We start from the raw sequence: 115,343 nt of genomic DNA, 5'->3' as shown, positions 1-115,343 counted from the left end.
ATTAAACCTCTACTCCTTTTAGCAATACTTACTATTTCTTGCCAAACAACAAACATTTTCTATAGCTCCAATGAGAATAATGCACAATAAAAGAATAACAACTTCTAAATTATTTAAATGTGAAAAATGCATTAGAAATTGCCAATCGTTTTAGAGAAATTATCCTTAACGGAACTTGGGTTGCCAATACCAATTACAAAGACCAACTCGAAAATCTAGATTGGAAAACTGCCGTTACTCCTATTCAAAACTTAAATACAATAGCAATTCTGGCACAGCATGTACATTATTATATTGACGGAATTAATACTGTTTTTAAAGGTGGAACTCTAGACATAAAAGATAAATTCAGCTTTGACTTTCCTCCTATTTCTTCTCCTGAAGACTGGGAATTTTTTCTAGAGAAATTTTGGAGTTCTTCTGAAGAATTTGCCTCTTTTGTCGAACAAATGTCTGATGAAAAATTAGACCAATTTTTTGCTGATGAAAAATACGGAACGTACAGAAGAAATATTGATGCTATGATCGAACATAGTTATTACCATTTAGGACAGATTGTTTTGATTAAAAAACTGCTGACAAAATAAGATTTATAAAAAACTAAACGTTCTAATCCAGCCCCGATAAAGCCGATATCCTCGCAGAGATAAAGGCGAAAGCGGGACAAAAAGTTCTTGTAAAAACATAAATTTCTGCTCCTTAAAATAAATTAAAAAAAGGCATGGTTGTTGAAATTTAAATGAAATATATTTGCAACTTCAAAAAATTACTATGCAAAAAACTACTTTATTATTCTCTATATTCTTTCTGATTCTCTCATCGTGTGGCGTAAAAACAACTCAGGCTTTAATAAGCGATGGTAATTATGACGGCGCTATTGATCGCGCAGTTGAAGCTTTAAGAACTAAAAAAGATTCAAAAGGAAAACAAGATTATGTGTATTTACTTGAAGAAGCTTTTGCAAAAGCAAAAGAAAGAGATCTTCGTGATCTTGATTTAATGATTAAAGAAGCTACTCCTACAAATGCTGAACGTGTTTACAACACCTATTTACAATTGAATAACCGTCAGGAAAAAATAAGACCATTATTGCCTCTGCCGCTATTAAAACAGGGAAAAAATGCTTCTTTTACTTTTGACAATTATTCAAACCAAATTATAAGCAGTAAAATTGCTCTTACCAGATATTTATACGAAAATGCTTTGACTCTTTTAAAATCAAACAATAAACTTGATTATAGAAAAGCCTATGACGATTTAACGTATTTAGAAAACATTAGTCCAAACTATAAGAATGCAAAAAAACTAATGGAGGACGCACTGTTTAAAGGAACTGATTTTGTAGATGTTTATGCTAAAAATCAAACCAATATGGTGATTCCGAAAATGCTTCAAGACGATTTATTGGATTTTAAAACCTATGGATTAAATGATAAATGGACGGTTTACCACAGCGCTCGACAAAAAAATGTTACTTACGATTACAGCTTAATAATCAATTTTAGACAAATAAATATTTCGCCCGAACAAATGAAGGAGAAAGAATTTATAAAAGAAAGACAGATTAAAGATGGCATGAAAACACTTTTAGACAGTCGAGGAAGACCTGTAAAAGACAGTTTGGGTAAGGAAATAAAAGTCGATAATTACAGAATGCTTCGCGCAAATGTTTATGAATTTAGACAATTTAAATCTTGTCAAGTTACTGCAGTTGTAGATTATGTTGATGTAAGAACAAATCAATTACTTCAGTCATTTCCTGTAACCAGCGAATATTTCTTTGAGAATATTTATTCGACTTACAAAGGCGACAGAAATGCCTGCGACGATAACTATATTAGTTATTTTACAAAACGCGCAGTTCCTTTTCCTAACAACGAACAAATGGTTTATGATACCGGCGAAGATTTGAAAGCAAAAATTAAAGATATTATTATTCGAAATAAATTCAGATAATAATCCCATTTAACTTAAAATAGAAGTAGTTAAAAAACAAAACATGAAATTTAGAATTTTAGTCATCATCACACTCCTTTTTATCTCTTGCAAAAAGGAAGATAAACAACCCGCTGATTCAATTGTAACTGCAAAAAAAGATACACTGCAAAAAACGGAAAAAACAGAAACTCAAAATACTGCAGATACAATCGTATTATCAACAAAACATAAGACAAATAAAATTTTATGTGATCTTGATGGAGACGGATTAAATGAAACTGTTGAAATTGTAAGGAGTACTAAAAATGGAAAAAGCGGTTTGAGAATCATTTTCGGGAACGGAAATAAAACCGATTATTTTGGTATGGGAAATGACATTTTAGATCAAGGTTTTGATGAGATTGACTGGGCTGGAATATTTGAAAAAGCACCCAAAAATGAATTATACTGGGATAATGTAGGCGAAAATGGAGATATACTTGCAGATGAAGAAATCAAAGAAGAAGACAAAATAAAACTGCTAAACGACGGAATATTTATTCACGCCGAAGAAAGCTGCGGCTGTGGAATAATTTATTTGGAAAACGGAAAATACAAATGGATTCAGCAAGAATAATTTTATAGTTTTATAAAAGCATTACGTCTAAATTTAAACAGAGGCTCACTTAATACAGTGAGCCTCTGCTTGTTTTACAGCATAATCTTTCTCCACATTCTTCTCTTCTTTTTATTGCATTTCGCTGTTATTATATAAAAAAAATCAAATTTCACATTGCGCAACCAAAAAGTTGCGTATATTTGCAACTGATTAGTTGCTTATTTAAATAATTAAAAAATGAAACGAGATATTTTTCAAGCCATTGCTGACCCAACCCGAAGAGCAATTCTAGTTTTAATTGCTTCTAATGCATTAACGCCTAATGCAATTGCAGAACAATTTAATACAACAAGACAAGCAGTTTCTAAACACATTAAAATTCTTAATGAATGTGAATTGTTGAATGAAACCAAAATGGGAAGAGAAATCTATTATCAACTCAAAATTGACAAAATGAAAGAAATTGATCAATGGCTGGAGCAATTTAAACAAATATGGGAAAGCCGTTTCAGTCAATTAGATCAAGTATTAATGAACTTAAAATCTAAAGAAAATGGAATCTAATTTAGCAATGAGTTTTATTGTAGATAAAGAAAATAAAACGGTAAACATAAAACGTGAATTTAATGCTCCTTTATCAAACGTTTGGTCGGCATGGACTGAGCCTGAAATTCTAGATCAATGGTGGGCGCCGGCTCCCTTTAAATCAAAAACAAAAAGTATGGATTTTAAAGAGGGCGGACGAAGACTGTATGCTATGGTTGGTCTGGAAGGCGAAGAACATTGGAGTTCTTTTGATTATACTTCTATTTCTCCAAAAACAAACTTTAAATATTCTTCTACTTTTTGTGATGCTGATGGAAACTCAAATTCAGCTTTTGGAAGCTCATATTGGGATTTAACGTTTTCTGAAAAAGGGAATCTGACGGTTGTTGATATTGCAATTACACGAGATAGTCTGGAAGAATTAGAAAAAATAATCGAAATGGGTTTCAAAGAAGGAATTACGGCCACTATGCAAAGTTTGGACAAAATCTTCGAAGCACAAAAATAAAAACAAAGTCAATAAAAATAGTAATAAATCTAAAATCTAAAGAAAATGAAATCGAATCTTTTAATGAATTTTACTGTAGACAAAGAAAATAGTACCGTAAATGTAAAACGTGAATTTAATGCTTCTCTAGCAAATGTGTGGTCGGCATGGACAGAGCCAGAAATCCTAGATCAATGGTGGGCACCAGCTCCTTGGAAAGCCAGAACAAAAAGCATGGAATTTAAAGAAGGCGGCCGCAGGCTTTATGCTATGGTAGGACCAGAAGGCGAAGAACACTGGGCAATAGCCGATTTTACATCGATAACGCCTAAAACTAATTTTAAATATCTAGATGCTTTTAGTGATAACGAAGGAAACTTAAACGCAGATTTTCCACGTTCTGACTGGAACGTTAACTTTTCTGAGCAAGGAAATTCAACAATTGTTGACATTGCCATTAAACATGAAAAACTATCTGATTTAGAAAAGATTATCGAAATGGGCTTCAAAGAAGGTTTCACAATTGCTCTTGAAGGCTTGGATGAAATTTTTGCTTCAAAAGTCTAGCAGATTCAATCAAATATATAAAAGTTGTACTTTACGGTTTCCCGTATCGTATAACTTTTTTTTTATTCTAAATTTGCTTCATACAATTAATTAAACTATCAAAACCTAAAAACCTACTACTTAAATGAAAAAACTTTTTATCCTTTTTATCTTCTTACTTGTATGTAACTTACAGTCTTATTCGCAAATAATTTTCGAAAATGGTTATTTTATAAATGAAAACAATCAAAAAATAAACTGTTTGATCGAAAATCAGGATTGGAAAAATAACCCAACTGGTTTTAACTATAAATTAGACGGTAACCAAAATATACTTGCCGCCGACATCAAAACTATAAAAGAGTTTGGAGTAAACGGTCAGTCAAAATTTGTTAGAGCATTGGTAAAAATAGATCGCTCTACTACAAAGATTGAAACAATGAGTAGAGAAAAAAATCCCGAATTTAATGACGAAAAACTATTTCTAAAAGTACTTATCGAAGGAAACGCCACGCTTTATTTATATGATGATGGAAATCTGAGAAGCTTTTTTTACAAAAATAATGATAGCGAAATCAAACAATTAGTATACAAAATGTATTTAGTTGGTAATTATTCTATAGCCAAAAATAATTATTTTAGAGAACAATTGTTTATTGATTTTAAATGCGAAACTATCTCTCAGAAAGAATATGAAAATTTAGCCTACGAAAAAAAAGCTCTTGAAAAATTCTTCATCAAGTACAATAAATGCAATGATCCTAATTTTGTAAGCAATGAAACTAAGAAAAAAAAGGATTTATTTAATTTAACTATCAGACCGAGATTAAACAGTACTTCTTTCTCTACTAACAATTCAATGTCTGACACATTCGATATCAAATTTGATTCAAATACAAATGTAAGTTTAGGCGTTGAAACTGAATTTATTTTTTCTTTCAATAAGAATAAATGGTCAATAATAGTTGAACCAACTTATCAATATTATAAAACAGAAAAAACAAAAGAAAGCTCCGTTTATTTGGGTGGAGAAGTAATTGGAAAAGTTGATTATAAATCAATTGAATTACCAATAGGACTTAGACATTACTTTTTCTTAAATGATGGATTCAAAATATTTGCTAATGCGTCATTCGTTTTTGATTTCAGCTCACAATCCAAAATAAAATTTATTCGAAATGATGGTTCTGAAGCAAATTCTCTTGATATCAAATCTGGCACTGGTTTTGGAATTGGAGCGGGTTGTAAACTTAAAGATAAATACAGTTTAGAGTTTAGATATCTGACTGGTCGAAATCTTCTTTCAAACTACGTTACCTGGAAATCTTCATTCGCTACGGCATCTCTAATATTAGGATATTCATTTTTCTAAAAAAAAGTCGCTCCACAATAATATAGATCCTACTTCAAATGAAGTAGGATCTTTTTTTTGAATTTACTTGTTCCTTTCACTTACCCAGTATTAATTTAAATTTGTATTTTTCAAGTTCAAAATACCATACTAATGAATAAATATTTTACACTTCCCTTTTTACTATTTTGCACCACTTTACTTTTTAGCCAAACTAACAAATCAAGATCGACAGACACCAGCAAACCATTTGTACTTGGAGTTATTGATGAAATACAATCAAAAGAATTAGGCGAAAATCGAATTTTAAATATTTATCTTCCTGAAGGCTACACAGCAAAAGACACCACAAAATATCCTGTAATTTATTTATTGGATGGTTCTGCAGATGAAGATTTTATACATATCTCAGGTTTAGTACAGTTTAATAGTTTTGAATGGATTAATCAAGTTCCAAAATCAATTGTAGTAGGTATTGCAACCGTAGATCGAAGAAGAGATTTTACTTTTCCTACAACTGTTCAAAATGATAAAAACCGATTTCCAACAACAGGACATTCGGATAAGTTTATCGCTTTTATCGAAAAGGAGTTACAGCCTTTTATTGACAAAAAATACAAAACCAACAATTCAAAAACCATTATCGGACAATCTTTAGGCGGGTTATTGGAAACAGAAATCTTATTCAGAAAACCATTACTATTTAATAAATACGTAATTGTAAGTCCGAGTTTATGGTGGAATAATGGCTCTATTTTAAATCAGAATCCAGAAATTCTTTCGGAAAATTTCAAACAAAAAACAGAGATTTATATTGCAGTAGGCAAAGAAGGTCTTACGCCTACAGAAATTCCGCGTGTCATGGAAGTTGACGCTAATCTATTGGCAGAAAAAATAAAAGCATCTCAAAGCAAAAATATAAAAGTCTATTTTGATTATTTTCCAGAGGAGAACCACGGTACAATTTTACATCCCGCTGTTTCGAATTCTTTTAAATTCTTTTATCCTCAAAGCAAACAATAAAAATGAAAATTAACGAAGAAAGCAAATTAGACAATCCAGTTTGGAACTCACTATCTGAAAGTCATGAAAAATTTGCTTTAGAGTATAACGGAACCAAGTTTTATGATCCTGATTATTGTCCGTTTGGAGGGTTTTTAGAACTTGAGAGCACTCTAGAATCAGCAGATAAATATGCTTCGTTATGCGACAATTTCTTTATTGTTGGCGAAAAGCCTAAAATTGGCAACACTTTAAAAATTGCCAAAGAACTCGTTTGTCTTCAAATGATTGTTCGTGAAAAAGTTCAAATAACATTTGATAATGAAATTATTAAACTCACTGAAAAACATAAAGAAGAATTATTTGAATTGGTAAATTTGGTTCAACCTGGGTATTTTAAAACCAATACCTTTTTATTGGGTAATTATTACGGAATTTTTATTGATGGAAAGTTAGTATCCATTGCAGGCGAACGAATGAAAATGAACAACTTTACCGAAGTCAGCGCCATTATAACACATCCAGATCATACTGGAAAAGGTTACGCCAAACAATTGACATCACTCGTTGTAAACAATATTTTTGATGAAGGCAAAATTCCGTTTTTACACGTTGTTGAAACTAATCTTGGAGCAATAAAACTCTATGAAAAACTAGGCTTTGTTACACGAAGAAAAATGAGTTTCTGGAATATTTCTAAAAAACAGTAATTAATATAAACTACTCTACTTTATTTATGTATTTGAGTATGTATGTACACTTTGTGCAGCTGAAGGCATATAATTAACTCCAAACCAGCAAAGAAGCAAAACTATAAATGCCATCGCCAAAGTTATTAAAATAGGTTTAACGCTGTCTGGGTAGCGATATCGTATATGTATATAAATTAAATACCCTAGCCAAGTCAGCATAGCCCAAGTTTCTTTCGGATCCCATGTCCAATAGTGTCCCCAAGCTTCTTTTGCCCATAACGCTCCAAATAGAAGCCCTAAGGAAAGAAAACCAAACCCTACATAAACAAGATTATTGGCTAGATCAAGTATGGTGTTTTTGTAATTGCCTCGATAATATTCAAACAAACCGTAACAAGCGGCAATAGAAGAAGCGGCAAGCAAAGCATATGAAAAAATATACACTAATACATGAGGTACGAACCAAACACTCTGCAAAGCTGGCATTAAAGCTTTATTGTAAGTATCTGGATTAAGATAATTAATGGTTAAAAATATGGCAGCCATTACCAAACTATAATTTAATAACCATTTATACTGCCACCTTATATAAGTTATTATTCCAATAATTGGTAAAAAAACAGCATACCAAAGTCTGGTTTCTCCAAGTGTTCGCATTGGAGGACGTCCTAAATGCTGCCACAAGTTAAGAGTAAACAGGAGCATTAATAATCCGCCTAATGAGGCAATAGTAATTATTAAAAATGTTTTTTGCCTTGTACTTTTTAACAGCTGAAAAAACATACAAAACAGCCAGCAAATTATCGCTGCGGCAGCATAATGAGAAAAATAGATCCAATAATTCATTTAAAAACTTTTATTTACATACAACATTTTCCTTAAAACAAGATTTCTATTACTTAACAATACTTCTTCCTTTAAAAATTAAATAAACAGCCCCAATTATCATCATAAAGATTCCTGTATAAACAATGGGCAGCCAAGGATCACGGACCAATTCGATAACGCTTAACTTAGACCATTTTCCGTACTTTTCATCATAACTTAATTGATAAACTTTCCATCCGTCAACTTTATAAGGTTTATTAACTTCTATTACTGTTTTATCATTTTTTCCATCTTTTACAAATACATTAACATAAGAACTGTATTTTTTTGCCTCAGGCTGCAACATTACAATTGCCTCCTTGTTAGTTAATTGCAAATACGAATATTCTGTTGCAAAACTTCCGCAGCTAATCCAGGCAGTAGTATCAATTGCAGCCGATTTTACTTCAATCAAAGCCGCCGGTGCTGCTCCTTCTTCATTTACATGAAAATAACCATTCCCTGTAAATTTGCTGTCTTCAATATAATTAACAATCTTAATTTTATAGCCTTTATAGTTGTATTCATCTCCTTTACTAATCATTCTTAGAGCATTAATACCTTTTGTTTCAATACTGTTATTTGTAATATCAGCAAAGGCCAGTTTTGGAGCAAAAGTTTCCATGTTAAAACTGGTAAGTTCAAATGCAATCGGCATCGGAACCTTATTTCCTTTTTCATTTTCGGCACCCCATACTAATTGTTTTTCGTATAGATTCATGGTATAACGCTGCAGATCTCCACTTCCTAAAATCCCTGCAGTCATAGCAATAAAAAGTCCTAAATGATTTAATACAAACCCCCAATTTTTCCATTGCCATGGTACTATTCGGTTAAGAGTTGCAAGTCCCAAAGTGATCAAAAAATACAATTGTGCTATGATAAAAGGCCAACTATTCAGCACGAACGAAAAACCAAATAGATCTGGTTTTACACCTTCGACAAAATTTTGCTGAGGCAATGTTCCCATAATAACTGCCTGAATTAAAACTAAACCAATCGCACTAACTGAGGCGGGCACAGATCGCAGCCATTTTACCCAAGGATGCGTTTTACTAGTAAAATGCAGTAAACATAACATTACAATAAATAAGGCTCCAATGATATAATTTACGGGGGCACTTACAGCTTTTATATTAGTTCTAGTGGTTATTTGCAGCAAATAACCTGTTACTAATAAACCAGCGGCTATTATAAACGATTCCTTATAATCCCACGGATAATGCCAGAGTCTTTTTTTAGGAATTTTATCTTTTTCTAAATTAACTATTCTCATTTTTTACTCCGAAATTTGAAAAATGTAACTTGAAAAGGGTTTCACAATTAATCAAAATTTGCTCAACCCTTTCTCAATGCTACTTAATACTGTTTAACTGTAATATTTTTTATTTTTTCTTTGCTTCTTCTAACCATTTTGGTAAAACTGTTTTTTTAAATTCAGCTTTATCAGCTCTTTCCTTGCTCATATCTAAGCCTATAAACTGCTGTGCTTTTTCTTTAGTCGAAATATCAGGATATTGTATTGGTCCTGTTTGTCCTAATGCAGCTAGTACTTTACTCAAACCAATTCTTGCTTCGGCTGCTTTATTCAAACCATTGGTAATAATTCTTGCCGTTTCTAACGGAGCATGAAATGATCCTCCGTGTGATGCCGCCGCAAAATCCCAACGCCATTGTGCTTGACGAATTAATTTGAGGATATTTTTCATCTGTACATCTGTTGCTCCTTTATCCCACGCAAGTTTTGCCTCTAAATGAGCTTTTACCAATTGATCCTCTAACTCAATTCGTATTTGGTGAATTTTTTCCTGACGCTCGTTTACATTTGCTATCAGTGTTTTTTCTTCCTCACGATGACAAACCTGACAAGAATTTGCTACATTATTAAGCGGTGATTGTATTTTATGATCTGTAAACTTTTGTCCGCCTTCGCTTTTATAAGGCATATGGCAATCAGCACATGAAACACCTCTTTGTCCATGAATTCCCATTTGATGAATTTCATAATCAGGATGCTGTGCTTTTATAATTGGCGCTTTACTTAATGCATGAGTAAAGTCTGAGAATTCAATATCATCATAATATTTTTCCATATCCTCAGCTTTCATACCATTTTTCCAAGGAAATTTTACTTTGGTTGCACCTTCTACCGATTTTTTGTCAAAGTAATATTCAACATGACATTGAGCACAAACAAGCGAACGCATTTCATTTTGTGTTGCCTTAGTAATATCTTTTCCTTGCTCTTTAAACGCTTCAATTAAGGCTGGACGTGTAATTTTTAAATTCATGGTTTTAGAATCATGACAATCAGCACAACCTATTGGGTTTACAATTTCTGGTCCTAAAGCCGCCCAAGTCTGCTTATAAAACTCGTCAATTCCTAATTTATCCATCATACGAGGCACATCTGGTGATTTACACACCCAGCAGCTTGAAGGCTGCGGACCATCTTGCGGACCTTTTGGTGCTCCAGTTCTTAAAGTATTATATATATCTTCTAAAGCATAAAAATGCCCTCGTCCTTGATTGTAGTCTTTGGCAAAACCATATCCTGCCCAAAGTACAACCATGCGTGGATCTTCATGCAGCATATCTCTCATTTTACCGCCACCGTATTTACTTACAAAAGTAGTATCTGCGGTTTCATAATAGGTTTGAAATTCACGAGGATAATTTTCTCCCCAAACTTCATTTCTTGACTCAAATTCGCCCACAGGACTAAGTACTTTATTTACAAACAAAGCTTCTGTGCGACGTTCCATAACACTGTTTACGAGTAAACCCAACATAAAAACAATCAGCATCGTAACGCCAAACATTACCCAGCCTAACCATGGTTTATTTTTTATAATTTCTTTTAGTGGTGCCATAATTATATTTGTATTTTAATTATTTATTTGGTTTGATTTGTTTTCTTTTTAGACACAGCTGTACTATCCGTTTGTTTTTGCAGCCATTCTGGAATTGGCGATTCTAACAAAGGAACTCTTGCGTTTGGTACAGATGACAAACTATTTACTCTTCCATGCGGCACTTCACGATGGCAATCCCAGCACAATTTTCCCGCTCCGTGCTGCTTACTTTCTAAAGTCACTCCTTTTGTGCTTACGTTTGCATTAAGATCGCTGTGGCAGCGCTGGCAATTATTTTGAACTACATCTGTTCCCGCTTCCTTAATTTGAATAACTTGAGGTTCTGCGCGCCATGTAAAAACTGTAGCGTGATAAATACCGTCTTTTGCCTTAAAAAAATATTTATTAAAAGGATTATCTTGCGGTACATGACAATCATTACAAGTAGTAACCTTACCATGAGAACTATGCTGCCAAGTAGCATAAAAAGGAGTCATTACATGACAGTTAACACATGTTTTGGGTTCATCTGATAGATAGGATACCGCATTTGAAACATATAATAAATAGGCAAACAATCCCATTCCTATTCCAACTGCCATTATAACAAAGGGTACCCATTTACGTGGCGGCAATAAATAATTCAAAAATTTATTCATGATATTTTCCCTTAATATTTCCTATCAAATTTATAGGGTAATTAAATTCTGTAACATGATAAATATCAGATAGTAAACTATTTTCCTTAAATTTTCAATTTTAACATTTGAAATACTTTTTTTCTTCTATTTTTTCAATATGTCAACATTTATACACAACATCTTACTTAAACATCTGCATAATATCTTTAACTATTTTTAGAACAAGTTTCCATATTTTAAAATCACTATATTTAACAAACTTTCTTATATGATAAAAAAGACAATTCATTTTTTCATAGTTCAATTGAGAATAAACCAATAATAATCAACCACTTATTAAAAACCCAAACCAATCATGACACCAAATAAACAAACTGTAAACGAATATATGGCTGCTTTTATAGTAAGCGATCATAAAAGAATTCTTGCCTGTCTTACTGATGATGTAGTTTGGGAAATGCCTGGAATATATCAGCATGTGGGTAAAGAAGCTTTTGACAAAGAAATTGAAAATGACAATTTTGTTGGCAGTCCAACGATTCAAATTATAAAATTAATCGAAGAAAATGACATTGTAATTGCCGAAGGCGCTGTTCAAGGAAATATGAAAAATGGTAACAAACTGGACGCCGTTTTTTGTGATGTTTTTGAAATGGAAAACGGAAAAATAAAAAAACTCACTTCCTATTTAATGTCTAAAAACGCCAACTTAAAATTTGAATAATCTGGAATTCAAATCTTAAAAATTTTTTTTTATATCTTTGCCACACTAAATAAACCGCACAAACTTTATGTGATTAAAAATTTCTTTCAGACAATTTTAAGGTAAGCTGCAAAAGGCTTGCTCATTTGTTTATTCCTTAAAGAAAGAAATTATGGTTATTTTACAAAATATCTCATATCTGCATTCAAACAAAGATTTGCTGTTTGATAAAATCACTCTTACAGTTAATCCTCGCGAAAAAATTGCTTTAATAGGAAGCAACGGCGTTGGAAAATCAACATTATTAAAAATTATTGCGGGTGAATTACAACCTGCCGACGGAATATTAAAAACGGATTCTAAGCCTTATTATCTGCCACAAATATTCGGACAGTTTAATCATCTTAGTATTGCTCAGGCTTTGCAGGTTGAAGATAAATTGAGTGCGCTTCGGGAAATTCTAAACGGAAATGTTTCCGAAGAAAATCTCAGCACTTTAAACGACGACTGGACAATTGAAGATCGCTGTAATGAAGCAATGCAATATTGGCAATTGCAAGATTTAAATTGGAATCAGAAATTGGAAACACTGAGCGGCGGGCAAAAAGCAAAAGTTTTTCTAGCCGGAATTTCAATTCATCAGCCTGAACAGGTTTTACTAGATGAGCCAAGTAATCATTTGGATGTTTCGGGAAGAGAATTGCTATACAATTTTCTAAAAAGTACTTCTTCAACTTTGATTGTTGTAAGTCACGATCGAAAACTGCTTAATTTATTGCATTCGGTTTACGAATTATCAAAATACGGAATTACGATTTATGGTGGCAACTACGATTTTTATACTGAACAAAAACGTATCGAAAATAATGCTTTAAGTCAAGATATTCAGGGTAAAGAAAAGGCTTTACGCAAAGCAAAAGAGAAAGAACGTGAAACGCTCGAGCGTCAAAACAAACTTGATTCCCGCGGTGAAAAGAAGCAAAAGAAAGCCGGAGTTTCTCGAATTATGATGAATACTTTGCGCAACAATGCCGAAAACAGTACCGCTAAAACGAAAGGTGTTCATGCTGAAAAAATTAGCGGAATATCAACCGAATTACAGGAATTGAGATCCTCTTTACCTGATATTGATCTAATGAAATTTGGCTTTGCCAAAACAGATTTGCATAAAGGCAAAACACTTTTTTCAGCAACTGCTATTAACCACCGTTACAAAGATCATTTGCTATGGAAAGAACCTCTTAGTTTCCAAATTCTAAGTGGACAACGTGTGGCGTTGAAAGGTTTAAATGGTTCTGGAAAAACAACTTTGATTAAAATAATCATGGGTGAATTGCATCCTAAAACAGGAACAATCTACAAAGCCGATTCGAAAATTATTTATATCGATCAGGATTATTCACTTATCGAAAATGGAATTTCGGTTTACGAACAGGCTCAAAAATTTAATATTTCGGGTTTACAGGAACATGATATAAAAATGAAACTCAACAAGTTTCTGTTTTTACAAAATGACTGGAATAAATCCAGCTCGGTTTTAAGCGGAGGCGAAAAAATGCGCTTAATGCTTTGTTGTTTAACAATTAATAATCAAGCTCCGGATATTATTATTTTGGATGAACCAACAAACAATCTTGACATTCAAAATATCGAAATTTTGACGGCCGCAATTAATGAATATAAAGGAACTTTAATTGTGGTTTCGCACGATGCTGTTTTTTTGGAGGAAATACATATTGAGGATTTTATAGAGTTGAATTGAATTGAATTAAAAATTCAGTTTGTCATTCCGAGGAACGAGGAATCTTCATCAGTAGCTCCGCAATCAAAAGACTCAATCTTTGTCGAGTTTCTTATGAAGATTCCTCGTTCCTCGGAATGACAAGATTGCGCAGAACTTTATCAAATTTTCTCTACAAAATATTACAATCTGAAATCTAAAATTACCCCAACCATCCCTCACGATCCAAACTTCGATATTGAATTGCTTCGGCGATATGCTGCGAAATTATATTTTCTGAATTATCTAAATCGGCAATCGTGCGGGATACTTTCAAAATTCTATCGTAAGCTCTTGCAGAAAGATTTAAACGTTCCATTGCCGTTTTTAAAAGTTCTTTAGATTGTTCGTCTAAAGCACAAAACTCCCTAATAAGTTTACTGCTCATTTGTGCATTATAATGAATGTTTTCTACGTTTTCAAAACGTTTGGTCTGAATTTCACGTGCTGCTGTGACACGCTTACGAATTTCGACACTGCTTTCAGCTTTTCGGTCGTCAGCTAATTTATCAAATGGAACTGGTGTAACTTCAATATGAATATCGATTCGATCTAAAAGCGGGCCAGAAATTTTGCTCATGTAACGCTGCATTTCGTGCGGCGATGAAGTATTTGGCATACTTGGATCATTAAAAAAACCACTCGGACTGGGATTCATACTCGCCACAAGCATAAATGATGAGGGATAAGTTACGGTAAATTTCGCTCTTGAAATTGTTACTTCACGATCTTCTAACGGCTGCCGCATTACTTCTAAAACATCACGTTTAAATTCTGGCAATTCGTCTAAAAACAAAACGCCATTATGTGCCATTGAAATTTCTCCCGGCTGCGGATAACTTCCTCCTCCAACTAGTGCCACATTCGAAATAGTATGATGCGGACTTCTAAAGGGGCGCTGATTCATTAAACCTACTTCTTTCAACTTTCCGGCAACACTGTGAATTTTAGTAGTTTCAAGTGCTTCTCGCAATGTCATTGGCGGTAAAATACTCGGGACACGTTTTGCGAGCATCGTTTTACCCGCTCCGGGCGGACCAATTAAAATAATATTATGCCCTCCTGCCGCAGCAATTTCCATACAACGTTTTATACTTTCCTGTCCGCGAACATCAGAAAAATCATGTTCAGGAAAATCTAGTGTTTTGTAAAACTCTTCTCGAGTATCAATTACTGTTGGTTCAAGAGTACCTTTTCCATCAAAAAAATCAATTATTTCTTGTAGATTAGAAACACCGTAAACATCTAAACCGGCAACAATTGCCGCTTCTTTTACATTTTGAATGGGCAGAAAGAAACCTTTATATCCTTCTTCTTTTGCTTTTATAGCAATAGGCAAAGCGCCTCGAATAGGTTGCAAACTTCCGTCAAGAGAAAGTTCTCCCATAATAATATACTGTTCAATTTCTGACGCTTTTATTTGATCTGAACCAACCAAAATCCCCATTGCAAGAGGTAAATCATAGGCAGAACCTTCTTTACGAAGATCGGCGGGTGCCATATTTATTGTGATTCTTTTTCCTGGTAAGCTTAATCCATTGTTTTTAAGCGCTGCCGCAATTCTAAAACTACTTTCTTTAATTGCATTATCAGGAAGACCAACTAAATGATAACCAATTCCTTTATCCATATGCACCTCGATCGTAATCGTTGTTGCTTCAACTCCAAAAACAGCACTTCCGTAAACTTTTACTAACATAATATCTTTAATGAAAAGTAAAAGTATTTAATTTAAACGGAAACCTTGTTATTATTTGTAAATATTTTACTACATAAAAATTTTAAGCTTCTGTTTTAACTGAGCCAGTTATTAATTTCTACCTAACAAAAAACACTTTTCAAATTTTACGCTTGCTTAAATACTAATAATTGTTATTTTTATGAAAAATTAGCCCAATTATCCATGAAAAAACCTGTACTATTACTCTTTTTGACCATGTTTTTAACAAAAATACATGCGCAAGATTATTTCCCTGTTAATGAAAGTGTACATAACAAAATCAAAAACTACACAGTATTCACCAATGCAACGATTTATGTAACTCCAACGCAAAAAATCGAAAAAGGAACTTTACTCATTCAAGACGGTAAAGTTGTTGCCGTTGGAAATACAATTTCGATTCCTAAAAACAGTATTACAATTGATCTGACAGGAAAAACAATTTATCCTTCGTTTATTGATATTTATACTTCTTTTGGAGTCGAAAAACCAAAATCTAACTTGACGCGAGGACGTGACCGCAGCCCTTTGTATGACACTAAAAAAACTGGTTATTACTGGAACGAAAGTATACTTCCAGAAGTAAACTCCTATGAAACTTTTAAATACGACCAGCCTAAAGCCGAAGAATTATTAAAAGCGGGTTTTGGAGTTGTTGGAACGCATATTCCTGATGGAGTTGCTCAAGGAACCGGTGCTTTGGTTGCTTTAAACAATACTGATAACAGCAAACAAATTATTGCCAACAAATTGACCAACCATTTTGCCTTTACCAGAAGTGCACTAACGAATCAAGCTTATCCAAGCTCATTAATGGGTATGATGGCATTGTTACGCCAAATGTATTTAGATTTGGATTGGTACAAAAAAGGAAATTCTGAAACCAAAGATTTATCTTTAGAAGCATTGGCAAACAATGAAAAACTAGTTCAAATTTTTGCTTCAGAAGACAAATTAAACAGCTTAAGAGCAGCAAAAATTGCCAAAGAATTTGGTTTAAACTATGTTCTAAAAGGAAGCGGTAATGAATTTGAAAGAATAGAAGAAATTAAAAGTACAAATGCTAAATTTATTATCCCGATAAGTTTTCCAGAAGCATATGATGTTACAAATCCATATTTATCCAATCAGATTGAACTGGCTGATATGCGCTTTTGGAATCAAGCACCAACGAACTTAAAAGTACTTTCAGACAACGGAATTGTTTTTGCCTTGACTACAGACAAGCTAAAAAAAATAGAAGATTTTAAACCTAATCTTTTAAAAGCAATTAAATATGGTTTTGATAAAACAAAAGCATTAGAAGCACTAACTACAATTCCTGCTGCTATTTTAGGAAAAAGCAATGAAGTTGGAAGTTTAAAAACAGGCAGTTATGCCAATTTCATTATTACTTCGGGAGAGGTTTTTGACGAAAAAACAATCTTATTTGAAAACTGGGTTCAAGGAAATAAATTTATAGTAACCGATATTAATGCAAAAGATATTCGCGGTAATTATGATTTAACTATTGGAAAGGACAGTTACAAATGGAAAATTAACGGAACTGCCGATAGTCCTAAATCTGAAATAACTACCGTTGATGCCAAAAAACTAAAAACAACTTTTGGAGTTTCTAAAAATTGGATTTCTCTAGTTATTAAACCAGCAGATTCTACTAAATCTACTTTTACTCGTTTAACAGGATTTATCGAAAAACCTGAAAGTTTGTCTGGAAAAGCGGTTTTATCTAATGGAGATGAATTAGTTTGGAATGCAGTAAAAACAAGTCCGTTTGTTGCTGTAAAAGATTCTGCTAAAGTAGAAAAACCTAATAGTATTATTCCTGTAACGTATCCTAATATTGCTTTTGGAGATGCTAAAAAACAAACTGCACAAACTTTATTGTTTAAAAATGCTACTGTTTGGACGAATGAAAAAGATGGGATTTTAACGGAAACTGATGTTTTAATAAAAAACGGAAAAATCGTTGCTGTTGGCAAAAATATCTCTGATGCTTCTGCAACTATTATTGATGCAAAAGGTAAGCATATTACAAGCGGTATTATCGACGAGCACTCTCATATTGCCATTTCAAAAGGTGTAAATGAGAGCGGACATAATTCTACTGCCGAAGTTACTATTCAAGATGTTGTAAACTCTGAAGACATCAATATTTATAGAGATCTTGCAGGAGGTGTAACTATTTCGCAATTATTACACGGATCAGCAAACCCTATTGGTGGACGTTCTGCAATTGTAAAATGGAAATGGGGTTCTTCTCCAGACGAAATGTTGTATAAAAATCAGCCTAAGTTTATCAAATTTGCATTGGGAGAAAATGTTAAACAAGCCAATTGGGGAATTGATAATCCTACTCGTTTTCCACAAACCAGAATGGGAGTTGAACAAGTTTTTACTGATTATTTTCAACTTGCAAAAGAATATGATGAAAACTGGAAAAAATTCAATACCGGCTCTAAAAAAGGAAAAGCACCGAGAGTTGATCTAGAACTGCAAACCATTGCAGAAATTTTAAATAAAGAACGTTTTATTACCTGTCACTCTTACGTAGAATCTGAAATTTTAATGTTAATGAATGTTACCGAAAAGTTTAATTTCAAGGTAAATACATTTACTCATATTCTCGAAGGTTACAAAGTTGCTGATAAAATGAAGGAGCACGGTGTTGGCGCTTCGACATTCTCTGACTGGTGGGCTTATAAATTTGAAGTAAATGATGCCATTCCGTTTAACGGACCAATTATGCACAATGAAGGATTGGTAGTGGCTTACAACTCAGATGATGCGGAAATGTCGCGAAGATTGAATCAAGAAGCTGCAAAAGCAGTTAAATACGGGAATATTTCTGAAGAAGAAGCTTGGAAGTTTGTAACTCTAAATCCTGCTAAACTACTACACATCGATGATAAAGTAGGAAGTTTAAAAGTGGGTAAAGATGCAGATGTTGTATTATGGAGCGAAAATCCATTATCTATTTATGCCAAAGCAGAAAAAACAATCATTGAAGGAGTTGTCTATTTTGATCTTGAAAAAGATGCACAAAAACAATTGGCAATTACAAAAGAAAGAAATGAACTGATTGGACAAATGCTGCAAGAAAAAAACAAAGGAAACAGCACACAGCAGCCAACGCGAAAAGAAAAAAAAGAATATCACTGTGACACTTTAGAACAGTTATAACGCTTTTAAAAATTTCAAAATAATAAAAAAAGACAACATGATACATCAATATATTTATAAACTGCTGCCTGTTCTTTTTGCTTCTGTTTCAATATATGCACAGCAAATTCCGGCACCAAAACAAACTAAATCTGTTTTGATTTTAAATGCCACTGCACATTTAGGCAACGGTACCGTAATTCAAAACAGTGCTATTGGGTTTAAAGACGGAAAAATTACCTTGGTCGCAGATGCAACAACGATCAGATTAGCTGCCAACGCTTATGATACTACTATCGATGCCAGTGGGAAACACGTTTACCCAGGATTTATAGCAGCAAACACTACCTTAGGATTAGTCGAAATTGATGCTGTAAAATCATCAGACGATCAAGAAGAAATTGGTAGTTTCAATCCGAATGTGAGAAGTATTATTGCTTATAATTCAGAATCTAAGGTTGTTGAAACCGTTCGCCCAAATGGCATCTTAATCGCACAGGTTACGCCAAGAGGCGGCAGGATTTCAGGAACTTCTTCTATTGTTCAATTAGATGCTTGGAGCTGGCAGGATGCTATTGTAAAAGAGAATGACGGAATTCATCTTAATTTTCCATCTAGTTTTAAAAGATCTGGTTCATGGTTTGAACCTGGACTAATTGAAGCAAATAAAGATTATCCTAAACAAGCCGAAGAAATAAATGCATTTTTAATAAATGCCAAAGTCTACAATCAAGCTGCAAGTAAAGAAAGAAATATTGTTCTTGAAGCTACAAAAGGTCTTTTTGATGGAACACAAACGCTTTATATTCATGCAGATGAAGAAAAGCAAATTGTAGATGCCATTCAATTAGCAATTGACAATCAAATTAAAAAGATTGTTATTGTTGGAGGATTTGAAGCTTACAAAGCAGCTGATGCATTGCAAAAATACAACGTAGGTGTTTTATTAAGACGTGTACACGATATGCCTACAAGTGATGATCAAGATGTAAACCTTCCTTATAAAATGGCCAAGGTTTTAACGGACAAAGGTATCGTGGTAGGATTAGAAAACAGCGGAGATCATGAACGTATGAGTGTTAGAAACCTTCCGTTTTTAGCAGGAACTTGTGCCGCTTTTGGTTTAGATAAAGAAAAAGCGGTACAGCTCATAACTTTAAATACAGCAAAGCTACTTGGCATTGATACTAGCTGCGGAACATTAGAAACAGGTAAAGATGCCACTTTATTTATCTCCGAAGGTGATGCACTGGATATGAGAACAAATAAATTAACGAGCGCTTTTATTCAAGGTAGAACCATTATTTTAGAAACTTTCCAAACAAAATTAAACGATAAATTTAAGGCAAAGTTCAATCAGAAATAAACCCTTAGTTATTTCCCAAAAAGGCATCATTTGAATAATTCATCTGATGCCTTTTTTATTTACAAATAAAATCACTTTTTCAACATTTTTCAATTATTTACACATAGTTACTCTTAAAAACAAAACTATTCTTACGTTTTTTTGTTAACAAAACCCACAAACAGTATAAATCACGTTCCAACGATTAACAAATTGTAAATTTTAAGTTTATTTTAAGAAATAGATTTAAAATTATAGGGGTCAAAATGAAAATTTAATAAAAATAAAACAGTTACCCCTATTTTTTTATGGGGTATTGAATGATTTTATACTTTTATCAAAAATTTTAAAACTAAATAACTATGCGAAAAATTATTTTAAGTGTGATTCTTATCACTATTTTAGTACTAACCTTTATATCAAATTTTATCATTGCAGATAACCCAATTCCTGCAGAAGCGGTAAAGTTTGATACAGGAGATACTGCCTGGATGATCGTTGCGACGGCGTTTGTATTGTTAATGACTCCTGGATTAGGTTTTTTCTATGGCGGAATGGTAGGTAAGAAAAACGTTATCAGCACAATGCTTCAAAGTTTTATGGCAATGGTAATCGTTACAATTCTATGGGTTGTGGTTGCCTTTGGATTAGCTTTTGGTCCTTCAATTGGAGGAATCATCGGAAATCCATCATACAACTTATTCTTTGAAGGTGTTGGAACCAGCACAGCATGGAGCCTTGCACCAACAATTCCGTTTATGTTATTCGCATTATTTCAGGCAAAATTTGCAATCATTACACCTGCCTTAATTACTGGTGCATTTGCAGAACGTGTACGTTTTTGGGCTTACTTGTTATTCATGGTTTTATTTATCATTTTCATATATTCTCCTTTAGCACATATGACATGGCATCCTGATGGAGTTTTCTTTAAAATGGGAGTTCTTGACTTTGCAGGAGGAACTGTTGTACATATGAGTGCAGGTTGGGCAGCTCTTGCCGGAGCAATCTTTTTAGGAAAAAGAAAAGTACAAAAAGTTAATCCTGCCAGAATTACTTATGTGTTGTTAGGAACTGGTTTATTATGGTTTGGATGGTTTGGTTTTAACGCCGGATCAGCTTTAGGAGCAAATGGTTTAGCTGTGCAAGCATTAGGAACAACAACTGTTGCTGCTGCCGCTGCCGCTATGGCTTGGGTTTTCTTAGATAAAATTTTAGGTCACAAATTATCTGCGCTTGGTGCTTGTATAGGGGCTGTTGTAGGTCTTGTTGCTATTACACCTGCAGCTGGTTTCGTAAGTATATCTCACGCTATCTTTATTGGTGCATTTGCTGCTATTGTAAGTAATCTTGTAGTAAGCAAATTCCCTAAAGGAAAAATTGACGACGCTCTTGATGTATTTGCTTGTCACGGTGTTGGTGGTATGGTAGGTATGCTGTTAACCGGAGTATTTGCTTCAAAAGCTATCAACCCTGCTGTTGGAGACAATCAAGGTTTAGTTTTTGGCACACCTACATTGTTTATCAACCAATTGACAGCATTAGTAGTGGTATCGATCTTTGCTTTTGTTGCTTCTTACGCTTTATTCTTTATCGTAAACAAAATTACTCCTCTAAGAGTTACTGAAGAAAAAGAAGAATTAGGATTAGATATCTCTCAACACGGAGAGTTTTTATAAGAATCAATTTCCCCTTTTGCCTTTAAATAAAAAAGCACTCTAAGTAAAACTTAGAGTGCTTTTTGTTTGAATTAAATTCTTCCTTATACAATAACTATAACTTTCAAATTACAGCATTTAAGATATTCTTTATTCTAAAACTATTTAAAGTTTGAAATCCCTTCTTTCAGCCAGTGTAAATATTCGTCTGCACTTACATAACTAATTGTTGGTTTAGAAGCATTCAAATTATTTCCTTCTAAATCTGTAATTATATACAAAGGCTGTGTATTCGTTTTATATTTTGAGATCATAAAATCCGTCCATTTATCACCAACCGTAATAATTTTATCTCCAGAAGCCGTTACAAATTGTTCCTCTACTGGCAATTCACGTTTATCATCAACGTATAAAGAAATCAAAACAACATCATTCTTTAAAATTGGCAGAATCGTTGGTTCAGACCAAACATTATTCTCCATCTTTCTACAGTTTACACAAGCATAACCAGTAAAATCTAACATAATTGGTTTGTTGATTGATTTTGCATACGCCAATCCATCTTCATAATCATGAAAAACCATAATTCCATGAGGCCCTAATTCAGCACCTTCCGGCATTCCTTTCACCGCTTCTGTACTACTGCTTCCACCTGCTGAGCTTCCTCCTACACCAAATGGGCTTTCGCTATATTGCGGCGGCGGCGGAAACGCACTGATTAATTTTAAAGGTGCTCCCCAAAGCCCTGGAATTAAATACACTGTAAACACAAGCGTAAGCAATCCTAAATACAATCTTCCTACTGAAATATGATGTAACGGACTATCATGCGGCAAGGTAATTTTTCCGAATAAATACAAAGTCAAAGCCGCAAAAATAGCAATCCAAATCGCGATAAAAACTTCTCTTTCTAAAAAGTGTAATTGCAGAACCAAGTCAGCATTTGATAAAAATTTAAATGCCAAAGCCAATTCTAAGAATCCTAAAACAACTTTTACTGTATTTAACCATCCGCCAGATTTTGGTAACGAATTTAACCAACCTGGGAACATCGCGAACAACATAAATGGTAAAGCTAAAGCTGATGAAAAACCTAACATTCCAACAATTGGAGCAATTCCTCCGTTTGAAGCAGCCTCAACTAATAAAGTCCCAACAATTGGCCCCGTACAAGAGAATGATACAATTGCCAAAGCCAAAGCCATGAACAAAATTCCAATTATTCCGCCTCTATCAGCTTGCTGATCTGCTTTGTTTGCCCATGAATTTGGCAGCATAATTTCAAAAGCTCCCAAAAATGAAGTAGCAAAAATGATTAAGATTACAAAGAAAATCAAGTTAAACCATACATCTGTTGATAACGCATTTAAAGCGTCTGCACCAAATATCTTCGTTACAATTAACCCTAAAATTACATAAATAGCAATAATCGAAAGTCCGTATATTACAGCATTTCTAATACCTTTTGCTCTGCTTTTACTTTGCTTCGTAAAGAAACTTACCGTCATTGGGATCATTGGGAAAACGCAAGGCGTCAATAAAGCCGCAAATCCTGAGATAAAAGCAATAAAAAAGATTGACCACAAACTTCTTGCAGGAGCTGGTTTCTGTACATCATCAACAGCTTTAGCAGCTTCATTATCAACTTTTGCTGGTTCTACTTTCTCTACTGCTGTTGTTTTACTTACCGTATCAACAGCTATTCCAGTTACTTTCGTTTCGTCCAGTTTGGATTCTGCAACCGCAGGAACCTCATTCATTTTGAACGTTGAAGGAACTGCAATTGAGAATTTCTTGCTCGAATTGATACAAACCTCCTTACAAACCTGAAAATCAAAATCTACATCAACTGTTTTTAAATTTGGGTTTATGATTTTTATTTCTTGTTCAATATGAGCTTTTCCTTCAAAAAAAGTTTCATTTACACCAAAAACATCATTAAAAGCCGTTTTGGTTTTACCCTCTTTTGCTTTTCCAACTAATTCGTAATTTCCTTTTTGATTCTTAAAAGTAATTTCCAACGCAAGCGGCCCGCCGTCTGGCGTAAACTGCGAATACATATGCCAGTCTTTTTCGATCGTTCCATCAAAAATCAATACTGCATTGTTTCCTGATTTTTTTTCAATTTTTGCGGTCCATTTAACCGGCTCTAAAATTTGAGCATTACTTTTTGCAAAGGCAAAAATGAAAAACAGTAAAAATAAAATCGATTTGCTCCTGAAACTTTGTAGCATTCCTGCTTGATTAGATTGAGTAAAATTCATTATTGTAGTTCTATTTTAAGTATTTTATTTGAGGTTTTTTCTATTCTAAAACGTTCATCCTGTCTAATGCCAACCACCCAGACTATTTTATCATCTGAACATAAAATCCAAGTTTGTTCCTTTTCAATTAGAGATAGCTTCTCATCTTTAAAAAGCTTGCTCACTTTTTTTGATTTTCCGTGCATTCCAAACGGATGAAAAACATCTCCTTCATTCCATTTACGTAAAACTAATGGAAATTGGATTTTATCGGCGTCGACAAATATAACTCTATTTGAATCTATTGTTATGTGACCTACGTTACAAAGCTTTAACTTTAAGGGAAAATTAACTTCTTTTTCATTTTCATTAATTTCGAACTGCTCCTTTTCTGACATTTCAGAAATGGGACTCAAAATCAAAATATCCCTGTTTTTCAACAGTCTGAACTCCGCCGAGAAAACTTGTTTACCCGACTGCCCATTTACCAAATCATAAATATCATTCCACGCTAAAAAACCAAATTCATGAAGCCATTGATACAAATAAGATTTATAATTGGGTAATTTTTTAAGCTTTTTTAAATCGAAATGAATGTCGTCACCAGCCTCCTTTGCAACCTGCTGATAAATCATAATCGAAGCATCTCCAACCATAACCTGGGATTCTTGCAGATATGACTGTGTTTTCTGAAAAGCATTTAAAAAGTTTGGATTTAGTTCTTTTAAAATCGGAACTAAGTCGTGACGTATTTTATTTCTAAGGTATTTATTGGATACATTACTGCTGTCCTCACGCCATTCTATCTTATTTTCTTCAGCATATTTCAAAATTTCTTCTCTTGAAAAAGGCAAAAGCGGACGTATTATTTTATCATTTTGCTGTGGAATTCCACTCAATCCATCCAATCCCGTTCCTCGAGACAAATTGATTATGAATGTTTCCAAATTATCATCAGCGTGATGTGCTGTTAAAATATAATCGAAGTTTTTTTCTTCAAGAAGCTCATAAAACCAGCTGTAACGAAGTTCACGAGCAGCAACTTGTGTTGATAATTTGTAGTCTTTTGCAAAAGCTTCAGTATCAAATTGAGTTGTAAATACAGATATATTGTTTTGATCGCAATAATTTTCGACAAAAGTCTGATCTCCAAAACTTTCTAATCCGCGAAGCTGAAAATTACAATGAAGTACAGCAATTTCGTATGACAGCTGTTTTAACAAATGCAACAATACCATACTATCTAAACCGCCGCTCACAGCAAGAAAAAGTTTTTTTTCTGCTAAAAATGGAAATCTTGAAACGATATGATTTTGAAATTTTGAAAACATTTGATAAAAGTAAAAAATTAAATTCGATCTATTTTTAAATGAAATGTTAAGCGTGCTATTTCGCCACGAATTACACTAATTTCCGCGAATTATTTTTTTTATTTCGCCACAGATTAAAAAGATTTACACAGCTTTTTTTAATCATTTTAATCTGTGGCTATATTTTTTCTAAAATTGGAGAAAAAGTAATTAGTGCAAATTCTTGTAATTCGTGGCAATATCTCTATTGCAAAACTTCGTGCATTGCTTTAGCTTTCAACAAACACTCTTCGTATTCTTTTTCAGGTATTGACAGTGATGTTATAGCGCTTCCAACAGAAAAAGAAACATACTTATTTTCTTGATTGTAAAAAATACTTCTAATAACAACGTTGAAATCAAAATCGCCTTCGGGTGTAAAATAACCAACAGCGCCGCTGTACAAACCACGCTTGGTTTCTTCCAAATTTTCAATAATTTTCATAACTGAAATCTTTGGTGCTCCAGTCATACTTCCCATTGGAAAAGTTGTTTTTAAAACATCAACTGGTGAATATTGGGCGTCTAATTTTGAAGTTATAGTCGAAATCATTTGATGCACCTGCAAAAACGAATATATTTTGCACAACTCCGTCACTTTTACGGAACCTTTTTGTGCAGTATGTGACAAATCATTTCGAACCAAATCTGTAATCATAATGTTTTCGGCTCGTTCTTTTGCATCAGATTCTAAATACTCTTTTGATTTCTGATCTTCGATTGGATCTGAAAAACGTTTTGAAGTTCCTTTTATCGGCTGAGAAATAATATCTTCTCCCCTCTTTTTAAGGTATCTTTCGGGTGAAGCTGAAAGCAGATATTGTTTATGATTTTTAAAGAATACTGAAAATGGCGCTTGCGAAATTTCATTTAGTTTTAGAAATTTTTCTAACGGATTTATAACAACATTTTCACTGTAAAATTCCATACAAAAATTCGCTTCATACATATCACCAAGATGAATATGCTGCAGCATTTTATTGACTTTTTCAACATATGACTCTTTAGAAATACGCTGTTCAATTTTTATAGGCACTCCACTTTCGACTTTCAACTTTTGACTTTCGACTATATCCTTAAAATCATCTTCAATTTCATCATCACAAAGGTTTAAATATTGAATTTCGAGCTGATTTTCTTTCAACAAAAATATTTTTTTTGGCTGAAAGAAAAATAAATCTGGAAAGTCTAACCCATCAAAATTATTGGATTTTAAATCTTCAATATCATTTTTTAAATCATAGGAAAGGTAACCAAACAGCCAGTCTTTGGTTGTTTGCTGATATTGTTTTAAATCATCAAACGCATTTTGAAAGTCGGTTTTTAAAGAGGTAAAGGCATCCACTGCCAAAATAAAATCAAAGCTTGAATATTCTTGCGGATACGAATTGCTGTCTAGAAAAACGATCTCACGAAACTGCTGTGACCAGCTCATCAACTGCTGTTTAAATTGCGCTGGATTGGAAATATGTTTATGAATTGAAACTCTCAAAAATGAATAGATTTTTAAATCGCAAAATTACAACAAAAAAAAACTAATGTTTAAAAATTATTGGCACGCTTTTTAATACTTCGTTTTTGTAATAATTCACGTGCAATTAACAATCAAAAACTTAATCAATTAAAACTTTTATGAAAACACTTGTAAAATTAAGCACTATATGCTTCTTGGTAATCTTTTTACTTTTTTCCTGCAAAAAGGCAGACAGCACATCATCTGCAGATGTAAAAATTGAGTCGGCAAGCCGAGATGAAGCCGCAGCAACTACAGATGCAAGCGATTCTGAAACTGCAGGTTCGAAAGAACAGCTCCAAATTCAGGCTGGTCAAATTACTGCAGGAGAATGGAATGATTTAAATAATTGGTCATTCTGGGAATCAATAAGTGAAAACTCTGAGTTTTCAGAAATGCGTAATTATTGGAATTATAACTTAAGAGATCGAATATCTGTGAATATAAAATCTGGTTCAGAAAATGTAGTCGACGTACCTGTATCATTGCTTAACTCCGAAAACGAAATCGTCTGGACCTCGAGAACAAATAATAAAGGGAATGCTGAATTATGGCCGCTTTTAAAGAACTCTAAAAAAGCAGATCTGAAAAATTTAAAAGTAAGAGTCGGGAATGAAACATTTGACAACATTCAGAAATACAGCAAATTAAAAAACAACAATCTATCTCTTAAAAACTATAATAAAAGAGATTCTGAAAAGAAAATCGACATTGCATTTATGGTTGATGCGACAGGTTCTATGGGAGATGAATTAGATTATTTAAAAGAAGAACTATTAGATGTTATCTCAAAAGTAAAACAACAAAACCAAAATGCAAAAATAAACATGGGCGCTGTATTTTACAGAGACAAAGGCGAGGAATATGTAACTAAAGTTTCTGATTTTTCATCTAATATTGATACTACAATCAGCTTTATAAAAGATCAATCTGCTGCGGCAGGAGGAGATTTTCCTGAAGCTGTTGAAACAGCTTTAGATAAATCAATTAATTCTTTGCAATGGTCAGAAAATGCAACTTCTAGAATACTTTTTTTAGTATTAGATGCTCCGCCGCACTATGACGAACAAATTGTATTTCAAATTCATACTTTAATTGAAACAGCAAGTAAAAAAGGAATCAAAATTATTCCTATTACCGCTAGCGGTATCGACAAAGAAACTGAATTTTTAATGCGTTATATGGCAATTGCAACTAACGGGACTTATGTTTTCATCACCAATGATAGTGGTATTGGTAATGATCATCTTGTAGCATCGGTGGGAGACTATCAAGTAGAATATTTAAATAAATTAATGGAAAGACTAATAAATGAAAGTATAAAATAAAAAATAAGGCAGGTAAAATATCATCAAAAAACAAATAAAACTGTTAAAAAACAGAGATTTAGTACAGAAAAAATCATTATATTTGATATAACATTTCTACTAATCCTAAAACAGGATATTATTGATTGTTATACTCTCACTAAAATGACACTTTAGATAGATTTGCATTTTATTTGGAGAATATTGATTTGCATTTTCAGCATAATAAATTATATCATTTTAACCTTTTAAAATCTTAAGTATTATGAAAATTGCTACTATTATTGTCCGCGTTTTAATCGGCCTGTTATTGCTGTTTGCCTCCATTTCATTTTTCTTTAAGCTGGCTCCGGAGCCAGAAACGACTGGCAACTTTAAGGCGTTTAATATGGGGTTAGTTGCTTCAACGTACTTGCTTCCATTGGCTAAAACAGTTGAATTGCTTTGCGGAATTTCGTTTGTAAGCGGCCGCTTTGTTACTTTAGCAAATATTATGATCCTTCCCATTACCATCAACATCTTGTTTATTAATTATTTTTTAACTCCTGAAAGCCTGCCAATAGCCGGATTACTTTTCTTGGGGAATTTATTCTTAATTTACAGATACTGGGATAATTATAAAGCTGTTTTTACTCCTTGATTCGTTTTTTATCTAAAAAAAATAAACCCGGAAGATTTAAAAACCTTCCGGGTTTATTTTTTCAGCCCGTTTTTCTTCATGTTTCACTCGAAAGAATACTTCTATTTTAAACTTTCGCCGGCTGCAAGTGCAACTTTTAATCTAAAAAATTTATCCTTAATAAAAAGGACCAAAAATGAGACCCTGAGCATACCAACATCGTCCTTTTTGACAAACTTGGCTTTCCCGATGCTTTCTTCCCATTTGTCTTTTTTGACACTATAGTCCTAATTACTGACTTTTATGGTACTTAATCATTCTTAGCATTTACAGCAGTCTTATACAATTCTCCTCAATATTACATTTTGCAGAAATAGAGTATAATGCAATTCTTGGCTTTTACAAAAACACCACAATAAACACATTATCAGAATCATACCTCTAATTTACAAAAATTTCCTGACACTTAATATTTTTTCGACCATTAAAAAGCGTCTACAATAAATTAAAAAAAGTTTCTTCTATATTACTAGAATATCCTTACTAAAACCTACATTTGGTATACTAACTAACCTATTTAAATGAAAATCCACCTATTTTTTATTCTCTTATTTTACACTTCTATTTCCAAATCTCAATCTATACAATCTGTTGACTCATTAAACATTGAAATCTGTAAATCATTGATTCAAAATAAAAATTTGAATAATGAAATTAGAGTCAATACTATAAATAATGCCCACATTACTCCTTACCTATCAAAGTTTAAGGACAGCATCATTCAAAAAAAAGTATTTGAGCAAATATTTTTCAGACTGCATAAAAACTGTAACGAATTTGTAGCTCTTTTTCCAAATGAATCAGCAAAAAGCAACTGGTCTATGCAAACTGAGAAACCAATAGAAGACATTTCTAGAGAACAATGCAATAGTTTTGAAAAAGCCGCACAATACTATTATTATGAAAATGACGGCAACAAAGTAGAAGTAACTATAAATGATAATTTATGGATAGAAAAATTCAGTGATGATACTTTTTCAAAACTGTATTTTAAACAAAAAAGTAATTGCGAATTTGAATTAGAGTTTATAGAGAGTAATAATTTATCTCGAAAAAATTTAAGTGTTAAAGGCGACAAATACCTTTACAGAATCTACAATGAAGCTGAAGGCGTTTATAGTGTTTACATGAAAAACAAAGAAACCTATTATACTTTTAAAATAATGAGGCAATAAAAAAACCGTCAAAATTATTTTTTTGACGGTTTAAATATATTTATACGTAAAAAATTATACGTGTAAAGCTCTATTATCTGTTGCTGCTAATGCCGCTTCTTTTATTGCTTCAGCAAAAGTTGGGTGTGCATGGCTCATTCTTGAAATATCTTCAGCAGAAGCTTTAAATTCCATTGCAGTAACCGCTTCAGCAATTAAATCAGCTGTACGAGCACCAATCATGTGAACTCCTAATACCTCATCTGTTTTTTCGTCAGCAAGGATTTTTACGAATCCGTCTAAATCAGCACTTGCTCTTGCACGTCCTAACGCTTTAAATGGGAAACTTCCAGATTTGTAAGCTACTCCTGCAGCTTTCAATTGCTCTTCAGTTTGTCCAACTGCAGCAACTTCTGGCCAAGTGTAAACTACACCAGGAATTAAGTTATAATCGATATGCGGTTTTTGACCTGCTAAGATTTCAGCAACCATAGTTCCTTCTTCCTCTGCTTTGTGTGCTAACATTGCTCCACGAACAACATCTCCAATTGCATAAATATTAGGAACGTTTGTTTGTAAATGATCGTTTACTTCAACTTGTCCTCTATCTGAAATTTTAACTCCAGCTTTATCAGCGTTTAATCCGTCTGTGTAAGGACGACGACCTACAGAAACTAATGAGTAATCTCCTTCTAGAGTGATTGTTTCTCCTTTTGCGTTTTCAGCTTGAACTGTAACAGCATCGCCGTTTCTTTCTACTGATTTTACTTTGTGAGAAACGTAGAATTTCATTCCTTGTTTTTTCAACACTTTAGTTAATTCTTTTGAAAGCGAACCATCCATTCCAGGAATAATTCTGTCCATGAATTCTACTACAGAAACCTGAGCTCCTAAACGAAGATAAACTTGTCCAAGCTCAATTCCGATAACTCCACCACCAATAATAACTAAGTGCTTTGGAACTTCTTTTAAAGCTAAAGCTTCAGTAGAAGTGATGATTCTTTCTTTATCAATTTTGATGAATGGTAAAGAAGACGGTTTTGAACCTGTTGCGATTACAGTATATTTTGCTTCAATAGTTTCAGATGTTCCGTCTGCTTTTGCAACTGAAATATGTGTTGCGTCTACAAAAGAACCTAAACCATTAAAAACAGTAATTTTATTTTTATCCATTAAATAGTTCACACCACCTGAAGTTTGATCTACAACCGCTTGTTTACGGGCAATCATTTTCTCTAAATTGATCTTTACATCTCCAGAAACTTCAATTCCGTGATCTGCGAAATGTTTAATTTCAGCATAATGGTGAGAAGAAGCTAATAATGCTTTTGAAGGAATACAACCTACGTTAAGGCAAGTTCCGCCTAATGAATTATATTTTTCTACAATTGCAGTTTTGAAACCTAATTGTGCGCAACGAATTGCTGATACATATCCTCCAGGACCTGAACCTATAATGACTACGTCAAATGAACTCATAGTATTTTGTTTTTATTTTAGCGGTTACAAAATTAAGGAATAAAGTTTTGTTTGAAGTTTAATTTTCAATGTTTTTTGTGTGAAATTTTAGGTGTGGGTTTTCTGCCACGAAGGCTCAAAGGCACAAAGTTTTTTGTTTTTGTTAAGCTCACAAAGTGTGTCATTTCGACTGAAAGGAGAAATCGCACCAGTGAGTCGACAAAGATCGGAAATATGCTTTGCGGAGTTTCGTGTGTGATTTCTCCTTTCAGTCGAAATGACAAACAGGGCATTAGACGCACTGCTGTGCGTCTCTACAAAAAACCTTTGCCACTCTGCACCTCTGAACCTTAAAAAGAAATCACCGTCGAATTCTTAACCTCACTAATCATAAAAGTACTCTGCGTGCTTCCAATATGTTGTAATGAAGTCAGTTTTGTAACCAAAAATTCTCGGTACGCTTCCATATCTTTTACTAATACTTTCAGTATATAATCATAATCGCCGCTTACGTGATGACATTCTAGAACTTCATTGAGTTTGATAACTTCGCTTTCGAATTTGGTTAGGAACTCTTTTGTATGCTGAATGAGTTTTAAATGGCAGAAAACTACAAATCCTTTTTCGATTTTAGATTTATCGACTAGAGCGGCGTAGCTTTTAATTATTCCTTCTCTTTCTAACTTTTTGATTCGCTCGTATACTGCTGTTACTGAAAGATTAAGTTTCAAGGATAACTCTTTGTTGGTTTGCTTGCTGTCGGTTTGTAATAAAACTAAAAGCTTTTTATCTACGGCGTCTAAAGTCATGGTTTCAGTTTAATGGTTAGTTGTTGAAATGAAAAAAAATCTATTGAATTACATTTCTTTCATCAAATTTAGATTAAAAATCACAATAAATACATTTTTACAGTTTTAAAAACTAAACACAAAGACAAGCATTGATTAATAATCTAAATAGATCTTATTTTGAACAGAATTTCTTTTGAAAATGAGTTTTCCAGTCCTAAACCAAGCGATAGCACTTCGATTAGGAATGAGCTCCTAAACAAATTCAATCAACAATAAACTATTAACTAATGAAAGACTTTAACCCAGCAGATAAAATACAGGATTTACAATACTTTGGTGAATTTGGAGGCGTAAATCCGTCGATTTCTGATTCTTCAACTTATACTTTTCTTTCAGCAAAAACCATGTTTGATACTTTTGAAGGTAATATGGAAGGCTGCTATTTGTACTCACGTCATTCATCGCCAAGTAATTTGTATTTAGATCAGGCTTTGGCGGCAATGGAAGGAACAGAAACGGCAAATGTTTCGGCTTCGGGAATGGGAGCCATTACGCCTACTCTTTTGCAATTGTGCGGTGCGGGTGACCATATTGTTTCGAGCAGAACGATTTATGGCGGAACTTACGCTTTCTTGAAAAACTTTACACCAAGATTCGGGATTGAAACAAGCTTTGTTGACATTACAAAACTAGATGTTGTAGAGGCTGCTATTACGCCAAAAACGAAAGTTTTGTATTGTGAAACAGTTAGTAACCCATTATTGGAAGTGGCTGATATTGCAGGTTTAGCTAAAATCGCTAAAAAACATAATCTGAAATTGGTGGTTGATAATACGTTTTCACCATTATCTGTTTCGCCAGCAAAATTGGGGGCTGATATTGTTATTCACAGTTTAACGAAATATATTAACGGAAGCAGTGATACCGTTGGCGGCGTGACTTGTGCATCTAAAGAATTTATTAATGCTTTGAAAAATGTAAATTCTGGAGCAAGTATGCTTTTAGGTCCTACAATGGACAGTTTACGTTCTGCGAGTGTGATGAAAAACCTGCGCACACTTCATATCCGAATTAAACAGCACAGTCATAACGCGCATTTTCTTGCGGATCAATTTGAAAAAGACGGTTTGAAAACGGTTTATCCGGGATTAAAAAGTCACCCAAGCCATGAATTATACAAAACAATGATTAACCCTGAATATGGCTTTGGAGGTATGCTGACAATTGACGTTGGCTCTTTGGCGAAAGCCAATGAGTTAATGGAATTAATGCAGGCTCGAAATTTAGGCTATTTGGCGGTAAGTTTAGGCTTTTACAAAACATTATTCAGTGCGCCGGGAACTTCAACTTCAAGTGAAATTCCGTTAGAAGAACAACAAGAAATGGGATTGACAGATGGTTTAATTCGTTTTTCTATCGGATTAGACAACGACATTGAGCGTACTTACGAAATGATGAAGGCCTGCATGATTGAACTTGGGGTTTTATAAATTTGAAACAATTCTTTATAAATAAATTTGCACGATTTTTTTTAGTTTGTTTGAATCCGCTGGAGATTTTTCTCTATGCGGATTTTTTTATTGCTAAAAAACAAATCCAGCAATCTTTGACAAAAACAAAAAAAACTGTTCTGAAAATTTCAGAACGGTTTTCTATCTTAATCTTGTTCAAAATGCTTAAAAGACTGCCAATATTTGTCTTTATACAGCTCGTAACTTATTTTAAAATCGCCGTTGTACTTTTTTATTAACTCGTCTGCCGTCTTTGAAGGATTTCTAAAGTCTTTACAAGCAAAAAAGAGTTCTCTTTTGTTGTTTGCTGTTTCTCTTCCTATATTTAAATATCCCTCAAAATCTGGTAAATAATTTATTATTTCTTCCTCAATTTCTTCTAATCTATTATTGGTTGCTCCGTCTGGTAATCCTCCATTATCACAGTCCTCAAATTCAAGTGCAAGAATAAAAACCCACGGATGCGATGCTTTTTTATCCCATTTTAAAAGGGTCGTATTTATTAAAGCCAATACGATTCCGCCATCTTTACGTTTTCCTTCAAAATTGGTATAACCATCATTTTCTGTGTTATGTCTAATTCCTTCGTATTTCTCGACAAATTCTTTCTCTCTCCAAATCAAATAACCGCTTAATTTTTCAATAGGAATTAACTCTTCTGAAACTTCGCTGTTTCCTATAACTTTTAAATTATCGATTAGTGTAACTGAATGCATTTCGCCCAAATAGTTATCTAAAAAAATATGAACACCGTTTGTTACAGCAGCCTTTTTTTCTTCGCTGTAATCATCATACACAATCGTTAAATCTATTTCATCTGGATAGCTTTTATGTAAGTTGGGATAAAATTTCAAATTGTCTTTATTGAATTCAAAATTCTCATACTTAATCCCTACATCTTTAATATCGCAGGCTGGTTTAAGTGCAGTAAATTTCCAACCGTTGATCTTGGGAGCTGTCTCAACCAACTCTTCAATAACATAGATATTTCTTAATGCTCCGTCGGGTGTTAGAATTAACTCAGCTGTTTGATCGTCACTCATTCCTGTCAAAAAATAAATTCCAGAATGAATTTCTTCCAGTTTTGGTGCCAGTTTATCAAAGAAACCTTTATGGATATTTTCTCCGTTTTGAATGATTTTAAAAAACTCTTTTTCCTGTTTTAAAAACCAGTTCCAAAAATCACTGCAGGATTCTATTTTTACTTCTTTTCTACCTAATATATTTTTTAAAAAACTCATTTATAATAAAAACAATTTAAATTTTACGACAGAACAAACCTAAGAAAAAACTTTCGTAAACAGGAGGATATTTTTATAAAAAAGCCATAAAAAAAACCGTTTTGAGATTTTTTCAAAAACGGTTTCTATTTATAATTTTCAGCTTTTAATTTATGCTTCTGTTACATTGAGTTTACTATTTTTTCTACTATAAGTAAAGTAAATCAATAATCCTATTAGTAACCAAATTGTAAAATAAATCCAGTTCCAAACACTTAATTCAGCCATCATGTATAGACAGCAGATTAATCCTAAAAGTGGAATTAAAGACAGGTTTTTTCTAAATGCCCAAACGGCTAATCCAACTAAAACAAAAAGGAAAATCCACATTGGAATTTTATGTTTGAATAAGCTAATTCCTGATTCGTATTTTAAAGAATCTGCAATAGGCATTCCTTTTACAACCTCAGCATATTTTGCATCATCATCTTGATATTGACTTAGTAAATGTTCTAAATCTGCAGTTTCAGCCGTTTTATTATCAACATCAATACTTTCTAAATAATTGAATACTTTTTCAGATTCGCCTTTATTTAAAGAGGTAATAATAGTTGTTGCATCGTTTATTTGTGTCTCATTTGTAATGAAAGCCATTGTAGCTTTATTATTAAAAGCAAAAGAATAATACAATCCTGCAATTATTGCCAATGGTAAAATAAATTTTGCGTTGATATAAGGAGTTTTGAATTTTCCTCTAGGAATATCTGTTTTATCTTGTAATACTAAAACTCCTGCACAAACTAATACAAAGGCAAATAAAGTTCCAATACTGCACAAATCAGTCACCATTGTCAGATTCAAAAACAAAGCTGGAACTGCAACCACAAAACCGGTTACGACTGTAGCAAATGATGGTGTTTTGAATTTTGGATGAACTTTGGAGAATTTCTTTGGTAATAAACCATCACGGCTCATACTCATCCAGATACGAGGCTGCCCCATTTGAAAAACCAATAAAACACTTGCCATTGCAACTACTGCACTTACTGCAATAATTCCTGACATCCATTTTAAGTCTAATTTTTCGAAAACAAATGCTAATGGATCTCCAACATTTAATTCGTTATAACGAACCATTCCTGTTAAAACTAAAGCAATAGCAATATATAAAATGGTACAAATAATAATTGCCCACATCATACCTCGAGGTAAATCGCGCTGCGGATTTTTGCATTCTTCGGCAGTTGTAGAAATAGCATCAAACCCAATATAAGCAAAGAAAACTGCTGATACTCCTTTTAATACACCACCAACTCCATTTGGAGCAAACGGATCCCAATTTGCTGTATCTACATAAAATGCTCCTACCGCAATTACTAAAAGAACTACACACAGTTTTACAACTACCATTAAGTTGCTGGCATTACGAGACTCTTTCATTCCTCTATAAACCAAGGCCGTAATCAAAATAATGATAAATAAAGCTGGAATATCAGTTACAAAATGAAATGAACCTATAGTTGGTGCCGTAGTCCAAGCTGTGTGTGCAGCCTGCAATGCGGTACTTAAATTTTCGAATGATTTTCCGCCTCGCATTAAAGCTTCGGCATCTTTAAAGCCGTTTGAAGCCGTTAAATAATCCATCTGAATCCATTGCGGTAAATGAATCCCGCCGCTCTGGAGAAGTCCCGTAAAATAATCACTCCACGATATGGCGACAGTTATGTTTCCTACGGCATATTCCATGATTAATGCCCAACCAATTATCCAAGCAATAATTTCACCAAATGCAACATATGAGTATGTATAAGCGCTTCCAGAAACTGGAACCATTGAAGCAAATTCAGCATAAGCAAAAGCCGCAAAACTACAGGCTAAAGCAGTAAATAAAAACAGAAAAATAACAGCTGGACCACCATCTGCACTGGCTTTTCCGATGGTGCTAAAAATACCTGCTCCTACAATAGCTGCAATACCAAACGCGGTTAAATCTCTTGTGGTCAAATGCTTTCCTAATGCATCATGACCATCTGATTCGTTCTTTGCAACTTGCTTCAGAATATCTTGTACCGTTTTTTTTCGGAATAAACCTGATAATGCCATATATGGTTTTACTTTTTAAATTAATTTATAGCGGTCTTTATGCTTTTATTTTGCAAATAATGCAATTTTTATCGTGATTTCAAATATATAAAACGATTTTGTTTTCTTCAACAGATAATCAAACAAAATAAACAGGAATAAACTGTATCAAAATAATCATTTAGGTTTTTTCCTAAAAGCAAATACTTACTTAGTAAAGTAAAACTGCTGTTATTATAAAAATGACTTGTTTCTATTACAAATTAGTGCACTTTTGTTCAACTGCAGCCATTTTATTTTTATCTTAAAAACAATCACACAAGTTAAAAACAATAATATATTAACCTAAAATAAGATAATATTCGCTTACTAAATAGTAATATAGTACCAATTTGTAAATTAAGGCTACACTATTTTTATCCAAATATATTTCAGTCTAAAAATTTAAAATAATGTCGTTTCTATTCTTTCCTTTCTTTCGTTAATTGTCTTAAAAAGAGATCAAAATTTCAACACTATTTATAAGTTAATTCCTAAACAAACGAAATACTTATTATATTTACTCCTTCAAAATGCAATACTATAACAAACTAAAAACACCTATATAATGAAGAAACATTTGTTACTCTTTCTATTAATCTGCTCCAGCGTTTTTGCGCAAGAAGATATTGATATTAATCAACTCAATTGGCTGCCAAACTCACACTCTTTTTGGGTGAATTCTCAAGATAATATAGAGGTTTATGACGTTGATAAACTAAATCAAAAGAAAACTATTTTAACTGATGATCAATTAAAAAAATCTGGTTTTACAGGAGAGATTGAGGATTTGGTTTGGAATGAAAACAAAACAAAAGTGTTAGTTTTCACCAATTCTAAAAAAGTCTGGAGAGCCAATACCAAAGGAGATTTTTGGTATTTTGATTTAACAACTGGAAAAGGAAGACAACTGGGAACGAGCTTAGAAAAGTCGTCATTGATGTTTGCTAAGTTTTCTAACGATAACGAAAATGTGGCTTATGTTTCGCAGCATAATATTTATCTGGAAAATTTAAACTCTGGAAAAATAACTCCTTTGACAACAGACGGAACTGATAAAATCATAAACGGTACTTTTGACTGGGTTTACGAGGAAGAACTTGCTGCTCGTGATGGTTTTAAATGGAGTCCTGATGGAAAAAGCATTTCATTCTGGCGTGTAGATGCTTCAAAAACGAAGTTTCATTTAATGATCAATAATACTGATGCTCTTTATCCGTTTACGATTCCAGTAGAATATCCTAAAGCTGGAGAAAAACCTTCATCTGTAAAAATTGGTGTAATTGATATTACTTCTTTACAAACAAACTGGCTGAATATTCCCGGCGAGCCTGATAATAATTATTTAGTTCGAATGGAATGGATCAGCAATCAAAATGTAATGGTTATTCAATTAAATAGAAATCAAAACCAAGCTTCTATTTATAAATGTGATACTAAATCTGGAACGGCGAATTTGATCTATCAGGAAAAATCAGATTCTTGGATTGATGTATTTGATATTTCTTCAGGAGAATATGATGTTTTTCCGTGTCAGTTTGTAGATAATGGAAAATCGTTTCTTTGGAGTTCAGATGCTGACGGCTGGATGCATATTTACAAAATCAGCAGCGACGGCAAAAAGAAAGAACTTGTTACAACTGAAAATTTTGATGCTTACTACAAAGCTTACAATCAAGAAACGAAATCTGTTTATTTTATTGCCAGCCCAAAAGACGCAACACAACGTTATTTGTACGAAACTAATTTAAACACAAAGAAAACAAAACGCGTCACTCCTCAAGAGTTTGAGGGAACAAATGAGTACAGTTTTTCGACTGATGCTAAATATGCTAAACACGTAAATTCGAATATCAATCGCGATTACAATAAACGTTTGGTTGCTTTATCTGGTCACAAAAAAATACTTCCGACTGCTGCAGATTCATTCTCGGCACCAAGACGTAATTATTCATTAGAGAAATTTAAAGTTACAACTGTTGACGGAATCGAAATAGATGGCGTTATGGCAAAACCTTTGAATTTTGATGCTTCTAAAAAATATCCTGTATTTTTTTATGTCTATGGCGAACCAATGGCGTCCGTTGCAAACGATGAACCGTATTTTTATCCCTTTATTGCTTCTTTAATTCCTGAGGGCTATATTGGAATTGCAATGGATAACCGCGGAACTCCTGTATTAAAAGGTACAAAATGGAGAAAATCAATTTACAAAAACATTGGAATTATCAATACGCACGATCAAGCTATGGCTGCTAAAGAAGTTTTGAAATGGAACTTTATTGATTCTGACAGAGTTGCTATTCATAGATGGAGCGGCGGCGGCGCTGTAACTTTGAATTTGATGTTTCAGTTTCCTGAAATTTACAAAACCGGAATTGCGATCGCAGCGGTTACAGATCAGCATTTTTACGACAATATTTATACGGAAAGGTATATGGGCTTGCCAAGTGAAAACGAAGCGACTTACATAAAAGCTTCGCCTGTAACTCATGCTAAAAATCTGAAAGGAAATTTATTATACATTCATGGAACGGGCGACGATAATGTACATTATAAAAATGCCGAGGTTCTGATTAATGAATTGGTAAAATATGATAAAATGTTCGATTTGATGATTTATCCAAATCGTTCACACAGCATATACGAGGGAGAAGGAACTACAAAACATCTTGCCGATACATTTACAAAATACATCAAAGAGCATTGCCCTCCTGGTGCTAAATAATTTACAAGAATTTAAACTTGTCATTTTTAAGCCCTGTTATTTTTCGGAATAATGGGGCTTAGTCGTTTTAATAGATTACACTTTTTTTGCCACAGATTAAAGGATTAAAAAGGATTTTTTCACGCAGATTTGGCAGATTAAGCAGATTTTTTTTAAACTTTAGAAATAGTAAAATCTGCATAGATCTGCTTAAATCTTTTTAAATCTGCGTGAAAACTATCTAGGCACAGATTAAAAAATCCTTTTTAATCCTTTAATCAGTGGCAAAACTTTTTTTTCTTAGCTCTCCCTTACGTAATTCTTTACGGTCAACCTCTCTCGCTACTTCAAGCAATTTCTCAATATACTAACTGGATGCTGTGCTTCGCGTTTTGTGCCGTCATAAATTTGATGACGACAGCTGGTTCCTGCAGCGGCAATTTTTACATTTTCGGCAGTATTGCGCACTTTTGGAAACAAAGTATCTTCGCCCATTTGCATACTCACTTTATAATGCTCTTTTTCATATCCAAAAGAACCCGCCATTCCGCAACAGCCCGAATTGTAAATTGTAACTGTATTATTTTTAGGAAGATTCAGCATGGCAAAAGTGGCTTCAACAGAACTTAAAGACTTTTAATGACAATGTCCGTGAATCTTAATTTCTTTTGTTTCTTCAGAAAATGAATCAGGTCTGATTTTTCCGTCGATTATTTCTTTCTTGAAAAATTCCTCGATTGTGAATGCATTTTGTGAAATTCGTTCGGCATTTTCTTTATCCGATGCCAATCGCAAATATTCATCTCTAAAAGTCAAAATTGCCGAAGGTTCTATTCCTATTAAAGGGGTATTGCTCGAAATTAAATCCTTGAAAATATTGATATTTATATCGGTTATCTTTTTGGCTTCTTCCAAGAATCCTTTCGAAAGATACGTTCTTCCGCTTTCTTCGTGATCTATAATTAAAACCTCATAACCCAATTTTGTCAACAATTCAAAAGCATCAATCCCGATATTTACGTCGTAATAATTGGTAAATTCATCAACGAATAAATACAATTTTCCGTTTGGAAAATCTGTGCTTTTTGGTTTGTTACTTTCATACCATTTTCTGAAAGTCTTTTTTGCCAAAAGCGGCACTTGTCTTTCTGGCGCAATTCCCATCGATTTTTTAACCAATGATTGATTCGAAATAAAATTCGTGATCGACGGAAACAAACTTCCCATTTTGTTCAGTTTTGCGTTGTTGGCAAAAATCTTACTTCGGGTCGAAAATCCGTTTGCTTTTTGATATTGGTATAAAAATTCCGCTTTAAGAGTTGCAACATCAACATTACTTGGACATTCGCTCGCACAGGCTTTACAGCTTACACACAACTCAAAAACTTCGTATAGTTCTTTCTGGTCAAATTTGTTTTCTTTCTCAGAATACGTCAAATATTCTCGTAAAGCATTTGCTCTTGCACGAGTTGTTTCTTTTTCATTTCGAGTCGCTCGATAACTCGGGCACATTGCTCCTCCTGCCGACGGCATTTTTCGGCAATCGCCGGAACCATTGCATTTTTCGGCAGCACGCAAAATCCCTAAACTGTCTGAAAAATCCTGAAACGTTTTAATATCTGGTTCTACTCTGCCCGAAATCACACGATGGTTTTCATCCATTTTCAAAGCGTTGACAATCTTTCCGATATTAAAAACCGAATTCGGGTCAAACGCCAATTTAATTCTTTTCAGCAATTCGTAATTCTTATCGCCAATCATAAACGGAATAAACTCTCCACGTACTATGCCGTCACCGTGTTCTCCGCTTAATGAACCCCTGTATTTTTTTACCAAATGCGCCACGTCGGTCGCAATAGTTCTGAATAATTTTAGGTCAGATGTTTTCTTTAAATTCAAAACCGGACGCAAATGCAATTCTCCCGCACCAGCATGCGCATAGTAAATCGCTTCCTGTCCGTGACTTAACATCATTGCTGAAAACTCAGCTATATAAGCTGGCAAATCGCTTAATTCTACAGCTGTATCTTCTATAGAATCGGCAGCTTTGTTGTCGCCAACAATACTTCCTAACAATCCTAATCCTGCTTTTCTAAGTTCGTTGGCTTTATCAATATCAGCACCATAAATTTTTACGAGTGCGTACCCAAAATTGTGTTTTTCTAAATCGGCAATTAAAGCATTTGCTTGATTTTCGGCATCTTCAAGCGTGTTTGATGCCACTTCAAAAAGCATAATCGCTTTTGGTTCACCAACTAAAAAGAATCTGTTTTTAATATGTTCGCGATTCGTTTTCGTACAATCTAAAATCGTGTCGTCGATCATTTCGCAAGTGTACAAATGATGTTTCATTGCCACCACAACAGATTCCAGCGATTCCTGAATCGTATGATAATGCCCCACAACCATAATATTATGTGCAGGAGGTAAATCGTCAACTTTTAACGTAATTTCGGTTGTAAAAGCCAGCGTTCCTTCGCTTCCGCAAAGTAGTTTTCCTAAGTTTATTGTTGGTTCAGTTCCGCCAAATATTTCTGATTTTAGCAGAATATCAACGGCGTAACCTGTATTTCGTCTGTGAATCTCAGGTTTCGGAAACTCTTTTATAATTTCTTCCTGATTTTCTTTTACCGAAAGTTCGTCGTAAACACTTTTATAGATTTTATTTTCTAAAGAATCGCCTTTGGTTTTCTCGATAAATTCCGCCGAAGTCAATTCGCCAAAAGCCACTTCCGATCCATCGCTCAAAATCGCTTTTACCTCAGCAATTTTATCACGCGTAACGCCATAACGAATTGAAGTTGTTCCTGATGAATTATTTCCAACCATTCCGCCAATCATCGCTCGATTTGAAGTTGATGTAATTGGCGCAAAGAAAACGCCGTATGGTTTCAAATACAAATTCAACTCATCACGAATCACTCCAGGCTGAACGGTAACTGTTTTTTTCTCAGCATCATAACTTAAAATTTTAGTGAAATGTTTCGATACATCAACTACAATTCCATCTCCTACTGCCTGCCCTGCCAAAGAAGTTCCCGCAGTTCTTGGTGTAACCGAAATATTATGCTGAGCTGCAAAGCGAATTAACTTGCTAATATCTGCCGTAGTTTTAGGCAAAGCCACTGCGTTTGGACGAATCCTATACACCGAAGCATCTGTAGAATATAGTGTTTTATAAAGATCATCATATAAAAGTGTACCTTCTAATGATGCTGCTAGTTCTTGTAACTCTTTATTTATCGACATTATTGCTTTCTTTTTGAGTTACAAAAATAGGTATTTTTTTAAGGTTCAAAGAGGCATAGTAACAAAGGTTCTGAGGTTTTCTTTGCTATTGTTTTTGAAATTGGAATTTAGGGTTTTAACTCAATTGTCAATCTGAGCGTACACTGCAAAATTCTCCAATCTTGTCATTTCGAGGAACGAGAAATCACACTCGTAAATCGAGAAAGATTGGCGATCTTCTTTGCGGAGTTTCTAGTGTGATTTCTCGTTCCTCGAAATGACAAACTGCTTGAAAATCTATCCGAGTTTATCTTTTTTCAAAATAACGTTTTATATTTACCATCTAGAGAAAATTTGCTGCATCAAAACATATTGTTTCTCAAAACATAAAACGCAATACTTTTCTTACTTTAAAATATTTTTTTGATATCTTTACAATCCTAAACACAAAGAAAAATGATATCAAAAAAACTTTTGCCCGTACGGTATGGTGGCAGTATTGGAAACAACTGCAACGCACTTTGTGGCGTAGGACACCTAAGCTGTGCGGGTTCTTTTCCTAAACACAAAGATTATGAGTACAAACGCAATTTCAAGAGAAACCGAAATCAGGCTTTTGAATTTTTTCAACGACAGAATCGAACCTGAAGAAATGGCTAAAACACTAAGGCAGGTAAATTTTACGCTTGCATTAGGCGTTATGAGCGAACACGAAGAACTTCAAAACGAAATAGCCAAATTAAGAGACGGTTTATACTGGCTCAATGAATTAGCAGAAACTTTAAATCCTTATTTGGATTTGGAGTAGAGTTTTAATTAGCTTAAAAACAGAGAACCTCGATTTTATAAATCGAGGTTTTTTTATTGCTATTTATTTAGATGCTGATACAAGGATTTCTAATTATAAGCGCGTAACTCTTTAAAACAAACGAGCGCCGGCATCGGCAAAATTTTTAATTTTAGAACTATTGGGACTTAATTCTGTCACAATAGCATCTATTTGATTTAGATCGCAGACTTTATGTGGCATTTTGCCGTTGATCTTGTCTGAAGTTGCCAAGACAATAACTTTGGCAGAAGCTTTAATCATTTCTTTTTTAATAATTGAAACTTCGTAGCCCATTTCGGTAAGTCCTTGATTTACGTCGAGACTGCTCACACCCAAAAAACAAACGTCGGCTTTAATTTTTGACAGTACTTGCACTACGTCTATTCCTACGGTTACCATTGCATTTTTTTGCAATTTCCCTCCAATAAAAATCAGTTCTATATTAGGATGCTGAGATAACTGCATGGCTATGGGCAGACTATACGTATATATAGTAGCTGATAAATCTTTTGGAATAAGTTTACAAAAAGCTAAATTGGTAGTTCCTCCAGTCATTATAATTACTTGTCCGTCAACTAAAAACGACAGGGCTTTTTGACCTACTATGTTTTTTTTATCTTCATTAACAATAGCAATATCAAACACACTGCTTGGCTTGTCTTTTACTAGAAAAGCGCCTCCATAAACTTTATTAATCAAGCCTTTATTATGCAATTCATTAAAATCTCTGCGTATTGTATCTTCAGAGATATTTAATTCTAAAGCGAGATCAATAGTATTGATTTTTTCGACATTCTTAAATTTATCCATGATAAATTGATGTCTTTCTCTTTTAAGCATCTGATTTTTTTTACAAATATAAAATATATTGCATTATTATGCACGTTTTAAGAGTGATAATTTACCAAACACGCTTACAAATCAGAAATAACGATTAAACAAAAAAATAAAATGCATTATTATGCATTTTGTATATAATAAATTAAATAAGATGCAAAAAATCGCATTTATTAAAAAATTTTTCTAAATTTAGATTCTATAACTAATCAAATACTGTAATATGAAAAAACTATTATTTATTTTATTTGGAACCATTTTGTTTGCGCAGCCCATATTTGCTCAGACAAAAACCGTAAGTGGTACAATTAAAAGTGAATCTGACGGACTTTCGCTGCCTGGGGTTTCTGTCTTAATAGAAGGAACTTCCAAAAGCACCGTAACCGATTTAGACGGAAAATTCAGCATTTCTGCGAATGAAAACGAAACATTAATTTTTAGTTTTGTTGGCTTTGGTACTAAAAAGGTCAAAATTTCCAGCGGCACTAGTGTAATTAATCTAAGACTGGCGGAAGAAACCAACACTCTTTCTGAAGTTGTGGTACTTGGATCTACTGTACGCGCTACTCGTAAAGAGTTAGGAAACGCTGTTACCAGTTTAAAAGGCGAAGACTTGATAAAAGCACAGCCAGGCGGACTTTCGACTGCATTACAAGGTAAAATTGCAGGGGCTCAGGTTTCTCAAAACTCAGGTGATCCTGCCGGAGGTTTTAGTATTAAACTTAGAGGAACATCGTCTATTTTAGGTTCTTCGGATCCTTTGTATGTTATTGACGGAGTTGTTTTAAACAATGCAACAACAAACGTAACGAACTTAAATGTAACAACTGGAAACTCTAATATGCAGATTGGTCAAAACAGATCGTCTGATATTAATCCTAACGACATTCAAAGTATCGAAGTATTGAACGGTGGCGCTGCCGCTGCAATTTACGGATCGAGAGCTGCTAATGGTGTCGTTTTAATTACAACCAAAAAAGGTGTTGCCGGCGAAACAAGATATACTTTTTCTACTAGTGTAACTTCTAATTCAATTCGAAAAAAACTTGATCTGAATACTTCAAACAAACAGTTTGTAAATGCTTCACCTGCGTTATTCCCTATTCAAGGAAATCCTAAAAGTCCAACTACTGTAAATGTATTAGGAAGAGATCTTGAAACTAGAACTATAGATGTACAACGTTACGATTATCAAGATGACATTTTTACAACTGGTGTTGGAACAGATACTTATTTCTCATTGCAAGGCGGAGATGAAAAAACAAAATACTTTGCATCGCTTGGTTATTTGGTAAATGAAGGAATTATAAAAAATACCGATTTTAAAAGAGCGGGCGCAAAAGTAAGATTGAAACACGACTTTAATTCAAAATTATCTGCGACTGTTGGTTTAAATTATATTAATTCTGCTTCAAATGAAAAACCAGATGGAAACGTTTTCTGGAGTCCAATTAATGCTATAAATATTACCAATAATACTTATGATATTAATAAAAGAGATGTTAACGGAAACTTATTAGCAGTTGATCCTAATAGAGTTAATCCGCTTTCTATTATAGAAACGTTCAAAATCAAACAAAATACAGATCGTATTATTTCGGACTTACAATTAAATTATGTTCCTTTTAAAAATTTCAATGCCGATATGATTTTTGGTATTGACAATTATAATCAAAGAGGAAATGTATTTATTCCGAGATATCCATATGTGGTTAATCCTGCTTATTATAATGATGGTTATGTTTCTGAAGCAACGAACAGAGTGGTTCAATTTAATAATGACTTGAACTTAAGATACCTTTGGAATATAAACGACAAATGGAAAGCAACAACTTACGGAGGTTACAACGTACAAACGTATCGTGATAATTTTGCTGCTGTTGAAGGACGTAACTTAAAACCATTTATTGAAACTATTAATGCTTTCAATACCTTGATTCCGGGTTCACCAAGTTCAAGTCAGTCAAAATACAATTTATGGGGTTTTTATCTTCAGGAAACGATTGGTTATAAAGACAAATTATACATTACTTTGGCAGGAAGACAAGATGCTTCAACTATTTTTTCTAAAGACAATAGATCTCAGTTTTATCCAAAAGCAAGTTTAAGTTATGTCCTTTCTGACGAAAAATTCATGGAAGGTATTCATGATGTTGTAAGTTCAGCGAGACTTAGAGGTTCATGGGGAAAATCAGGAAGTTTAACAGCTATTAAACCGTATGCTCGTTTTACAAATTACTCTACAGGAACACTTTTAGGAAATAGTACTTTTACTATTGAAGGTTTCAAACAAGGAAACCTTGATTTAAAACCAGAACAAAGTGTTACTTATGAAATAGGTGGTGATTTTGGTTTTATAAAAGATCGTTTGAATTTATCGTTCAGTTATTACAATGCTGATATTGATGATTTGTTACTGCCTGTTCAATTAGCAGCTTCTGAAGGTGCTACAAATACAATTAAGAACATTGGTCAAATGAACAATAAAGGTTTTGAAGTAAACCTTAAATATGATCTTATCAAAAAAGAAAACTTGCATCTTGATGTTTTTGTAAACTACAGCAGCAACCGAAATAAAGTAACCGGCTTACCACAGCAGCGTTTTAAACTAGACAGCAATTTAGCCGGAGCACCTGTTTTTGTTGAAATGAACCAGCCAATTGGTATTTTCTACGGAACATACTTTGCTAGAAATGCAGATGGAAGCTTATTACTTACACCAACTGGTTATCCTCAAACTGAAAAAGGAGACGTAAATACTGGAGCTCCGCAAAGAGATGCTTCTGGACAGCCTACAGGAACAATTTTGAACAAACAAATTGGAAACCCAAATCCAGATTATATTATTTCTTTCGGAACAAATATTAATTACAAAAAATTTGGTTTATCTGTATTATTTGATGGTGTACAAGGCGTAGATGTTTTTGATGCAGATTATAGAACAAGACAAGGTGTGGGTTCTGGAACATTAGTTGCTAAAGAACTTAACAGAGAATTGCCTCGTGGATACATTTGGTCTGTTTACAACATCGAAGAATTTAGAGTTGTAGACGGAAGCTACTTAAAATTAAGAGAGGTATCTTTAAACTATTCTTTTGGAAAATTAAATAATTTCTTTGATGATTTAGTGATTACTGCAAGCGGAAGAAACCTAATTTCATGGGATAATTTTACGAGTTTCGATCCAGAAACAAATTCTGGCGGACAATCTTCGGTGGCGAAATACAATTTTGGAACAGTGCCAATTCCTAGTTCATACTCATTGGCAGTAAAAGTTCAATTTTAATCAAATAAAAATATTATGAAAAAAATATTCATCCCTATAGTAGCCTTTGCAACACTTTTAATAAGCTGCAACGAAGAGTATTTAGATCCAACCAAACCCTCTCAGGATTTAGTTTTTGGTTCTAGAGAAGGAATTATTGGTGCTGCAAACGGATTGCAGCAACTTTGGACTATTGACAGAACCAGCCCTGTTTACAACACTATTACTGGAAACGGATTTACAACAAAAGAACTCCGACTGCTAAATGCAGGAAATGTTGACGAAGGTGAACTTTCTGTGGGCGGCGAAGTACTTTCTACTAAAAATAATGTAGTAAATAATCTATGGTCGCAATGTCTTGTGATTAAGTCAGAATCGCAAAAAGTTATTGATCATATTGATGTTTTAACTGCCGAAACTGAAAAAGCGAGCGTTCTCGTTCACGCTACTATTTTCAAAGCAATGGCAATAACTACAATGGTTCAGTATTTTCAAAGTGTTCCTCTAAAAACAGGAAAAAATGCCACTTTTGACACTAGAGCTGATGTTTTAGCCGAAGCTATAAAAATTCTAAAAGCTACAGAACCTCTTTTAGACAAAGCAACTGGAGTTACTGGTTTAGTAAGCACTGTTAATTACAAAAACACAGTTTATGCACTTTTAGCTAGAACTTATTTAATGGCTGGAGATTATGACAATGCCATTGCATATGCTGCCAAAGTTGATCTTGCAGTAAAATCTGTATTTGCTTTCGATCAAATTAGCCCAAATCCAATTGCTTATATTTCTATAACTACAAACAATGTATTTCAGCCTGTTGATTTAACATTAGGTCTGCCTGCTTCTTTAGCTCCTTCTAGTTCTGACGGAAGGTTAAATTTCTACATTAAACCGGGTTCAAATCCTACAGTTGCAACTGGCTTTTTTGATACTAATCTTAAGCCGATTCCTGTTTATTTACCAGGCGAAATGACACTGATTACAGCAGAAGCTTATGCTAGAAAAGACAATCTGCCTCAAGCCGTTATAGAATTAAACAAAGTTTTGACTAAAACTGCTGCCGGTGATACTTACGGAATTGGAGCAAATCTGCCGCCATACGCGGGAGCATTAACAAAACCAGCTATTCTAACTGAAATTTATAGAAATCGCTGTATCGAAATGTATATGTCGAGTTTAAAACTTGAAGACAGCAGAAGATTTGATCGTCCGGGTGCTGGAACTCCGGGTGCAGAAAGAAACCGTAATTGGTATCCGTATCCAGATTCTGAAAGAAACAACAATACTAATACACCTCCAGATCCTGCAATATAAGATCTATTAAAATCGAGGCGTTTAGTTACGCCTCGATTTTTATCTACTAAATACATTTAATTTATTATCTCAAAAACTAGTAATATCAAACAGTAATTGCCAAAAACTGAAAATCGGTAAAAACTGTCGTAAAAAACAAAAACCAATTGTAAGAAATCCGCATAAATAACGTTCAAATTATAATTTCTGAATTATTTATTATAATCCATTAAAAAAACTATTTTTGGTTTCTGTTAAAAAAGATTGAAATGCATAAAAACCAGCACTTACTGTTCTCTGTACTATTTTTATTTTTCTTCGGATGGAAATCCTTTTCACAAGAAAAAGTAATGCATCCTAAAAATGAATTTAGAGGTGTTTGGATCGCCACCGTGGTAAACATCGACTGGCCAAAAACATCAATTGATAATGTTGAAAAAGAAAAAGCTGATTATTTAGAAATTTTAAATACCTATAAAAAACTAAATTATAATGCTGTAATTGTTCAAATTAGAAGTGTAGGTGATGCTATTTACCCAACAGAACTAGCACCTTGGTCAAGATTTTTGACAGGAAAAGAAGGTCAAGCACCAAATCCGTATTATGATACTTTGGCTTGGATGATTGAAGAAGCGCATAACAGAGGCTTTGAGTTTCACGCATGGCTGAATCCTTATCGTGCCACTTTCGATTTAAATAAGCAGCAATTGAGTCCAAATCATGATCTTTTCAAACATCCAGAATGGATGATTGAATATGGCGGAAAATGGTATTATGACCCAGCTTTGCCCGAAGTTCAGGAACATTTAACTAAAGTAGTTAAAGAAGTCGTTGATAAATATGATATTGATGCCATTCATTTTGATGATTATTTTTACCCGTATACAATTCCCGGAAAAGTTTTTAATGATAACGCTTCCTTCAAAAAATATGGTTCAGGATTAAGCCGTTCTGACTGGCGTCGCGCAAATGTGAGCAACTTTGTACACACCATTTCTACTACAATAAAAGAAAGCAAACCGTGGGTTCAATTCGGAATTAGTCCTTTTGGGGTTTGGCGAAATAAAACACAAGATCCTAAAGGTTCTGAAACACAATCTACTTCAAACTATGACGATTTATATGCTGATCCTCTGTTATGGATGGATCAAAAGTGGATCGATTATATTTTACCTCAATTATATTGGAGTATGAACAACCCGAGAGCTTCGTACTCAAAATTGGTAAAATGGTGGTCAGAGAACTCCAACAATACCGCTATTTATATCGGACACGCTTCGTATAAAATTAGAGGCGACGGCGATAAAAGCTGGAATTTTGCCAATGAAATTCCAACGCAGGTGGACTTTGCAAGAAGTTTCAAAAATGTTTCGGGCAGCGCTTATTTCAGCTCGAAATGGTTTATGAATAAAAACTTTGATGTAGCTCGAATTTTAGAAGAAAATCAATATAAATATCCTGCAATTCCTGCAGCCGTTCCTAATTTAAAACACATTATTATTGATACGCCTGTTGTTACTGAATTTGTAAAAGACAGCACAAAATATTCATTCAGCTTAAAAAATCCGCTTAATACAAATGTGCGTTATATTGTAATTTATGGCGGTGATCATATTTCAAAAGTTGATATTAATGATGCAACAAAAATAATCGACAAAGTAAGAGTTATTGAAAAAGATGGCGTTATTTCATTTTCAATCCCTGCTGAAAAAATCAAACCATACAAAGCCTGCGCGGTTACCTTTATTGACTATTACGCCAATGAAAGCACTCCAACCGCTGTTGACTTAAAAAAGAATTTTAAAATCTATTTACCTGCCCAACCTAATGAAAACAGATAATCACTCTCCTTGGTTTTGGATCCCACTTCTTAACTTCGCCTCTGGATTGCCATACGCCGTAATTATCTCTGTTTCGGTAATTATGTACAAAAACTTAGGAATTTCAAATGAAGACATTGGTGTTTACACCAGTTTATTATATCTCCCGTGGGTAATTAAACCTTTATGGAGCCCTTTTATTGATTTGACCGGAACCAAAAGAAAATGGTTTTTATCGATGCAGTTATTAATTTCAATTGCATTTTTACTCGTAGGATTTACAATTCCCCTCAATGGTTTCTTTATAATGACACTGGCTATTTTTTGGGTCGCTGCTTTTGCATCGGCTTCAAATGATATTGCCAGCGATGGCTTTTATTTATTGGTTTTACCAAAAGAACAGCAATCTTTTTTCCTCGGAATCAGAAGTACTTTTTACAGACTTTCGATGTTAGCAGGAAATGGATTAATTGTACTTTTTGCAGGTTATCTAGAACATAAATATGGCGATAATACTAAAGCTTGGTCCTATACCATGATTGCTGTTGGTTTATTAATGACATTTATAACTGCTTACAACTTTATCTTCACGCCAAAAAATGAAATAAACGCATCTGAAAATGATAAAAAAGCACAGCAGCACCAAAGCTTTGCAACGGTATTTATCAGCTTCTTTCAAAAAAAGCAAATTGGTTTAATTCTGGCTTTTATCCTTGTTTTCAGACTTGGAGAATCTCAGCTGCTAAAAATGTTAAGTCCTTTTTTACTTGACGGAAAAGAATTAGGCGGAATGGGATTAGATACGGAAGCAGTTGGAATAATCTATGGGACTTTGGGTATTTTTGCTTTAACCGTTGGAGGAATTTTAGGAGGAATTGCAATCTCTAAACATGGACTTACAAAATGGATGCTTCCTATGTTTCTTGCCATGCATTTACCTATTATTGGTTTTATTGGATTAGCTCATTTTCAACCTGAAGAAATCTTTCATCTGCATTTAAATCTGTATTTTTTCGAAATTAACTCTCCTCTAAATCTCTATACCTGTATAACAGTTGTTCTTGAGCAGTTTGGATACGGTTTTGGTTTTACAGGTTTTATGATGTATTTAATACATGTTGCCGAAGGAGAATCGAAAACAGCACATTACGCTCTTGCAACAGGTTTTATGGCTTTAGGAATGATGCTTCCGGGAATGTTAAGCGGATTTATACAAAAATATTTAGGCTACGAGAATTTCTTTATCTGGGTATTATTAGCTACAATTCCAGGTTTGATACTTTCTAGATTTTTAGATTTCCCGAAAGATTTCGGTAAAAAAATAGAATAACCTCTATACCTTATAACGCCCATGGAAATCAATGAAACTAAACAGGCCGAAAGAAACCTGAAAGCAATTGAATTTGAAAAAGCTGGAGAAATTGAAAAAGCAATTGCGTTATACGAAGAAAATATAAAAGAAGGTTTTAAAGGAAATCATTCTTATGATCGACTTGCCGTTATTTACAAAAATCAGCTCGATCTAGACAATGAAATTCGGGTTTTAGAAAAAGCGATTATTGTATATGAAGCGATTACAATCGAAGACAGAACTGAAGGTTTGCCAAAACTTTTCCGTTTTAAAAACCGACTGGAAAAAGCAATTGAAACCAAAAAACAATTGACAAAACAAAAGAAAGCAAAACTAAAATAAAAGCGATTTTACACTATTTCAGAAATCATGATTACCATAAAACGAACAAATTCTGACGATATCGATTTTAAAAATCTAGTTGTTTTATTAGATCAGGATTTGGCCATTAGAGACGGCGATGATCATGCTTTTTACAATCAGTTTAATAAAACCGATAAAATAAAACACGTAATCGTTTTTTATGAAAATGATAAAGCTGTTGGATGCGGTGCTTTTAGAGAAAAAGAATCAGATACGGTCGAAATAAAACGAATGTATGTTCATCCTGACTATCGAAAAAAAGGAATAGCCTCAAAAATACTGGCCGAATTAGAAATCTGGGCAGCCGAAGTAAAATACAAACACACTATTCTGGAAACAGGCAAAAACCAGCCAGAAGCCATAAATCTATATCAGAAATTAAACTATACCATCATTCCAAATTATCCGCCTTACGAAAAGGTCGATAATAGTGTATGTATGAAAAAGACTTTATAAAAATGAAAATCACAACCGAAGCATTAAAACAAAAAATTGGACAGTTCTTTTTCCCTGCCGTTTTCATCAACGATACCGAAGAAAATATTCAGGAAACAGAACGCCTTATAAAAGAACATAATATTGGCGGACTAACTTTTTTTCATAGTCGTGCAAGTGCAGCAACGAACTACGAAAGCAAGAAGAAAGTTGTTTTTAACGATGACAGCTACGAGAAAATTAAAGTGCTGATTGCTCGTTATCAAAAAGCGGCGTCTACTCCTCTCTTAATCAGTATTGATGCTGAATGGGGATTAGCAATGCGTATCGAAAAAACACCACAATATCCGTACGCCATTACACTTGGTGCTTTGCCAGCAAACAAATCTAAGTTAGTTTACGAAGTTGGAAAACAAATTGGATTAGATTTAAAAGCCGCAGGAATTCAGTATAATTTATCGCCTTTGGCAGACATTAATAATAACCCAAATAATCCGGTTATTGGATATCGTTCTTTTGGTGAAAACAAAGAAAAAGTAGCCGATTTCTCGATTGAATATTTAAACGGAATGTCAGAAGTTGGTGTTCTTGGCTGTCTGAAACATTTTCCTGGACACGGAAATACGAATGTTGATTCGCATTTAGGTTTGCCCGTTTTAAAGGAAACTCTTGAGGAATTAATGGAAAACGAATTGTATCCTTTCATCAAAGGAATCGAAAATAATGTCGATTCGATTATGATAGGTCATTTGGCTGTTCCGAGTTTGAATGACGGAAAAGACACATCGGCAACTTTATCAAAAGCTGTTATTCAAGATCTTTTGCGTGATAAACTAGGTTATGATGGTTTGGTTATTTCTGACGCTCTAAATATGCACAGCGTTTCCAAACTATATGAAACCAAAGGACATTTAGAATGGGAAGCATTTAACGCTGGAAACGATGTTTTATGTTTTGCAGAAAATGTTCCCGAAGGAATCGAAGAAATCTTAAAAAATGCCTCACCAGAACGTATCGAAGAAAGTTTTAATAGAATTATGAAAGCTAAAGAAAAAGCTGGAATTTTATCTGGAAACACTGTTGTTTCAGGCGAATTAGATTTTGAAAGAACATCAGAATTAAATTTGCAGATTGCTCAAAATGTGCTTACAAAACTTATTGATAATTCAAGTACAGAAATAGCTTTTGAAGCTCAAAAAAACAATAAACTTGCAAAACTAAGTTTATATAAAAATATCGAAAACAGCTTCTTCAAAACTTTAAATACAAAATTACCTTCACCAGAATTTGCTTTTGAAAATCTGGAGGTTTCAGATATCTCAACGATTAAAAATCAATTAGAAAATTTCGAAACCATTATCATTTCATTATTTGTACCAAAAGCAAAACCGATGAATAATTTCGAAATCGACAATGAAGTTCTACAATTGCTTTCTGATTTACTTCAAACCAAAAAATGTATTGTTTATGTTTTTGGAAACCCATACGTTTTACCAATAATTCCGGATCTTAAAAAGGCTTCAGGATTATTTCAAACGTATCAAGATTTTGAAGAATTTCAAAAAACAGCAGGAATTCAATTTTTAGAAAATTTTATTACCAGCGGGACTCTTCCTGTAAATATTGATATTCAATAATTTACAGATAAACATAATCAAAACTTATCAACTTATAAATATTTATAATCACATCTTATTGTAAGAACCTGTAGTTATGCCCTACTTTTGCATCAAATAAATTTTTAACGTAAAACGAATATTATGTCTTTAGTAGGAAAAAAATTCCCAAGTATTGCAGTAGATGCTATCTCAGAAATGGGTGACAATTTAAAAATCAACATTTTTGAAGAAGCAGTAAACAACAATAAAAAAGTACTTTTATTTTGGTACCCAAAAGATTTTACTTTTGTATGTCCAACTGAATTACACGCCTTTCAAGCTGCATTACCAGAATTCGAAAAAAGAAATACTATCGTAATTGGTGCTTCTTGCGACACTAACGAAGTTCACTTTGCTTGGTTAAATACTCCAAAAAACAATGGTGGAATCGAAGGTGTTACTTACCCAATCTTAGCTGATACAAACCGTAACTTAGCTAACATTTTAGGTATTCTTGATATCGAATCTACAAGCTACAGCGAAGATACTGATTCAGTTATCATCGAAGGTTCAAACGTAACTTACAGAGCTACTTACTTAATTGACGAAACTGGAAAAATCTTCCACGAAAGTGTAAACGATATGCCATTAGGACGTAACGTAAACGAATACTTAAGAATGGTTGACGCTTATACTCACATCCAAACTAAAGGAGAAGTTTGTCCTGCAAACTGGGAAGCTGGTAAAGAAGCAATGTCTGCTGACAGACTAAGTACTGCTGAATACTTAAGCGCTAATTAAGCTGCTTAGACACTAAGGTTCTAAGATACTAAGTTTTTTAACTTAACTTTTGAATCTTAGATACATTCTACAATAAAAGTCAAGAGATTCTAAGATCACACTTAGATCTTAGAATCTCAATGACTTAAAAAAAATCAAATAAATCCACACAAAGTTATTCGGTTCAAGAGCAAACTTAGCATCTTAGAACCTTAGCAACTTAGTGTCTTAAAAATAAAACTTATGTTAATCGACTTAAACGAAGATACGTTAGCAGATTTAGTTGCTAAAAACGAAAAAGTAGTAGTACAATATTCAGCATCATGGTGTGGAAACTGCCGTATTATGAAACCAAAATTCAAAAAATTAGCCACAGAAAATGAAGCTATCACTTTTGTTTTGGTTGATGCAGAAAATTCTCCTGAATCAAGAAAGCTTGCTAACGTTAGTAACTTGCCAACATTTGCAACTTTTGTAAACGGACAATTAGTTGGAGAAACTCAAACCAACAAACAAGAAGTTTTAATCGATCTTGTAAACGCTATTGCTTAAATTTAGATTAATTAGACTGGCTTAGATTTTTAGACTTCTTAAATGTTGTCTACAATTTAAAAAAGGTCTAAGAAGTCTAAGAATGTCTAAAAATCTAAGAAGTCTAAATTATGAAATTACCAGTAATAAAGCACTTAACGCAATTTATCGAAGAAAACGATCAGGATTATATCATTGAAACTATCGAAGTTCTAGAAGCTATGACCGAAATTCCTTCTTTAAAAGATGAAGAATTAGATGTAATTGGCGAATTGATTTCAAATATGTATGGCGCTCTTGAAGTGCACAAAATGGTTTCGCAGGGAACTGATAAAAAAGAAGCTTTAAACGCATTCATGAAACGCGTTTTGGGCTCGATTGATAAATAATATCGACCTCTTTTTCAGAGAAAAAACAAAAAAACATGACCGAGAAAGCGTTTCTGAATAAGAGACGCTTTTTTTTAGTTTACAGTATTTAGTGTTCAGTCACAGTTTTCGCAAAACCTTTGTCAGGCTGAGCGGAGTCGAAACCTACACAAAGCAAATCGAAAAAGATGAGCAATTTAAATTGTGGAGCTACTTACGCGGGCTTCGACTCCGCTCAGCCTGACAAGCGTAATAAACCTAAAATTATGAGACAAATTCGTGAATTCGCGGCTATCCAAAAATCAACCTTAATCTCTCCTTAAACCCAAAACAAATACTTTTACATTCAAATATTAATCCTTACTTTTGAACCTCATTAATTTTAAACAAAAATCATGGCTTCAATAACATTAGGAGGTAATCCAGTTCATACATCAGGAGAGTTACCAGCAGTTGGTTCTAAACTTGCTGACTTCAAATTAGTTCAAAACGATTTATCAGTTGCTTCATTAAGTGATTTCGCTGGCAAGAAATTAGTTTTAAACATTTTTCCAAGTGTTGACACAGGAACTTGCGCAGCATCTGTTAGAAAATTTAATCAAAGTGCAAGCGATTTAGAAAACACAAAAGTTTTATGTATTTCTAGAGATTTACCTTTCGCTCAAAAACGTTTTTGCGGTGCAGAAGGTTTAGAAAATGTAGTTAATTTATCTGATTTTAAAGAAGGAAGTTTTGGTAAAGCAAACGGTTTAGAAATCGTTGACGGACCTTTGGCTGGTTTACATTCAAGAGCAATTATTGTTGTAGATGCTGACGGTACAATTACACATACAGAGCAAGTTGCAGAAATTGCAGATGAACCAAATTACGAAGCAGCTCTTGCTGCACTATAATATTTTCCTATAAATGGAGTTTCAAAAAGATAATACCTTTGTTACCGGCCGATTAAAAAGTATGACATATGCTTTTAACGGAGCTGTAAAACTTATAAAAACAGAACACAGCATTATGGTTCAATTCTCATTGGGAATTATAATGACTATTGCTGGTTTCTATTTTCATATTTCACAAACCGAATGGCTTTGTCAAACCTTAGCCATTGGTTTAGTTTTAAGTGTTGAAGGATTGAATACGGCTGTTGAAAAAATTGCCGATTTTATTCATCCTGATTACAGCAAACGAATCGGTTTTATTAAAGATATTGCTGCTGGAGCGGTGTTTTTTGCCGCAATGACTGCAATAGCAATAGGCTTAATTATTTATATTCCAAAATTTACATAGGCAAGGAAAGCAAGAATGGCAAAAACAACCAAAAAGGAAACTGCAGACAAAAAAAACGAATCAAAAACAGAGACAATTAGGTCGTGGAAATTTTCCAAACAGCAAAAATTTGTTGTGGGCTGTCTTTTGGTGCTCTTTTCAATTGCACTATTAGTTGCATTTATTTCTTTTTATGTTAACGGACAATGGCAAGCAGACCAAAGTGCGGTCAGCCAGCTTGGAGATCGCGGCGAAGTTGTAGAAAACTGGCTCGGGAAATTTGGAGCATTTCTTGCTGACTTAATTGTTTATAAAGGTTTCGGAATTGCCTCTTTTATATTTGTACGTTTATTTTTTCTAACCGGTTTATTTTTAGCATTAGAACTTTCTACCAAAAAACTAAAAAATACTTGGTTTTGGGATTTATTTGCGGTTATAATCATTTCAATTCTATTTGGATTTTTCGCAACTTCGGCACCAGAACTTGGCGGAACAATTGGTTATGAATTAAATCTTTTCCTTCAAGACTATATTGGCAAAACTGGAACTTTATTAACATTACTTTTTGGATTGATCGTTTATTTAATTTTTAAAATTAAACTTTCCCCAGAAAAAATTCAATCTTACTTTGACTCTACTAAAAAAGAGTTTAAATCTGAATTAAATGCTATAAAACCTGCATCACAACCAGAGAGTGCTTACAATCTGGAAGAATTTGCAATCGAAGAAGATCCTGAATTAGATAATATTCATCTAAAAACAGACGATTCTAAATTCGAAATCAACAAAGAAGCCTTAAAACCAACTATTTCACATTCATCAGAAATTGATTTAAATCCAGTTGTAAAACCAGTTCAAATGGATATTAATCCAGTTACTGTAACTGCTCCAGTTCATACTGAAGAATTTGTCATTGAAAAAGCCGAGGAAGAAGATATTATTGAAGAAAATCTAGCTTCAAGATTAGTTGCTGATTTTGGTTTATTTGATCCAACTTTAGATTTATCAAATTATAAATTCCCAACCATCGATTTATTGAAAGAATATTCGACTGGCGGAATCACTATTAATCAAGAAGAATTAGAAGAAAATAAAAATAAGATTGTAGACACACTTCGTAACTACAAAATTGAAATTGCGCAGATTAAAGCAACTGTTGGTCCATCTGTAACTTTATATGAAATTGTACCGGAAGCCGGAATTAGAATTTCAAAAATTAAGAGTTTAGAAGACGATATTGCTTTATCATTATCTGCATTAGGAATTCGTATTATTGCTCCAATTCCAGGTAAAGGAACTATTGGTATCGAAGTTCCAAACAAGAATCCAACAATGGTTTCTATGAAGAGCGTAATTGGTTCAGCCAAATTTCAAGAAGCTGAAATGGAACTGCCGATTGCTTTAGGAAAAACCATTTCGAACGAAACTTTTGTTGTCGATTTAGCCAAAATGCCTCACTTATTAATGGCAGGTGCTACTGGACAAGGAAAATCTGTTGGATTAAATGCTGTTTTAACCTCACTTTTATACAAAAAACATCCAGCCGAAGTAAAATTTGTGTTGGTTGACCCGAAAAAAGTAGAGCTTACGCTTTTTAATAAAATTGAAAGACATTATCTAGCCAAACTTCCAGATACTGAAGATGCTATTATTACAGATAATGCAAAAGTTGTAAATACTTTAAATTCTCTTTGTGTTGAAATGGACAATCGCTATTCTTTATTAAAAGATGCAATGGTTCGTAACATCAAAGAATACAATGAAAAATTCAAATCAAGAAAATTAAATCCAGAAGCTGGACATCGTTTTTTACCTTACATTGTATTGGTTGTCGATGAGTTCGCCGATTTAATTATGACTGCAGGAAAAGAAGTCGAAATTCCAATTGCTCGTCTTGCTCAATTAGCACGTGCCATTGGTATTCACCTAATTATCGCAACACAAAGACCGTCTGTAAACGTAATTACTGGTTTAATTAAAGCCAATTTCCCTGCGAGAATTGCTTTTAGAGTAACATCAAAAATTGACTCTAGAACTATTTTAGATACGCAAGGTGCTGATCAATTAATTGGACGTGGAGATTTATTATACTCAAATGGAAACGATGTAATTCGTGTTCAATGCGCCTTTATTGACACTCCAGAAGTTGAAAAAATAACTGATTTTATAGGTTCACAAAAAGCATATTCTACCGCTTATTTACTTCCAGAGTTTGTTGGAGAGGAAACTGGCATTAATCTTGATATGGATATTTCCGAAAGAGACACCTTATTTAGAGAAGCTGCAGAGATTATTGTCAATGCACAACAAGGTTCTGCTTCATTACTGCAGCGAAAATTAAAATTAGGATACAACAGAGCCGGTCGTTTGATCGATCAGCTGGAAGCAGCTGGAATTGTTGGTCCTTTTGAAGGCAGTAAAGCCAGAAGTGTGAATATCTCTGATCTAAGTGCTCTTGATCAATTTTTTAACAATGAACAAAATTAATCCAATCATGAGAACAAAAATTCAGGAAATCAAGAACAATTCTATCACTAACGCGACTAAAAAGTGTTTTCAAATGGCGATCTTATTGCTTTTGAGCTTCACTTCTATTCAAGCTCAGGATAAAAAAGCCAAAGATTTATTGAACGAAGTGACTTCTAAAATAAAAAGCTACAACAATATTGTAATCGATTTTAAATATTCTTTGAATAATGCCAAAGAAAACATTAATCAAGACAGTAAAGGAAATGTAACCATGAAAGGAAATCAATATGTATTGAATTTTATGGGCGTAACTAAAATATTCGACGGACAAAAAACATACACAATTAACCCTGAAGACGAAGAAGTTACCATATCTAAAGTAAATGAAAAAGACGACAACGCTATTACGCCTTCAAAAATGTTGACTTTTTTCAATTCTGGCTACAAATACAATATGGATATTGTACAAAATGTTAAAGGAAGAAAAATCCAGTACATCAAACTCGCTCCTACAAATGCAAAAGACCAAAGAAAAGAGATTCTTTTAGGCATTGATGTTCAAACAAAACATATATACAACTTAATTGAAACTGGAAAAAACGGAACAAAAACTACTTTAACCGTTAATTCTTTTAAAACCAATCAGCCTTTATCAAAAAATCAATTTACCTTTGTAGCGAGTAAATACCCGAAATACTACATCAATAAATTAGATTAATTACAAGGTTGAAAATTTTAGACAAATACTTACTAAAAACATTTCTGATTACGTTTACTACGGTATTCGTAATCCTTTTTTTTATATTCATATTACAGACCGTATGGCTTTTTATTGCAGAACTTGCAGGTAAAGATCTTGACTTCATATTAGTTATCAAATTCCTGCTTTTCTCAATGCCGCGTATTATTCCGCTGGTTTTACCTTTATCAGTTTTATTAGCTTCGATTATGAGTTTCGGAAATTTAGCCGAAAACTATGAATTTGCAGCAATGAAATCATCTGGAATATCGCTTCAAAGAGCCATGAGAGTCCTGATTGTTTTTATATTCGTTTTGAGTATTGTAGCCTTTTGGTTTGCCAACAACGTTATTCCTTATGCTGAGTATAAATTTGTTAATTTTCGAAAAAATATCGCTCAGGCAAAACCTGCCATGGCAATTGCCGAAGGACAATTTAACGATGTTGGAACTTACAATATTAAAGTAAATAAAAAATCTGGCGAAAACGGAAACATACTAACCGGCGTTACTATTCATGAAAAATCGAATAACATTGGAGAAAACAAAACTGTTATCAAAGCCAAAGACGGAGAATTAATCAGTAATGAAAATTCTAGTATTTTAAAACTGGTTTTAAACAATGGTTATTACTATCAAGATGTTACTCCAAAAAAATACGAAGATCGCGCCAAGCTTCCATTTATAAAAGCGGCTTTTAAAAAGCACATTATCAACATTGATTTATCCGAATTAAACAAAGTTGATGACAGTAAAGAAAGTATTGCCGGAACAAATGCAATGCTTAACGTAAACGAACTGCGGTATACTTTAGACTCATTAAGCAAAAATCTAGATAACGAAATTATTTCATTTTCTGAAAACATCAATCAACGTGTTGGAATTAGAAAATCGATAGCTCCAATCAATATAGACAAGGCTAAAAAGAAAAAAGCTTTACCAAACGACCTTTTGTCTTTATACACAAACAAACAAAAGTCTGACATTTTAAAAATGGCCAGCAGTAATGTTTCCAGTAACATTTACTCAATTGAATCGACTCAAAAAGATCTGAAAGACAAACAGCGCGAAATCAACAAACACTTAACAGCATTGTACGAAAAATTCGTAATTGCTTTTGCTTGTTTTTTAATGTTTTTTATTGGTGCCCCATTAGGAGCTATTATTCGAAAAGGAGGACTTGGATTACCAATTGTTTTTGCAGTTTTAATTTTCATTTCTTTTCATTTCATCAATACTTTTGGAAAAAGATTATCGCAAGAAGGCGGAATGTCTCCATTTATGGGATCATGGATGTCTTCGTTTATATTACTGCCATTAGCTGTATTACTAACTTATCGTGCTACAAATGACAACGGATTAATTAATTTTGATGCGATAACTACTCCTATTTCACAACTATTTCAAAAAATTGCTGAGCGGTTTTCACCAGCTCAAAATAAACAATAATTATGTCAACAAAAATTCAACTAAATACTATTGAAGAAGCCATAGAAGATATTCGTCAAGGTAAAATAATCATTGTAGTCGATGATGAAGATCGCGAAAACGAAGGCGATTTTTTGGCTGCTGCTGATAAAGTAACGCCTGAAATGATCAATTTCATGGCTACTCACGGACGCGGATTAATCTGTACACCTCTTACAGAAAGCCGTTGTAAGGAACTTGATTTACGTGCAATGGTTACAAACAATACAGATCATATGGAAACTGCTTTTACTGTTTCTATTGATCTGAAAGGCAATGGAGTAACAACAGGTATTTCGGCAGCAGATAGATCTAAAACCGTTCAAGCATTAGTTGATCCAAATACAAAACCTCATGATTTTGCGCGTCCTGGCCACATTTTTCCTTTAATAGCTAAACAAGGCGGTGTTTTAAGAAGAACTGGCCATACAGAAGCCGCTATTGATTTTGCAAGACTAGCTGGTTTTAAACCTGCCGGTGTAATCTGTGAAATTTTAAACGAAGACGGAACAATGTCTCGCTTACCCGAACTTTATAAAGTTGCTAAAAAATTCAATTTGAAATTAGTTTCAATAGAAGATTTAGTTGCCTATAGAATGCAGCACGACAGCTTAATCATAAAAAAAGAAGATTTTGATATCGAAACTCGTTTTGGAACTTTCCGCTTAAGAGCATACGAGCAAACAACAAATAAACAAATTCATATTGCGTTAACTAAAGGAACATGGAATCTTGGTGAACCAATCTTAACAAGAATTCACTCTTCACAAGTAAATAATGACTTGTTAGGCACATTAACTAATAATGCTGAACAGCAGTTAGACGATATGTTTAAAGTCATAAATGAAAATGGAAAAGGTGCTGTTATTTTTATTAACCAAGATATGACTGCTGTAAATTTACTAAACAGAATTTCTGAACTTAAAGTATTACAAGCACAAGGAACTTTGAAAGCTCCGAAAGTAATTATTGATAGTAAAGACTATGGAATTGGTGCTCAAATACTCCATGATATTGATATTTCAAAAATCAGATTAGTTTCTAACACAGAACAAACAAAACGCGTTGGAATGATTGGATATGGTCTTGAAATTACTGAATACGTAACGTATTAATTTATGGGAACATTAGAAGAAAGAATTTCAAAATCAGAAACTCATATTTTTAAAGCTGTTTTTCCAATTACAACGAATCATTACGACACTTTGTTTGGTGGTACAGCACTTCATCTTATGGACGAAGTTGCTTTTATTTGTGCTACGCGATTCAGCCGAAAGAAAGTTGTAACGATTTCAACTGGTCAAATTGATTTTAAAAAAGCGATTCCAGCTGGTACTTTAATTGAATTAGTAGCAAATGTTGTCAGCGTTGGAAGAACAAGCTGTAAAATTCACGTTGATATTTTTATGGAGCAAATGTATTCAGAACTTCGCGAAACGGTAGTTTCAGGAACTTTTTCGTTTGTTGCAGTGGATGAAAACAAAAAACCAGTGCCAATTTTAGACGACTTAGAGTAAATTTTTCAAAAACCTCTCTTTCGGAAATACTGATAATTAGACACTTGAAAAATAACTTAAAAAAACCGCTAAAAAAGTTTTTATAATCGGAAAAGCGTACTATATTTGCACTCGCAATCAGACAATGAGAGCGACATACTGGAGAAATGGCAGAGCGGTCGAATGCGGCAGTCTTGAAAACTGTTGACTGTAACAGGTCCGGGGGTTCGAATCCCTCTTTCTCCGCAGAAATTCAAAACCCTTAACTTTGTTAAGGGTTTTCTTTTTTTAAGTATATTTTTTTTTAGAAATAGTTCCAAAAAAATTTTCACAATTCAAAAAACACCTTATCTTTGCACTCGCAATCAGAAAACGAGAGCAACATACTGGAGAAATGGCAGAGCGGTCGAATGCGGCAGTCTTGAAAACTGTTGACTGTAACAGGTCCGGGGGTTCGAATCCCTCTTTCTCCGCCAGTAGAAGTTTCAAAAGAAACTTTAAAAGTCAAAAGCCTTTAAATACTAGTATTTAAAGGCTTTTTTGTTTTTTGTCACTTGTCAAAAAACACATATATTATCAAAGCACGGTGACCCTATGAGTGACCCCTATTTTTTTTCGGAAAAAAAGCGAAAAAAGGGTCACTAAAAAAAAGTGAATTCCCCGGGAGTTCCTTAAAAACACTACAAACTTTCGGCGATTTTAAATCAATTTGATTATTAATTTAAAATTGTGAGTTATGTTAAAAGTAATTTTTTATCTCAAAGCAGGTAAATTCAACAAAAGTGGAGAATCTCCAATTTACGCCCGCATTTCATACAAGAAACAATCCATAACTATGGCGGTGGGCAAATCGATCTTAAAAGAAAGATGGCAGTTTACCGACAACTTAAGGAGTGTTCTTAAACTTGAAAAAGAAAAGGTAATTAAAAATACCTTGGATCTTTTTCTTCTGGGCATGGAAAAGAAGTTCAATGAACTTTTTAAAATTGATCAGGATTTTTCTTTGCAATTACTCAAAGATGAATTTAAAGGCGAAACAGTCGTAAAAGAAGATTATGTAAGCATAATCGAAATTATGAATAGGCATAATGAGTTCTTTAAAAGAAAGGTCGATGCCGGAGAACGATCTAAAGCTTCGTTCCAGAAATATGAACGTGCAAAAGATTTACTTATCACATTTATGACAAAGCAGTACGGAATACAAGATATTTCTTTGCTTGAAGTGACCAGTGCCTACGTTTACAATCTTGAATTATTTCTTAAATACGATAGTCGTTTTAAAGGCAAAACAGGCATTCAAAACAATTCTGTAGTCAAATATATGCGGATGTATAAGACAGCTTGTAAATACAGTGTCAGAATGGGTGTAATAGATAAAGATCCATTTAGTGTTTATGATGGGAAACTACATATAACCGATGCTATATTTCTTACGCAGGGAGAATTAGACCGAATTGAAAGTAAGAAATTTTCAATGAAACGTTTGGAACGGGTAAAAGATGTTTTCCTCTTTAGCTGTTACACTGGTTATGCGCCTGTAGATGCGGCTAATCTTACCTCAAATAACATATCAACGGATGGTAAAGGCAATCTTTGGATTATAACCAATCGAGCTAAAACAACAATTCGAGCAAACGTTCCTATCCTTCCTCCTACCCAGGCTATAATTAACAAATACAAGAACATGCAAAATGGATTGATCCCACAGATCTCTAATCAAAAAATGAATGCTTATCTTAAAGAAATTGCAGACTTATGTGGTATTGATAAACATCTTACATGGTATGTAGCAAGGCACACATTTGCAACAACGGTAACTTTAGGAAACGGGGTTCGCATAGAGAATGTATCTGCTATGATGGGGCATACTAACATTAAACAGACACAGCATTATGCTAAAGTATTGGATATAAATATTATGGAGGATATGTCAAAATTAAAACAAAAGTATACTTGAACAATTAGCGAACGTAAATACTCACTGATTTTTTTAATCAAAAAAAGCAAAAGGATTTGTAATTGAATCCTCTTGCTTTTTATTGAATTAGTATTTTGTTTCGTTTGTAACTGTAAAAAACCAATAATAATTACGGCTCGTTTTCACTAAGTATTTTTTCTATTTTGTTTGATTCATACAAGTAAATATCTCCTAATTTAGTGTAAGGTAGGATACCTGTTTGGCGGTATTTTACAATTGTATTATTAGACAGTCCAAATATTTTCTTTAGATCTTCATTTCTATAATATCTTAAGCTGTCTTTTGTATTATTCCCTTTTATCTTAGAGTCTATTTTTTCTAGTCTTACATATAGAGGATCCAGCAATTGTTTGATTGCTGCTATATAGGAAATTTTTGTTTTATTACCTTCTTTAGACATAATCGTTAATTTTTAGTATTACCTTTTTAAATGATATAGTTTACCAGCCAATTATTTTATCTCTGCGTTTTTTAAGGGTGTCAATAATACGCTCCAGAAATTTTATCTGCTTGTCTTTATAAGTAAATCCTTTAGACTCAGAAAACTGCTTGCTTATTGTGTCTATGGTCGTTTGAAGTCCGGAATCTCCTTTATAAGTGAAATTTTCTTCTACAAAAAGCTGAATTTTACTTCTATTACACTTTTGATCGTGATCATCAAAGAAGAAAATTTTCTCATCCATAAGAATATAAAAAAGTTGTGCCAAATCACTCTTGTTGAAATAAGTACTACATTTCTCTTTGGATAAATGATACAGAGGTATGCCTCTTCTTTTCAGATTAGGTTTATTATCTTCTAAAAAACTTTCTATTGCTTCAATCTTCTCATACAATTTTACAACTGCATCGGGAAGTTCTTCAAAAGTGAACTTTTTCATAGTATAATTTTCTATTTAAGAATTGAAATAAATCGTACTTCTCTGGTTTCTATTTTTTTTCGGCAGATAACTAATGTAGCCGTACTCGTTTAGTTCACGCATGCATTTATGATAGGTTACAGGTCCAGTTATTTTCGCTATTTTCATGATTTCATGCCTGTAAACCTCAATGGGATTAACAAAACCCTTTTCCGTCCTAAATTGAAGCAATGCAGCATATATACCAATATGAGTGATACTAATACGGTAGTCTTTTTCAATCGCCTCAAAGAAATCAGATAGTGGCTGTAATGTTTTCATTATTTTTCATTTGTTAACTATACGCATACCATTCCGTTTAGAATGGCTCTCCTGCTGACTCTCATTGTTTTTTTGTATTTGTTTTACGGTTTCGATTGTTTTATTGCCCAATGCCGTTGAGAACGTAATTTTTCTTGAGTGCTCATCATAAATGTTTACCGATTTAAATTGAGGGTTGGCTTCAATATAAAATCGATGTTCATTTCCATTTTTAATTAAAGTTATAGGATATCGATTTCCTTGTTTTAAAGCATCCTTTAATTTATCGGCTTCCCTTTTATTTGATAATTCCTTCAAAGGAAGTTGCTGTACAGCTTTCTCAAGGTCATAACCATATCCGGAATGAAATTCTTTGATACGGTGATTGCCACTGGCATCTTTGTCGTTAAGATTCAGTTGTATCCAAGTTTTTTCCTTTTGAACTGCTCTTCCTGCCAACAAATTATAAGCCCTGTTTGTGTCCACAGAATTTTCTTGTTCAACTTTGAAGTACTGATTCCTGTTTTCTTCAGGTTTTAACTCATTATACAGACTAGCTTTATAACCTTCAAATTGATACTGTCCGCTTTGGTCTTTAGAAAAGGATAACTCATGATCGAGTCTCTCCTTTTCGTTGACGTAATAGGAAACTGGAATAGTAAATTGCTCGTGACCTTGTTTGATTTGCTGATCAATCTGGGCTGACAAATCTCTAAAACCAATACGCTGCACCTGTTCATGCAGCGATTGATTATTCTTTTCTTCTTCTTTTACATCCTTGCGTACCGCAATTTGGTCTATGAGTGGCGCAACGAGAAGTTTACGAACCAGGCGAACTAAAACATTAGGATATAGCTGTTTTAATATTTTACTCTTTTCTTGTTTGAGCATCTGTAAAGCGAAGCTTTCCTCAATATTTTTAGTGCCTCTGTACTTTGTTCCAATACGCTCGTAGTGATGCAGCTTTTCTTTAAGCAGTGATCGGTTGTTGGAAAGGCTGAAATTAAACAGTTTGCTGAAACGCTCTTCCCTGGAGTGCCACTGTTTTAATTCGATTTCTACTCTGTTGATGGGAAGCTGTTCGTTCATAATTCATCATTTATTTACTGTAGTTTTCACTACATGGAACTCGATTGGCTTTTCCTTTTCTTCTTAGCCTCCTTTGGAACTTCTGGTCCATCATCATCGGCAGTTTGGTTTTGTTTTTTGCCGCCCTTTTTTTCAGAAGTCTGCTGGACTTCGGATTGCTGCTCTTTTTTAGACTGACGGTTGTCAATGCGCTGTAAATTACTGTCATACACATTGATTGTCTTGAATTGAGGGCTGGCTTCGATATACTGTTTAATTTGAGCACCTTCTTTTAGGAAAGTAGCTGATTGCAGGTTTCCCTTTTTTAAAGAATTCATCAGGTCTTCTTTATACTTCGGATTTTCCAGTTCTTTAATCGAATGTTTGGATAGTGCCGCTTCCAGATCATAACCGTAGTTCTGGTGGTAATGATTTAATTTAAAGTTTCCAGAAGTTTCTGTTTGTTTAAAATCGATTTGAATCCAAGAATTGTAAACTTCGCCCTCTTTACTGGTGAGATCTTTATTGACCGATCTGCCTTCCATTAGATTGTAAGCTTCTTTCATGGTTATGTTACTACCTTTATTGATATAAAAAGTTTGCTCCAAATTTTCTTTGGAATTCTCTTTTTGCAATTCCACTTTATAAGAATTAAAGAAATACAGATCACTTTCTTTTGACTTATTGAAATTCAATGTAGCTATAGCGGTATCATTACCATATTGCGTATTATGCGCCAAAGTAAAATTAGGCTCTTCCTTCTGCATTTTTTCCTTTAATTGAGATTCCAGTGCATCACCGAACCCGGTGTACTTAACCTGCTCTTTTAAGTATTCAAAATTTTTCTCGTTCATGATTTCAATTTTTTAAATTATTATATTAGGTTATAGTTTGGGAAGTACAGTCACCTGTACCAGTTTTGTATTCTTGACATGTTCTTCTAAATGTCTGCCTCCATTTTTTTCCATAAGCTGTATGGCTAAATATTTTTTTTCTGGAATTGTAAATTTTGGAAGAGCAAATACAAAGGTGTTTTCCGATTCGCTGTCAATTTTAATTACATTATTTAAGATATAAATTGGTGTAATTTCTATTTCCTGTGAAGCAGTACGTTTTATTTTTTTAGTGTCGCGAATAAAAAAACGAAGCTGATCGATCTCATAATTGATTTTAGAATGGTTAGTTATTTTTATTCTGTAATACATTACCTCGTCACGAATAAAAATCCCATTGAGTCTAAAATCAATATCGTATTTGCTTTCCTTTTGACCTCTCAGCCTTTTTTTGTCATATAACGCTAATTTTGAATATTCTTCAATATCCTGATCATTAATAATTTCATCTGAAAAATAAATTTCCTGTCCATCCGGCTTAGTTTTATTCAGGATAAGATTCAGCTGCGGAAACTCTTCGTTATAATCTAACACGAAAGAATAAAGTTTACCATCTGTAGTAACTACCGTAAGATTGGTCTGGAAAAATCCTTTTTGAACTGCCTTAACCTGAAGAATGTTTTCAAGACCTTTTGCTTTTTGTACCAATATATCGGGACTTCCTTTATCGACACTTTTTATTGCAAAAGGAAATACAATATTGGTCGTTTTTGAGTATGCTATCAGTAAAGAATCAGACTCAATTTTAGAAAGGTTGTTTTTACTTGTCTGCTGTGCAAATACACTGATGGTCATCACTAATAAATACCCCATCATCAATTGATTGAAATTTTTCATATGTATTATTTTTTTGTTTTTTAATTGGAATCTTTTTGTTTTTCATCACGAAGCAGTACTTTATACCCTGCTTTGACAACTACTTTAACTAGTTTTACTTTTTTACTCAGTAGACTTTTTGCGGCTTCAATTCCGGCTCCTGCTGCCTGAGCTCCCCAGGAGTCGTCAAGTGATGCAACTCCCAAAGTTTGCATGGAACGATCAGCAGAAGCTTTGGCAACATCACGGCTAATAGCTCCCGGAATATATATACCAACAAGTCCATCCATATCGTACACAGACAAATCCACTGGGAATAAGGAGTTGTTGTATCTGATACTGCTAATATTGATAGTTAATCTTTCTCCTTTTAAGGATGCCACTCCAAACAAAAAAGTGTCTTTTGAGATTTTAATACCGTTTATGAAGATGTCATTCATGAGTCTGAACTTAACTGTAGCTCCATTTACAATTGTTTGTGTTTCGTGAATAATCGCTTCTACCGCATTCTGCATTAAATCATCATTTTCAGCTTTGTCCAAAGAATAAAATCTATTCAATCCGGACTCAGTATGATTAACCGTTTTGTTTTGTAAAGAAGAAACAGGATTTTCTTGTTCTCCCGTTGAGATAGCAAATATTTGTCCTCGCTCAGCTTCTGACGCTTTTTTCAATTTTTCCTGCACCCTGTTGGGATGTTGGATATCTAGAATACTTTCCAGCATTCCACCGAGCTGTTTTAGTTCCGGGTCCTGACTTTCCTGCCCATCATTCATGGACTGCATCATTTGTTCCAGCCTGTCCACATCATTGGAATGCATTGCCGTTTGATTAAATTTTGCATTTTTTATATAATCCCTGTTTTGCTCCGGAATTGAAACAGGTGTATTAATTGCTTTTTGCAATGCTTCCAATTTTTGATGTACTTTTTCTTCGTTTGGATCACGATAAACGGATTTATTTAAACCATTTCGTTCTTTCCCATGGGTAACAGCACTGCTGTCTTCGGTGGAATCGATCTGAAAGGACTGGCTCAAATAGTTAGGGTCTTTTTTGATAAGTTCATCAAGCTTAGCGGAATCAAGCGCAGCCAGATCGTAGTAATTCATTTTATCCAGCGGAAGTCCTTCTTTCAGGTTCGCATTGGGAAGTTTTAGATTAAAACCTTTTTGCTGTGGAGCTGTTGAGTTAGCGGCATCCATTTTTCCACCGCCCAATGCCCAAAAAATGGCAGTTAGAAATGGCAAAGCCAATATTGGCAATACCAAGAGCATCTTACGCTGCTTTAGAACTTTTAATAATTTCGTGTTTTGTTCCATGATATTAATTTTTAAGATATGAGTAATAATAATTTTCTAGTATTGTTAAACTGTCCAGAAGTTCGGGACGGTCTGACACAATACTGTCATACGTTTTTTTTCCTGTGGGACTGCGGCCCAGACTATCCATGTATTTTCTAAAACTTGCAATTTTTTCAAATTCTGTTTTACTAATAATTATATTGAGTTCCATACGTCTTTCCTTTATGGGTACCAGATTGGTTGGTTTGGTAATTGGGGTTATGATTATATTTCCAGTTTTATTAGCTGAAAAACTTCTCACAATCAGGTAAATACTGCAACTGCTGGTAAATACTATAAAACAGAGCAGAATCAGAATCCAATTAAGCCGTGTAAAATGAGCCGTTTTACGTTCGAGCCAATTCGCACATTTGTACTGTAATCGCAGATTGGCCTGTTCAAACTTTTGCCAAAGATTATTTTTAGCCCTTTCCAAAACATGGCTTTTTTGGCTATTACGTTTAAAATTGAATTTCATGATGTGCAGTTTTATTATTTTCTGTTTTCCGTACTTATATCGCGATTCTCAATCGTATTCCATCGCTCGATTAAAAAGCCGTGTGGATTGTTGTCGCTTCGCGACACATTACGAAGGTTGCCTTCAGTTATAAGGTTCCGATGTGCAATACTGGTCGTGCGTATAATATTTTGAGTAGCATAACATCGGAATCCATACGGATAATTACTGAGGTCAATAGTTACACTGTCAATCTGAATGGTCTGACTAACGTTTCCCGATATGATACCGGAGTAATAACCATTTTCTTTTAAATCATCGTAAACCCTTTTTGCACTATCATCCGCCAGATAAAGTGCTTTGGTAACATTGCTTTTAATAACTTTATCATCCGGGTCAAGTGTAAAAAATAGCTTATGGAACGTTTTCACATGATCTCTGGCTTCTACCGGAATATTATCTTTTCGGTCTGAAGCATAGGCTTCAAGTGCTTTTCCGTTAGCCAGAATATAAACCTTGTTCTGCATTTGTGATACGAGTGTGAAACTCTTATAAAGGGAAAAGCAGCTAATCAGGATACACCCAGTAATGACAAGCATCGTAAAACCGCGAACATGCCGAAAAGCAGTGTCAATATTTTTCATTTTACTAAACATATACTTTGAATTTAGGATTAAGATTTACCTTTTAACTTATCGGCCATATAATTCTCCTTGTCCTTGAAGTAAGGCTCAGAATTACCGGAATTCGCCATGCTCTGATACATACGCCCGGCAGCATTTCCCATTGCATCAGCTGCCATTGTAGTGCCTTGAGATGCAGTACTAATCACTGAAGTTGTAGAACTACTAAACATACTGGTCACTTTTTGTCCTAGTGCACCGCCACCTCCGGCATGAACAATGTAATTAGCGACTGAGGGAACAGTGAAATAGCCAATAATGCCAATAATCATAAAGACCAGATAGGCAACATCAGTCCTGCTAAAGAATGTATCTCCATATTCTCCAGCTTGAGCTATGTCAATTTTTAGCATATTCTCCTGAATTTTCCCGATGATACTTCCAAATATATTAGCCACAGGGAGCCAGAGATAAATGTTGATGTAACGTGCCAGCCAAACGGTCAGGGTATGTTGAAAACCATCGAAGACCGAAATGCCAAAAACGATTGGGCCTAAAATAGAGAGTACCACCAATTGAAAAGTCCGCAGCGTATCGATGCATAGGGAAGCAGATTCAAATAATACACGCAGTACCTCGCTCATCCATTCTTTTACTGAATTTCGGAAATTATAAGAGGCTTTACTCATTGCAAATTTGATGTCATTCCCAATACCGTCCAGCATTCCCTGTCCACTCGGATCTGCGTCATCATGGGTATAGCGGTACCATTTATCCTGATCGCCGCTTCCTGTGGAACCCACATACATTTTCCAGGGATCTGTTTCTTTTAGTGCTTCTTCTTTTTCTTTAAGCAGTCTTTCAATCGCTTTATTGGATCCCTCTACCATTGCAGCAGTTGCGGTAACAGTAGGTTTCATAACTCCATTAATCATATACAGTACAGACGGGAAAATCATAATGCAAAACCCGATAACAAAAGGGCGAAAGAGCGGATAGAAGTCTATGGGTTCGGCACTTGCAATATGTCTCCAGACTCTTGAAGCGATATACCACATCGCTGCAAAACCGGCAAGACCTTGACCGACGCCAATGAGATTACTGCACAAAGGCATCATTTCATCATACAATTGTTCCAGCACGCTATGCAGACCGTTCATGTCGTCTGCAATTCCTTGTGAGTGGCTCAGAAAGGGGGATAAAATCATTATTACGACAAGTGATATGTGCCTATTTATCTTTATCATGAGAGTGGATATTTAGTTATTTAACTTATAAATATTACGCATTGCGCGGGTATCATTATGCTCTTTGGCACGTTGCAAAGCCAGTACAGCCGTATTGTTGTTGAAGTTTCTCAGGAACAAAAGTTTGTCCTGCATATCTGTATATATTTTGTCAATAGAAGCCAGCCTTTCATCATCGGACATTCGCATTTTATTAGCAGTAATCACCGATGTGAGTTCATCAAGATTTCTAAGACTTTGTTTAAACAGATTATCATATACCCTTTCGAGATAGGCGATTTCTTCAGGATTAAAATTTTTACTATCCCTAAAGCGGTTAAAAGCAGACTTGTATTCTTTTACCAGCACGACCTGATAATTAACAATATCACCTATACGCTTGTAATTCTTAACTGTGGGACTAACCTGCATCAGTGCATCCAAAAATGTTTCATGAAGACTGAAATTTCCTTCAGACAAATCCTTAACCGTATTATAACCACCACTCAGAATTTCATAACCCTTTTTCATGTCCTTTAGAATCTGTTTGAACTGGGCCAATTTTTCTATGTTTAAAATCAATTGCTGGATTTCCTGTTTTTGGGCTGTTACTTTAGACGGAAGTAAAAAAAGAATAAATACAGTTCCTATAATCAGTAATTTTTTCATGGCAAATCAGTATTTATGCTGTTGAGAATACGGCTGTTTTTAGCTGCTTTTAATTCGGTTGCTTTTGATACAGCCAAGATTTTAGTTTGATTACTGAAACTTTCACAGAAAGTATAGTTATCAAGCATACTATCGTAGATCATATCAATGCGTTTCATTCGCTCGTCATCTTTCATTTCGAGTTCTCCATTGGTGATGATTGTTAAAAGCTCATCCAGATTGTCATCACAATTTTCAACTAACCTTTCAAATACTCTTTTGATATAATCGATTTCATCTCCATGAAACAAATCATCCTGCCGAATTTGCTGATACAAATTTTTATAGCTTTTCATGATTTTGATCTGGAGCGCTATAATTTCCGTTACCCTTGCATACTTTATTTTGGGGTTGACTGTCTTAAGGGAATTCAGGTAATCTTTATGAAGATTAAATTCTCCGCGTTTGAAATCTCCTATCGTACCCAGTCCTTTATTGACTACCGAATAACCTTTTTGAGCATATCCGATATACACCTGCAGGGCTGCAATTTGCTGTAAAAGCATCCTTTGTTGTTTGGCTTGTGCCTGAAGATGCCCTGTATTGAGCGCAGTAATAAGCACTAGTAAAAATATCTTTTTCATGATTTTTTAGATTGTTTACGGAATTCCGTAAAATTGTTTGATGGTTTTAACATCATGCTCTGTTTTGGCTCTTTGAAGACTCAGCAGTATATTCTGCCTGTTAAAGAGCGTCAGGTCATCATAATTGGCATCAATCTGATCTGCAGCACTATTTATAATTTCCAGCCTTTTGGCATCACTCATCTGAGTAGTAAAAGAATCCAAGACCATGAAAATCTGATCGATATTTTTCAGGCTTTCATCTAATATTCCCGAGTACACACTTTGCATATAATTCAGTTCGCTGGCATTAAAATGAGCATCCTTTTGAAACAAGTTCCAGGCTCTTTTATATTCATCAACCAAGCGAACCTGTTTTTTACTGATGTCTTTGATACGCTGATAATAGGTAATGATGGATTTGACTTTTGCGAGTTCTTCATAGTAATTTTTGTACAGCTCTTTTTGCTTTTGTGTCCACTCGGATATCTCATCTAATTTTGGTTTGGATAAAACATTCTCTATTTTTTTCTGCGCATTCTGAAGCCAGATCATTTTGTTCTGCAGTTTTTGAATCCTTAGATCAACAGCCTTTATTACCTTTTTGGCAACCGCTTTTACGATTTCTAAAATTGGTATTGCCGCCACTGTTGTCGGTCTTGCCGGAGTGCTAATGAGTAAAAAGCACAATAGGCAGATCGTGATTTTAGTTTTTGCTTTCATATTATTGTTGTTTGGGTTTAATTTTTCATGATGTTTTTACTCTTAGGTCAATGGCGAGCGCCGCAATAGCTTTTTTAATGTCACCATCAAATTTCCTGGCATATGTCTGTACTTTTACTTTTTCAGTTTCTTCGGTGGTGTAGGCCAAATATTCCTCAAGCGACACTTCTGTACGGTAGACTTTAGATTGCATGCCTCCCAGGGAAATAAATACTTCCTTATATTTTTTATTAGGATCATTGGCTTTGTTTACAGATAATACCAATGCCTTTTCTTTATCAGTAAGCCCAAGCAGTTCCTGAATTTGTTCGAATTTATTTTGATATTTATTTTGGTCTAATAATATCTTACAGTCACTATTGTTGATAATAGCCTGCTTGACTACCGGTGAAGAAATGATATCTTCGACTTCCTGAGTCACTACAATGGCTTCGCCAAAGAATTTACGAACGGTTTTGAATAAATACCGTATGTAATCTGCCATCCCTTCTTTGGCAATTGCCTTCCAGGCTTCTTCAATAAGGATCATTTTTCTAATACCTTTCAGCTTGCGCATCTTACTGATAAACACTTCCATGATGATGATCGTCACCACCGGAAAAAGTATTGGATGGTCTTTGATATTATCAAGTTCAAAAACAATAAAGCGTTCTTTTAAGAGGTCTAGATTCTCGGTAGCGTTGAGCAGGTAATCAAATTCGCCTCCTTTGTAATACGGACGAAGCACATAAAGAAAATTATTCACATCAAAATCTTTTTCTTTTACCTTATCACCTTCCAATATGGTAACAAACTCATTTTTTAGAAATTCATAAAAACTGTCAAAACAGGGAAACAAATCCGAATTGATGTCTAACTTTTCATAATACAATTGCAGTGCATTGGACAGTGCCACATACTCACTTCGATTGAAGATTTCATTGTCTTTTTTCCAGAGAGCTAAGAGCAATGTTTTAATACTTTCTTTTTTCTCCGTATCCAGCGTATCACCTTCACTGATGTAAAAGGGATTAAACCGAATCGGGTTCTTTTCATCGTAAGTAAAGTAGTAGCCCTTTACCATATCACACAATCCTTTGTAGCTATGTCCAACATCCACCAGTACAATATGAGTCCCTTGCTCATAATAGCTTCTAACCATATGGTTGGTGAAAAAAGATTTTCCGCTTCCCGAAGGCCCCAGTATAAATTTGTTTCGATTTGTGCAGATTCCCATCTTAACAGGCTCATCGCTAATATCTACATGAACCGGTTTTCCAGTCAAACGGTCTCCCAATCGAATACCCGTTGGACTCAGGGAAGAGCGGTAACCTGTTTCCAGATTCAGGAAGCAGGCCGCTTGCTCTGTGAACGTATCGAAGGTGTCATTCATTGGAAAATCTGCGGAATTCCCGGGAATTCCTGCCCAAAAGATTTGTGCTGCTCCCACTGTTTCTTGTTTAGCAGCTGCATCCATCTGAGCCAGTGCAGACGAAACTTTGTTTTTTAGATCTTTCAGGTCTTCTTTATTGTCCGTCCAAATCAGTACATTAAAATGTGCTTTTACAGGCAGTCTTTGCTGGCTGATAGCCTCGTTAAGAAAATCATTAGTGGCATCACGGGCAATCAGGTTCTCCCTGCTGTAAGCAGATAAGGATTGTAATCGCAGTCTTTTACTTTCAAGCTTTTGCAGCGTTTTCTGGAAATCCTCTATGAAAATATATTGATTGTATATATGATTACACGATAACAGCTGACCAAGTGTTGAAGCAAACCCAATACTGAATTTCGTCTTATCGGTAGAATACCGGTCATAATTAATCCTAGAACCACATAATGCCGGAAGATCAGCAGCGTCTCCTAGTGTATAAATCTGGCAGTGTTTGTCGCCAACCTGCAGGCCATCATCAAAAGCGATATCTTTAAAAATAAATGAGTTTTGTTTTTCAGAAAGAAAACAATACCGCTCTATAATCCCAATTTTTCTGCTATGGCTTTTGAGTTCATCGTTTCCAAGACGAGTCAGTTTTACAAAACCACTGTCTTCTAATATGCGTCTGAATTGCCCAGTACTGTCAATAAACTCCTGACGCACTTGTGGCTTTAATGTTTCTTCCGGAACTATTGAGCTTCTAAGTAAATTTGAAAATAAGGAACTGGATGTTTTTCTCCCTGCCGGTTTTTTGGTTAAAAAAATGTAACAGGAATGATCCAGAAAAGGACGTTCATTAAAAAAACGTTCACTGCTTCGGGTAAGAAAACTGGAGTCTTCAATTGTAAAATCGGGCTCAAACTTACTATCAATAAACCAGTCCTGTTTATGGAACACGCTAAATTTTGGAAGCAGTTTTATCGCTTTAAGCCAAGCCTGATGAAATGCTTCGTATTCCTGATCTGACAAGGTAAATATCTCGGGCAGTTCCGCTCTGAACACAACTGTTACATCTCCTTGTTTGGACAGGATGCAATCGTGCTGCACATCCATAATTGGTAAAATATCATCTATCATCTTTTCCATCATCCTCTTTTTTTACCGCTCAGCTAATGCTAAGCAAATTCTATTTCTTCATCATAAATATTTTTCTGCTTTGGGATTTTACTGCTTTGGGAATCTGTCTTCTCGCCAAAGCTTTCATCATCCCATATTCACCATATTTGTGGCTCATTTTATATATTTTCAACACCCAAAAGGTTCCTGAAATACCAATAATCCCTATACAGATTAAAGAAGGTAAGCCGGCTATGTACATAATGGCAAACAGTATCATAAGTACAATTACACCTCCGCCCAGGTACCAGATATATTGTGCCTTTAATCCTTTAAACTCTATGCTTTGGTTAATTCCCTTGTTGATTTGATAGACACTGTTTGACATGGTATTTATTTTAAAATTTCATTCTGTTGCTGCGTCTCATTTCCGAAAAAGAACGCTCCTGCCATTTATCAGTATTACTTTCGGCAGTTGTGCAGCCCTTTGCCTGTTCACCGTTCTTTACTGGCAGTTGAATTACCGGCACTGTATCGGTTAATTTTGTTTCATTACTGAGCTTATCATCCTGCGGATTGGCTTCCTTCAATTGGTTCTCCTGAATTTTTAGGGCTATTTCCCTTTCCAAACTAGAGAGATCACTTTTCATTTTTTGCAGTTCATGTTCCTGGCTGAATACTTTTGTACTTAATTGCTGTAATTCCGGCAGCTGGTTTTCAATATCCTTTAGTTCCTTTTGGTACTTGTGCGTGAGATGTTCCACCTTATCAATTGCATTAAGAAAATGACGGGCTGCCAACTTTGGGTTGTCTACATTGGGAGTTCCTCCATTGGAAGTATACTTTATACCATCCTCCAAACGTTGCGCGTAAAAGCTGTTAGAGTAACGGTACTGGTACAAGCCATCATTTTGAAAGGCTTCACGTTCTCTTTTTATATAGAGTCCAAAATCGTATAACTTCCCAATTTGTTTGTTCTGGCTATCTCCTTCGGGAGGTTTCCAGTCTTTATAGAGCAGGATAATTTCTTTGCCAATACTTTCTGGATCTGCTGTCTTGCAGTCATACAACTGTATAGGATTGGCTTTGGAACCATCAGGCTCATACTTCAGATTATTTTTATAAATACTGTGATCAGCAGTTAGTTTATCCAGTGTTTTAGTGGTGATTCCCTTTTCTTCTATTAGGTATTCAACCTGATATTTAGTTCTGGAAATTTCCTTGTAATGTGCTTTTTTAAGGCTTTCCATTACTGCTACTTTTTTCTCCAGTTTTGATTTTTCCAGTAATGAAGTATCACCGGATAGTACTGCGATGTATTCCGAAAAGTTCATTCCGCTCTGCTCATCCATGGCTCCCTCATCAATAGTCCTGACATTAAGTTCACAGTTTTTCATCTGACTGATAAATGTCTGTTTGTTCTTCAAAAGGTTGAATTTGTAATTGTCCAGTGACTGTTCCGTGGCATAGATGAAATTCTTTACTTTATTGCCATAATGCTGTTTGGCAATTTCATTTCCTTGTCTGCTGCCACGGCCGTTTCGTTGTCCTAGATCAGAAGGCCTCCAGGGAATATCCATATGATGCATCGCCACAACACGTTTTTGCACATTCAGTCCGGTTCCTGCTTTTTCGGTACTGCCCAAAAGAATACGTATTTCACCAGTGTTCATTTTAGAAAACAATTCTGGCTTCTTCTTATCAGTCCAGTCGTGGATGTAGGTAATCTCATGGGCAGGGATACTAAAATCCCTTACCAGTTTTTCTTTCAACGCATCGTACATATTAAAAGCATCCGGCTTGGGTGTGCCGATATCCGAAAAAACGATCTGAGTGCCTTTATGCTCCATGGATGCCTGGTAAATTTCAGCTACATTTCTGGCGCAAGTATTGACTTTATTACTCGGATGGTCGCCGTATCCTTCATTTATCAGCCTCATATCAGCAGCCATTTTTTTAGCGTAATTAGTAGCGATGAGCATTCTGCCTTTATCTTCCTGCTGGGTAAGAGGTGCTCTGCCGATAAGTGTTGCATTACCAGTTTTGGCAAACTGCATGAGCTGGATAATGAACTGGCTTTGCTCAGGTGTAGGACTGATATTGACAAGTAGCTCATCAATTTCCGGTTTGTCCAGATCAATATGTTTGGCTGTTTTGTAATCGGTAATTTCATTATAAAACAGTGCCAGTTCCGGAACTTTAATAAAATGACGAAAACGCTCTTTGGCAATAATTTCATTGGTAACCGAAAATTCAAAATCAGTCGTTTTTCTGGCAAAAACAGCAGCCCATCCGTCAAAGTTTTCAATCTGCTGGCGTTCCATTTCTTTAGGCCGCAGGTATTTGAAAAGCAGGTACATTTCAGTAAGACTGTTGGAAATTGGAGTTCCTGAAAGAAAGGTTACACACAAATCCGAATCGAATTTTTCCTGAAGCGTGCGCACAGCAAATAACATATTAAGTGCCTTCTGGCTTCCCTGCATATTTCCAATTCCAGCAACACGGTCATGACGTGTGGTGAAAGTCAGATTTTTGAATTTATGTGATTCATCCACAAACAAATGATCAATTCCCATTTCTTTAAAGTTGATACCGCTGTCCTTTTTATCTTCTATATCTTTGAGCAGCGTTTTTAGTCTGCCATCCAGATTGTTTTTTCGTATTTCCAGACCTTTTAAGATCTTTTTGGAGATGTCGCCTCCCAAATCTCTGGCGGTATCAAGGTCTCGTTCTATATTATCCAGTTCATTTTGTAAGATCTCTTTTTGTATTTCGGGTGACTGCGGAATTTTACCAAACTGGTCGTGCGTTAAAATGATACAGTCCCAATTGTTGTTTTTAATCTCGTGAAAGAGTCTCATTCTTTTGGCCGGAGTAAAATCATTCTCACCCGGAGCTAAAATCCTTGCATTGGGATAAGCCTTTCGATAGGTTGCTGCAATTTGATTTACATTTGCATTGAGTGCCAGTATTGCAGGTTTGTGAATAATTCCGAGTCGTTTCATTTCATTGGCAGCCACGATCATGGTAAGCGTCTTACCGAGCCCAACCTCATGATCAATTAAAGCACCGCGGTTCTGAATAATGCGCCATGCAGCATTTTTCTGAGAGCTGTATAAATCATCTATTTCAAGTGCTTTTTTATCCAGGCTTGGAAAACTCAGATGGCTTCCGTCATATTCGCGTAGTACATAACAATTGAAGGTATTATTATAGAGGCTTTCCAGTTCATTTTTGTCGCTTATTAGCAATTCCTGCAGCCATTCTATAAAGCCATTACGGATGTTCTCAATTTTTTGATGAGCAAGTTGTATCGCTTCATTGTCCGGTAGTCGGATCGGTTTTCCACTAGGTCCCTCGACTTCATAGGTAAAAAACGGCGCAGTATTTTCAAGTGCATGCTCCAGTATCGTGTAACCGTAAATAGTTCTGCCGCTTTTTGGAGTTACCGAAAACTCTCTGTCTATTTTGGTATTGTGTCCTGTACTTACTTTAAAGGTATCCAGTGAAGGGAAATAATTAATTTCAGTTGGCTGGTCAAATAATTTCCCTGCGAAATTCTCATAGTATCGGGTGGGAATCCAGCGTTCACCAAGATTGAAATCCAGTAATTCAAAAGGGATACGCTCCGGCTGTACTTTTTCAAGTGCCTGCAATCCTTTGTAATATTGCGTGTTTTCAGGATATAACTCCACAGCCTGTTTAGCCTGTTGCAGTTTTTCTACAACATTTCCGCTTAAGTAGAGGTCTGAAGTTTCCCAATTCTGCCCCGTAGGATTCAGATAAATATGATGGTTCAAACGTTCTATAACCTCATTTTGTTCAAGTCCTGTCGCAGCTGTTATAAATCCTAAGTCAACAGAACCAATTTCGTTTAGACTTCTGGCTAATGCTTCAATGGGATCGTCTGTATAATAGCGCTCTTGCTGTTTTATGACAGATTCAATTAAAATATCAGATTTCACATAACGCTCACCTTCTTTACGTTCCAATGAAGAAAGAATGGTAAAACCAAAAGCGGAATCCTGCATGATGAGCCTGCGATTCTCAGCACCATTTAAAATGCCATAGTGATAAACAAATTTGGTATACTGCTCATCTAGATTTTTCCGAACCTGTTCACTTCCAGCTTTATCTGATTGCTCTCTCTCAAACAAGTCCAGATAATGATCCCGAATAGTAATATAGGCATCATAAAATTTGAGATTGCCTTGTGTTGCTAATGGCTGGAAAAAGGCCTGTTTGTGCTTGTCATTTATGTCACTGATAATCCCAACCGATTCTCCAAGCCGAACCAGCGTGCCTTCTTTATAGAAAGATTTCAGTGAAGCGAGTTCTTCATAAAGCTGTCTTTCCAGATTAAAGGCAGATTCAAGGGTTTTATCTCCTTCATAAGTATACTTGTGATCGTAATACTGAAGAGTATTGGATAAAGCCAGTAATTCATGAGGCAGTAATCCGCCATTCATCCAATTGGCTGAAAAGCCGTCAATTTCCTTTACGTTGGAGTATAATTTATACAAATACCGATTGGACTTGTTTTGTTTGGCAGCAATCAGTACCACATTTTCATGTGATGGATTATCAGTGGTACGTATGGTGCTCAGTATTCGTGCAGTTTTTTTATCCACTACAGTTTCATCGAGAGGATTGATGTAATCCATCGCACGGTTGATATTCTCCGCAGGCACAGTATCAAACAAGCCAAGCTGAACTGAAATACCGCTTGCTTTGCTCTCAGGCATGGGTAAATAAGTAAATTTTGGCCCGATTGTTTCAGCGGGTTGAGCGATCTCTATTATTTGAGCCTTCTCAAAACGATCTTTTCTAAAATTTTCTTTTAATCCCTTGGTAATATTTTCTCCAAGATGGTTTCCAATAGAATTAATATCACCGTTTTGTCTCACACTTTGATGCGCCTGTCCGTATTGGTTTTTACCGGCTCGTATTTCATTACCAACTATAAGTTCGGGTCTGTTGTGCAGATATTTATTAATGCTATATCTTCCAAATTCATTTTCCAGTTCAACGGTTTGCAACAGTTCATTTTCATTGTCAGACAGCTTTTGTTTATGCTCATTTTTTTGGACAATAAGCAAATGATTAGGAGCATCCGTATTTCCGGTTTCTTTCATCAGGTTATCAGGCATAACGGTGGCACTCACAAAATCTACATTTTGAAAAAGATATGCGCGAACACTCTCATTGGAAGGGCTATTTAAAAAACCATCTGTAGTTATGTAGGCCATAAGACCGCCATCAGCGAGTTTGTCCAATCCTTTTGCAAAGAAATAATTGTGTATTTTTCCTGAAATAGCTTTATCAGGATAAGCTTGGTCATAAACAGAAAAATTACCAAAAGGAATATTGCTAACCACAAGATCATAACTGCCGTTATCATTTGTTGGAGCTTCTTCAAGTCCAATTATATGAGTGGTATTTTGGGTTGAAAGTGTACTGTTTAATACAGAAAGTACCAGTCCGCTTAATCGGTCTTTTTCCACAGCAGTAATTTGTTCCAGATTTGAAAATGCGCTATCTGCTTCAGTAATAAAAACACCTGATCCTGCTGATGGTTCGTATAATCTTTTAGGGATAATGCCTTGTTCTTTTAAAACATTGTACAAAGTTTTGGGTACAATCTCCGGCGTGTAAAATGCAGTAAGTACACTATTGCGAAGTGATGAAACAACTGCATTATAATCCTTTTCAGAGTAATGCTCCTGTAATAATTCATGCAGTCGAGTCATCTCTGGATGTAACTTTAAATCTTCTTTTGTAGCTCCTGATTTTATCCAGTCTTCGGTAGTGCCATTGGGATATAGTATCGCTTTGATACCGCCAAATCCGGCATATGCCTTAAGTACAGTAATTGATTCTTCCGATAAAGCATCACTTTGCTGCCATTGCATTGCAATGGTAATCGCCTCGATATTGGCACTTAGTTTTTGGGATAGATTGTAAGCCATAATTACTCCTTTTCATACTACATACTGCTATAAATAGCTCAATTCAGATAGTCAGCAATCTGACCGATAAGGGCATTTCTCAAATTGGGATCTTCTTCATTTTCTTTAGTAAAACCAATGGTTTCAAAAATGGTTTTGCAGCTTTCCATAAGGTTGATTATCTCATAGGTAAGAATACCTGATTCCTGAAAACCGGCATAGGTTTTCTCAAACTCATCAGAAAGCAGGGAGCGGATGTATAAAAACCGGGAAGGTTTCAGATCTTCGGTAAGTACATTGAGACAGATTTCTTCGATAATATATTGAGGTGTCCCATCAGATAGCATATCGTCCAATAGGAATTTAATTCCATTTATTTTTTCATTGAGATAATCCAGTACACTGTAATCTTCCTGAAGGGTAAACATCAAATCGGGATTGTTATGGATAATGTAGAACCATAACTTTTCTTTGAGTAGCTCTTCCATAGCAATTGTTTTTAAATCCCAAAGAAGGATTTGATTACTGTGGCTACTACTACCAAAAAAACACAGCTACCAAACCAGGCTGCAGCTACTTTTCCTGTGTCAGGATCACCTGCATTCCATTTTTGATATACTTTCACAGCACCAATTAGTCCGAGCAATGCTCCTACGGCATACATTAGTTCTGTGCCTGCATCAAAATAACTTCGCACCTGTTGGTTGGCTTCATTGATTCCCGCCAGACCATCCTGGGCGTAGGTTTCATAACTGATCACAAAAAGGATTTGTGCCAGAAGAATACCAATGTTATATGTTTTTTTCTCAATAAACTTTTTAAAATTCCAGTTCCATTTTTTCATAACACAATATTTTTAAAGTTTAAAAATTCAGATAAAAAACGGAGGTGTAGCCGCTGTCTCAATCCACTTTCCTGTTACATCTGTCCTACTGCGCCGGGATGGACAGGAGCAGTTCCTCCGTTTTATTGTTTTAGAGTTTATTCCCAAAGGGCTTCTGCTTCCTTCTGGGTTAAAGTGATTGATTCGAGTTTGTCACATTCTGCGACTATAAGTTCACTTACTGAGGAACTAAATGGGGAGTTTTTCACTGAAGGGAATTCTCTTAGGAGAAGCTGCAGATAATAGGTAAATTCTTTTTTGACTAATTTTTTCTTTGCGGCATCGTTGATAAAACTTTTTAATCTTGCTACAAGATCATCAACATCCTGAAAAGTGGTGTCAAATTCTTCTAAAGAAGTTTGGTCTAAAGTCAGTTCAGGAGATTCCTGATAGTCTGGTTCAGATTCAGGATTTTGGTAATTTGGGTTTTCAAATCCACGGAATTGAAGTCTCCGTTTTCCCGATGCAATTTGTTTTAATTCATCAAAATAATATCGAAATCCAACAAATAAATACCAGCTAGCCAATAGCAGAATAACTACAACCATGTAATTACCCCATGAAATGTTTGTAAACATACCTCATCATTTTATCGTTCTACATTAGTTTCTCACACAATCCGATTGACAATTTCAAATCCGGATCTTCATCATTACAGCGCAAAGAAACGATAGACTAAAAACTGTCACAAGTACAACTTTTTGTTGTACCCCGGTTGTACCCCGTTGTACCCCCAGTAAAATCAAGAAGAAAAAAAAGAAAAAAATGCAAAAAAATAAAAAAGCCTCCCGAATGGAAGGCTGAAGTGATGAAATAATTGCTTTAATTTTCGAGTTCTTCGTCAAGATCAAAAAAGGCAGTTTTATATTGTTTTGTTTTGGTGACAATTATTATTATTTTTGTCTAATGTATTATCTTTCAATCTTCTGTATTTTTACAAAATCTTGCCACCCTTTCGCTTTTTTGTATAAGGTTACAGCATTTTCTGAGACAAATAAACATAGTTTTTCCGAAAATACTTGATCTGAAATTAACTGAGGGTTGATGCTTTTATTTGTTACTTCAACAAGGTTTGAGCTATATTGAAATGCTAAATCCTAAATGGTAGTAACGCTTTCAGGAATAACAATTTTAGTTAGTCCTTTACAAGATTCAAAAGCTCCTTTTTTTATACAATTTATATTTTCAGGAATAATAAATCCACCCTTTTTTCCCTTGGGGTACATTACTAATGTATCTCTTGATTTATTATAAAGAATTCCATTTTTAGAACTAAACTTTAAATTCTTATTAGAAATTTTAATTTTTAAAAGATTTTTATTTTCTGATAAAATATACATGTTTACGTCGCTAATACTATTGCCTAGCTTTATTCGCTCAAGTGAGTTGCAATTAGCAAAAGATAACACACCAATTTCTTCGACACTATCAGGTATTTTAAGTTTATTTAAGTTGTGACAGTAGCGAAAAGCGTCTCCTTTAATTATTTTTACTGTTTTAGGTATGTAAATAGAATTAATTGTACAACAAGCAAATGCACTATTTCCTATTACTACAGTGCCATTTGGGATTGTATATTTTCCTTTTTTTCCATTTGGATATGCTATAAGAGTATCTTGTTTTTTGTTAAATAAAACTCCATTGATGGAACCGAATTGCGTATTTCCTTTTTCTACTTCATAATTCTGCATATTGTAACACTCTCTAAAAGCAATATCTCCGATATCTTTTATGCTTTTGGGAATTGTAATAGAAGCAAGATTGTGACACGCTCTAAAGGCACAGTCCCCAATTTTATTTAATCCACTACCTAATTGTACATTCTTTAAATTAAAACATTCATAAAAGGCATATTTCTCTATTTGAAGAATATTATTTGGAATAATAACCGATTTTAAAGATTTACACCTTTCAAAAGCATGTTCTTTAATTACAGTAATAGAATTTGGAATAATTATAAATTCTAAGTTTTCGCAATTTTTAAAAGCTGATTCGCCAATACTAGTCATCCCTTCTGGAATAGTTATTGATTTTAACTCATTACAATCATAGAAGGCATGATGACCAATATTTGTTACACCGTTTTCAATGTGTATAGTTGATATCGCTTTGTCTTTCCATGTTCCATAAATAGGATAATTTTTCATCTCCCCTTTCCCCCTAATAATAAGCTTCTTAGAAGTTAAAGTCGCTGTTACTTTAGTGCTATCAGGATATCCAATATTCCAGGTTTGAGAATTTGTTTTAGAAACACATAGAAGAAAAACGATAGTTAAAAATGTGATTAATATATATTTTTTCATTTGGGTATTTTAATTATTCTTGATTCTGTGGTCAAATGGCGCACAGTTGATTATTTTCTGCTATATTCATTTTTAAGGTTATGCTACCTAATGTCAGTCTGTGAAAAAACTTCAGTTTGATTAGAAACAAATATAGAAAAGAATTGCTTTTAAAGTAGGGTTTTTCGTATTTTTAATAATATGACATATACAAGGAATTTCCCGTCATCAAATGCGTTTTTCTTAAGTTATTTAAAGCTTAATACAGTAACTAATTTGTATTAAGAGAAATTGACAACCTAAAAAAAGTGGTTCGATATAAGGCTTCATTATGAATTGTAGTACCGTAAACTTTGGAGGCTTTAATTAGAGAAGGAGTTTTTTTCACAGTCTGACGTTCTGGTGCAACAGCGAGTTTGGGATTAAATTAAGCCTTATTTTCAGCTTTGTCAAATCAACCCAAGTACAAAACCATTTTTAAAGTAAGCCAATTGCCCAAATCCGTTCTATTAACTGTTAGCTGTTTTATTTTTATTATTGTTTTCTGATGTATATAACTTTTCCCAATCCAATTGCCTCAATTCTACTATATACATCATTCTGTTTACTTAATGACTTTTCTTTTTTTCTATGAACTATAGTTTTTACAGGATTTTTTGTTTTCTCAATACGTTCAATACCCCAAAGTCGTGAATTAAACATTTCTTCTACTAATGCAAACTCTTTTTCGTCTAACATTTTTTCTGCATCTTTCGAAATTCCTTTTTGTTTTAATAATCTTAAAGTCCTTGACAAACTCCAATTTAAGTTTATCGCCATATTTTCTATTGAGTTAATTTTCAATTGGTTTAGTAAAGGATGAAATCTATTCTGTTTTTCTTCTATAAATTTTAATTTCTTAGCTTTTTCTACAATATTCAGATTTATAGGGAATGTTTCATATTGAAGAATTTTTAAGCTTATTAAACTTGATAAAGATTTTCTGAGTTGTTCATCTTTATATTTATTTTCGATTTCTTTGAGAAAGGCAAGTAATTCTATTTGTGAAAATTTATTCCTCTCAAAGAATATTTCAACTTCGGGAAATGCTTTAATTAAGCTCATTTTTCTTAAGAGGTGTTTTTTTAGTATAACTGCTAACTCTTTAATACCATCAATAAAATGGCATCAATACAACTTTTTTTATTTGTCTTTGTGTAATAAGTTGCTTTTCTTCAAACGAATATAAGAAATCTTTTTACTCCAATTTATTAACTTTTGAATTAAAATAAAATGATTTCTCAGTTTTATCTTGTTGAAAATTTCTTTAGATCATATAATAGAATGGTTCGTAAACAGATTCTTAAAGATCAACAAATGAGAAATTCAAACCGGCTCGATTTGGTACATTTCTATGCCCTAAAAGTGTAAAAGTTTGTAATTAACTAATAAATTGAAGTTATGGTTGTATAACTAACTTTTTATATTCTAATAAGATAAAAATTCAATTTCAGACTTTTTATCCATGAGCTGCCAGCCATCATGGTTTCGTATAAAATATACTTCATGATGGAGTGTGTCTTTCAATCCATTTTTCATTGCAGCGGCAAAAACATTCTTTCTTCGAATTGTAGTGTATTCCACAATTGCCTTATTATCTGAACTCATAATCCTCAGTCCTTTAATTGCTCCAAATTCTTCATCTGCTACTTTTACACGTTGAATTTTGCTCATTTTGTCATCTGCTGGTGTAGGCAGTAAGTAGGGTTTTGCTGCTGCTGTAAAACTTACGAAAGAAGTTGTGTCACCAAATTTCCTGGTTTGAAGTACTTTGACAAATCCTTTTTCTACGAGTCCGGATTTGAAAATAGTGTAAGCGTGCGTTGGATCACCACAGAAAATATCATGGTATACAATAGTAGGATAATGATTTTTTTCCAGAATAAGAGTCGCAGCCAATTTCTCATCCAGCTTTTCAGGCTGGCAGCCTGTAATGATCAGAATCATCACGGTCAAAATGCAAAGTAGATTTTTCATGTTTTAAATTTTTAAATGATTAGTCTTTAGTTAATATTCTTTAATCTGTTTAATCATGCGTTCCAATGTTTCAATTGCTATTTCCTTATCTCTTTCTTCAGCGGCGTATGCTTTGCTTCTCATAGAATTAAAAGAAAGATCTGTTTTGTTTTCAGTAGATAAAAAAGGAACGATGGTTTTAAATAAATGATTCATTGATTTTGAAATAAGAATTTTTAATTCATCGGATGCCCTTAGTATCAGTGCTGTTTGATCAGTCGAAAGCTTACATAAAACTTTATCAGAAGGGTTATTTGATACAATAGTACTATTTATCTTTTTTTCAATACTTTGAAGAGGAACCTCTAAATAATTTGCAAATCTTGATTCTATAAATGTTATTAATTCATCCAAACAAGAAATTAAAGTTGTAGTAACCTCTTTTAGATTATCTCTATATAGTTCATTGCTGTTATTTATTTCTGCGATTTTATCTAAAAGAAACAGCAATGACGAGTAATAGTTGCCAACTAAAATTTTAATCTGTTTTTCCTTGGTAAGCGAAAAAACCTGAATGGTAAACTGTGATTGGATAAAAAATGTCTGCTCATTTGCTTTTTTTATAATTGCTTTGGATTGAATTGGAGTAATCATCGTAAGATCTGTTTTACTCGGATTAAGGGTTGAAGTCACCGTTACATCCATCCATTCTAGAAGATAGGTTTGAGTCATTATTTTTACTTTTACTTAGTAAATATTTCTATCGACTTGTAATCGATAGTACTCTAAATCAATGCTAATAGAACATACTTAACCCAGTCAAAACATGAATTGCAAGTTGTTAATAGAAATTTAATCGTGAACGGTACTGAGAGGGTGACAGGGCAGTATGCCTTTTAAAAAATTTACTAAAAGAAGAATAATTTGCAAATTGCAATTCTTCTCTAATATTGGATATATACAAATTATCACTTCGAAGCAAGTTTTTTGCCTCAAGAATAACAGCTTCAATAATAAATCGCTTAGCGGTTTTTCCTGTAAATTCTTTAATGATTTTTGTAAGGTTATCAGGTGTCATAGATAACGTTTCTGCATAATATTTTACATTATGATGTTTTCTGCAATTCATTTCTAGAATTTCAAAAAACTGAAGCACCAATTTTTCTTTTATAGTATAATTGTTATTTAATTGTTGAAAATAGCGACTATACCTTTCTGCTACTACATAAAGAAATAAATTGAAACTAAGCCGCAATCCTTCTTCTTTAAAAATTTGTTTATTCGATTTTCGAGTCTTACGGTGCAGCTGTTCGAACAAAAATATCAAATGTTGCACGTCTTTACTTTTGATCCAAATTTTCAAAGGAAGTTTTCTTATGTAAAAATCAAAATATCCTACACGTTGTATGCGAATACTATTTTCAAAAACAAACTCTGACGTAAATGACACTAAGCAAATTTTCAATTGCTCACTCATAATCAAAATTTCACATAAACTTTGTATCGGAACCACTAATAATTCATTTTCAAAGACAGTAACCGCGCTGCCTTCTACTTGTATAGAAAAGGAGCCCGAATTTACAATCAGTATAGAATAATGGTTTGCGTTGAATAGCTTACTAAAAGCTGTTTTAGATATAAATGTCTTAAAAATGCAGACGTGCAAACCAATAGTACGATATTTTATTTTTTTACTTACCACAACAATGCTCTTTTATAAAATTAGAATAACAATCAGTTATAATATTACTTCATGGAGATTCAGGCTGGTGGCAGGTTACTCAGAAAGGAACCTAGACATCAATGAAACAGTAATAAAAAGTAAATTTGACATGCCGGTTATAAAAAGTAAATATGCTAAACTACGCGGGCTGTCACTTTTTATTTCGCCATTTGTGAGATAGCCAATTATTTCATCGTAGGACAATAGATCTACGATGAAATAAAGACTAACGAGATTGAAAAGAATCAGAAACACAGTGAAGATGTATGCTATTTCTTTTTCATGACAATAGATAAAATACATCATTACTCTGTTATTAGATTATGTATCATTATTCCTGTCACAAGCGAACGTATTATTGCAATCGATGAATTATCAATCGCCCCGCTAAGTCCTCCAACACGATGACCAACAGAGGTATCCCAATCTTTATCCTTTTCTACTATATCATAATAAATTGAATATCTGATTATAGAGGAAGTTGTGAGGATAATTCTTTTATCCTCTTCATTAAATATTGAATTGGTTATAACGGATGCTTCATATGATATAATGGAATGATAAATTTCCTCGTAGGAATGATTGTCCCATAAAAGTACATTGTTCATAAAACTAGAAAGGCTGTTTTTTGCGGCACTTGTCATGACAGAGTTTACAATAGCCTGATCTAGTTTAGCTTGAGGATTATTTATAATTTCCTGTACTAAATTTAGATTAGTAGGTAGAATTGTCCCTTTGCCTAAAAGCATTAAATCATTGTTCGATGCTGAAATGTTTTCGATTTTTTTGCTGATTTCTGCGATAGTAGTATAATGATAGTTCCCTGCCAAATAAACATCAAGTATGTCATTGTGCAGCTTACCGGCAAGATCATAAATGTTTGCCGGATTTTCAGGAGTAAGGTTTTGTACCAAACGTGCCGAATTTTGCGATTTCTCACCAGTGATTTTATTATCAACACTCCCTATGTTGTCAAAAGTTTCAGTGGTACAAGAAAAAAGTAATAATGATAAAAAGGTTAATTTTAATGAAGTGATTTTCATGATTGAATGTGTTAAATGTGGCCGACTATTTTCATAGTCAGTTCATTTCACCCGGGTAAGCAGAACTTTAATTTAGCACGATGCTAAAGGTTTTTGCTTTTGAATTCGAGGCAAATCTAAACGGCATTTTTTTATCACGCAAAACCTTGTGTACGGATTTCCGAGAAAAACAGTATGCATTTCCGAGAAATCAATATGCCTTTTTTCGTACAAATTAGATTCATTATCAATTGTTTATGTTATATTTGAGATGATTTCCTGTAAAATACCACAAGGCTATTTAATAACCGGTACTTGGCTCCAAAATCATTTTGCACGGGAAATAATGTCTCATTTTAATTCGAATTATGATTAGAAAGTACCTTTTTTTACTCTCACTTTGTTTGGGAAATCAAGTTTGCGCGCAGGAAATCCATTTTAAAATTCCTGACACACTTCGAAACAAGGATTACGATTATCTCTTCGATAGAATAGAAGAATCAGAAAATGACAGCATTAAAAAATCATTGTATCTTAAAACCTTTCTGGTAAAATCAAAGACAGATAACAATCTGAAAGAGATCTTAAATGGCTATAAAAACTATCTCCATCACGCACCTGAAAATTTGAAACTGATTTATGCAGACAGTATGATTTACACTGCAAAAAAATCAAAAAGCAATACTTTGATTGGTTCTGCCTATCTCTCAAAAGGGATTTTATACTATTCCCGAAAGCAACTTAATTATGCATTGGATAATTATCTTATTGCAGATAGTTATATTTCTAAAACTAATGACCAATATTTGATCTATAAGACCAAATACAATATCTCCAACATAAAATACTTCCTTGGTTTTTATGATGAGGCCATTTCTTTGATTAAAGAATGTATAACCTATTTTAAAGAAGATAAAGAAAATAATGACAGAGGCTATTTGAATTCACTTCATTCTCTGGGTTTGTGCTATAATCGTATTGGGAATTATACTTTATGCACCCAAACAAATGAGAAAGGACTACTCGAAGGTAAAAGATTGGGTAATAATGAAATGAAGGTATACTTCATTCTCTCGGAAGGAGTCAATCAGTATTTCTTGGGCAATTATACCTCAGCTATTGCCAAAATAAACTATTCATTGCCCGTTATTCAAAAAAAGAAAGATTTTGGAAATGAGACTGTAGGATATTTTTATATTGGAAAAAGCTATTGGAATCTTAAGAAGTCTGAAAAGGCTATACTCTATTTCAAAAAAGTAGATGCCATTTTTGATGAAAAGGAATATATTCGTCCGGATCTTCGCAATAACTATGAATTATTAATCAAGTACTTTAAATCTAAAGACAATCCTAAAGAGCAGCTTTACTATATTGAAAAACTACTTAAAGTAGATAGTGTATTAACAAGTAAATATAAATATGTATCGGAAAGAATTCACAAAGACTATGACACCAAAGAATTATTGGTACAGAAAAAAAGTGCAGAAAAGTTACTCGCTAGAAAAGAACGTGACGCTTTTATTCACAAAGGAATAATAGTCTTTTTATTTTTATTTGTGGTCATTCTAGGTTATATACATATTAGAAACAAAAAACTCTATCGACGCAGGTTTGATGAACTAATGAAAAAAGATCAAGCAACTACTAAAGTTGAATCCAAAAACACGAATTATGGAATCGAAGATATAAATCCAGATACTGTCGCATTGATATTAAAACGATTAGAGAAGTTTGAAAAGGGTAAGCGGTTTCTGGAAAAAAATCTGACGGAAACAAAGCTTGCAATATCTTTGGATACAAATATAAAATATCTTTCAAAAATAATAGCACATCACAAAGGGAAGAAATTTGTAACGTATATCAATGATCTTAAAATAGACTACTTAATTAATTTATTAAAAGAGGATAAAAAATTTCACAATTATGGCAACACGGCGCTGTCAGAAGAAGCCGGTTTTAGTAGTACTGAACGTTTCGTAAAAGCTTTTTCCTCCAGAACTGGAATGCCAGCAACGTATTTTATGAAAGAACTTCGAAAAAAGCAATTTTAGATTTTTAAGCTATATAAAAATTATTTGCTAGATGTATTTATTAACGTAATGGTATCAGTAAGATTATGACAGGAGATAAAATCTAAAACAAAATGCTCGACTTCTTTTTTATTATCTGGTAAAGTAGAAAATGAATTTAGATAAAAAAATCATTCTCGTCAGCTATATGAATGATTTCAGTATAACCTTTAGCTATGAGAGAACCTTTTAACTTTATTACTTTAAGCTCTCTGCTGTGGTCAATTTCTCTTTTTACTCTTAGCTTAATAGTTTTGTTCATTGTCCTGATTGAAATACTTAAATACTGTAACTAAAAAAGAGAGTTTTTATGGTCCCATTTTTGAATTAATTTATCTTTTATAAAAGGCTATTTTCTACTTAGTAAATTTCTAAGTATTCAACTTTACTTTTTTCAGCTTGTACCAAACATTCGTAAAATTCTACAATTTTATCAAGCGAATTAAATATACAGTTCTCATTTCTTTATTTGAATATAAGCAAGATAAAAAATGATAAAATAAATCCAAAAGACATGAAAATTTTATATTAATAGCTCCTTAATTTTTCAGTGTCATCATAAACAGAGTCTCGTAAAGAGAATTGTTTATCATGTCGTTCTTAAAGTATGTTACTATTTAATGCTATAAAGATTCTTATTCCCCTTTTTATTGATTTTTAGGATTTTGCTTTTAGAAAATCTAAGTAATATAACAGACACATTTTTAGACTCAAAATCCGAATCATGTTCTTCTTTCAGTTTTTTGGCTATTTCGCTTGTCGTTCGTGGTGTTTTGAAATAATCACTCTGTATATAAGCATTAATTCTATCTGTCAATCTTGACTTCTCCAATCTAGAAGCGGATAACTGAAATCTTGACTTTACATCCAGATCTATGTCCATAATTTCCTTTGGATGGCTGCCTAAAGCAAAACAAACTTCTATGAAATAAGATAGATAAGTTTCAGATCCATTTTCTATATTGGAAATAGTATTATATGTAAAACCAGTCATTTCTGCCAAATCTTCAATTTTCATTTTGGCTTTAATTCTTTGAGCCTTTATTTTTTTACCTAAAGCCTTTAATGTAGTTGTATTTTTATATCTAGCCATATCCAAATTGACAATTTCATTTGACGACAAAAAATACTTTTAAATGAAATTTTGTAGTTACAATAAATTTGCTTATATTTGATTTTTAAAATAAATTTGCGATTCTTCATATAAAAACATTTGAAGCATTCGCTTTGAATCTCGCTTTTGAAAACTGGTAATTTTTAATTAGGAACGAGAGGATAAGTAAGATGCTCACGACCATGGCGTGGGCTCACTTATTGTTCCTCGGTATACCAGTACCTCAAAGGCAGTAAGATGAGTTACTGCGCCATTTTTTTATTCTTTATGGCAAAATTCCTCCTTACATTCATAGCACTGCTTCCTTATTTTTCAAAGCTTCGCATTTAGCTATTACCTAACCAAACCTGTCTTTTATGAATTAAAAACTTTTCAAGTCCTAATTATTTAAAGTCCTGCGCTGTCTTAATTCTATTTTGAATTAGTCAACTGCACAGTTTGCAGGCTTTAAAAAAGGCAAAATCAATCTTGGTTTCAGTATGTTTTCTTTTTACTGAAATTATACAAACAAAAAGCCCTCTAACCCGCGATCAAACAAGTTTAGAGAGCTGAATTAATAAAAACTTTCGTTTCAAATTAACTAACCCAAAATTATGAAAACTTTTTCATTGAACAAAGGGTTGGCAGCACTTTGGTATCCATTTATTATCGGGTTCTACCTCTTTTGCACACCAGCCTTAGCGCGAAATACCTTGCGGTTTTCCGTTCCACAACAACAAAATCAAATCCACGGTATCATCACAGATGGTGCTAATGTACTACCTGGAGTTACCATAGCGATAAAAAGCAAAGCCAATTCCGGTACAATTTCCGATTATAATGGACAATACACTATTATGGCGAGTAGCTCCGATACGCTAATAGTGTCTTTTATTGGTTACAAAACAGCACTAATCCCAATAAAAGGGCGTAAAACTGTAGACATTCAATTACAGTACAATACAACAAATCTTCAAGAAGTTAGAGTCAATGCAGGGTACTATTCGGTCAAATCCAGTGAACGCACAGGGAGTATTGCCCGTATTACTTCCAAAGACATCGAAACTCAACCTGTCTCAAATGTACTTGCAACTATGCAAGGTCGTATGGCTGGGGTGAATGTCATACAAAGCACGGGTGTTCCCGGAGGAGGATTTGAAATCAAAATCCGTGGACAAAATAGTATTCGAAGTGACGGAAATGCACCATTATACATCATAGACGGCGTACCTTATGCCTCTGACCCAATTGGATCAAGTCGAACTGCTACCACATTTCCAACTGTTACAAGTCCATTAAACAGCATTAATCCCGACATGATTGAAAGCATTGAAATTCTAAAAGATGCAGATGCTACCGCCATATACGGTTCTAGAGGTGCTAATGGTGTTGTGCTTATCACCACCAAAAAAGGAAAAGCAGGAAAAACAACTTTTAATATTACTGCTTCAACAGCTGTAGGTACCGTCACTCGCTTTCTAAAACTCATGAATACCCAAGAGTATTTAGCCATGCGCAAACAGGCATTTATAAACGATGGTCTTACCCAGTATGGTCCTTTGGACTATGACATCAATGGAACTTGGGATCAAAACAGGTATACCGATTGGCAAAAGGAACTCCTTGGCGGTACAGCTCAAATCACGAACTTGCAAGGAACCGTATCAGGAGGCTCTGAGAATACTCAATTTCTAGTGAGTGGCAGTTATTATACTGAATCTACCGTATTCCCAGGTGATTTTCTATATAAAAAAGGAGGAGTTCAAATGAATCTTAATCATCGCTCCGAGGACAAAAAATTTAGGTCAACATTCTCAGCAGGTTATACGAGTCAAAATAACAACCAGCCTTCGTATGATTTCAGTTACGATGCGCGCTCCTTACCACCGAATGCTCCGGCATTGTACGATGCAAATGGAAACTTAAATTGGGAAAATAGTACTTGGGAAAATCCTCTGAGAAATCTCAATACCCAATTTGCAGCAAAAACAAATGATCTGATTGCCAATACCGTACTATCTTATGAAGTACTGCCGGGATTATTACTTAAAAGCAGTTTAGGTTTTACTGATTTAAGCACTAATGAAACTAGAATAGTTCCTTCCACTACAGCCAATCCTGCTCTTGGTGCCGATAGTTCTACTTCTGCAATATTTCTAAATAATACCGATCGATCTTCGTGGATAGTAGAACCGCAAATTAATTGGAGAAAAGAATTGGGAGCCGGAAAATTGGAATTGCTTCTAGGGGCTACCTTTCAAAACCAGATTACTGGGCGGCTGCATCAATCAGGAACCGGATTCAGCTCCAATAGTCTGATTTATAATTTGGCTGCAGCAAAAACAACACGTGTATTGCTGAATGAAGAAATCCAATATAAATACCAAGCTTTTTTTGGCAGATTAAATTATAACTGGCAACAGCGTTATATTGTGAACTTAACAGCAAGACGTGATGGTTCTAGCCGTTTTGGATCAGGAAATCAATTTGCCAATTTTGGAGCAGTCGGTGCAGCTTGGTTATTTTCTAATGAAAAATTTCTTAAGCACAGCTCGTGGCTCAGTTTTGGAAAAATCCGTTCCAGTTACGGCACGACAGGCAATGACCAAATTGGGGATTATCAATTTTTAAATACCTATACCACAGGAGTAATTTACAATGGAATCGTAGGTCTAAGCCCCTCAAGGCTTTACAATGCTAATTTTGGATGGGAAACCAATAAAAAATTGGAATTGGCATTGGAACTTGGGTTTCTGCAAGATCGTATTTTTACCACTGTTGCGTGGTACCAAAACCGATCTTCCAATCAGTTAGTAGGGGTTCCTCTTCCCGGAACAACAGGCTTTACTCTTTTACAGTCCAATCTGGATGCTACTGTAGAAAATGCAGGAATAGAACTCACCTTGCGTACTATTAATTTCAGCAGTGATGCCTTTAACTGGAGCACTAATTTCAACCTCACTTTTGCCCGTAATAAATTAATTAGCTTTCCGGGACTGGAAAGTTCACCTTATAGCCAGCAGTATCGCATTGGTCAGCCCTTAAATATTGAATTACTTTATAAATACAAAGGCGTTAATCCCCAAACCGGAATTTATGAATTTGAAGATACCAATAAGGATGGCAGGATCTCTTTTCCGGAAGACCAGCAAACTTTGGTTGATCTAAATCCGCAGTACTATGGAGGCATTCAAAATCAAATCAGTTATAAACGATTGTCATTGGATTTCTTATTTCAATTTGTAAAGCAAAAAAATCGCAACTACCCGATGGGTCCCGCAGGTATGATGTCCAATCAGCAGGAAAGAATGGTAAACAGTTGGCAACAAACTGGAGACTTTGCTCCCTATCAAATCTATACGACAGGTTATAATAATGATGCTATAACCGGAGATAATTTATATGCTGAAAGTGACGCTGCTATTAGCGACGCTTCCTTTATTCGCTTGAAAAACATTGCTCTTACTTATGATGTTCCTTTAAGTTTAAAACAGACTCAGTTTAAAATTATGCTGCAAGGTCAGAACCTTTTGACTTTTACGTCTTACAAAGACGGTGATCCTGAATTTACCAGTTATGGTTTTTTACCACCTCTTAAGGTTATCTCTGCCGGGGTGCAATTAACATTTTAATCCAACGAAAATGAAAACATTCTATCTTACCATAAAACAATTCTTATGGGTATGCATTTTATTTATGCTAAACTCCTGCGATTCATTTGTTGATGTTGAATTACCAAAATCACAGCTCATCAATACTACGGTATTCGAGGATTACTCTACGGCAAATGCTGCTCTTATCGACATATATGCTAACATTCGAGACAAAGGGATGTTAACCGGAGCAGGTTTGGGTATTTCCAATCAGCTTGGGAATTATGCCGATGAAATAACCAGTACTCAAAACCCAAACAATCCCAGTTTGAATTTCTATAACAATAGCCTTCTCGCTTCTAACACCTCTATATCGGGATACTGGAATATCACATATAACCAAATATATGCTGCCAATGCCGTAATCGAAGGTGTTGCAGCGAGTGAAAACCTCTCTGTAGATCAGAAAAAACAACTGACAGCAGAAGCTCTTTTTATTCGTGCTTTGTTGCATTTTTATCTGGCAAATGTTTTTGGAGATATGCCCTATATAACTCAAACAGATTATAAAAAAAACAGCACCGTGAGCAGAACACCTACTGGCGAAGTATATCAAAATTGTATTGCTGATTTAGAAAATGCAATTGCTATTTTGCCTGACGCTGCAACGACAAGTGATGTAGAAAGAGTCCGTCCCAATAAGTCCACAGCACAAGGGTTATTAGCAAGGATTTATCTGTATATCAAATCCTATCCTGAAGCAGCCAATATGACTTCAGCTGTTCTAAATCACGAAGGCTTATATGTGTTAGAGCAAAACATTGCTAAAGTTTTTTTAATTGGTTCCAAAGAAACAATTTGGCAATTGCAATCCGGAAATGCAGGACTAAATACAGCCGAAGCCTCTTTCTTTACTTTTACTTCGGGGCCTCCTCCATTAGTTTCTTTGAGTGATAATCTGGTAAATTCTTTCAGACCAAATGATTTGCGTAAATCCAATTGGATAAAAACAATCACAAAAGGAACTGCGATATGGTATCATCCTTATAAATATAAAGAAAATAAATCGACTTCAGTTTCAAAGGAATATTCTATTGTCTTTCGCTTAGCAGAGCAATACCTCATCAGAGCAGAAGCTCGCGTTCAGCAAGGTGATCTTATTGGAGCCAAAGAAGATTTAAACAAAATCAGGTTACGGGCAGGACTCTCTGATACTACGGCGCAAACCCAGCAGGAAATTCTTGATGCTATTCTACTGGAAAGAAGATGGGAGTTTTTTACCGAACGAGGGCATCGTTTTTTTGATTTGAAACGGACTGGCAAACTTGACAACACCTTAAATGAATTAAAATTAGGCTGGAATACCACCGACAGTTTATTTCCAATTCCGGAAAGTGAATTAAGTGCAAACCCTAATCTGCGCCCTCAAAATCCGGGATACTAAATATAAGAGCTATGTTCACGAACCATACCCAAGATAGGGACAAAAACAGTACATTTTATTATTTGTGCCCTAAATTAATTTTAGTTTTATTTTTTATTTTGCCATTAGTAACCTGTCCTTCTTGGGGGCAGGTGGTGCAAAAAAAACAATTAACGGCTTCCGATTACCATTTATGGGGAACAGTAGATTTAGATAAAGTTTCACCTGACGAAAAATGGACAAGCTATAGAATGATGTATGATACGTGTATTGATACTTTATTTGTCAAAAACATCCTGAGTAATAAAACATACCACTTCGCTGGCGGTAACACTTCACTCTTTACAAAGGATAACGTTTTTATATGTCAAAAGGCAGAAGAGATACAAATCCTAGATACAAAAACGACAAAAATAGAAACGATACAAAGAGTCAAAGAGTATACTTATTGTCCCGTAACAAATCAGTTAATTCTTCTTATTGGATCAGAGGATGGTACGAGTGCTTTAATTATTCGATCACCAATAGGCAAGATTATAAAGAAAATTACTGACGTAACCCAATTCTCCTTAAGTCCAAAGAGACAGCAATTGGTATATGTTACTTTTTCAAACCATAAAAATTCGCTTGTACTCCTTGATCTTAAAAACATAAATAATGCAAAGAGGCTCTTTATTGACAGCCCAACTCATTTTAATAATTTTTCATGGCAAAAAGAAGGATATGCACTGGCTTTTCTTGCACAATCCAATGATCTGTCTAATAATTCGCTTTGCTATTATATTTTAGAAAAGGATAAACTATATCAATTAGATCCAACAACACAACTTAATTTTCCAGATAATGCAACTATAACGGATGATTCTTTCTATAAGATATTAATCTCGGATGATATGCAAAAAGTTTTTTTTGCAATCAAAAACAAAATCAATATTCCGGAAATTAAACCGTATTCAAATGTGGAGGTTTGGAATGCAAATGACAAATGGATTTATCCACAGAATCAGAAAAACGGTAATTTTGAAAAGGCAGAAAAATTAGCTTTATGGCTGCCATTGGAGAACCGTTTTACTGCTATTACCTCAAATGAGCTTCCCAAAGTTATGCTCTCTGGAGATCAGCAGTATGCCATTTTATCCAATCCAAAAGATTATGAGCCGCAATTCGAAACAGAAAGTCCTAGAGATTATTACATTATGGATCTTAAGACATTTGAAAAAAGCCTTTTTTTAAACAAACAAGACAGTAATTATACGCTTGTTATTCCTTCCTCAGGTGGAAAATATGTAGCCTACTTTAAAGAAAATAATTGGTGGGTGTACGATATTGCTAATAAAACTCATAAAAATATCACGATTAATACTGGAGGTAAATTTAAAGCTAAAGTGCATACGCTCATTACAGAATCTGCTTGTGGCAATCCGGGATGGAGTACTGACGACAAAGAGATTTTGATTTATGACCAGTATGATTTATGGGCTTTTACTTCTGATGGCAGTACCTCAAGGAGACTCACTCATGGACGAGAAGCAAAAATCAAGTATCGTATAGCCGAAGTTCCAAATGAAAGGACTTTAGCTTTTATCTATGATGGACTGAAAATAGAAAGCTTTGACATCACTAAAGAATTGCTCTTCCGAGCAGAAGGCGAAGATGGAAAAACAGGTTATTTTAAATGGAGCACTAATGCAGGTACAAAACCCATTGTCTATAGAGACAGTTATATCGATCAATTAAATTATACTGCTCTAAAGAAAAAGATCTTCTATAGAGAACAAAACTTTGATAGTGCTCCTCAATTAATGGTAACGAAGGATTTTTTAAAACCTATTTCATTTTTTAAAAGTAATCCGCAACAGGAAAAATACTTTTGGGGCAAATCAGCGCTCATTGAATATCAGAATTCTAAAAAACAAAATCTAAAAGGGGTTTTGTTGTATCCGGCTAAGTATGATCCGAAACTAAAATATCCCATGATTGTTCCCATTTATGAAATTCAGTCTGATTTACTTCATCATTACATTAATCCTTCGTACTATAATGAAGCCGGTATTAATCCAACCGTTTTTGCCTCTCAGGGCTATTTTGTTTTTTTGCCTGATATAATTCATGAAGATGGGAATCCAGGTATTTCGGCAACGGATTGTGTTATCGCTGGAACAAAAAAGATTATTGATATAGGGATTATAAACCCTGATAAAATTGGACTTATCGGACATTCGTTCGGAGGATTTGAGGCCACATTTATCATAACTCAAACCGATCTATTTGCAACTGCCATTGCAAGTGGGGCAATTACGGATTTAAACAGTTTTTATCTGACCATTAACCAAAAATCCGGAAAACCGGATATGTGGCGCTTTCAAAGCGAACAATGGCGAATGGGAAAAACACCTTTTGAAGCTCCTTTAGCCTATGAGGCTAATTCTCCCCTAGCTCATGTTCAGAAGATCAAAACACCTCTTTTGCTATGGACTGGAAAACAAGACAAACAAGTTGATCCGCATCAGACTATAGAATTCTATTTGGCACTTCGTCGATTGGGTAAAAAAAACATAACGCTATTTTACCCTAATGAGGGTCACGTTTTGACGAATTCGGCGAACCAAAAAGATCTTGCAATTCGCATGCAGGAATGGTTTGGATATTTTTTAAAAGATGAGCCACCGACCCCGTGGATTAAAGAAGGATTGAAATAATTATTCATAAATCAATTTAAAAAACATTGCAGTTCCGCTTATGGAACTGCATTACTGTTTTGACAAGTATTTTAATGAAGGTGTTCACGGACGATACAAAGGGATTACACAAGTACCATTATCATCTTTCTCATAGGCTATTGGTCCTGTTGTACCATTTAGACGGCAAAGAAATGGTGATAGTGTACCACAATTTATAGATACATCTCTACATAGACCCTGTGCGTCCACTAAATATCCTATTACTGGAGGTTTATCTTCAGGTAGTCTTTGCATAAAAGTGGTTGCAAAAGCTCCCGAAATTCCCAAAACTATAACAACAAATGACATGCTGTTTTTTAAAAATATTTTTTTCATATTATTAAATTTTAAATTATACTTTGATTTATATTTTCTACAAGTATTTAATTGAACATTTTCTAACAGATACACCACACCTCTAGGGATTTAAGATAATCATTCATTAATGAAATTAAAAACAATGCAGTTCCGGTTATGGAACTGCATTGCCATTTTGATAAACACTTTAAATATGATCCAATCAAGGACGATACAAAGGTTGTACACAATTATCGTCATCGTCTTTCTCATAGGCTATTGGTCCTGTTGTACCATTTAGACGACAAAGAAAAGCTTTAGGCGTATCATCACAAGCCACTGGGATATCGAGACATTCATTTTGTGAATTAGCAATATATCCTACCGTTGGAGCTATGTCTTTCGATGCGCTTTGCATAGAAGTAGTTACAAAAGCTCCTGAAATCCCCATCACTACAACAGCGAAAGGCGTAATTTTTTTTAAAAATAAATTTTTCATAATATTAAATTTTAAATTACACTTTGATCTACTTTTTTATACAGGTATTCGATCTAATTCCTGATACTTAGCGCTAGTATATTTTTATGCCTTACAAACCATCTATTTTAGTTCGTTTTTAATTCTTTTGTTAGTATCGTTTTTAATTCATGAACAACAAGGTCATTGCCTATTATAGCATACAGATGTGTTGCCGTAACCAAGAAGGACTTAAGCTCATTATCGCCCGTTTTATAAATAGGAAAACTCAGTAAATAGGCATTTTTGTTTAGGTCATATACATCAATCATAAATGATTTTTGCCAGAGCTTATCATTTTCATATTTGCCTTTTACTTTAGAGTGAACAAACAATAACTTTTGGCAAATAACAGCATGGGCATTCACTACAAATGGAGGAGATGACATTTCAGCCTGAGTTCCATTTTTGAGATACGAAACTTTGATTTTCGCATGTTTTATAGTATCTATTGTGTGCCCTCTATAATCGAGTATACCGTTTTTATTTGCTACTATAAACTCATTGCGATAGTAATACAGATAGACCATTTTATTTAGTTCTTCACTAAACAATAATGTTCCGTCAGTATCAAAAATACCATCGATCTGTTGTTGCAAAAGATCCCTGTTGTATGTTGTTTTAGCAGTAGGGTTTGAAGTAAAAACACCTAACACATTTGCTAATTTTTTAGCATTATTAGATCTAAAAGCTATGGTAGTACTATCAAGAGGTACCGCTAGGGTAAAATATGGGATACCTTTAAGTTCTTTTGTTATTTTCCAGTCCGAAGTACTTCCTCTAAAAATCGTTGGTACACTTCCGTCTATCAGGTAAAAATTAGAACCTCTTAGAACAACGGTAGCCATTTTAAAAGGTATGTTCTTGGCATCAAAAGATATTTTTACTACTTGTTGATTGCCTAAATTGGTATCCATTGTTATTATATGCAGTGGGTTAGTATAATTTCCAAGGTAAATTCGGTTATTCCTGTAACCTGTAAAATAATAGGAGTTTAATTTTAAATCTATTGCATTAGAAAATACTATGGGATGCTGTGGATAACGCCTGATAAATGGGTTTTCATTGTGCATAATGTCCTCAGAAGACAGAAATAAAAGCGCTACAACAGCTACACTGCCTACTATGGAAATGGTAATTTGCTTTATACTTAAAAAATGTTTTTTTAGAGATTTATTAGTGTTGGCAAAACTGTTTTTTATGACTATTGCTAAAGCTGCCAATAGCATAAATAAGATATTAAAAACGAGATGGGCGTTCCAACTCATTTTTTCTAATATACCTCCACAAGAACATGGAACAAATGAACTGTAATGTAATACTATAAAAATATAAGCTGTGAACATAGTCATCAAACTAAATGCAGCTAAAAGACCTGCACTTTTAAATTTTGGAATAGTAAGAAGTAAGACTATTATGAGCTCAACTGCTGGTACTAACCATGATACCCAAGAAGCAAAAGCACTTAATAAAGGTGATTTCCCAAGCTGTACTTCAAAGTTCTCAAAATCCAATAGTTTGCTTACAGCTGCGTAGACAAATAGAAGTACATATAGTAGGCAAATTATGTCTAGAATTGCATTCTTACTCTTTACATTTAGTTTCATGTTTTCTGATCTTTAAGTTGATACAATTATGAAATGTCGTTTCTATGGATTTTTTCTTAGAATGGTTTTCAATTTTTATGTTTTTCAAATAGTAAATTAGTATACCATAATTCAAATCCATTAAACTCAAAAAAAAGCATTTTAACTGTGATTTTAAATTAGATAAATTGGAGCGAAACAAAACTACAACAGACTGTTTTATAAAGTGTTATCAAAATCCTGCCAAAGGTTTCCCTTTTCCTGCCATTTTCATTGCATACAATAAAAAAGAAATATTTTTCCTACTAAACTGATTTGAATTACAAAATGCCAATAAACGTTAAACGATTATTAGCATTTTTTTTATTCTAAATTCATAGCCTATTTTACTTCCCAGTTTCAGTTAATGTCTTTAGTTTTTCACTAAGTTCTTTAAGTCCGGCTTTTTGCAAACATTCCTCCCCAAAGAGTTTTAATTCCTGAAGATTTTCTTCCGGAATACTGGTCATAAGAATCGATGGTTTGACATCATCTTTAGCTGATAATCCTCGTTCAAGAACATGGTTTAATAACAATACATTTTTTCGCGAAATTCTTAAATCAATTTTCACCACATCATTCATTCCAGGGATACTAAGCACAGTATCTAAAACCTGAACCACATCATTTGTTGTCATAACTTTCACGTTTTTAATTAATAATTTACTGACACAAAGGTATTAAGCTACTCTTAAAGTCTCATGGACATAATATGTCCATCATAGGTGAAATCCATTTCGCTTACCTAATTTTGTCTCTGAAATAAACGAGAAAGGTTAAAATGAACAACCAAAATCTTCTTAAATAAGTCAGGATTTTGTTGTTTTAAAATGGATTTTATTGCTTTGAAAGAGCACGTTTTTCAATCTAAAAGTCAGCCGATAAATTGGCATTATAGCTCCTCCGTTATAATAGCTTTAAATTTTATGTACTGTGCACTTTCTTTGAGTTCGAAAAATAAAAGTGATCTAGATTTTATAAAAAAATAAAAAAATGACCGTATAAGTGAAGTATTGACTTTCCGGAATAGTACTGTTAGTATATCATATCATTAAAAAAAATGGAATAAATTAAAAAATGGAATTTTGAATATTTCGGAAATACCGGAATATCTGAAAGACATTTAAAGTATCAGGAAGATTGCAACGTTCCTGCAAACGGCAAGATGTCCTGTTGTTAAACAACAGCTTCTTGCTGCTCTACACTCGGGACTCGTTAGCAGTGATACTGGAAGGTTAAAAAGAGTTTGATAACAATGAAAATGAGAGATGATGAAAAGAGAAAATTCAAACAGAACACGTATTGTCGGGTTACGGTTTACACCCGACGAATATGCGAAAATTGAGCGTAAATGGAAAGCCAGCACTTGTCGCAAGCTGAGTGACTACATTCGCAGGCATCTATTTGAGAAATCTATAAACACTACTTATAGAAATCAGTCTCTAGATGATATGATCCATGAAATGACGCAGTTGTTCAGACAATTAAATGGCATTGGAAACAACTTCAATCAGGCAGTAAAAAAGTTGCATACTCTAAATCAAATTCCGGAATTTAAAGTATGGATTATAAGCGCTGAAATGGATAAAAAAATCCTTTTTGACAAGATTGATGAGATCAAAAATTACATCCAGAAAATCTCGGAAAGATGGTTGCGATCATAAAGTCTGGACATTCGCTTCACAAAATTTTTTATTACAATGAAAACAAAGTAAAAGAAAATGTAGCAGAATGTATAGGGGCCGGAAATTACCCGATTGATGTTGATAAAATGGGGCTTACTTTAAAACTGAACCTTTTTTTAAAACAGCTTGAATTAAATGAAAATGTAAAACGAAACAGCGTACATATTTCAATCAACTTTAATCCGTCAGAAAATTATTCGAAGGACAAGCTAATGGCTATTGCTGATTCTTATATGGAAAAAATAGGTTTTGGCGAACAACCTTATCTGGTATACCAGCATCATGATTCCGGACATACGCACATCCATTTGGTCTCCATAAATGTTCAGAGGGATGGTACACGAATCGACATGCAAAATATTGGTAAAAACCGATCTGAACCGGCCAGAAAAGAAATTGAAGAACTCTTTGGACTTGTTAAAGCACAGGGAAATATAAATAGTACCGATTTAAACCTCAAGCCAATCATTTCAGGAAAGATTCAATACGGACGAAGCGAATCAAAAAAGGCTATTACAAATGTATTAGCTCAGGTTCTTTCATCGTATAAATATGCTAGTCTCCCAGAACTCAATGCTGTACTAAAACAATACAATGTTTTAGCAGACCGAGGTAATGAAGATTCAAGAATGTTTAAAGCCAAAGGATTAATTTACAGGATACTCGATGATAATGGAAAACCTATTGGGGTACCTATAAAAGCCAGTCTTTTTTACAACAAGCCAACACTAAAGTTTTTAGAAGGAAAATTTAAATCCAATAGTCCCAATCAAATTTCAGATATAAGAAGAGTGAAAAATGCTATTGATATGGCTTTTTTGAGAACAGAAATATCGCTTACAGACCTTGTGAAAATACTCGAAAAAGAGGGAATCAATACCGTTTTTAGAAAAAACGCAGAGGGACTGCTTTATGGGGTTACTTATGTGGATCATACCACAAAATGTGTTTTTAACGGAAGTACACTCGGCAAACAATATAGTGCTAAAGCAATACAGGAACGCTGTGCATCCATTAATACAGACGAGCAAAAAATGACAAATTTGGTTAATAAAAAAATTCACGAAATCAAATTTGAAACACCGAAGTCAGAAATAGTTGCAGCACTGTTTGGAGATGATTTTAGGGATAACAAATACGTAGGATCCAGCAATATCATGAGCCAATTAGCAGAGATAATCACACAAGCTGAACAGACAGCTAATTACCTTCCTTACGAGCTTAGAAACAAAAAGAAAAAAAGAAAAGGACAGTCTAATAATCGATAAAATTTAAAATTATGGCTATGCAGACAGGAGAAAACGAACAGGCGCTAAGAAAGGTCTTAGATATGACAAGACTAATTGGCATCATTATTTTAGTAGTTCATTTTTATTATTACTGCTACGCTGCCTTTCAGCATTGGAATCTGGTCAGCGGATTTAGTGATAAAATTATGAGCAATATCTACCAGACAGGATTATTCAGTAATTTTCATAAATCTAAACTTTTTGCACTAGGATTTTTGATTATTTCCTTAATTGGTGCCAAAGGGCGAAAAGATGAAAAACTGAATTACAAAACAGCTTTTGCCTACATCATTACTGGTACTCTAATTTATTTTATAAGCGGTCTCTCACTATACCTTAAAATAGAGCTGATGCTGGCGGCAATTACCTACATGACTCTAACGTCGAGTGGATTTCTCCTGATGCTTTCCGGCGGTACATTACTCTCGCGTATTATAAAAAACAGACTCAACAATAAAGACATTTTTAATAAAGAAAATGAAACTTTTCCTCAAGAAGAAAGATTACTAGAGAATGAATATTCTATTAATTTCCCTGCCAAATATCACTTAAAAGATAAGATAAGGGACAGTTGGATAAATATTATTAATCCCTTTAGGGGACTATTGGTTTCAGGTACTCCTGGATCCGGGAAATCTTATTTTGTTATACGTCATGTTATTACCCAACACATACGTAAAAAATTCACCATGTTTGTCTATGATTTCAAGTTTGATGACCTGACCAGAATTGTCTACAATACCTGGCTTAAATACAAACACCTTTATCCGAAACTACCTCAGTTTTACGTTATTAATTTTGATGATCTCACTCGAACCAACCGCTGTAACCCTTTAGAGCCGTCAGGAATGAGTGATATTACTGATGCTTCAGAATCAGCTCGGACTATTTTGCTCGGGCTCAACAGGGAATGGATCAAAAGACAAGGTGATTTTTTTGTCGAATCACCAATTAATTTTCTCTCCGCTATAATATGGTATCTGCGAAAATATAAAGACGGCGAATTCTGTACGCTTCCCCATGTAATTGAACTCATGCAGGAAGATTACGATAGTCTCTTCACGCTGCTCAGAACTGAGAAAGAAATCGAAGTGCTTATTAATCCCTTTGTGAATGCCTACCTAAATAATGTTATGGACCAATTAGAGGGACAAATTGCCTCGGCAAAAATTGCCATGGCAAGGCTTTCCTCACCACAATTGTATTATGTTTTGTCTGGCAGCGATTTCACATTGGATATCAATAATCCGGAAGATCCTAAAATCGTATGTATGGGTAATAATCCGCAGAAAATCCAGATTTATGGAGCTGTATTATCACTTTATGTAAACCGATTGATAAAGCAGGTAAACCAAAAAAACAAACAGAAAAGCAGTTTGATATTCGATGAATTTCCAACTATTTATCTAAACAATATGGACAGTCTAATTGCAACTGCAAGAAGTAATAAAGTAGCAACCTGTCTGGGTATTCAGGATTTTAGCCAGCTGCGCAAGGATTATGGACGGGAACAGGCGGATGTAATCATGAATATTGTCGGGAACATAGTCAGCGGACAAGTTACAGGAGATACTGCCAAGCAATTATCAGAGCGTTTCGGTAAAATAATGCAGGATAGGGAAAGCCTTTCGATTAATAGTGGAGATACTTCAATCAGCCGTTCCAAACAATTGGAATCAGCAGTACCTCCATCTAAAATTTCCGGACTTAGTTCCGGTGAGTTTGTAGGTATGGTAGCGGATGATCCTGATTGCAAAATAGAACTTAAAACGTTTCATTCTGAAATAATAAATAACAATGAAGCACTGAAAAAAGAACAGGATAATTACGTTGATATTCCTATCATTCGCAAAGTCGATAATGCAATGATACAACGAAATTATCTACAGATAAAAAAGGATATCAAGGATATTATTTTTGCTGAAAAGGAAAGACTATTGAATGATCTTGAATTGAGCCATTTAGTAATTAAGAAGTGATAAAAATTAAATATAGAAACAATGATACAAAAACAATTTACGGATATTATCCATCTGATAAAACAATCAAGATCAAAAGCTATCACAGCGGTTAATACTGAAATGATTAATCTCTACTGGAATATTGGACAGTATATCCACAATCGTATTGAAACCGAAGAATGGGGAAAATCCGTTGTAAAAGAACTGGCCGATTTTCTTCAGAAAAGTGAACCGGATTTAAAAGGTTTTTCAGAGGCCAATCTTTGGCGCATGAGGCAGTTTTACGAGATTTATAAAGATACTCCAAAACTTGCACCACTGGTGCGAGAAATTAACTGGTCCAATAACTTAATTATATTTTCAAGATGCAAAACAACAGAAGAGCGTAAGTTTTACTTAAGTTATTCCAAAAGGGAAAACTTAAGTAAAAGAGAATTAGAACGCCAGATCTCTTCAAGTCTTTTTGAGAGAACAATGATTGGAAATTCAAAACTCGCACCACTGGCGCGAGAAATAAATTCTGAGATTAATAATACATTTAAAGATAGTTACATTTTTGATTTTTTAAATCTTACTGAACCTTACAGTGAGAACGAATTACAGCACGGGCTAACTAAACAGATGAAGAATTTCATTTTGGAACTAGGAAAAGATTTTATATTCATTGATCAAGAATATAAATTACAAGTTGGTAATAGCGATTTCTACATCGACCTTTTATTTTATCATAGAGGATTACAATGTTTAGTTGCTTTTGAATTAAAAACAGATAAATTTAAACCTGAACATTTGGGACAGTTAAATTTCTATCTGGAAGCATTAGATAGAGATGTTAAAAAATCTAATGAAAATCCAAGTATAGGAATATTATTATGCACCGATAAGGATAGTAAAGTCGTTGAATATGCACTCAATAGAAGCCTATCTTCCACAATGGTTGCCGCGTATAAAATCCAATTGCCAAATAAACAATTATTGCAGCAGAAAATGAATGAATTATTGAAATAGATTTAAAAAAATCTGATCAAATATATTATAACTTAGGAAACTTATCATTAACCAAAAGTTTTCATCTAAAGCTCTGCGCAACAATTATGCATTAGCTAAGTTTTTTCATACTAATGATGATAAAGAGACTTTATCGTTAATTCCTTTGAGCACTATAAAAATATGATCGAAAAATTATTACTTCTATAATCTAGTGTGATAATCAAGATTGTACTCTGTTTTTCTATCAATTAAATCAATGATTTTCAAACAGAAAAATATTTACTAATCAGTTTTCAACAAGTCTATTTCTTTTATTACTTATTTCCTTAATGATTACAAAGATTCGTAGAGAAAAATAAAACATTACTAAACCTGAAAAATTGTTTATATTAAGCCTAAATTTGCAGAAATTATATTTTAAAATTTTTTAATTTTAAAAAAACAATAAAACAAATAAATGACTCCAATAAGAAGCAAAAGAATTGAGGCTGTAATTGAAGAAATAATTGATCAGTATGCATATGCGGATCAATCAGATAGACCTTGGATTATCGGTTTTAGTGGTGGGAAAGATTCAACAGTTTTGTTAACTCTTGTGTGGATTGCTTTACTCAGAATAAGAGAAAATCTTCCTTTTCCTTTTCAATTAAAAAGACCAGTTTATGTTGTTTGTAATGACACAATGGTTGAAAATCCTATTATAGCTAGCTATGTTGACGATGTTTTGGCTAAAATAACAGAAGAAGCAAGAAATCAAAACCTACCAATATTTGTAAAGAAAACCGTACCAAAACTTGAAGAAACATTTTGGATAAATGTAATAGGAAAAGGATACCCAGTTCCTAACAACGCTTTTAGATGGTGTACAGACAAACTTAAAATAAGACCAACTTCTTCATTCCTCCTTGAACAAATAGATGAAAAAGGGGAAGCAATAGTTTTACTTGGTACCCGCTATGAAGAAAGTGCTGCCAGAGAACGCTCAATGAAAAAACATGAAGTAACAGGAAATCGATTATCCAAACATAATAGCACTGCCAATACCTATGTCTATCCTCCAATTAGAGATCTGATGTTGGAAGAAGTCTGGTATATTATAAATGCCGTTAAATCTCCATGGGGATTTGATAATAATATTCTATTTAAAATATATGCTGATGCTAGTGCAGATGATTATGAATGTCCAACTGTTGTAGTAAATAGAGAGCATACTTCTTGTGGACAAAGCAGATTTGGATGCTGGACTTGTACTGTTGTAAAAAGTGACAAATCAATGACTGCTTTAGTTGACAATGGTCAAAATTGGATGGAGCCTTTACTGGATTTTAGAAACCGACTTGTTGAAGGAAGAAATATTTCAGAAAATCGTTCAGATACAAGAAGGAATGGACAAGAAGCAATAAGAGAAGATGGCACTTTCAATGGAAATTATACTGCTGAATATAGATACCAAATTTTAAAGGATCTGCTGTTAGTTCAGAAAAATATTCAAAAAGAGAGACCGCATATTACATTAATTAACAATCAAGAATTAATTGCTATTCAGGTAACTTGGAATAGAGATGGATACTTTGATCACACAGTGGGTGATTTATATAAAGAAATTTACAACAAAGAGATTAGCACAAATAATATTAAATCTCTTGATGACACTGAACGCAGAATATTGAAAGAAGTTTGTGAAGATGAACCAGATTATTATCATTTGATAGATAACTTAATTGCGCTCCAGGAAACTAAGACATTAATGATTTCTAAATATGGGCTTCATAACGATGTTGAAAAAAGAATTGAAAGTTTTGTAAATGATAATGCAGTATGAAAATAAATAAAATAAAATTCCAAAACTTTAGAATCTACAAGGGCGAAAACGAAATATTATTTGCTCCAAATCCCTCTAAAAACATTAGTATAATAGCTGGTAAAAATGGTTTTGGAAAAACTACATTTTTAACTTCTCTTATCTGGGTATTTTATGGCAAGATGATGAGCGAAGTTGAAGATAAATATAAAAAAGACATCAAGAATGCTGGTGGATATGAAAAATTCATAAAAACACTTTTAAATAGAGAAGTAAAGGCCGATTTTGATAACAATGGAAAAAATCATCCTTTCCTTTCGGTAGAAATAGAATTAAAAGATATTCTAATACCTTCTATCCCATGTAAATCTGTTATCATTAAACGTTCATATGACTTAAAAACTGACTCTGAAGATTTAAAAATATTTATAGACGGCATAGAAAATGAACTTACCAAAGAAGTAGGTTTTGAAGTCTTTATTAATGATTTTATTTTACCTCGTGAAATTGCAAAATTCTTTTTCTTTGATGCAGAAAAAATTGTTTCGCTAGCTGAAGCCAAAACCAAAGCAGAATTAAAAAATTTAAGTAAAGCCTATTCAGAAGTTTTAGGGATAAAAAAATATGAAGATTTAAAAAAGAATCTTGAAACATTATTAAGTAAGCTTCGTAGAAGTGGTGCTTCTCCCCTTCAACAGACTAAATTATTCGAACTAACCGATACTGAAACTGAGTTAATTGGTTTAATTGAAATAAATCAGGATAAGCAATTTAACATTGATCGTGAAATCACCAACCACAAAGTAAATAGTGATAGTCTTCAAGAAAAATTGATTCGTGAAGGGAATGGTATTACTTTAGAGGAACTTCAAAAAATGAAGTCAGAACGCGATAGCTTAAAAGAAGAATCTCTTGAAATAAGAAATAAACTGAAAAAACTGATGGATATAGCACCATTAGTAATTGCAGGTAAGAAATTAGTACTTCTAAATGAACAATTAATCTCTGAACAAAATTCAAACACTAAATCAATTGATGAATCTTTCTTAATCCAAGAATTAGATTCATTTTCAAATACATTATTGAAGAATTTAGAGAATCTCAATTTGGATGTTAATTCAAAATTAAAAGTAGAGAAAGCATTAAAACAAACATTGTCTGAAAACCAAGCTAATAAAGGTAAATTTAAATCAAATACAATTCTTCTTGATTATACTGTAGAACAATATCGAAACTTTGAAGCGGTTTTCAATAATATAAAAGGTGCTTTTTCGAGTCAATTTAATGCTGTAATTCAGGAAGAAAAAAACAATAGAATTTATTTTTATAAAGTATATCATCAAATTAAACAAGCAGAAGCTAGAAAAGATAACCCTTTAGCCAAAAAATTGCGCGAAGAAAAGAAAGAGTCTGAAGATAAAATAACAGTTTTAACGCTGAATAAGGGAAAACTTATTCAAGAATATGATAGTCTTACCACCAGACTTGCTTCTACAAAAAAAGTACTTTCAGAATATGAAAAGAATTTCAAATTGGCAGAAACTGACCAAAAGAAATATGAAGTAACTGAGAAGCTATTGGTTAAAATAAATGCCATCATCCAGAAAATTAAAGAAGATAAAAAATACTCATTACAAAAATCAATAATGCTTGGCTTGAAAAAAATCATGCATAAAAATGATTTTATCCACAACATTCGTGTAAATGTAGTAGATGATGTTATGGATATAGACTTGTTAGATAAAAATGAGCAGATCATTGACAAAGATTCTTTATCTAAAGGTGAACAACAATTATACGCTACGGCCTTACTAAAAGCCTTAGTAGATGAATCAGGTATTAAATTTCCGGTATTTATTGATAGCCCATTACAGAAATTTGACAAATATCATTCTAAAAACATCATTAAAGAATTCTATCCAGCAATTTCGGAGCAAGTGGTTTTATTCCCATTATTAGAAAAGGAATTATCAGAATTAGAATACGATTATTTAAAACCAAATGTGAATAAAGTTTTTGTTATTGAAAATCATGCAAATGGTTCAAGCTTTAAACCATTTGCAGTTGACCAATTATTTACTCATTTAAAACAAGAACAAGATGTTTACGCAAATTAAAACCAGTAAAGAGAACAAAGAAGTTGTTTCGTTATTGACACGTAAACTGGGATTAGGAACAGAAAATGTCGTAGCAAGAATAGCCTATACCTATTCTTTATCTCAAGATAGAAAACTAGACTTAAATGACATAAAAGATGCTGGTGGTAAGGAATATTCAAAAGCAGTTCTTTTTGGAGAATATTATGACATATATCTTGGTCTAATTTGTGTTCATTA

At 34.0% G+C, this 115,343-nt stretch carries 92 protein-coding genes, 2 tRNA genes and 2 pseudogenes (1 of these 96 cut by a window edge); 51 read left to right on the top strand and 45 right to left on the bottom strand.

Annotation, left to right across the window (positions count from 1 at the left end; genetic code table 11):
• The first annotated feature begins 119 nt into the window (after positions 1–119).
• The 9 genes from ACHRV0_RS14925 (at position 120) to ACHRV0_RS14885 (ending at position 7,178) form a co-directional block, all read left to right on the top strand.
• Positions 120–587, top strand: coding sequence for a DUF1572 domain-containing protein (locus tag ACHRV0_RS14925; protein WP_395441414.1), 468 nt, complete (start codon positions 120–122; stop codon positions 585–587).
• 184 nt (positions 588–771) lie between these two features.
• Positions 772–1,956 (top strand): hypothetical protein, encoded by a 1,185-nt coding sequence (locus ACHRV0_RS14920; RefSeq protein WP_395441413.1) that lies wholly within the window; start codon positions 772–774, stop codon positions 1,954–1,956.
• 43 nt (positions 1,957–1,999) lie between these two features.
• Entirely contained in the window at positions 2,000–2,554 is a 555-nt protein-coding gene (locus ACHRV0_RS14915; RefSeq protein WP_395441412.1) for a hypothetical protein, read from the top strand.
• A 219-nt stretch (positions 2,555–2,773) separates the two neighbouring features.
• Positions 2,774–3,100 carry a helix-turn-helix transcriptional regulator gene (locus tag ACHRV0_RS14910; RefSeq protein ID WP_089054615.1) on the top strand — a complete coding sequence of 109 codons (327 nt, stop codon included), beginning with the start codon at positions 2,774–2,776 and terminating at the stop codon, positions 3,098–3,100.
• The gene (locus ACHRV0_RS14905; RefSeq protein ID WP_395441411.1) at positions 3,090–3,590 is read left to right on the top strand and encodes an SRPBCC domain-containing protein; all 501 of its coding nucleotides are present in this window, start codon (positions 3,090–3,092) and stop codon (positions 3,588–3,590) included. The genes ACHRV0_RS14910 and ACHRV0_RS14905 overlap by 11 nt, the downstream gene beginning before the upstream one ends.
• A 45-nt stretch (positions 3,591–3,635) precedes the next feature.
• Positions 3,636–4,136 carry an SRPBCC domain-containing protein gene (locus tag ACHRV0_RS14900; RefSeq protein WP_129025505.1) on the top strand — a complete coding sequence of 167 codons (501 nt, stop codon included), beginning with the start codon at positions 3,636–3,638 and terminating at the stop codon, positions 4,134–4,136.
• A gap of 124 nt (positions 4,137–4,260) precedes the next feature.
• Complete coding sequence (locus ACHRV0_RS14895) at positions 4,261–5,487, top strand: tRNA modification GTPase (protein ID WP_395441410.1); 1,227 nt, start codon at positions 4,261–4,263, stop codon at positions 5,485–5,487.
• A gap of 132 nt (positions 5,488–5,619) precedes the next feature.
• The gene (locus ACHRV0_RS14890; RefSeq protein WP_395441409.1) at positions 5,620–6,489 is read left to right on the top strand and encodes an alpha/beta hydrolase; all 870 of its coding nucleotides are present in this window, start codon (positions 5,620–5,622) and stop codon (positions 6,487–6,489) included.
• A 2-nt stretch (positions 6,490–6,491) separates the two neighbouring features.
• Positions 6,492–7,178 (top strand): GNAT family N-acetyltransferase, encoded by a 687-nt coding sequence (locus ACHRV0_RS14885; protein ID WP_395441408.1) that lies wholly within the window; start codon positions 6,492–6,494, stop codon positions 7,176–7,178.
• 24 nt (positions 7,179–7,202) lie between these two features.
• Here ACHRV0_RS14885 and ACHRV0_RS14880 read toward each other — a convergent pair whose 3' ends face one another.
• The 4 genes from ACHRV0_RS14880 to nrfH form a co-directional block, all read right to left on the bottom strand.
• A complete protein-coding gene (locus ACHRV0_RS14880) occupies positions 7,203–8,006 on the bottom strand; it encodes a cytochrome c biogenesis protein (protein ID WP_395441407.1) in 804 nt (267 codons plus the stop codon).
• Positions 8,007–8,055: 49 nt separating this feature from the next.
• Positions 8,056–9,303, bottom strand: coding sequence for a cytochrome c biogenesis protein ResB (locus ACHRV0_RS14875; protein WP_129025490.1), 1,248 nt, complete (start codon positions 9,301–9,303; stop codon positions 8,056–8,058).
• Between the two features lie 109 nt (positions 9,304–9,412).
• The gene (gene nrfA / locus ACHRV0_RS14870; RefSeq protein WP_395441511.1) at positions 9,413–10,879 is read right to left on the bottom strand and encodes an ammonia-forming cytochrome c nitrite reductase; all 1,467 of its coding nucleotides are present in this window, start codon (positions 10,877–10,879) and stop codon (positions 9,413–9,415) included.
• A 44-nt stretch (positions 10,880–10,923) separates the two neighbouring features.
• A complete protein-coding gene (gene nrfH, locus ACHRV0_RS14865) occupies positions 10,924–11,541 on the bottom strand; it encodes a cytochrome c nitrite reductase small subunit (RefSeq protein ID WP_395441406.1) in 618 nt (205 codons plus the stop codon).
• A 337-nt stretch (positions 11,542–11,878) separates the two neighbouring features.
• Between nrfH and ACHRV0_RS14860 the strand changes: the two genes are divergently transcribed.
• Both ACHRV0_RS14860 and ACHRV0_RS14855 read left to right on the top strand, forming a co-directional pair.
• Positions 11,879–12,247, top strand: a complete 369-nt coding sequence (locus ACHRV0_RS14860; RefSeq protein ID WP_395441405.1) for a nuclear transport factor 2 family protein — start codon at positions 11,879–11,881, stop codon at positions 12,245–12,247.
• 151 nt (positions 12,248–12,398) lie between these two features.
• A complete protein-coding gene (locus tag ACHRV0_RS14855) occupies positions 12,399–13,988 on the top strand; it encodes an ABC-F family ATP-binding cassette domain-containing protein (RefSeq protein ID WP_395441404.1) in 1,590 nt (529 codons plus the stop codon).
• A 181-nt stretch (positions 13,989–14,169) separates the two neighbouring features.
• Here ACHRV0_RS14855 and ACHRV0_RS14850 read toward each other — a convergent pair whose 3' ends face one another.
• Positions 14,170–15,705 carry a YifB family Mg chelatase-like AAA ATPase gene (locus tag ACHRV0_RS14850; RefSeq protein ID WP_395441403.1) on the bottom strand — a complete coding sequence of 512 codons (1,536 nt, stop codon included), beginning with the start codon at positions 15,703–15,705 and terminating at the stop codon, positions 14,170–14,172.
• 204 nt (positions 15,706–15,909) lie between these two features.
• On the opposite strand from ACHRV0_RS14850, the gene ACHRV0_RS14845 reads away from it, so the two are divergent.
• The 3 genes from ACHRV0_RS14845 to ACHRV0_RS14835 all read left to right on the top strand — a co-directional run bounded on the left by ACHRV0_RS14845 (position 15,910) and on the right by ACHRV0_RS14835 (position 21,912).
• Entirely contained in the window at positions 15,910–18,909 is a 3,000-nt protein-coding gene (locus ACHRV0_RS14845; protein WP_395441402.1) for an amidohydrolase family protein, read from the top strand.
• A 37-nt stretch (positions 18,910–18,946) separates the two neighbouring features.
• Positions 18,947–20,254 carry an amidohydrolase family protein gene (locus ACHRV0_RS14840; protein WP_395441401.1) on the top strand — a complete coding sequence of 436 codons (1,308 nt, stop codon included), beginning with the start codon at positions 18,947–18,949 and terminating at the stop codon, positions 20,252–20,254.
• Positions 20,255–20,595: 341 nt separating this feature from the next.
• Positions 20,596–21,912: an ammonium transporter gene (locus tag ACHRV0_RS14835; protein WP_129024766.1), complete on the top strand. Its 1,317-nt coding sequence runs from the start codon at positions 20,596–20,598 to the stop codon at positions 21,910–21,912.
• A gap of 140 nt (positions 21,913–22,052) precedes the next feature.
• Here the strand turns inward: ACHRV0_RS14835 and ACHRV0_RS14830 are convergent, their stop codons facing one another.
• The 3 genes from ACHRV0_RS14830 to ACHRV0_RS14820 form a co-directional block, all read right to left on the bottom strand.
• Positions 22,053–24,155: a cytochrome c biogenesis protein CcdA gene (locus tag ACHRV0_RS14830; RefSeq protein WP_395441400.1), complete on the bottom strand. Its 2,103-nt coding sequence runs from the start codon at positions 24,153–24,155 to the stop codon at positions 22,053–22,055.
• Positions 24,155–25,465 (bottom strand): tRNA lysidine(34) synthetase TilS, encoded by a 1,311-nt coding sequence (tilS, locus tag ACHRV0_RS14825; protein WP_395441399.1) that lies wholly within the window; start codon positions 25,463–25,465, stop codon positions 24,155–24,157. Before tilS ends, ACHRV0_RS14830 begins: the two co-directional genes overlap by 1 nt.
• 223 nt (positions 25,466–25,688) lie before the next feature.
• Positions 25,689–26,975, bottom strand: a complete 1,287-nt coding sequence (locus tag ACHRV0_RS14820; RefSeq protein ID WP_395441398.1) for an anthranilate synthase component I family protein — start codon at positions 26,973–26,975, stop codon at positions 25,689–25,691.
• Between the two features lie 140 nt (positions 26,976–27,115).
• On the opposite strand from ACHRV0_RS14820, the gene ACHRV0_RS14815 reads away from it, so the two are divergent.
• From ACHRV0_RS14815 to ACHRV0_RS14805, 3 genes are all read left to right on the top strand, one after another.
• Positions 27,116–28,324, top strand: coding sequence for a VWA domain-containing protein (locus ACHRV0_RS14815; protein WP_395441397.1), 1,209 nt, complete (start codon positions 27,116–27,118; stop codon positions 28,322–28,324).
• A 244-nt stretch (positions 28,325–28,568) separates the two neighbouring features.
• On the top strand, positions 28,569–28,943 hold the full coding sequence (locus tag ACHRV0_RS14810; protein WP_129024761.1) for a DoxX family membrane protein: 375 nt from the start codon (positions 28,569–28,571) through the stop codon (positions 28,941–28,943).
• 560 nt (positions 28,944–29,503) lie between these two features.
• Positions 29,504–30,157, top strand: coding sequence for a hypothetical protein (locus ACHRV0_RS14805; protein WP_395441396.1), 654 nt, complete (start codon positions 29,504–29,506; stop codon positions 30,155–30,157).
• 54 nt (positions 30,158–30,211) lie between these two features.
• Here the strand turns inward: ACHRV0_RS14805 and lpdA are convergent, their stop codons facing one another.
• Together lpdA and ACHRV0_RS14795 are read right to left on the bottom strand one after the other, a co-directional pair.
• Positions 30,212–31,615: a dihydrolipoyl dehydrogenase gene (gene lpdA, locus ACHRV0_RS14800; protein WP_089054597.1), complete on the bottom strand. Its 1,404-nt coding sequence runs from the start codon at positions 31,613–31,615 to the stop codon at positions 30,212–30,214.
• A 329-nt stretch (positions 31,616–31,944) separates the two neighbouring features.
• Entirely contained in the window at positions 31,945–32,403 is a 459-nt protein-coding gene (locus ACHRV0_RS14795) for an Lrp/AsnC family transcriptional regulator (protein WP_089059458.1), read from the bottom strand.
• Between the two features lie 269 nt (positions 32,404–32,672).
• Here ACHRV0_RS14795 and ACHRV0_RS14790 point away from each other — a divergent pair, with 269 nt between their 5' ends.
• Complete coding sequence (locus ACHRV0_RS14790) at positions 32,673–33,875, top strand: aminotransferase class I/II-fold pyridoxal phosphate-dependent enzyme (protein ID WP_129024759.1); 1,203 nt, start codon at positions 32,673–32,675, stop codon at positions 33,873–33,875.
• A gap of 167 nt (positions 33,876–34,042) precedes the next feature.
• Here ACHRV0_RS14790 and ACHRV0_RS14785 read toward each other — a convergent pair whose 3' ends face one another.
• Entirely contained in the window at positions 34,043–35,137 is a 1,095-nt protein-coding gene (locus tag ACHRV0_RS14785; protein WP_395441395.1) for a DUF695 domain-containing protein, read from the bottom strand.
• Positions 35,138–35,287: 150 nt separating this feature from the next.
• Positions 35,288–37,219 carry an amino acid permease gene (locus ACHRV0_RS14780; protein WP_395441394.1) on the bottom strand — a complete coding sequence of 644 codons (1,932 nt, stop codon included), beginning with the start codon at positions 37,217–37,219 and terminating at the stop codon, positions 35,288–35,290.
• Positions 37,220–37,805: 586 nt separating this feature from the next.
• Between ACHRV0_RS14780 and ACHRV0_RS14775 the strand changes: the two genes are divergently transcribed.
• Positions 37,806–39,965, top strand: coding sequence for a DPP IV N-terminal domain-containing protein (locus ACHRV0_RS14775; protein ID WP_395441393.1), 2,160 nt, complete (start codon positions 37,806–37,808; stop codon positions 39,963–39,965).
• 321 nt (positions 39,966–40,286) lie between these two features.
• Here ACHRV0_RS14775 and ACHRV0_RS14770 read toward each other — a convergent pair.
• Positions 40,287–43,193, bottom strand: a pseudogene (locus tag ACHRV0_RS14770) (FAD-binding and (Fe-S)-binding domain-containing protein).
• Positions 43,194–43,746: 553 nt separating this feature from the next.
• Here ACHRV0_RS14770 and ACHRV0_RS14765 point away from each other — a divergent pair.
• Positions 43,747–43,980 carry a hypothetical protein gene (locus tag ACHRV0_RS14765; protein WP_395441392.1) on the top strand — a complete coding sequence of 78 codons (234 nt, stop codon included), beginning with the start codon at positions 43,747–43,749 and terminating at the stop codon, positions 43,978–43,980.
• 111 nt (positions 43,981–44,091) lie between these two features.
• On the opposite strand, the gene ACHRV0_RS14760 is transcribed toward ACHRV0_RS14765, so the two are convergent.
• The gene (locus tag ACHRV0_RS14760; protein WP_129024185.1) at positions 44,092–44,841 is read right to left on the bottom strand and encodes a DeoR/GlpR family DNA-binding transcription regulator; all 750 of its coding nucleotides are present in this window, start codon (positions 44,839–44,841) and stop codon (positions 44,092–44,094) included.
• A 220-nt stretch (positions 44,842–45,061) separates the two neighbouring features.
• On the opposite strand from ACHRV0_RS14760, the gene ACHRV0_RS14755 reads away from it, so the two are divergent.
• From ACHRV0_RS14755 to ACHRV0_RS14660, 20 genes are all read left to right on the top strand, one after another.
• The gene (locus ACHRV0_RS14755; RefSeq protein WP_395441391.1) at positions 45,062–48,124 is read left to right on the top strand and encodes a SusC/RagA family TonB-linked outer membrane protein; all 3,063 of its coding nucleotides are present in this window, start codon (positions 45,062–45,064) and stop codon (positions 48,122–48,124) included.
• 15 nt (positions 48,125–48,139) lie between these two features.
• On the top strand, positions 48,140–49,417 hold the full coding sequence (locus tag ACHRV0_RS14750) for a RagB/SusD family nutrient uptake outer membrane protein (protein ID WP_395441390.1): 1,278 nt from the start codon (positions 48,140–48,142) through the stop codon (positions 49,415–49,417).
• A 248-nt stretch (positions 49,418–49,665) separates the two neighbouring features.
• Complete coding sequence (locus tag ACHRV0_RS14745) at positions 49,666–51,237, top strand: glycoside hydrolase family 10 protein (protein WP_395441389.1); 1,572 nt, start codon at positions 49,666–49,668, stop codon at positions 51,235–51,237.
• A complete protein-coding gene (locus ACHRV0_RS14740) occupies positions 51,224–52,546 on the top strand; it encodes an MFS transporter (protein WP_129024189.1) in 1,323 nt (440 codons plus the stop codon). The genes ACHRV0_RS14745 and ACHRV0_RS14740 overlap by 14 nt, the downstream gene beginning before the upstream one ends.
• Before the next feature lie 21 nt (positions 52,547–52,567).
• Positions 52,568–52,909 carry a hypothetical protein gene (locus ACHRV0_RS14735; RefSeq protein WP_395441388.1) on the top strand — a complete coding sequence of 114 codons (342 nt, stop codon included), beginning with the start codon at positions 52,568–52,570 and terminating at the stop codon, positions 52,907–52,909.
• 27 nt (positions 52,910–52,936) lie between these two features.
• Positions 52,937–53,386, top strand: a complete 450-nt coding sequence (locus tag ACHRV0_RS14730) for a GNAT family N-acetyltransferase (RefSeq protein WP_395441387.1) — start codon at positions 52,937–52,939, stop codon at positions 53,384–53,386.
• A 2-nt stretch (positions 53,387–53,388) separates the two neighbouring features.
• Positions 53,389–55,002: a glycoside hydrolase family 3 protein gene (locus tag ACHRV0_RS14725; protein ID WP_395441386.1), complete on the top strand. Its 1,614-nt coding sequence runs from the start codon at positions 53,389–53,391 to the stop codon at positions 55,000–55,002.
• A 123-nt stretch (positions 55,003–55,125) separates the two neighbouring features.
• Complete coding sequence (locus tag ACHRV0_RS14720) at positions 55,126–55,764, top strand: peroxiredoxin (protein WP_089054578.1); 639 nt, start codon at positions 55,126–55,128, stop codon at positions 55,762–55,764.
• A gap of 222 nt (positions 55,765–55,986) precedes the next feature.
• Complete coding sequence (locus ACHRV0_RS14715) at positions 55,987–56,295, top strand: co-chaperone YbbN (protein WP_007805605.1); 309 nt, start codon at positions 55,987–55,989, stop codon at positions 56,293–56,295.
• Between the two features lie 110 nt (positions 56,296–56,405).
• Positions 56,406–56,663 (top strand): DUF6952 family protein, encoded by a 258-nt coding sequence (locus ACHRV0_RS14710; RefSeq protein ID WP_089054577.1) that lies wholly within the window; start codon positions 56,406–56,408, stop codon positions 56,661–56,663.
• A 374-nt stretch (positions 56,664–57,037) separates the two neighbouring features.
• Positions 57,038–57,535 carry a thiol peroxidase gene (tpx, locus tag ACHRV0_RS14705; protein WP_089054576.1) on the top strand — a complete coding sequence of 166 codons (498 nt, stop codon included), beginning with the start codon at positions 57,038–57,040 and terminating at the stop codon, positions 57,533–57,535.
• Between the two features lie 13 nt (positions 57,536–57,548).
• A complete protein-coding gene (locus tag ACHRV0_RS14700; protein ID WP_089054575.1) occupies positions 57,549–57,923 on the top strand; it encodes a diacylglycerol kinase in 375 nt (124 codons plus the stop codon).
• A 15-nt stretch (positions 57,924–57,938) separates the two neighbouring features.
• Complete coding sequence (locus ACHRV0_RS14695) at positions 57,939–60,389, top strand: DNA translocase FtsK (RefSeq protein ID WP_395411152.1); 2,451 nt, start codon at positions 57,939–57,941, stop codon at positions 60,387–60,389.
• 7 nt (positions 60,390–60,396) lie between these two features.
• Positions 60,397–61,089: an outer membrane lipoprotein carrier protein LolA gene (locus tag ACHRV0_RS14690; protein WP_129024196.1), complete on the top strand. Its 693-nt coding sequence runs from the start codon at positions 60,397–60,399 to the stop codon at positions 61,087–61,089.
• 8 nt (positions 61,090–61,097) lie between these two features.
• The gene (locus tag ACHRV0_RS14685; RefSeq protein ID WP_395441385.1) at positions 61,098–62,558 is read left to right on the top strand and encodes an LptF/LptG family permease; all 1,461 of its coding nucleotides are present in this window, start codon (positions 61,098–61,100) and stop codon (positions 62,556–62,558) included.
• A gap of 2 nt (positions 62,559–62,560) precedes the next feature.
• Positions 62,561–63,691, top strand: a complete 1,131-nt coding sequence (ribB, locus tag ACHRV0_RS14680) for a 3,4-dihydroxy-2-butanone-4-phosphate synthase (RefSeq protein WP_164975027.1) — start codon at positions 62,561–62,563, stop codon at positions 63,689–63,691.
• 3 nt (positions 63,692–63,694) lie between these two features.
• Complete coding sequence (locus tag ACHRV0_RS14675) at positions 63,695–64,093, top strand: acyl-CoA thioesterase (protein WP_089056793.1); 399 nt, start codon at positions 63,695–63,697, stop codon at positions 64,091–64,093.
• A gap of 140 nt (positions 64,094–64,233) precedes the next feature.
• Positions 64,234–64,318: transfer RNA gene (locus ACHRV0_RS14670), tRNA-Ser, on the top strand.
• A 142-nt stretch (positions 64,319–64,460) separates the two neighbouring features.
• Positions 64,461–64,548, top strand: a tRNA-Ser gene (locus tag ACHRV0_RS14665).
• A gap of 260 nt (positions 64,549–64,808) precedes the next feature.
• Positions 64,809–66,029: a phage integrase SAM-like domain-containing protein gene (locus tag ACHRV0_RS14660; protein ID WP_395441384.1), complete on the top strand. Its 1,221-nt coding sequence runs from the start codon at positions 64,809–64,811 to the stop codon at positions 66,027–66,029.
• 130 nt (positions 66,030–66,159) lie between these two features.
• On the opposite strand, the gene ACHRV0_RS14655 is transcribed toward ACHRV0_RS14660, so the two are convergent.
• The 25 genes from ACHRV0_RS14655 to ACHRV0_RS14535 all read right to left on the bottom strand — a co-directional run bounded on the left by ACHRV0_RS14655 (position 66,160) and on the right by ACHRV0_RS14535 (position 91,965).
• Complete coding sequence (locus ACHRV0_RS14655) at positions 66,160–66,450, bottom strand: helix-turn-helix domain-containing protein (protein WP_308092458.1); 291 nt, start codon at positions 66,448–66,450, stop codon at positions 66,160–66,162.
• Between the two features lie 40 nt (positions 66,451–66,490).
• Positions 66,491–66,928 carry a hypothetical protein gene (locus tag ACHRV0_RS14650; RefSeq protein WP_395441383.1) on the bottom strand — a complete coding sequence of 146 codons (438 nt, stop codon included), beginning with the start codon at positions 66,926–66,928 and terminating at the stop codon, positions 66,491–66,493.
• Positions 66,929–66,943: 15 nt separating this feature from the next.
• Positions 66,944–67,228, bottom strand: a complete 285-nt coding sequence (locus tag ACHRV0_RS14645) for a hypothetical protein (RefSeq protein ID WP_308092442.1) — start codon at positions 67,226–67,228, stop codon at positions 66,944–66,946.
• A 6-nt stretch (positions 67,229–67,234) separates the two neighbouring features.
• Positions 67,235–68,296 carry a hypothetical protein gene (locus tag ACHRV0_RS14640; RefSeq protein WP_395441382.1) on the bottom strand — a complete coding sequence of 354 codons (1,062 nt, stop codon included), beginning with the start codon at positions 68,294–68,296 and terminating at the stop codon, positions 67,235–67,237.
• A 29-nt stretch (positions 68,297–68,325) separates the two neighbouring features.
• A complete protein-coding gene (locus ACHRV0_RS14635) occupies positions 68,326–69,129 on the bottom strand; it encodes a hypothetical protein (RefSeq protein ID WP_395441381.1) in 804 nt (267 codons plus the stop codon).
• 30 nt (positions 69,130–69,159) lie between these two features.
• On the bottom strand, positions 69,160–70,005 hold the full coding sequence (gene traN, locus ACHRV0_RS14630; protein ID WP_395441380.1) for a conjugative transposon protein TraN: 846 nt from the start codon (positions 70,003–70,005) through the stop codon (positions 69,160–69,162).
• Between the two features lie 20 nt (positions 70,006–70,025).
• A complete protein-coding gene (gene traM, locus ACHRV0_RS14625) occupies positions 70,026–71,303 on the bottom strand; it encodes a conjugative transposon protein TraM (protein ID WP_395441379.1) in 1,278 nt (425 codons plus the stop codon).
• Between the two features lie 4 nt (positions 71,304–71,307).
• Positions 71,308–71,802: a hypothetical protein gene (locus ACHRV0_RS14620; RefSeq protein ID WP_395441378.1), complete on the bottom strand. Its 495-nt coding sequence runs from the start codon at positions 71,800–71,802 to the stop codon at positions 71,308–71,310.
• 14 nt (positions 71,803–71,816) lie between these two features.
• Positions 71,817–72,425, bottom strand: coding sequence for a conjugative transposon protein TraK (traK, locus tag ACHRV0_RS14615; RefSeq protein ID WP_395441377.1), 609 nt, complete (start codon positions 72,423–72,425; stop codon positions 71,817–71,819).
• Positions 72,426–72,454: 29 nt separating this feature from the next.
• Positions 72,455–73,651: a conjugative transposon protein TraJ gene (gene traJ, locus ACHRV0_RS14610; protein ID WP_395441376.1), complete on the bottom strand. Its 1,197-nt coding sequence runs from the start codon at positions 73,649–73,651 to the stop codon at positions 72,455–72,457.
• Positions 73,652–73,663: 12 nt separating this feature from the next.
• Complete coding sequence (locus ACHRV0_RS14605; protein ID WP_395441375.1) at positions 73,664–74,299, bottom strand: TerB family tellurite resistance protein; 636 nt, start codon at positions 74,297–74,299, stop codon at positions 73,664–73,666.
• Positions 74,296–74,922 (bottom strand): hypothetical protein, encoded by a 627-nt coding sequence (locus tag ACHRV0_RS14600; RefSeq protein ID WP_395441374.1) that lies wholly within the window; start codon positions 74,920–74,922, stop codon positions 74,296–74,298. The genes ACHRV0_RS14605 and ACHRV0_RS14600 overlap by 4 nt, the downstream gene beginning before the upstream one ends.
• 15 nt (positions 74,923–74,937) lie before the next feature.
• Complete coding sequence (locus tag ACHRV0_RS14595) at positions 74,938–75,624, bottom strand: conjugal transfer protein TraI (RefSeq protein ID WP_395441373.1); 687 nt, start codon at positions 75,622–75,624, stop codon at positions 74,938–74,940.
• A gap of 25 nt (positions 75,625–75,649) precedes the next feature.
• Positions 75,650–78,121, bottom strand: coding sequence for a TraG family conjugative transposon ATPase (locus tag ACHRV0_RS14590; protein ID WP_395441372.1), 2,472 nt, complete (start codon positions 78,119–78,121; stop codon positions 75,650–75,652).
• A 40-nt stretch (positions 78,122–78,161) separates the two neighbouring features.
• Positions 78,162–78,479, bottom strand: coding sequence for a DUF4133 domain-containing protein (locus ACHRV0_RS14585; RefSeq protein ID WP_395441371.1), 318 nt, complete (start codon positions 78,477–78,479; stop codon positions 78,162–78,164).
• A 10-nt stretch (positions 78,480–78,489) separates the two neighbouring features.
• A complete protein-coding gene (locus ACHRV0_RS14580; RefSeq protein ID WP_395441370.1) occupies positions 78,490–84,060 on the bottom strand; it encodes an Eco57I restriction-modification methylase domain-containing protein in 5,571 nt (1,856 codons plus the stop codon).
• Positions 84,061–84,098: 38 nt separating this feature from the next.
• On the bottom strand, positions 84,099–84,527 hold the full coding sequence (locus ACHRV0_RS14575; RefSeq protein ID WP_395441369.1) for a DUF1896 family protein: 429 nt from the start codon (positions 84,525–84,527) through the stop codon (positions 84,099–84,101).
• A gap of 11 nt (positions 84,528–84,538) precedes the next feature.
• Complete coding sequence (locus ACHRV0_RS14570; protein WP_031457140.1) at positions 84,539–84,883, bottom strand: DUF4134 domain-containing protein; 345 nt, start codon at positions 84,881–84,883, stop codon at positions 84,539–84,541.
• Positions 84,884–85,020: 137 nt separating this feature from the next.
• Positions 85,021–85,500, bottom strand: coding sequence for a hypothetical protein (locus tag ACHRV0_RS14565; RefSeq protein WP_395441368.1), 480 nt, complete (start codon positions 85,498–85,500; stop codon positions 85,021–85,023).
• Between the two features lie 519 nt (positions 85,501–86,019).
• Positions 86,020–87,225, bottom strand: a complete 1,206-nt coding sequence (locus tag ACHRV0_RS14560) for a leucine-rich repeat domain-containing protein (protein WP_395441367.1) — start codon at positions 87,223–87,225, stop codon at positions 86,020–86,022.
• A gap of 513 nt (positions 87,226–87,738) precedes the next feature.
• A complete protein-coding gene (locus ACHRV0_RS14555; protein ID WP_395441366.1) occupies positions 87,739–88,308 on the bottom strand; it encodes a hypothetical protein in 570 nt (189 codons plus the stop codon).
• Between the two features lie 363 nt (positions 88,309–88,671).
• The gene (locus ACHRV0_RS14550) at positions 88,672–89,220 is read right to left on the bottom strand and encodes a hypothetical protein (RefSeq protein ID WP_395441365.1); all 549 of its coding nucleotides are present in this window, start codon (positions 89,218–89,220) and stop codon (positions 88,672–88,674) included.
• A gap of 30 nt (positions 89,221–89,250) precedes the next feature.
• Positions 89,251–89,931: a hypothetical protein gene (locus ACHRV0_RS14545; RefSeq protein ID WP_395441364.1), complete on the bottom strand. Its 681-nt coding sequence runs from the start codon at positions 89,929–89,931 to the stop codon at positions 89,251–89,253.
• A gap of 109 nt (positions 89,932–90,040) precedes the next feature.
• On the bottom strand, positions 90,041–90,901 hold the full coding sequence (locus tag ACHRV0_RS14540; protein WP_395441363.1) for a helix-turn-helix domain-containing protein: 861 nt from the start codon (positions 90,899–90,901) through the stop codon (positions 90,041–90,043).
• Positions 90,902–91,227: 326 nt separating this feature from the next.
• A complete protein-coding gene (locus tag ACHRV0_RS14535) occupies positions 91,228–91,965 on the bottom strand; it encodes a hypothetical protein (RefSeq protein ID WP_395441362.1) in 738 nt (245 codons plus the stop codon).
• Positions 91,966–92,348: 383 nt separating this feature from the next.
• Here ACHRV0_RS14535 and ACHRV0_RS14530 point away from each other — a divergent pair, with 383 nt between their 5' ends.
• Positions 92,349–93,995: an AraC family transcriptional regulator gene (locus tag ACHRV0_RS14530; RefSeq protein WP_395441361.1), complete on the top strand. Its 1,647-nt coding sequence runs from the start codon at positions 92,349–92,351 to the stop codon at positions 93,993–93,995.
• Positions 93,996–94,373: 378 nt separating this feature from the next.
• Here ACHRV0_RS14530 and ACHRV0_RS14525 read toward each other — a convergent pair.
• Both ACHRV0_RS14525 and ACHRV0_RS14520 read right to left on the bottom strand, forming a co-directional pair.
• A pseudogene (locus ACHRV0_RS14525) lies at positions 94,374–94,475 on the bottom strand (transcriptional regulator); the annotation flags it as partial.
• 151 nt (positions 94,476–94,626) lie between these two features.
• A complete protein-coding gene (locus ACHRV0_RS14520; protein ID WP_395441360.1) occupies positions 94,627–95,106 on the bottom strand; it encodes a helix-turn-helix domain-containing protein in 480 nt (159 codons plus the stop codon).
• A 614-nt stretch (positions 95,107–95,720) separates the two neighbouring features.
• On the opposite strand from ACHRV0_RS14520, the gene ACHRV0_RS14515 reads away from it, so the two are divergent.
• From ACHRV0_RS14515 to ACHRV0_RS14505, 3 genes are read left to right on the top strand one after another with little or no spacing between them, the layout of a single operon-like run.
• A complete protein-coding gene (locus tag ACHRV0_RS14515) occupies positions 95,721–98,738 on the top strand; it encodes a SusC/RagA family TonB-linked outer membrane protein (protein ID WP_395441359.1) in 3,018 nt (1,005 codons plus the stop codon).
• Positions 98,739–98,748: 10 nt separating this feature from the next.
• A complete protein-coding gene (locus ACHRV0_RS14510; RefSeq protein ID WP_395441358.1) occupies positions 98,749–100,143 on the top strand; it encodes a RagB/SusD family nutrient uptake outer membrane protein in 1,395 nt (464 codons plus the stop codon).
• Positions 100,144–100,154: 11 nt separating this feature from the next.
• Complete coding sequence (locus ACHRV0_RS14505) at positions 100,155–102,821, top strand: prolyl oligopeptidase family serine peptidase (RefSeq protein WP_395441357.1); 2,667 nt, start codon at positions 100,155–100,157, stop codon at positions 102,819–102,821.
• A gap of 84 nt (positions 102,822–102,905) precedes the next feature.
• Here ACHRV0_RS14505 and ACHRV0_RS14500 read toward each other — a convergent pair whose 3' ends face one another.
• The 4 genes from ACHRV0_RS14500 to ACHRV0_RS14485 all read right to left on the bottom strand — a co-directional run bounded on the left by ACHRV0_RS14500 (position 102,906) and on the right by ACHRV0_RS14485 (position 105,919).
• Positions 102,906–103,178, bottom strand: coding sequence for a hypothetical protein (locus ACHRV0_RS14500; RefSeq protein ID WP_395441356.1), 273 nt, complete (start codon positions 103,176–103,178; stop codon positions 102,906–102,908).
• Positions 103,179–103,362: 184 nt separating this feature from the next.
• On the bottom strand, positions 103,363–103,638 hold the full coding sequence (locus ACHRV0_RS14495; protein WP_395441355.1) for a hypothetical protein: 276 nt from the start codon (positions 103,636–103,638) through the stop codon (positions 103,363–103,365).
• A 107-nt stretch (positions 103,639–103,745) separates the two neighbouring features.
• Positions 103,746–105,263, bottom strand: coding sequence for a MauE/DoxX family redox-associated membrane protein (locus tag ACHRV0_RS14490; protein ID WP_395441354.1), 1,518 nt, complete (start codon positions 105,261–105,263; stop codon positions 103,746–103,748).
• Between the two features lie 365 nt (positions 105,264–105,628).
• Positions 105,629–105,919, bottom strand: coding sequence for a hypothetical protein (locus tag ACHRV0_RS14485; RefSeq protein WP_395441353.1), 291 nt, complete (start codon positions 105,917–105,919; stop codon positions 105,629–105,631).
• Positions 105,920–106,549: 630 nt separating this feature from the next.
• On the opposite strand from ACHRV0_RS14485, the gene ACHRV0_RS14480 reads away from it, so the two are divergent.
• From ACHRV0_RS14480 to ACHRV0_RS14450, 7 genes are all read left to right on the top strand, one after another.
• Positions 106,550–106,945, top strand: coding sequence for a plasmid mobilization protein (locus ACHRV0_RS14480; RefSeq protein ID WP_395441352.1), 396 nt, complete (start codon positions 106,550–106,552; stop codon positions 106,943–106,945).
• Positions 106,930–108,234, top strand: a complete 1,305-nt coding sequence (locus tag ACHRV0_RS14475; protein ID WP_395441351.1) for a relaxase/mobilization nuclease domain-containing protein — start codon at positions 106,930–106,932, stop codon at positions 108,232–108,234. Before ACHRV0_RS14480 ends, ACHRV0_RS14475 begins: the two co-directional genes overlap by 16 nt.
• 17 nt (positions 108,235–108,251) lie before the next feature.
• A complete protein-coding gene (gene mobC, locus ACHRV0_RS14470; RefSeq protein WP_395441350.1) occupies positions 108,252–110,234 on the top strand; it encodes a conjugal transfer protein MobC in 1,983 nt (660 codons plus the stop codon).
• Between the two features lie 21 nt (positions 110,235–110,255).
• Positions 110,256–111,224, top strand: a complete 969-nt coding sequence (locus ACHRV0_RS14465; protein ID WP_395441349.1) for a YhcG family protein — start codon at positions 110,256–110,258, stop codon at positions 111,222–111,224.
• Positions 111,225–111,663: 439 nt separating this feature from the next.
• Positions 111,664–113,028, top strand: coding sequence for a DNA phosphorothioation system sulfurtransferase DndC (dndC, locus tag ACHRV0_RS14460; protein WP_395441348.1), 1,365 nt, complete (start codon positions 111,664–111,666; stop codon positions 113,026–113,028).
• On the top strand, positions 113,025–115,124 hold the full coding sequence (gene dndD, locus ACHRV0_RS14455) for a DNA sulfur modification protein DndD (RefSeq protein WP_395441347.1): 2,100 nt from the start codon (positions 113,025–113,027) through the stop codon (positions 115,122–115,124). The genes dndC and dndD overlap by 4 nt, the downstream gene beginning before the upstream one ends.
• Positions 115,108–115,343 carry the 5' portion of a DndE family protein gene (locus ACHRV0_RS14450; RefSeq protein WP_395441346.1) on the top strand. 157 nt of this gene lie beyond the right edge of the window, so the window shows 236 of its 393 coding nt (coding positions 1–236); it begins with the start codon at positions 115,108–115,110; the stop codon falls past the right edge of the window. The genes dndD and ACHRV0_RS14450 overlap by 17 nt, the downstream gene beginning before the upstream one ends.

The sequence above is a fragment of the Flavobacterium sp. FlaQc-30 genome (assembly GCF_044005885.1).
Classification (GTDB): domain Bacteria; phylum Bacteroidota; class Bacteroidia; order Flavobacteriales; family Flavobacteriaceae; genus Flavobacterium.
This window is presented reverse-complemented; position numbering and strand designations above follow the sequence as displayed.

What these genes read in the sequence shown, in the direction of transcription:
- traM (WP_395441379.1), bottom strand. Translation starts at nt 71,303, where the DNA reads ATGGAACAAAACACGAAATTATTAAAAGTTCTAAAGCAGCGTAAGATG.
- mobC (WP_395441350.1), top strand. Translation starts at nt 108,252, where the DNA reads ATGCAGACAGGAGAAAACGAACAGGCGCTAAGAAAGGTCTTAGATATG.
- ACHRV0_RS14715 (WP_007805605.1), top strand. Translation starts at nt 55,987, where the DNA reads ATGTTAATCGACTTAAACGAAGATACGTTAGCAGATTTAGTTGCTAAA.
- ACHRV0_RS14850 (WP_395441403.1), bottom strand. Translation starts at nt 15,705, where the DNA reads ATGTTAGTAAAAGTTTACGGAAGTGCTGTTTTTGGAGTTGAAGCAACA.
- ACHRV0_RS14495 (WP_395441355.1), bottom strand. Translation starts at nt 103,638, where the DNA reads ATGAAAAATTTATTTTTAAAAAAAATTACGCCTTTCGCTGTTGTAGTG.
- ACHRV0_RS14505 (WP_395441357.1), top strand. Translation starts at nt 100,155, where the DNA reads ATGTTCACGAACCATACCCAAGATAGGGACAAAAACAGTACATTTTAT.
- ACHRV0_RS14550 (WP_395441365.1), bottom strand. Translation starts at nt 89,220, where the DNA reads ATGAAAAATCTACTTTGCATTTTGACCGTGATGATTCTGATCATTACA.
- ACHRV0_RS14815 (WP_395441397.1), top strand. Translation starts at nt 27,116, where the DNA reads ATGAAAACACTTGTAAAATTAAGCACTATATGCTTCTTGGTAATCTTT.
- ACHRV0_RS14720 (WP_089054578.1), top strand. Translation starts at nt 55,126, where the DNA reads ATGTCTTTAGTAGGAAAAAAATTCCCAAGTATTGCAGTAGATGCTATC.
- ACHRV0_RS14890 (WP_395441409.1), top strand. Translation starts at nt 5,620, where the DNA reads ATGAATAAATATTTTACACTTCCCTTTTTACTATTTTGCACCACTTTA.
- ACHRV0_RS14640 (WP_395441382.1), bottom strand. Translation starts at nt 68,296, where the DNA reads ATGAACGAACAGCTTCCCATCAACAGAGTAGAAATCGAATTAAAACAG.
- ACHRV0_RS14885 (WP_395441408.1), top strand. Translation starts at nt 6,492, where the DNA reads ATGAAAATTAACGAAGAAAGCAAATTAGACAATCCAGTTTGGAACTCA.
- ACHRV0_RS14485 (WP_395441353.1), bottom strand. Translation starts at nt 105,919, where the DNA reads ATGACAACAAATGATGTGGTTCAGGTTTTAGATACTGTGCTTAGTATC.
- ACHRV0_RS14710 (WP_089054577.1), top strand. Translation starts at nt 56,406, where the DNA reads ATGAAATTACCAGTAATAAAGCACTTAACGCAATTTATCGAAGAAAAC.
- ACHRV0_RS14790 (WP_129024759.1), top strand. Translation starts at nt 32,673, where the DNA reads ATGAAAGACTTTAACCCAGCAGATAAAATACAGGATTTACAATACTTT.
- ACHRV0_RS14595 (WP_395441373.1), bottom strand. Translation starts at nt 75,624, where the DNA reads ATGAAAGCAAAAACTAAAATCACGATCTGCCTATTGTGCTTTTTACTC.
- ACHRV0_RS14520 (WP_395441360.1), bottom strand. Translation starts at nt 95,106, where the DNA reads ATGGCTAGATATAAAAATACAACTACATTAAAGGCTTTAGGTAAAAAA.
- ribB (WP_164975027.1), top strand. Translation starts at nt 62,561, where the DNA reads ATGTCAACAAAAATTCAACTAAATACTATTGAAGAAGCCATAGAAGAT.
- ACHRV0_RS14725 (WP_395441386.1), top strand. Translation starts at nt 53,389, where the DNA reads ATGAAAATCACAACCGAAGCATTAAAACAAAAAATTGGACAGTTCTTT.
- ACHRV0_RS14590 (WP_395441372.1), bottom strand. Translation starts at nt 78,121, where the DNA reads ATGGAAAAGATGATAGATGATATTTTACCAATTATGGATGTGCAGCAC.
- ACHRV0_RS14735 (WP_395441388.1), top strand. Translation starts at nt 52,568, where the DNA reads ATGGAAATCAATGAAACTAAACAGGCCGAAAGAAACCTGAAAGCAATT.
- ACHRV0_RS14895 (WP_395441410.1), top strand. Translation starts at nt 4,261, where the DNA reads ATGAAAAAACTTTTTATCCTTTTTATCTTCTTACTTGTATGTAACTTA.
- dndD (WP_395441347.1), top strand. Translation starts at nt 113,025, where the DNA reads ATGAAAATAAATAAAATAAAATTCCAAAACTTTAGAATCTACAAGGGC.
- ACHRV0_RS14745 (WP_395441389.1), top strand. Translation starts at nt 49,666, where the DNA reads ATGCATAAAAACCAGCACTTACTGTTCTCTGTACTATTTTTATTTTTC.
- ACHRV0_RS14830 (WP_395441400.1), bottom strand. Translation starts at nt 24,155, where the DNA reads ATGAATTTTACTCAATCTAATCAAGCAGGAATGCTACAAAGTTTCAGG.
- ACHRV0_RS14750 (WP_395441390.1), top strand. Translation starts at nt 48,140, where the DNA reads ATGAAAAAAATATTCATCCCTATAGTAGCCTTTGCAACACTTTTAATA.
- ACHRV0_RS14910 (WP_089054615.1), top strand. Translation starts at nt 2,774, where the DNA reads ATGAAACGAGATATTTTTCAAGCCATTGCTGACCCAACCCGAAGAGCA.
- ACHRV0_RS14855 (WP_395441404.1), top strand. Translation starts at nt 12,399, where the DNA reads ATGGTTATTTTACAAAATATCTCATATCTGCATTCAAACAAAGATTTG.
- ACHRV0_RS14535 (WP_395441362.1), bottom strand. Translation starts at nt 91,965, where the DNA reads ATGAAAATCACTTCATTAAAATTAACCTTTTTATCATTATTACTTTTT.
- ACHRV0_RS14560 (WP_395441367.1), bottom strand. Translation starts at nt 87,225, where the DNA reads ATGAAAAAATATATATTAATCACATTTTTAACTATCGTTTTTCTTCTA.
- ACHRV0_RS14605 (WP_395441375.1), bottom strand. Translation starts at nt 74,299, where the DNA reads ATGAAAAAATTACTGATTATAGGAACTGTATTTATTCTTTTTTTACTT.
- ACHRV0_RS14765 (WP_395441392.1), top strand. Translation starts at nt 43,747, where the DNA reads ATGAGTACAAACGCAATTTCAAGAGAAACCGAAATCAGGCTTTTGAAT.
- ACHRV0_RS14690 (WP_129024196.1), top strand. Translation starts at nt 60,397, where the DNA reads ATGAGAACAAAAATTCAGGAAATCAAGAACAATTCTATCACTAACGCG.
- ACHRV0_RS14500 (WP_395441356.1), bottom strand. Translation starts at nt 103,178, where the DNA reads ATGAAAAAAATATTTTTAAAAAACAGCATGTCATTTGTTGTTATAGTT.
- ACHRV0_RS14585 (WP_395441371.1), bottom strand. Translation starts at nt 78,479, where the DNA reads ATGTCAAACAGTGTCTATCAAATCAACAAGGGAATTAACCAAAGCATA.
- ACHRV0_RS14845 (WP_395441402.1), top strand. Translation starts at nt 15,910, where the DNA reads ATGAAAAAACCTGTACTATTACTCTTTTTGACCATGTTTTTAACAAAA.
- ACHRV0_RS14775 (WP_395441393.1), top strand. Translation starts at nt 37,806, where the DNA reads ATGAAGAAACATTTGTTACTCTTTCTATTAATCTGCTCCAGCGTTTTT.
- ACHRV0_RS14915 (WP_395441412.1), top strand. Translation starts at nt 2,000, where the DNA reads ATGAAATTTAGAATTTTAGTCATCATCACACTCCTTTTTATCTCTTGC.
- ACHRV0_RS14780 (WP_395441394.1), bottom strand. Translation starts at nt 37,219, where the DNA reads ATGGCATTATCAGGTTTATTCCGAAAAAAAACGGTACAAGATATTCTG.
- ACHRV0_RS14480 (WP_395441352.1), top strand. Translation starts at nt 106,550, where the DNA reads ATGATGAAAAGAGAAAATTCAAACAGAACACGTATTGTCGGGTTACGG.
- ACHRV0_RS14510 (WP_395441358.1), top strand. Translation starts at nt 98,749, where the DNA reads ATGAAAACATTCTATCTTACCATAAAACAATTCTTATGGGTATGCATT.
- ACHRV0_RS14795 (WP_089059458.1), bottom strand. Translation starts at nt 32,403, where the DNA reads ATGACTTTAGACGCCGTAGATAAAAAGCTTTTAGTTTTATTACAAACC.
- traK (WP_395441377.1), bottom strand. Translation starts at nt 72,425, where the DNA reads ATGAAAAATATTGACACTGCTTTTCGGCATGTTCGCGGTTTTACGATG.
- ACHRV0_RS14755 (WP_395441391.1), top strand. Translation starts at nt 45,062, where the DNA reads ATGAAAAAACTATTATTTATTTTATTTGGAACCATTTTGTTTGCGCAG.
- traJ (WP_395441376.1), bottom strand. Translation starts at nt 73,651, where the DNA reads ATGATAAAGATAAATAGGCACATATCACTTGTCGTAATAATGATTTTA.
- ACHRV0_RS14740 (WP_129024189.1), top strand. Translation starts at nt 51,224, where the DNA reads ATGAAAACAGATAATCACTCTCCTTGGTTTTGGATCCCACTTCTTAAC.
- ACHRV0_RS14620 (WP_395441378.1), bottom strand. Translation starts at nt 71,802, where the DNA reads ATGAAATTCAATTTTAAACGTAATAGCCAAAAAAGCCATGTTTTGGAA.
- ACHRV0_RS14700 (WP_089054575.1), top strand. Translation starts at nt 57,549, where the DNA reads ATGGAGTTTCAAAAAGATAATACCTTTGTTACCGGCCGATTAAAAAGT.
- ACHRV0_RS14810 (WP_129024761.1), top strand. Translation starts at nt 28,569, where the DNA reads ATGAAAATTGCTACTATTATTGTCCGCGTTTTAATCGGCCTGTTATTG.
- ACHRV0_RS14905 (WP_395441411.1), top strand. Translation starts at nt 3,090, where the DNA reads ATGGAATCTAATTTAGCAATGAGTTTTATTGTAGATAAAGAAAATAAA.
- ACHRV0_RS14645 (WP_308092442.1), bottom strand. Translation starts at nt 67,228, where the DNA reads ATGAAAACATTACAGCCACTATCTGATTTCTTTGAGGCGATTGAAAAA.
- nrfH (WP_395441406.1), bottom strand. Translation starts at nt 11,541, where the DNA reads ATGAATAAATTTTTGAATTATTTATTGCCGCCACGTAAATGGGTACCC.
- ACHRV0_RS14900 (WP_129025505.1), top strand. Translation starts at nt 3,636, where the DNA reads ATGAAATCGAATCTTTTAATGAATTTTACTGTAGACAAAGAAAATAGT.
- ACHRV0_RS14565 (WP_395441368.1), bottom strand. Translation starts at nt 85,500, where the DNA reads ATGTTTACAAACATTTCATGGGGTAATTACATGGTTGTAGTTATTCTG.
- ACHRV0_RS14695 (WP_395411152.1), top strand. Translation starts at nt 57,939, where the DNA reads ATGGCAAAAACAACCAAAAAGGAAACTGCAGACAAAAAAAACGAATCA.
- tilS (WP_395441399.1), bottom strand. Translation starts at nt 25,465, where the DNA reads ATGTTTTCAAAATTTCAAAATCATATCGTTTCAAGATTTCCATTTTTA.
- ACHRV0_RS14655 (WP_308092458.1), bottom strand. Translation starts at nt 66,450, where the DNA reads ATGTCTAAAGAAGGTAATAAAACAAAAATTTCCTATATAGCAGCAATC.
- ACHRV0_RS14875 (WP_129025490.1), bottom strand. Translation starts at nt 9,303, where the DNA reads ATGAGAATAGTTAATTTAGAAAAAGATAAAATTCCTAAAAAAAGACTC.
- ACHRV0_RS14545 (WP_395441364.1), bottom strand. Translation starts at nt 89,931, where the DNA reads ATGACTCAAACCTATCTTCTAGAATGGATGGATGTAACGGTGACTTCA.
- ACHRV0_RS14730 (WP_395441387.1), top strand. Translation starts at nt 52,937, where the DNA reads ATGATTACCATAAAACGAACAAATTCTGACGATATCGATTTTAAAAAT.
- ACHRV0_RS14555 (WP_395441366.1), bottom strand. Translation starts at nt 88,308, where the DNA reads ATGAGCTTAATTAAAGCATTTCCCGAAGTTGAAATATTCTTTGAGAGG.
- ACHRV0_RS14635 (WP_395441381.1), bottom strand. Translation starts at nt 69,129, where the DNA reads ATGAACGAGAAAAATTTTGAATACTTAAAAGAGCAGGTTAAGTACACC.
- ACHRV0_RS14920 (WP_395441413.1), top strand. Translation starts at nt 772, where the DNA reads ATGCAAAAAACTACTTTATTATTCTCTATATTCTTTCTGATTCTCTCA.
- ACHRV0_RS14475 (WP_395441351.1), top strand. Translation starts at nt 106,930, where the DNA reads ATGGTTGCGATCATAAAGTCTGGACATTCGCTTCACAAAATTTTTTAT.
- lpdA (WP_089054597.1), bottom strand. Translation starts at nt 31,615, where the DNA reads ATGAGTTCATTTGACGTAGTCATTATAGGTTCAGGTCCTGGAGGATAT.
- ACHRV0_RS14580 (WP_395441370.1), bottom strand. Translation starts at nt 84,060, where the DNA reads ATGGCTTACAATCTATCCCAAAAACTAAGTGCCAATATCGAGGCGATT.
- ACHRV0_RS14675 (WP_089056793.1), top strand. Translation starts at nt 63,695, where the DNA reads ATGGGAACATTAGAAGAAAGAATTTCAAAATCAGAAACTCATATTTTT.
- ACHRV0_RS14660 (WP_395441384.1), top strand. Translation starts at nt 64,809, where the DNA reads ATGTTAAAAGTAATTTTTTATCTCAAAGCAGGTAAATTCAACAAAAGT.
- ACHRV0_RS14760 (WP_129024185.1), bottom strand. Translation starts at nt 44,841, where the DNA reads ATGCTTAAAAGAGAAAGACATCAATTTATCATGGATAAATTTAAGAAT.
- ACHRV0_RS14805 (WP_395441396.1), top strand. Translation starts at nt 29,504, where the DNA reads ATGAAAATCCACCTATTTTTTATTCTCTTATTTTACACTTCTATTTCC.
- ACHRV0_RS14880 (WP_395441407.1), bottom strand. Translation starts at nt 8,006, where the DNA reads ATGAATTATTGGATCTATTTTTCTCATTATGCTGCCGCAGCGATAATT.
- ACHRV0_RS14785 (WP_395441395.1), bottom strand. Translation starts at nt 35,137, where the DNA reads ATGAGTTTTTTAAAAAATATATTAGGTAGAAAAGAAGTAAAAATAGAA.
- traN (WP_395441380.1), bottom strand. Translation starts at nt 70,005, where the DNA reads ATGAAAAATTTCAATCAATTGATGATGGGGTATTTATTAGTGATGACC.
- ACHRV0_RS14600 (WP_395441374.1), bottom strand. Translation starts at nt 74,922, where the DNA reads ATGAAAAAGATATTTTTACTAGTGCTTATTACTGCGCTCAATACAGGG.
- tpx (WP_089054576.1), top strand. Translation starts at nt 57,038, where the DNA reads ATGGCTTCAATAACATTAGGAGGTAATCCAGTTCATACATCAGGAGAG.
- dndC (WP_395441348.1), top strand. Translation starts at nt 111,664, where the DNA reads ATGACTCCAATAAGAAGCAAAAGAATTGAGGCTGTAATTGAAGAAATA.
- ACHRV0_RS14840 (WP_395441401.1), top strand. Translation starts at nt 18,947, where the DNA reads ATGATACATCAATATATTTATAAACTGCTGCCTGTTCTTTTTGCTTCT.
- ACHRV0_RS14835 (WP_129024766.1), top strand. Translation starts at nt 20,596, where the DNA reads ATGCGAAAAATTATTTTAAGTGTGATTCTTATCACTATTTTAGTACTA.
- ACHRV0_RS14490 (WP_395441354.1), bottom strand. Translation starts at nt 105,263, where the DNA reads ATGAAACTAAATGTAAAGAGTAAGAATGCAATTCTAGACATAATTTGC.
- ACHRV0_RS14515 (WP_395441359.1), top strand. Translation starts at nt 95,721, where the DNA reads ATGAAAACTTTTTCATTGAACAAAGGGTTGGCAGCACTTTGGTATCCA.
- ACHRV0_RS14465 (WP_395441349.1), top strand. Translation starts at nt 110,256, where the DNA reads ATGATACAAAAACAATTTACGGATATTATCCATCTGATAAAACAATCA.
- ACHRV0_RS14570 (WP_031457140.1), bottom strand. Translation starts at nt 84,883, where the DNA reads ATGAAAAAATGGAACTGGAATTTTAAAAAGTTTATTGAGAAAAAAACA.
- ACHRV0_RS14650 (WP_395441383.1), bottom strand. Translation starts at nt 66,928, where the DNA reads ATGAAAAAGTTCACTTTTGAAGAACTTCCCGATGCAGTTGTAAAATTG.
- ACHRV0_RS14575 (WP_395441369.1), bottom strand. Translation starts at nt 84,527, where the DNA reads ATGGAAGAGCTACTCAAAGAAAAGTTATGGTTCTACATTATCCATAAC.
- ACHRV0_RS14860 (WP_395441405.1), top strand. Translation starts at nt 11,879, where the DNA reads ATGACACCAAATAAACAAACTGTAAACGAATATATGGCTGCTTTTATA.